Genomic DNA, 112,535 nt, shown 5'->3' with positions numbered 1-112,535 from the left:
CAACGGCCCTGACTGGTCGGGGAGACCAGCCAGGGCCGTACGAAGAGTGGCGCGGAGGGCGGTCGCCTGGGCGGCCGTCGTGGGGGGAACCGGCAGCACGGACGGGGTGGCTGCGGTATCAGTCGTCGAAGTCGGTGGAGCGGATGAGCTTGTCCCAGGAGCTCAGTTCGGTACGGGCGTGATCGAGGTGCTCGGTGATCGCGTCCGCGGCGTCGTTGCCGAGCGGCAGCCGCAGCGGCGGCTCGTCCGCGTCCAGAGCGGTGAGGATGGCGGCGGCGGCCTTGGCCGGGTCCCCGGGTTCGGCGCCACTGCCTCCCGGCAGCCCGGAAAGAACGGGGCCGACGGTGTCCTGGTAGGTGTCCGGGCCCGCGGAGGGGCGCAGGGCGGCGGCGTCGGCGAAGCCGGTGCGGAACGCCCCGGGCTCCACGATCAGCACCCGGATACCGTACGGTGCGACCTCGGCGGCCAGGGCCTCGGAGAGCCCTTCGAGGGCGAACTTGGTGGCGCAGTAGGCGCCGACTCCGGCGAAGGCGAACCGGCCCCCCATGCTGGTGAGTTGCACGATGGCGCCCGACTCCCGGCGGCGCATGTGCGGCAGCGCGGCCCGGGTGAGCGCGGCCGGGCCGAAGAAGTGCACGTCCATCAGGGACCGCAGCTCGTCGTCGGTACTGTTCTCGACCGCCCCGACCATGCCTCGTCCGGCGTTGTTGACCAGGACGTCGATCCGGCCGTGCCGGGCTGCCACGCCGTCGACCGCGGCCTGGGCGGCCGCGATGTCGGTGACGTCCAGCGACAACGTCTCGACCTGGTCCGGGTGCGCGGCGACCAGATCGTCGAGCGGCGCGGTGCGACGGGAGGCGGCGACCACTATGTCACCGGCGGCGACGGCCGCTTCGGTGATCGCCCGCCCGAACCCGCTGCTCGCTCCGGTGACCAGCCATACCTTGTTCATGTTCGTCTCCTCGTGCGCTGCCGGGTGATGCGCGGTCCTCGTCGGTCCGTCTGTGCGAACCAGCTTGCTTTATACGTCAGTTGCTCGTCCAAGACCCACTGTGATAGCCGATGGTTATGGACGTTCATGGACGGGATCTGCGGTACTTCGCCGCAGTGGCCGAGGAACTGCACTTCACGCGCGCGGCCGAGCGGCTCTACGTCTCGCAGCCCGCGTTGAGCAAGCAGATCCGGATGCTGGAGAAGCAGGTGGGGGCCGCGTTGTTCGAGCGCGACCGGCGCGATGTGCGCCTGAGCGCGGTCGGCACGGCACTGCTGCCGCATGCCCGGAGGATCCTCGCCGAGTGGGAGGCGGCCCAGGAGGCAGTCGCCAGGGCCGTCGCCGATCAGGCGGCCGGCCTCGTGGTGGGGATGAGCACCAGCCCGGGACGTGGGGGTGTGCTGCCGGCGATCCGCTCCCGCTTCACCGCCGCGCGCCCCGACGCCCGTCTCGCCATGCGCCACGTCTCCTGGCACGACGCGACCGCCGGGCTCGCCGACAACGCCTGCGACGCGGCATTCATCTGGCTTCCGCTGCCTGATGCGGACCGCTACCGGTGGGTGGTGGTCGCCGAGGAACCCCGCCTGGTCGCCCTGCCCGCCGGCCATCCCCTCGCCGACCGGGAAGTCGTTCACTTCAGCGACCTGCTGGACGAACCGTTCCTCGCCCTGCCCGACGCCGCCGGACCGCTGCGCGACTACTGGCTCGCCACCGACGCCCGCGGTGGGAAGTCCGCGCGCGTCGGTGCGGAGGTGGCAAGCACCGAGGAAACCTACGAAGCGCTGGTCGCGAACCTCGGCGTAGTTCTCCTGGCCGCCGGGAACGCCCCGCTGATCACACTCGGCGGGGTCGTCACCCGTCCGGTACAGGGCGTCTCGCCCAGCCGCTTCGCTCTGGCCTGGCGCGCGGACGACCACCGCCCGCTCGTGCAGGAGTACGTACGCGCATGCGAACTGGCGACCGGAGCAACGCGCCCGCGGCCGTGAACGCGCGGCCGGTGGCGGCCACTCCTCGTGCGGCCCGTACGCCTCCACTCCGGCGCCCCGACAAATCGGCGGACGCCCCGCCGCTCACTCCTGCTTCGGCACTGCGACTCATTGCACAGGCGCCCCCGGCGTCGTACGGTTACGCTGTTCTTGAACACGTTCAATTCGGCGGATCGACGAGATCGGTGCGATGCAGATGAGCCAACTGGCCAGTTCCGACATCCCCATTGCCCGACGCGGCGGACGCATGCCCGAGGACTGGCGCGATGCGGCGGCGCGTTGGGCCGTTGCCCTGGTGTGGTTCTACGAGGGCTTCTGGTGCAAGGTCTGGCGGGGGCGGACGGACCAGCGGGCCATCGTCGACGACGTGCCTTTCCTTCCTGGCTGGGCGTCGACGGCGGCGCTGGTGACGATCGGGCTGGCCGAGGTGGCGATCGGCCTGTGGGTGCTTGCCGGGCGACGGGTCCGCAGCGCCGCTGTCGTCCAGACAGTACTTGTCGTGGTGTTCAACGCCGGTGGCCTGCTGTTCAGCCCCGGCCAGATCGAGGAACCCGGGCGGCTGCTCACCCAGAACCTGGTCTTCATCGTCCTGATCTGGAAGATCTCCCCGAGGCCGGTGACCCGGTGAGCGCCACCCCATGGGCCCGCTCCCGCCTCATCAGCGGATTCGGAGGCCCACGCCTCCTGTTCGGACGGATGTACGAGGACAGCGGCATCGAACTGAAGGTCCTGCCGACGACCGGCGCACGGCTGCTCTGCATCGCCTCCGCGGGCGACACCGCCGCCGCCCTGCACCGGGCCGGCCACGACGTGACAGCCGTGGATCTCAACCCCGTGCAACTCGCCTACGCCCGACAGCGGCTCGCCGGTGGCGTGAGCGCGGAGGGCACCGCCGAGACGCTCGTGCGGCTGGGGCGTGGCGCGGCCGGTGCGTGCCTGCCCGCCTGGCGCGCGCCCGCACTGCGCAGCTTCCTCGCCCTGGACGACCCGGCCGAACAGGCCCGGCGATGGCGCTCGGACCTGGACGGTCCGGGGCTGCGCCGGCTGATGCGCCTCGCGCTGCGTCCCGGTGGCGCACTCGCGACAGCGCTGCGCCCCTCGTTCGCCGCGGTCGTCCCCGCCCGCTTCGACGAGGTGCTCCGACAGCGCATCGAACGAACCGTCACCACTTCCCCGAACGCCCGCAATCCATGGATGTGGCGGCTGCTCGCGGGCGCCGAACCCCCGGACACGGCACCGCCGCACGCACCGGATCTCCCACTCGTCCAAGGGGATGTCGTGGATGTCCTCGAGCGAGCACCGCGCGCCGCCTACGACGCCGTGACCCTTTCGAACGTGCTTGATGGCCCGGGCCCCGCCTTCGCCCGCCGCCTGCGTGCCGCTGTACGGCACGCCGTACGCCCCGGCGGCATCGTGGTCCTGCGCAGCTTCCGTCAACCGGGACCGGCCGGCGCGGGCTGGGCCGCTGAGGACCGCTCCGCGCTCTGGGGTGTCGTGCGCGTCCTCCAACTGGGATCGGGCCCGGACAGGACCGACGACACCGACGACACCGACGTCAGAAGGATCGACCCGTGCGGCACCTGATACAACGTCACCCAATAGCGATACATACGCACTTCGCGCACTCGCTCGTCCTGACGTACGCCCTGCCCCCCGAGGTGCTGCGCCCACTCGTGCCACCGGCTCTGGAACTCGACACGTACCGTGCCGGCCCGCAGGAACCGCTGTACGGCTTCGTGGCCATCGCCCTCGTCGACGCCCGTGCGCTGCGGCCCGCTGCCGTGCCCGCCAGGTTCGGCCGCGACTTCCTGCTCACGGGTTACCGGGTCTTCACCCGTTTCCCCACCCCCGAGGGCCGGACCATGCGCGGCCTGCGCATCCTGCGCAGCGGCACCGACAACAACTTGATGCGGCTCGGCGGCAACCTGCTCACCCGCTACAACTACCGCCAGACACACATGCGTACACATATCTCGGCGGACACCCTGGAGTTCCGCGTCGACAGTGCCGACGGGAACGCCGACCTGACCGTGCGCGCCGATCTGCGCGGCGCCCCGGCGCCCTTGCCGCCGGGCAGCCCGTTCGCGGACGAACGCGCCGCCCGCCGCTTCGCCGGCCCGCTGCCCTACACCTTCGAATGCGAACCGCAGACCCGCTCCGTGATCGTCATCAAAGCGTCGCGCGCCCAGTGGGATCCGCGGCCTGTCCGGGTCGACGTGGACCGGTCCACCTTCTTCGACCACGGCCCGTTCGCCGGCACCCACCCCGTCCTCGCCAACGCCTTCCACGTCGCCGGCGTCGACTACGGCTGGGGTCGCGGTGTGCGCCGCAGCGAGAGCGGCGGCGTGAGATGACCGCGCGGCACTCCGGCGTCCGCGACGTCATCGCCTACAACTGGCCGCAGTACGCGACAGGGCTGGCCACCGCGCTGGCCGCGGCCACCGTCGCAGGGCGACTTCCACCCACCCTGCGCCGTCTCGCCCGCGTGGGATCCGCCGCGGCCGTCACCCTCCTCGGCACCGCCACGGCGGCGAGCTGGTACGTCTACGACTACTCGGATCTGTACACCTACGACTGGCTGGCGGAACTGCTGCCCGCGACCCCCTCCTCGTACGTGGTGGTGAGCACCGGACTCGACGAGGTGAGCGCCCCGCTCGCCGAGCGCTGGCCCACCGCACGGCACACCGCCGTCGATCTGTACGACCCGGCGCTGACGGACGAGGGCTCCGTCCGCCGTGCCCGGCGCCGGGTGAAACCACCCGTCCACGCAGTGCCCGGCCGCCCCGAGGAGTTGCCGCTCCCCTCGGGCGGGGCGGACGCCGTACTGCTGGTCTTCGCGGCGCACGAACTACGCCGGGAACGAGATCGAGAGCAACTGTTCACGGAGTGCGTACGTCTGCTGCGGCCGGGCGGCACGCTGCTTCTGGCCGAACATCTGCGGGACATTCCGAACAAGGCCGTGTTCGGACCCGGCGCCTGGCATTTCCTGCCCCGCGCCGAGTGGCTGCGCCTCGCCGCCTACGCCGGACTGCGCCCCACGGCGGAGCGCCGTATCGCCCACCTGGTCACGGCGTTCGCCTTCACCAAGGGACAGGTGTGATCCACTTCCTCACCCTTACCGGCCAGTTGCGCCTGGTCGGCCTCGCCCTCATCTTCATGGGCCTGGTGCACACAGCCCTCCCACGCATCCTGGGCTGGCCCGCCGACCTGCGCGCCAGCAGCCTCCTGACCCGCCAGGTCTCCTACGCCCACCTCGTCTTCATCGCACTCACCTGCGCGCTGCTCGGCACGCTCCCTCTGGCGTTCGCCCCCGACCTTCTCACCGGCGGGCCCTTGCCGACGTTCTTGCTGTGCGCCCAGACCCTTTTCTGGGGTCTGCGCTGGATCATGGAGTTCGCGTACTTCTCGCCGCGTCTGTGGCGTGGCAACCGTCTGCGCACCGCGGGACATGCCGGTCTCGCTGTGCTGTGGACATGGGTGACCGCAGTGTTCGCGACAGCGAGCCTGCACGTCCTCCACTGACGGAGGACGACGAGGTCGGGGTCAGGGGCGCAGTGCCGCGCGCAGGTCCTCGCACGCCTCGGCCGCCTGCCCGGCCGCGTCCGCGCACAGGCGGCAGTGCTCTCGGCGGGCGGCGTGGCGTCCGCACTGCTCGCGGGCGTCACGGCAGGCGATGAGGCAGGCGGCGAGCTGCGCGGTGATCAGTGGGCGCTGCGCGTCGTCCCCGCGCAGGCACTGCTGATCAGTGCCTGTGTCTGATGCATGGCTCCCCCAACGTGTGGGAAGGGCAGGATCGTCACCCGCCAGGCTAGCCGAACTCCCGTGCTTCCGGCCGGTACGACGGCGGGCGGCACGGAGATGGCCGGTTCGCGGGTCTCCGCCGCTCCCCGGCCAGGGGAAAATACCGGCGCGGCAGCGGCGCCGGTACATCGTGGTCGGCGCTTGCGGCGGTCGTGGCAGGAGTGCGGTTCGTCCGCGGGATCGGCGCGGCGCCCGCCCTCGTCCCGTGGCGCGGTGACGAACCGCTCCCCGGCTCGGGCACGGACGACGACGAGGCGGTCCGCTGCGCAGCCACCTGTAACGGCCGTGCTCACAAAAAGGGGGAAGCCGACATGAGTGTGCTGAGCACCAGGCTCACCGACCGGTTCGAGGTGCGGTATCCGTTCGTCTGCGCCGGGATGGCCTTCGCGGGCGGTACGTCCGAACTGGCGGTGGCAGTCTCCGGCGCGGGCGGCATCGGCGGCGTGGGGGCCGCGCTGATGCCCCCGGCGGCGCTGCGGCAGGTGATCCACGAGATCCGCAAGGGTGCGGGCGGCGCCCCCTTCCACATCAACCTGATCACGTACTTCGACAACACCGAGCACGTCCGTGTGTGCGCCGAGGAGCGGGTGCCGATCGTCTCCTTCCACTGGGGCCACCCGCCCGCCGGCCAGCTCGCCCTGCTGCGCGAGGCCGGGGTGTCGGTGTGGGAGCAGGTTGCCTCCGCCGACGCGGCCGAGACGGCGGTCCAGGACGGGGTGGAGGTCGTCGTCGCCCAGGGCTGGGAGGCGGGCGGGCACAACTACGGCGGACTGCCCACCATGGTCAACGTACCCGCGGTGGTGGACGCCGTGGGCGAGCGTGCGCTGGTGCTCGCGGCGGGCGGGATCACCGACGGACGGCAGGCCGCGGCGGCTCTGTGCCTGGGCGCCGACGGTGTGTGGGTCGGAACCCGGCTGGTCGCCTCGTACGAGGCGCACGTCCACGCGGAGCATCACCGCCGGCTGATCGCGGCACAGGGGCAGGACACGGTACGCAGCGGGGTCTTCGGCCCCGAGTGGCCGCGGTTCAATCCGATGCGGGTGCAGCGCGACCGCGTGGTGCGGGAGTGGAACGACCGGCTGGACGAGGTGCCGGTCGACCGGGACGGGCTCGAGCAGGTCGGCACCACGCTCTTCCAGGGCGAGCAGACTGTGCTGCGCAAGTTCAACGTGCTGCCGCCGACCCCGGCCACCGAGGCCGACTGGGAGGAGATGCCCTGGCTGATGGGGCAGGGCGTCGGCCTCGTCCACGACATCCGGCCCGCCGCGGACATCGTCCGGGAGGTGATGAGTGAGGCCGAGCGCGTGTTCACCGTGCGACACCGGCGGTGAGGGGCCGCCCGGCCGTGAAAGTGCCGACGCCTGGCCCGTACCAATGTCTTGACGCCCCCTTACTTCAACTCTTAAATCAACAGGCGAAACGCTTTCACCTCCACCTCGGCCGGCCCTTGCGTGCCCGACCGCCCAGGAAGGAACGAGACGTGACCTCCCACCGCCTGCTTCGCAGATGTCTCCTCGCTGCCTTGTCCGCAACGCTGGTCGCATCCGCCGCGACCGGCGTTGCTCACGCGGAACCATCGGAGGCCGCCGCCGCCGCGGTGACGTTCTCCGACACCTTCGACGGCGCCGCGGGCAGCGCGGTCAACTCGTCGAGGTGGACGCTGGAGACCGGTGACAACGTCAACAACCACGAGCGCCAGTACTACACATCCGGCACCAACAACGCCGCCCTGGACGGACAGGGCCATCTGGTGATCACGGCCAAGAAGGAGAATCCGGCCAACTACCAGTGCTGGTACGGCACATGCCAGTACACCTCGGCCCGGCTGAACACCTCGGGGAAGTTCAGCGCCCAGTACGGGCACGTCGAGGCACGTATGAAGATTCCGCGCGGGCAGGGCATGTGGCCCGCCTTCTGGATGCTCGGCACGGACATCGGTTCGGTCGGCTGGCCCAACTCGGGTGAGATCGACGTGATGGAGAACGTCGGCTTCGAGCCCTCCACGGTCCACGGCACCCTGCACGGCCCCGGCTACTCCGGATCGGCCGGTGTGGGCGCCGGTTACTCGCTGCCCGGCGGGCAGGCGTTCGCGGACGCGTTCCACACCTTCGCCGTCGACTGGGCGCCCAACTCCATCAAGTGGTCGGTCGACGGCGTCGTCTACCAGACGCGTACGCCCGCCGACGTGAGCGGCAAGACCTGGGCCTTCAACAAGCCGTTCTTCCTGATCCTCAACCTGGCCGTCGGCGGCTACTGGCCGGGCGACCCCGACAGCTCCACGGCCTTCCCCGCCCAACTGGTCGTGGACTCGGTGACGGTGACCACGAGCGACGCGCCCGCCGGCGGCGCGATCCGGGGCCTCGCGGGCAAGTGCGTGGACGTCGCCGCGGCGAACTCCGCCAACGGCACCCCCGTACAGCTCTACGACTGCAACGGCACCACGGCCCAGCAGTGGACCGTGGGCTCCGACGGCACGATCCGCGCACTCGGCAAATGCCTGGACGTGACCAGCGGCGGCACCGCCGACGGCACCAAGGTCCAGCTCTACGACTGCAACGGTTCGGCCGCGCAGAAGTGGGCGGTCAGCTCAGCCAACGACATCGTCAACCCACAGGCGAACAAGTGCCTGGACGTGACCGGCAACAGCTCGGCCAACGGCACCCGGCTCCAGATATGGACCTGCTCGGGCGGCGCCAACCAGAAGTGGACCGTGGGCTGAACCGCGCGACACAGCACACCCGGGCGCGACGCCGAGAGCAGGCGATGCGCCCGGGCCCGAGCTGCAGGAGGCCGTACGGGCCGTCCGCCGCGCGGAGGACCCGCTACTCCTCGGGCTCCCAGGCGATCAGCTGCTCGAACACCTGCCGGTCACCCTCGATCTTCAGGTCGTTCAGAGTGAGGCGGCCCCAGACGAAGAGGAGCAATTGCTCGGCCGTGCCCGTGACCGAAGCGGAGGCGGGCGCGGCGTCGTCCGTGAGGGGCGCGGGCCAGGCGCCGGTGCCGTCAGCGCGAGGAGCCAGGAGCGGCCCTCGGTGGCGCGGTAGTGGAGGGTCGCGGGCTCCTGCGCAAGAACCCGGTCTCGCGCGAGCGCTCCGTCACCACCCGGTGAGCAGTACGTGGTTCACGGCCAGTGCCAGTACAGCCTGTGCCAGGAGCCAGGCCCGCGGCCGGGGCAGGAACGCGGCGCCCGCCAGCAGCCACATGGTGAAAGGCAGCCAGATGCGTTCCGTCTCGGCCTTGCTCATTCCGGACAGGTCGGCGAGGAGCAGGGCCGCCAGGGCGCTGCAGGTGAGGAGGGCGAGGCGGGCATGTGGCGGCAAGGACCGGTGAAGGGAACGCGGGCGGAGCCGGCCGATGGTGCGGCGCAGGCCCGCCACCGTGGCCGGGCCCGCGATCACCGCCGTGCACGCGAGGTTGGCCCACACCCAGTAGCCGTAGGGGCGGACACCGCCGGCGCCTTGGTAGTAGCGGGTGACAAGCAGGCGGTAGCCCTCCCACCAGTCGAAGCCGGTGAGCGTGAACGCCGTCGGGATCACGGCGAGTCCGGCGGCCAGCAGGGCCAGGAGCGCCGGGCGTTCTCGCACGCGGCGCCGTCCGAGGAAGAGCACCGCGGCGCCGATGACGGCGAAGAGGGTGAGACCGTACGAGAGGTAGCAGGCCAGGCCGAACAAGAGCCCGGAGCCCGCCGCCCAGCCCACGTGGCGGCCGCTCACCGCGAGCGCGAGCAAGGCCACCGCCCATGCGGCGACGGCCGTGAAGTAGGCGTCGGCGGACGCGCCCATCCACACCGCTGCCGGTGCCAGGACCAGGAAAGGGGCGGCTCGCCGCGCCAAGTCCTCGGAGGCGAGCGCCCGGAGAGTGCTCAGGACCGCCATGCAGGCGGTGGCTCCGACGACGACGCACCACATACCGGCCCATCCGCCGCCGCCCAGACCGATCCGGTCGAGCAGCACGAAGGTGAGCGGTGCGGCCGGAGGGTGGCCTGCGGTGTGCGGGGGCCAGTGGTCGGGGGAGTCGATGAGGATGTGCCGCGTGTAGTCGCGCAGTGTGGCCGGGATGTCGTGGAAGCGGTCGATGACCTGGAGATATTCGTACTTGGTGGTGAGCCGGCGGGCGACGCCGCGGTGCCAGCCGTCGATCAGGGCCAGGCTGAGGATCCAGGCGGTCGCCGTCGCCCAGGACGCGGCCAGGAGGGCGGGCCAGCGCAGCCGCGCCGCGAGCGACGGGCCGTACGCCACCACCGCGGCGGCCGTCGCGAGCGCCGCGGGCGTCCCGGGGCCGACGTGGGGCAGCCAGTCGGCGTACAGAGGCGGCCAGCCGACGTGCAGGGTGTGGCGGGTGCGCTCGATGTGCCGGCCGATGACCACGGCTGCCAGTACGAGCAGCGCGGTCGCCGCGACGGCGTACAGGTCTCTTCGGCTGCCGTGGGGTTCGGTCCCGGTGATGGGGGTGTCGGTGCGGGTCACACGGGAACGCTAGGCCGACTCGGCGCCCGCACCGGGCCGCCGGTGCCGGACGTCAGCGTTTCGTCATGGGTCGCGCGGGCGGAACACGGTCCGATCCGGCCTACTGTCGCGGCATGCGCGTCTCCCTTCGTCTCCCGACCTCACCGGGGCTCTGGCGCAGCCCGCTGCGCGGCCCCACATTCACCTCGTTGCTCGGGCTCGTCCTGCTCGCCGGTATCACCGTGCTGTTCGTGACGGGGCTCCTCTCCTACGCCGCGTACAACCCAAACTTGGCGGCGGTGAACGACAAGACCCCCGGCAAGGGGCTGCTCGGCTTCTACCTCTTCCCCTGGCCGACCCGCCCGCACTGGCTGTATCGGCTCACGCAGGGCGTGCACGTCACGCTCGGTGTGACTCTCATTCCGGTGCTTCTCGCCAAACTGTGGTCCGTGCTGCCCCGGCTGTTCGCACTGCCGCCGGTCCGCTCGCTCGCCCACGGCCTGGAGCGGCTCTCACTGCTCCTGCTGGTCGGCGGCGGCCTGTTCGAGTTCACGACGGGCGTCCTCAACGTCCAGCTGGACTACCTCTTCCCCGGCTCGTTCTACCCGCTGCACTTCTACGGCGCCTGGGTCTTCTTCGCCGCTTTCCTGGCGCACGCGGCGCTCAAAGTGCCTGCCGCGCTGCGCAACGCAAGGGCCATGCGTGCGGGTGGGAGCGACGACGCGGAGGGAGTGCTGACGGCACCGGACCCCGGCCCGCCGACCGTTTCGCGGCGCGGCGCGCTGTGGTTCGTGGGCGGCGGATCGGCGCTGCTCTTCGCCACGACCGCCGGACGCGGCTTCGACGGGCTGCGTCGTACGGCGCTGCTCGCCCCGCACGGCGGCGCCGAACCCGGCAGTGGCCCGAACGGGTTCCAGATCAACAAGACCGCCGCCTACGCGGGTATCGACAGGGCCGAGACCGTCGCGGACGCCTGGAGTCTCGTCGTCACCGGACGCACGGGCACCGTTCGCCTCGGCCGGGCACAGCTCGAGGCGCTCGGTCTGCACAGTGCCGCGCTGCCGATCGCGTGCGTGGAGGGCTGGTCGACGTCCGACCAGCGGTGGCGCGGGGTGCGGCTGCGGGATCTCGCGGCGCTCGTCGGGCACGACGGCGATCCGCCGGACGTGTTCGTCGAGTCCCTGCAGCGCCACGGCGCGTTCCGGCACGCCGCGCTGCGCGCCAACCAGGTGGCAGATCCGCGCTCCCTGCTCGCCCTGTACGTCAATGGCGCCCCGCTCTCCCCCGACCACGGCTACCCGGCGCGGATCATCGTGCCCGCCGCGCCCGGGGTGCTGAACACCAAATGGGTGGCCCGCCTGACGTTCGGAAGGCTCTGAGACGATGACGCGTAGGTGGACCATGCCCCGGCTGCCGCTCGGCAGCCCTCTGCACGTCGCCCTGCTGGCATGCTCGTTCGCGCTCGCCGCCTATGCGGGTGTGCGGCTGTTCGCCGGCGACTGGCTCGCGGTGGCGCTGTGGATCGCGGGGGCGGCCCTGTTGCACGACCTTGTTCTGGTGCCCCTGTACTCGGCCGCGGACCGGGCGTTGCTGGCGGCTGCGGACGCCGTGGGACAGCGGGCACGGGCCGGCTATGTGCGGGTCCCGGCCGCGCTGTCCCTCCTGCTGCTGCTCGTCTGGTCCCCGCTGATCAGCGGAGCGATGGACGCGCGCTACCGGTCGGCGACGGGGCTGTCGGCGGCCCCGTTCCTGGCCCACTGGCTGCTGATCACCGCCGCGTTGTTCGGCGGGTCGGCGCTGTTGCTGGCCGGCTCGGTGCTGCGGGAGCGCAGGGCGACGAAGCGGCGCCCGCCGGCGGACCACTGAGCGGCGGGGAAGAGCTTCGCCCGTGCCGCGTGACGCAGCAGCGCCTCGGTGCCCAGGCGCGCCCAGGGGAACGGACGGCCCTCGTCGCGGGCGCCGGACGTGGCGTCGACGACCCGCACCTGGGCGCGGTCGTCGACGTCCACCGGCGCGGTCTCGGCGAGCAACAGGCCGCCGGGTACGAGGAGTTGATGTACCCGCCGCAGGAGGGCGCGCGGTTCGCCGCCGATGCCGACGTTGCCGTCCATCAGGAGCACGGTGTCCCAGCGGCCCTCGCCGGGCAGCGGTTCGAAGACGGAGCGGCGCAGCGCGGGGCCGCCGACGCGCCGGGTGCGGTCGACGGCGGCCTCGCTGACGTCGATGCCGAGGGCGGTGCGGCCGCGCGCGGCGAGCTCCGCGACGAGCCGTCCGGGCCCGCAGCCCACGTCGAGGACCGCACCCTCGCAGCGGTCGAGGACCTCCCTGTCCACCGGGTCGGCCCGCGCGCACCAGCGTTCCACCTCCAGGGGGAGCAGCCAGCCGTCGGCGCGGCGCAGGAAGAGCGGGCCGCGGCCGGTGCGCAGCGCGAGCGCGTACGGGTCGGCGCTCGCCCAGGGCGCGGGGGCGGGCGGCGCGCTCACCGGCGTACCGCCTGGGAACAGTGGGCGAGGCATGCGGCGAAGGCCCCGTGCGGGGCCAGCTCGGCGACGGCGTGTGCGTCGTCGGCGAGGTCGACGTCGCGCAGGGCGGGCAGATCGCGTACGCGCAGACCGGCGGCGACGAGCCGTGCCCGCTGCAGGGCGCCTGTCCGCGGTGTCGACATGGGGATGCCGCGCAGCAGGCCGGGATCGGGTTCGGCCAGGCCGAGCGCCCAGAACCCGCCGTCGAGGGCGGGCCCGAACCAGGCGTCGCAGGTGTCGTAGCGGACGTCGAGGAGGGCGGGCGTGACCTGCGGGGTGTCCATCCCGATCAGCAGTGCGGGGCCTCGGCATCCGGCGAAGGCGGCCGCGAGCCGTTCGTCGAGCCCGCCCGCGCACTGCGGCACGACCTCGAAGCCGGGCGGCAGCCACGGCCCCGGCTCTCCGTCGAGGACGAGGACGCGGCGTGCGGCCGGTGCGGCGGCGACCGTGCGCAGTGTGTCCGCGAGCGCCGCCTCGGCGAGCGCGGCGGCCTGCGCGGGCGTGAACGGAGGGGTGAGCCGGGTCTTGACCCGGCCGGGGCGCGGCTCCTTGGCGATGACGATGAGTGTGTTCACCGGGCACCTCCTTCCCGTGCCGGGGAGGTGGCCCGGGCGGCCCCTCGCGGGGGCGGCGGTTCGGCGAGGACCGCGCGCATGTCGCGTACCGCGTGCCAGGTGCCGCGCCATGTGCCGGTCACCTTCGACGCTCCGGTGCGCGGCAGGTAGGGCACGTCGTGCTCGGCGATGCGCCAGCCGGCGTCGGCCGCCCGCACCACCATCTGCAGCGGGTAGCCGCTGCGCGGATCGGTGAGGCCGAGGCCGAGGAGTGCCTGGCGGCGGGCGGCCCGCAGGGGGCCGAGGTCGTGCAGGGTCACGCCCGTCCTGCGGCGCAGCAGGCGGGCCAGTACGAGATTGCCGACGCGGGCGTGGACCGGCCAGGCGCCACGGGCGGTCGGGCGGCGCCGCCCGAGCACCAGGTCGGTCCGGCCCGCCCGCACCTCGTCGACGAACGGCACCAGGCGGGCCGGATCGAGGGAGGCGTCGCAGTCGCAGAAGCAGACGATGTCGGCGCGGGCGGCGGCGAGGCCGGCGCGACAGGCGGAGCCGAAGCCGCGCCGTGGTTCGTGCACGACGTGCGCTCCGAGGGAGCGGGCGAGCTGTGCGGAACCGTCCGTGGAACCGTTGTCGACGACGATCGCCCGCCAGCCGGGAGGGATGCGTTCGAGGACCCAGGGGAGGGCATCGACCTCGTTGAGGCAGGGCAGGACCACGTCGACCGGTGGTGGTGGGGTTGTCACGGCTTTCACCCTACGAGCGCCAAAGCGACATAACGGGCGTCGGCTCCTTACGAAACACGGACGTCCGCGCCCTCGCGCACTCCGGGCGGGCCGCCCGCGGCCCCGGGGTGCCACTCTGGAGCGATGCACGAGTCATACGAGCCGACGAGGGGCGCCACCTCGGAACCAGGACCCCGGGTCTTGGTCGTCGACGACGACCCGACCGTTGCCGAGGTCGTCGCCGGCTACCTGGACCGGGCCGGATACCTCGTCGACCGCGCGGGCGACGGCCCCGCTGCCCTCGCCCGCGCCGCCGCGCACCGCCCGGACCTCGTGGTGCTCGACTTGATGCTGCCCGGCATGGACGGACTGGAGGTCTGCCGCCGGATGCGCGCCCGCGGCCCCGTCCCTGTCATCATGCTGACCGCGCGCGGGGACGAGGAGGACCGCATTCTCGGCCTGGAGGTCGGCGCCGACGACTACGTCACCAAACCGTTCAGCCCCCGCGAACTGGTGCTGCGTGTGGAGTCCGTCCTGCGCCGCGCCCGCCCCGACACCGACCGTCAGCCTGTGCGCGCGGCGGGCCTCACCGTCGACCCGGCCGCGCGCCGCGCCACCCGGGACGGCGGCGAACTCGCCCTGACGCTGAGGGAGTTCGACCTGCTCTCGTTCTTCCTGCGGCACCCCGGACGCGCGTACAGCCGCGAGGACCTGATGCGTGAGGTGTGGGGCTGGGAGTTCGGCGATCTGTCGACCGTCACCGTCCACATCCGGCGGCTGCGCGGCAAGGTCGAGGACGACCCCGCGCGCCCCCGGCTGATCCAGACCGTGTGGGGCGTCGGCTACCGCTTCGAGGCCGACGACCGTCCCGCCGCGTCGGAGGTCTGACGGTGCACGCCAACCTCCTCATCGCCCTCTACGCCTTCGCGGGCGCCGCCTCCTCCGGCCTCGTCGGGGCCGTGGCACTGCGCATCCTCCGCCGCCGCTCGCTCACCGTGTCCCTCGCCGTCGTCTCCGCCGTGGGCGTGGTCGCGATGCTCGCGGGCACCCTCGCCGTGGCCTGGGCGATGTTCCTCTCCCCGCACGACCTGAAGGTGGTCACCACCGTCGTGGCGATGGCCGCCGTCGTCTCCCTCGCCACCGCCCTCGTCCTGGGACGCCGGGTCGTGTCCCACAGCCGCGAACTGGCTTCTGCCGCGCGGTCGTTCGGCGACGGCGGCGACTTCACCGCCCCGCATCTCCCGGCCACGGCCGAACTGGAGGCGGTCAGCCGCGAACTGGAGGCGACAAGTATCAGACTCGCCGCCTCCAGGGACCGCGAGCGGGCCCTGGAGACCTCCCGGCGCGAACTCGTCGCCTGGATCTCGCACGACCTGCGCACACCTCTCGCCGGCCTGCGCGCGATGGCGGAAGCCCTGGAGGACGGAGTGGCGACGGACCCCGCCCGCTACCTCACACAGATGCGCACCGAGGTCGAGCGGCTCAACGGCATGGTCGGCGACCTCTTCGAACTCTCCCGCATCCACGCGGGCGCCCTGCCCCTGACCCCCGCGCGCGTCTCCCTCTACGACCTGGTGAGCGACGCCCTCGCCGGAGCCGACCCGCTCGCCCGCGAACACGGGGTACGGCTCGTCGGGGACAGGGTCGATCCGGTGCCCGTCGAGGTCGACGGCAAGGAGATGAGCCGCGTCCTCGGCAACCTCCTCGTCAACGCGATCCGCCGCACCCCCGCCGACGGCACGGTCGCCGTCACCGCCGCGCGCGCCGCCGAAGGCGTCGTCGTGTCCGTCACCGACGGCTGCGGCGGCATCCCCGAGGAGGACCTGCCGCGCGTCTTCGACACCGGCTGGCGCGGCACCCACGCCCGGACCCCGCCCGCCGGAGCGGGCCTCGGTCTCGCGATCGTGCGCGGCATCGTCGAGGCCCACCGGGGCAGCGCCACCGTCCGCAACATCCCCGGTGGCTGCCGCTTCGAGGTGACGCTCCCGACGGCCCCGTGAGCCCTATTCCCGGGCGAACTCCCGCATGCCGTCCTCGAAGGACACCTCGGGCCGCCACCCCAGCTCGGCGCGCAGCCGCGACGAGTCGGCGGTGATGTGCCGGACGTCCCCGAGCCGGTACTCCCCGGTGACCACCGGACGCGGCCCGTCGCACGCCTCGGCCAGCGCCCGCGCCATCTCCCCGACCGTGTGAGGCGCTCCGCTGCCCGTGTTGTACGCGGTCAGCGCGCCCGGAGCGCAGGGCGCCGCCAGCGCGACCATGTTGGCGGCCGCCACGTCCCGTACGTGTACGAAGTCCCGCCGCTGCCGGCCGTCCTCGAAGACCTTCGGGGCCCGGCCGCGGGCGAGCGCCGAGCGGAAGAACGAGGCGACACCGGCGTACGGGGTGTCCCGTGGCATCCGGGGCCCGTACACGTTGTGGTAGCGCAGCGACACCGCCACCCCGCCCGTGCTGCGGGCCCACGCCGCGGCGAGGTGCTCCTGCGCGAGCTTGGTCGCCGCGTACACATTGCGGGGATCGGCGGGGGCGTCCTCCGTGACGCTCCCGGGCGCCAGCTCGGCCGCGCACACCGGGCACGTGGGCTCGAAACGACCCGCCTTCAGATCCTCCACGGCGCGCGGCCCGGGCCGCACGGCCCCGTGCCGGGCGCACGTGTAGCGTCCCTCTCCGTAGACCACCATCGACCCGGCGAGTACGAGCCGTGCGACGCCCGCCCGCGCCATGGCCGACAGCAGCACGGCGGTGCCGAGATCGTTCCGCGACACGTACTCCGCCGCGTCCGTGACGCCGTCGCCGAGCCCGACCATGGCCGCCTGATGACACACGGCGTCCACGCCGCGCAGCGCACCGGCGACCTTCTCGGGGTCGCGCACGTCGGCCCAGGGCTTGTCCCTCACGTCGAACACGACCGCCTCGTCCCCCTGGGCGGCGAGCGCCTCCACGATGTGGGACCCGATGAAACCGGCTCCGCCGGTGACCAGAACACGCATGCCGACCACGGTAGGTCCGGCAAGGTGCGCGGAGTCCGTCCGAAGCCCCCGCCGGGGCCTTGCGTCACACATCCGTAAGGATCCGGCGCGTCAGGGCCGGTGCCCGGCGACCGGCGGCGGCGCGGCGTGCCCGCGGACCGCCGCCGCCTGCCAGGCGCCGGGGCGCACACCGGTCGCGTCGCGGAAGAACACGGAGAAGTTGGAGGCGTCGGGGAAGCCGAGGGCGGTGGCGCACCCCGCGGCGGTGAGACGGTCGTGCGCGAGGAGCCGCTTGGCCTCCAGGACGAGACGGTCGACGAGGTACGCCTTCGCCGTGCGCCCGGTGACCCGTTGCACCGCTCTGGAGAGGGTCCGGGGCGCGTATCCCAGGGTCCGGGCGTAATGACCGGCGTCGTGATGCTCGCGAAAGTGCGCTTCGACGTGCGTGCGGAACCGCCGGAACAGCAGCGTCGCCGGGTCCGCCGATGGCGCTTCGCCGTACGGCGGAGGCGGCCGGAGCCGGGCGACGAGTGCGGAGAGCAGGATCGCGGGAATCTCCGTCGATGTGTCCGTGCGATCTTCTCCCCGCTCCACCGCCGGGTCCTCCCCGGCCGGGGAGGTGGTTTCGAGGAGGAGATGCCGGCGGGTATCGGCGACGGCGAATTCAACAACAACCAGACCTCGGGAACCAGGGCCCGCTTCTACAACTCCAACGGCACTGAGCGCTGGTCGAACGTGGCCAAGGACACCGGCACGGCCTCGTGGACTCCCGTCTACCACATCCGTCCCTGCTGAACCGGGGTTCGTAGCACGGCAGAGGTGACGAGTGCTGTTCCCGGCGCCGGGAACAGCACTTCCTCGAGCGCGGCATCGGACAAGCGGCCGTGAGCGATGCCGATGTGCCGGGCACTGGTGATCAGGCGTTCCCCCTCAGGTACTCGACGGCCCTGCGTGCCGTGGCGCCGATCACCGCGTCGGCGCGGGGAAGCCTGCGGTCGGCGCGCGCGGCCTGGGTGAAGACCACGGCCGTGTAGGTGGCGCCATCGGCGAACTCGACCACGCCCGCCTCATGCCGCATGGAGCCGAACGTCGCGGTCTTCCCGTACACCGCGACGTGGTCGTGGGGAAAGCCGGCCGCGAGCCGGTGCTGCCAGGGCTGGAGTCGCATGGTGCGGCGGATGAACGCGCAGCCGGCGGGGGAGGCCGCGGCGTCCGTCCAGATCCCGCGCAGCAGTCGCGCCATCTCGGCCGGGGTGGTCGAGGCCACCCGACTGGGGTCGTAGACACCGGGTGGCAGCGCCTGGTCGTTGTCCGCGATCCGCGCCATCGCCGCGTCCACCGAGTCGGCCCCCGTCACCTGCAGCAGCCGGTGAAAAGTTCCCGCGGCACCGTTGTCGAGGCGCGTGCGATCGAGGCCGAGCGCGCGGCAAGCGTCGTCGAAGGCCTCGGCGCCGACATGGCGGAGCACGGCGTCGGCCGCCGCGTTGTCGGAGAGGGCCATCATCATGACGACCAGGTCACGCAGGGACATGGACACCTCGTCGCGCAGTTGTGAGATGCCGGTGGGGCCGGGCAGCCTGTCCTCGGGCGTGAGGGTCACCCGCAGCAGCGGGTCGAGCACGCCCGCGTCCACCTGCCTGCAGTAGGCCACCATCAAGGGCAGCTTGTAGACCGAACCCATCAGCGCGGCCTCGTCCGCGTCGAGAGCGACCGCCGCGGCGGGCCGGTCCACCTCGGCCACGTGAAGCAGCCCGCGCACACCGGCGTCGTCGAACATGGCACGAAGGGTGCGCCGGATGACCCGGTCGGGGCCCGCCCCGGTCATCGCTGCTCCTCCTTGCCCACGGTGTGAGCCGATGCCAACGCGGCGGCCAGGACCTCGGCCGCTCCGGTGGCGTGCGAGGCGGCGAGCCGCCGGGCGTCCCACACCACGCGCAGTCGCAGCGGCAGCGCCGGATCGGTGGCCGGAAGCCTGGCGACACCGTCCGCCATGAGCGCCGGGTCCGCGGTGACGAGCATCGCCTGACCGGCGGCGACCAGGGCCAGTCCAGCGCGCTCGTCCGATATCACCACCGTCTCGACCCGGCGGCCCTGCCCCGCGAGGGTGTCAAGGAACAGATCGTGCGCCGCCGGGGCCTCGACGCGTGGGCGGACCGCGTACGGCCAAGGGCGCCCCGCCCGCGGTCCCGTCCCGCATCCGATCCCGCTGTCCGGCACCAGCAGCCACGTCGGCAGCAATGTCACGGGCCCCGCGGACAGGCCGTGCAGCACGACCGGGTGCCGGACGACGGCCAGGTCCAGCCGTCCCGCGGAGACGTCCGTCAGAAGCGTCGCCGTCGGAGCTGTGACCACCGACAGCCTGGTCCGCAAGCCGGCCCGGACGGGCGAGGCGGCGACGACGGCTCCGAGCCGGGGCGGCAGTTCTGGTGGCAGGCCGAGCCGCAGGCGATGCCCGTCCGCGCTCTGCCTGGCGCCGCCCTCCCGTAGCTCGGCCAGCGCGGCGAGGGCCCGTCGAGCGTGCGGAAGCAGCGCCGCGCCCTCATCGGTGAGGGAGACCCCGCGTTCCCGGTCGAACAGCCGCACACCCAGTTGTGCCTCCAGCCGTCGCAGCGCCTGTGAGAGGGGCGGCTGTGAGATGCCCACGCGCTGTGCGGCGTCGCCGAAGTGCCCCTCCTCCGCGATGGCGACGAAGATCTCCAGATGCCGCTCGGTCAGCATGGGGCCCCTGTGGTCTGCGGCGATATGCCGAATGAATCGACTGATCGCCGAGAGTGTATTCGACACAGGACTGCCGGTGAGGCTTCACTCCTGGACTCAAGGCCCGTTCGGCAACGGGCCGTTGTGACCCTTATCAGGCGCCGTCCGGCGCCGTCAGGTGCAGTCAAGTGCCGCCAAGTGCCATCAGGTATAGGAGTCAGTCATGTCCTCTCAGCGATCAGAAGCTGTTTCGCGACGTGTGAGCCGGCGCAATGTCCTGAGGAGCGGCGTCGTCGCGGGCGCGGCGGGAGCCGCGAGCACCCTCGGGACCGCGTCGGCCACCGTGCCGCGCGGCGGCCCCGCCCGCACCGGCCGTCCCGGAAGCAGCGGTGTGAAGCTGCGCTGGCTCGGCGTCGCGGGCTGGGAGCTGAGCTTCGACGGTCACCGGATCCTGGTCGACCCGTATCTCACCCGGCAGCCCTACACGGACTCGGACGGTGCGGCCGACATGAAGCGGAAGCTGCAGGTGAACCACAGAATGATCGACTGGGTGCTGCGCGAACACCTCACCTCGGCACCCGAGTTCATCCTCCTGACGCACGGCCACTGGGACCACCTCGCCGACGTGCCCCACCTTCTGGACCACCCCGCCTGGCGGGACCGCGAGATCAACGTCCTGGGCACCGAGACGCATCTGCATCTCCTGACCGCCATGGGCGTCCCCGGCACGGGGCGCGAACACCGCCTGGTGACGGTGGAGGGGGAGGAGGTGCTGCGTCATCCGCTCATGCCCTCCGACAAGCCGTCCCGCCCCGACTTCACCATCGAGGTGGTGCGCAGTCTGCACAGTCAGCTCGGCGGCTACGGGTTCGACCCCTACGGCACCCTGACCGCGCCCCCGGCCCGGCCCCGGACACTGGGAGACCTGGTGGAAGGCGGCACACTGGGTTATCAGGTCACGGTGGGGGACCGGCTGAGCGTCATGTTCCTCAGCGGATCGGCCAACTTCGCGGCCCGCGCGGTCGCCGGCGCCACCCCTGACGTCCTGGTGCTGGGGGCCAGCGGGCACGCGGCCGTGCATGACTACTTCGAGCGCGCCGTCGCCGCTCTGGGCCGGCCGCCGGTGATCGTCCCGAGCCACCACGACGACCTGGTCACCGCCCTGGACGACCCCACGGTGCACGACACGGTGAACCGGCGCGTGGTCGACCGGCTCCAGCAGGTGCTCGGGGCGGACGGCCGGGTCCTCGACCCCCGCCACCTCGAACCGCTGGAACTCTGAGCCCCGCACCTTGCGGCCGTGACACAGCGCGCGAGCAGACGGCTTGCCCCTTGGCCAGGTTGGCCGCACCTCGTCCGGTTCTCGCGAAGGCAGGGGCAGCCATGGCGCACCAGCACAAGACCTTCCAGGCGATCGAGGTCGGCGACGGCGGCGACGGCGACGGGTGGTGGGCCGCTGTGCGCGCGCCCACGGGCATGCGCGCGATGCCGGCGGTCGTCGGACATCCTGCCGGGCCGCTCGCTCAGCGCACGGGCCCGCGCGCCCACACCGTCCGTCCGGACGCCTGGGCGCCCGCACCCGCGAGGGGCAGCTCCTTCCATCCCCACGCACGGAACAGCTCTCCGACTCCGGCCGCCGTCGCCTCCTCGGTGAGGCCGGCCACCACCATGTCCAGGGACAGGCGGGAAAGCAGGAGCGCGCCGAGCCGGGTCGCGACGCCGCGGCGGCGTTGGTCGGGCAGCACCATGATCTCGCTCAGCGCGAACACCCGCCCGGACGCCGTGAGTTCCTCGGTCTGCGGCGTCACCTCGACGGGAAACCCGGCCCACCAGGACCCGTCGGGTTCCAGGGGATGGCCGTAGGCGCAGCCGACGAGGCCGGGCGAGTCGGCGACAGCCATGTCGAAACCGTCGTGCCGCACGTCCTGCTCGAACCGGCGCAGGAACCCGGTCCGGTCGCGGTACTCGCTCCCGGCGGCGCCGCGGTACGTCGCGACGTACAGGTTGGCGACGGCCTCCCGCTGCTGCTCGGCCTGCCACCGGGTGAGCCTGCGCAGGTACACCTCGGCCATCCGGATTCCCATCCCGGCTCCCTTCTACGCGGCCCGGCTCACCGGGCGGCCTGCTTGTGCGTGCTGCGGTCACGGCGGCGACGTGCGGGGAACCGTCCGCGGCCGCCGTCGCGGTGATCGTGCCGGACGGTCGAGGCGGCCGGCGGGACGGTGGGGGACGGCGTGGTGGCGCCGTCCGGTTCGCTCGTGGAGCGGCTGCCGTGCGGGGAGGGGCGGTAGGTACGCAAGGCGGTCCTCTCGGTGTGCGGTGTGTGCGGTGTGTGCGGAGGGCGGACGGCATACGCGTCGGTGTGCTCGGGGCCGGCGGGGCGCGCGCCGAACGGCACGCTCATGGCGGTCACCGCCCCGGGGCCGTGGGGAAGGGGCGCGCCGCCCGAACGCCGTCCTCGCCCGTCCGCGGCTTCCGCGCGCTCCTGAGCCGGTCGGGCGCGGCGTCGTCATGGTGGTGGTGACGTGCTCTCTCCGCCGCGAGGAGACCGGTGGCGGTCAGCGCGGGCCCGTCCGTGGCGCAGGCGGCGGTCATGAGCCGGGCGGCGCTCGCGGATCCCGTCTCGGGCGGGATCACCAGGAGGTCCATACGACTGGTCCCGTAGGACAGCAGCAGCACTTTGTGCGGGTCGAGTTCGGGGGTGAACCAGCCGATCTTCACCACACGGTCGTGGACGGTGACCTTGCGCGGGACGACGGGCCACAGCATCGGATTGACGGCGGCGCGGACGAGGCGGCCCCACAACGGATCGAGCGCGTCCGCAAGAGCGGGAAGTTCGGTCGGCAGATCGCGCGAACGGGGCCACCAGGCACCGTCGAGGAAACCGCTCGGCCGGGATTTCACCGCCACCCGGACGGCGGGAGGGGAAGGCGGCGGGACGGTACGGGGTGACGCGCCGAACGCGGTCATGATGTGAACCCGTCTTCGGGGCAAGCCGGCGGCCGTCCCCCGATGCCGTTACTCACCGAGGACGAGACCCGCGTGGATGCCGGAGTGCGAAGTGCCCTTGGTACTTCGACGGTACTCCTGCGGAGGCGGTCGGTGACAGGTCCGTCACCGGCCGCCCTGCCCGGTTCGTCCTCCGGACACGTCCTCGGTCGCCATCAGCGCCGTACCGGTGAGGCACAGGGCGGGGTCGGCCGCCGCGCTCATCAGCCGGGCGGCCGCGCCGGGTTCGCTGTGCGGTGGGACGACGAGCAGGTCCCAGCGGCCGGTGCCGTAGGAGAAGAGCCGGATCGTGTACGGGTCGAGCCCGGAGGAGTACCAGGCGGCCGTGACCGTGTGGTCCGTCGCGGGCACGGTGCTCGGCTCCTGCGGCCAGCTTCCGTGGTGGGACGCGATACGGGTCACGCGTCCGTGCGACGCGCCGAACGCGTCGGTGAGCGGCGCCAGTTCGGCGCAGAGGTCGTCGGTGCGGGGCCACCACGCGCCGCACACCGGCCCCGGCGGGAAGGTCGGCGGGCGCAGGGCCAGCCGGGCGGGCGGAGTGGCGACGAGTCCCCCGGAGCCGGCCGGACGGCGGCGTGCGATCGGTGCGTTCATGATGGACGCCCCTCTTCGGGCCGCTGCCACAGCGGGCCCGGTGTCGTGGTGCGCCGGAAGCGACGCCGAGCGGGGTCGGCGTACGAGAAGCCCCCGGCGCTCCCAGCGTACGTCTCGCGCAGACGGCCCCGTGCCCCACTCGTCCTCGGCCGGAACGGGCCGCCTGAGTCAGGCGAACTGCACGATGAATCAACGCACTTGGTGCTTAGCCGGGAGACAACCGGGTAAGTCACAGGCGCGTGCCCCCGGACCCGGGTGCGGTGCTGAAACCGCCGGACCCGCGATGCCGACAGCGCGGTTTCGGTGGCTTGTCCGCCTGGACAGTCATCACCGGGGCTCTCCCGCGCTCTGGCGTCACAGGGGACGAGCGAGGCAAGGGGACGCTGATGGGGAGCGTGTTTCCTTGCCGGGGCGGTCCCTGATGACGTTCTGAGGATTTCCGTCAGGGACCGTCCCGCAACCGCCGGAGTACGGTGGACGGGCCGGGGGTTCCTCGCGCATCGGCTCAGGAGCCCTTGTCGTTCTCGGCGATCGATGACACCGGGCGCGCTCCGGCCGCGCCCTGGACAAGGTCCGCCACATGGCATCGCGCGAGTTCAGGACGGCCGACGCACGGCCGTGTCCCCGCCCGCTGTTCCAGAGCCCCTCCCCCTGGGAGGCGGAGCGAGTCCGGTTCATGTCCCGCACTCAGGTGGCCGACCGTCTTCCCGAACTGGGATCCTTGTACGCGGCCAACTGCGGTACGGAGCCGTACGAGGAGGACGGGCGTACCCGGGTCTTCCTGCGACGTCTCCGGAGCGACATCCGGCGCCCGGGATTCGCCCTGCTCGTCGCGGAGAACGAGACGCTCACGGCGTTCTCCTACGGATTCCCCCTGCATGCCGGCTTCTTCGAGATCAGGGCGATCGTCGTGCCGCACCGGGTGCGGGCGCAGTCTCCGGGCCGGGACTGGAACCTGGCCCGCCGGCTGCAGCGGCGGCTGCTCCTCGACCACGGTCACGCCACCGGTCTCACGCTGGTCGACGGTGCCGATACGAGAACCCTGGTGGCGCTGCGGTCCTGGGGATGGCGGGACACCCCGCCGAGCCCCTACCGGGCGCCGCCGCGGGACGCGTGCCGTGTCCTGCTCCTCGGCCCCTGAGGGACGGGCCCGGCCGGGCCGGGGGAGGGAAACGGGTCCGAAGCGGCGCCGCACGCCCTAGTCGAGGCGTCGGCTCTCGATCACGTCCTGGGCCGTGCGCGACAGGGTCTGGTCGTGGCTGAAGGCGTGGGCCCGCAGGCGGGCCAGGGCGTCGTCAGGGCTGAGGTCGTACCTCGCGGCGACGACGCCGGCAGCCATGTGCACCACCGGAGGGTAGCCCTGCGGTCCGACGGAGGTGGGCCGGGAGTGCGAGGTGAGCAACCGGGGGTGTTCGTCGAGGGCGAGGAGGGCGAGGAGGCGGGCGTAGGCCGTGGCCAGCGCCTTCTGCGCGGCGGTGAACGGGCGGGGCTCGCACCGGTAGAGGTCGAGGGCACCGACATGGGCGTCCCCGATGATCAGAGGTGCGGCCAGGACGCAGCGGGCCCCCTGCTGGAGGGCGATGGGCGCGAAGACGGGCCATCGGGTGACCGCGTCGTTCAGGTCGGGAACTTCGACGGCCACACGCTTGGTGTAAGCCTCCGTGCACGGTCCTTCCCCTGCCACGAGTTGCGCGTCCTCCGCCAGGCGGGCGCGCTCGTCGGTGGCACAGGCGATCAGCCGCAGTTCACCGGCGACGACCAAAGTGGCGCCCGCGAAGTCGGCGTCTAGGTCGTCGGCGCAGGCCCGGCAGGCGGTGGCGAGTGTCGGGCCGCCGGCCGCGGCCGCGGCGCTGACGCGCCGCCACACCGCGGCGTAATGGTCATCATCCACTGGACGTCCCGGGCAGGTGGCGAGGAAGGGGTCGGTACTCGGCTGACTGACCTGGATCAGGGCCGCTGTATGGCGGAGGTGTCGAGAGTGTTGTCGATGAGCCCGCGGCACAGCATGGTCAGGGAGGTCCGGTTGGCCCGAGCATGGCGGCGCAGGGCTTCGAAGGCCTGGTCGGGGGTGGTCCGCCAGCGTTCGGCGAGGATCCCCTTGGCCTGCTCGATGACGATGCGGCTGGACAGAGCGGCCCGCAGCTGGGCTCGTTCGATGTTGCTGTGCACGAGGGAGCGCTGCTGAAGGATGGCGATGGTCGCCACGTCGGCGAGCGCCTGCGCCACCCGTGCGTCGGACTCGCTGAGGGTCTTGGCGCGGGCGTCGAAGAGGTTCAGCGCGCCCACGTTCTGCTGGCGCAGGCGCATGGGCAGGGCGTGCGTGGTGACGAAGCCCGCCGCCCGGGCCTGCTCGGCGAAGCGCGGGAAGTCGACGGTCTGCTCGGGCGATTCCAGCGCGATGTTCAGACGGGCGGTGCCGCTGCGCTGGGTTTCCACGCAGGGACCCTCGTCGGCCTGCACGGCGAAGAGTTCGAGCAGTCGGGTGTGTTCGTTGGAGGCGGCGATGAGCTGGAGGCCGCCGTTGGGGTCGGCGAGCATGATGCCGACGGCGGACACGTCGAGGAGCTCGTTGCACCGGCCACAGAGCTGGTGCAGGAAATCGATCAGGTCGAAGTCGTCGATCAGCGTGTCCACGGCTTCCAGCATGGCCGCCAAAACCTGTTCCTCGCGCATCATGGCCCGTCAGTCCCTTCGCCGGCGGCCGTTCCCGGCCCGGCCTCATCATCTTCGAAGCGCAGTCGTCTGGCCACCACGTCCTCGGCGACCTCCACCACGGTCCTTCCGTGGCCGAAGGCATAGGCCCGCAACAGCACGAGTGCCTGCGCGAGTGGCACCCCGGCCTGCACGCTGATCATGCCGGTCGCCTGGTGGACGGCGGCCCGGTAGAAGTCCGAACCGTCCTCCGCGGCGGCGAAGGCTTCCTGTGCCGGGCCGCCCGCCAGGAGCGCGGCGGTCAGGGCACCTGCCACGAGCCAGGCGCCGGTCGCCCTGTCGTCCGCCAGCGGCCCGGGAGCCCCTCTCTGCAGGGTCATGGTGCCCAGGCAGGCAGCCCCGACGTGCAGGGGGAGACAGAAGACCGCACCGATCCCGAGCGCCGCCATCTCGGCGGACAGGCCCGGCCAGCGGTCGTCCGGCAGACGGCGCACATCCGGTTCGAGGACCGGCGCGCAGGAGAGCGTGGTCTCCGGTCCCGGCCCCTGGCCGAGCGTGAACTGAAGATCCTCCAGCCGGGCGCTCACCTCACCGGAGCACCAGACCAGTTCACTCGGGCCCTCGCGCGTCACGACGGACACGGCGACCCCGTCCACCCCGAGGACCTCGGCACACAGACGCGGGTCCGCGCCCAGCAGACCAGCGATGTCCCGGCCTGGACGGAGACTGGCCAGCACCGCGGCAAGGCCGTCGTTGACCGACACCTTCCCACCTCCAGCCCTGCCGCTCGGAAGATCGCACTGCGGCGCAGGCACCCTTTCTCGGTAGTGGCCAGTCTAGACAGGTCTCGCGGAACGGCGTCGTACGCGTGGCGACCGCCCGGGCGCCTTCCGGGGCCCGCGGCGGGCCCCAGAAGCGGCGTAGGGTGAAGGAGCACGCTGCCCGAGACGACGCAGGATCGCCGTCCCTCCCTGACATTGGCTTCCGACCGGGGCAGCATCGGCGGTGAATGCCGGAGATCGGAAAGCCCGCCATGACCACCTCCGCACAGACGGTCGGCCTGCCCGGTCCAGCATCGGCACTCCGGTGACGGCCCCCCGCCCGGACGTCGCGGACATCGTCTCGCGCTACGCCGGCCGGCCTCATCCGACCCGGCTGGTCGGCGCGGCGTGCCGGGCGGCGCTGCGTGACGCGTACTCGGTGGGGCTGACGCTGGCGGCCGACGCCGCGCTGGCACAGCGGGTGTCGCTGTCCGCGGCGGGCCCGCTGGCCCGCCAGGGCGAATCCCTGCAGATCAGCCTGGGCGAGGGGCCGTGCGTTCAGGCGCTGCGTCAGCAGCGGCCGCTGCTCGTCGACGACCTCGACGTCATCGACACGACGTGCCAGTGGCCGGTGTTCGCGCTGCGGGCCAAGGAGAACGGCATCCGCGCGGTCTACGCCCTGCCCGTTCAGGGCGGTTCCGGGTCCGCCCCGCAGGCCGGTCTCGTGCTCACGCTCTACCGGGACCGCCCCGGCCCGCTGTCCGGCGCGGACCTGGAGGTCGCCCGCAACCACGCCATCGCCGCCGACCTGCTGCTCCTGTCCGCCCCCGTGCCGAGTGCGGAGAACCACCGCCACGCGTGGCTTCCCCCGACCGAGGCCGTGATCCACCAGGCCGTCGGTGTGATCGGCTACCGGCACGCCGTGTCCATGGAGGAGGCCATGGCACGCCTGCGCGCCCACGCCCTCATGCTCGACACGGATCTCGATTCCCTCGCCCACGCCGTCGTGCATGAGGGCCTGGAGCTCCCCGACCCGCCCGCCCCGGCCTCCGAAGGGCCTTCGCACGGCTGACGGCGGGGCTCGGCCGGTTCCTTACCCCGTCGGCGGGAGTATGGTCGGGGGCGAGGACCCTCCGTGTGTCGGTGCACCGAACCACTTGCGTCCTTGTCGTCTCCCTTTCAGGGCAGCCCAGGACCCCGGCACCGCCATTCTGCAGCGAGGTTCGAGGTCCCCGTCATGACGCTCATGCCCAACAGGCCCGCGACAGCTGTGTCGCCGGCCCCCGCTCCGAATCCACCGGGCGAGTACGACGGCGCGTCACCCTTCCCTCCGGACGGGCCCGCGCGCCGGCGAGGCGGCGGGGAGAGGGTGTACGTCACGGTGACCGCGGTCATCGTCGTTCTGCCGTTCCTGGCGCTGGGCGTATCGGGCTGGCTGTTGTGGGGCCGTCTGATCAGCACGGTGGACATCGTGCTGTTCGCGGTCTTCTACGTGCTCAGCGGTCTCGGCGTCACCGTAGGGTTCCACCGCGGTCTGACGCACGGCTCCTACCAGGCCGTGCGACCCCTGCGTACGGTGCTCGCGGTCGCCGGATCGATGAGTTTCCAGGGCGACGTCATCGGCTGGGTCGCCACCCACCGGCGGCACCACGCCTTCACCGACCGTCCCGGCGACCCGCACTCGCCGTACCGCTACGGGACGCACCTGATCGGGCAGGTGCGCGGACTCCTGCACGCACACGTCGGCTGGCTGTTCCGCAGCGACGCCACGTCGGCCGAGCGTTACGCCCCCGACCTGCTGGCCGACGTCGACATCCGCCGCGTCGCACGGGCCTTCCCGGTGCTGTGCCTCCTCACTCTGGCGCTGCCGTTCGGTCTTGGCTGGCTCATCGGCGGATCCTGGCTGTACGGGGTCACCGGCCTGCTGTGGGCGGGTCTCGTCCGCATCGCTCTGCTGCACCACGTCACCTGGAGCGTGAACTCGCTGTGCCACCTCATCGGGGAGCGCCCGTTCCGCACCCGGCGCCACGACCGGGCCACCAACCTGTGGCCGCTGGCACTCCTCTCCTTCGGGGAGAGCTGGCACAACCTGCACCACGCCGACCCCACGAGCGCGCGCCACGGTGTCGACCGCGGCCAGATCGACCCCTCGGCCGCCGTCATCCGTCTCTTCGAGCGTCTCGGCTGGGCCCACGACGTGCGCTGGCCGACGCGGGCCCGGATCGACGCCCGCCGGTCCTGACGCTCTTTGCCGTCCCTGAGTCACCCACGTCGACAGGAGCCTGATGGCTACCGCCCAGGAACATCCGCTTCCCTCTCATCCCCTTCTCCGGCTGTCCCTGGCGCCCGGCGGCGCCCTGCCCCGGGCCATCGACGGCGCTTGGTGGCCGCGTTCGTACGACGTCCTCACCGAACTGCCCCGGCTGTTGTCCGGCCTGCCCGCCACCTGGGGCGGCATCAGCAGCGTCACGGTCAACGGGGCGATGTGGTCGGCGATGCCCGGCCGGATGCTGGTGGCCAACCAGGTCATCCGGCTGCACCACAGTCCGGCGGCGCCGGGTCCGCCCACCATCGTCCTGCTCAGTCCCGGCCGGGGCCGCTGGGACCTGCTGGTCGTGCCCCCGGACGCGACGACGGAAGAAGCGGCGCTGCTCATGTCGGGCGCCGGGCGCGAACACGTCTGACCCCCTCGCGGGCGGTGGCCCCGCCGTCTTTCGGTCATCTCCGGCAGGGGCTGTACCCGCACGTCCTCGCAGTCCAACGCCTTGTGCGGACGCGCCCCGGCCGGGACGCCGCAGAGCGCCGGTGGCGGGATGCCCCTCCTGACCGCACGCCGATGCGCGTAGGCGTGGTTTCGTTGTTCCGGCCGGGACCGGAACGACTCGACGTACGCAGTACTCCTCGTACTGTGCGACGGGAGGACTCTGCGCATGCCTGCCGTACCGGCCCTCGTGCGCGGCTTGCTGGACGCCGCCGCCTGGCTGACCAGCCCGCTCACCCCGGACGACTATCTCGGACTGGTGAGCCCCCTGCTCAGCGCCCGGTCACCGGCGGGGCGGGTGACGGCGGTGAGGCCGGAGACCGCGGACGCCACCACGCTCGCCCTGCGGCCGGGCCGCGGCTGGGCGGGGCACCGCGCCGGGCAGTATCTCCCGGTCGGTGTAGAGGTGGACGGCGCATGGCAGTGGCGCACGTACTCCCTCACCTCGGTGCCGGGCCGGAGCGACGGACTCCTGACGATCACCGTCAAGGCGGTGCCCGACGGCACGGTGTCCGGGCGGCTGGCCCACCGGACCCCGCCCGGCACCGTCCTGCGACTCGGCCCGGCGCAGGGGGACTTCGTTCTCCCCGACCGTCTCCCGCCCCGCGTTCTGATGATCACCGCGGGCAGCGGTATCACCCCGGTCATGGGCATGCTGCGTACCCTCATGCGTCACCGGCCCCCGCACCCCGATGTCGTGCTGGTGCACAGCGCTCCCCGCGCCCGGGACAGCATCTTCCGCTCCGAGCTCGGCGAGGCACGGCGACAACTGCCCTGGCTGCGCTGTCACGAGCACCACACCCGGCAGCGCGGCAGGCTCACCCTGGACGATGTGGGTCGGCTCTGCCCCGACTGGCGGCAGCGCGAGACCTGGGCCTGCGGCCCGGCCACGCTGCTCGCCGCGCTGGAGGAGCACTGGTACCGGGCGGGTCTGGCTGATCGCCTGCATGTGGAGCGCTTCCAGATCGCGCCGGTCCCGTCCGCGAAGCTCGACGCCACGCCCGGCGGCCGGGTGGTGTTCACCCGTACCGGTGTTGAGGCCGTGCCCGACGCGACGACCCCCCTTCTCGTCGTGGGGGAGTCGGCCGGTGTGAGCATGCCGTACGGCTGTCGTCGCGGTATCTGCTTCGGCTGTCTCACCCCGGTGCGGTACGGACGGGTGCGTGACCTGCGCACCGGTGAGGTCCACGAACGGACCGGCCGGACGATCCAGACCTGTGTCTCGGCGGCGGCCGGACCGCTGGCCCTTGACGCCTGACCACCAAGGAACTCCGGCACGCCCAGCCATCAAGGAACCTCGCACGCTCAGAAATCAAGGAACCCCGTACGCCCAGCCATCAAGGAACCTCGTACGCCTAGCCATCAAGGAACCCCGTGATGATGTCTTCTCCGGCGCCCGTGGAGGCGCCACCCGACAAGGACGCAGGCAAGGAAGCAGGCAAGGAACTCGCTGAGGAGCTGGGCGCGGAACTCGACCAGATCCGCTCCGACGTCATCGCCGCGCGCGGTGCCGACGACGCCCGCTACATCCACACCGTGATCGCCGTCCAGCGCGGTCTGGAGGCGGGAGGCCGGCTGGCCCTGGCCGGTTCACTGTTCCCGCCCGCCTGGGCGGCGGGCACGGCGATGCTCTCCGTCGCCAAGATCCTGGAGAACATGGAACTCGGCCACAACGTCCTGCACGGCCAGTGGGACTGGATGGGCGACCCGGCCGTCCACTCGACGACCTGGGAGTGGGACTTCCTCACCCCCGCCGAGGCGTGGAAGCGCACGCACAACCAGCAGCACCACACCTGGACCAACGTCGTCGACCGTGACCGGGACCTCGGATACGTCCTCTTCCGGATGAGCGCCGACCAGCGCTGGCGTCCGCGCCACCTCGCTCAGCCGCTCTACAACCTCGTGCTCGCCCCGTTCTTCGAGTGGGGCATCGCGCTGTACGACCTGGAGCCCGACGCCGTGGCCGCGGGGCGCAAGACATGGCGGTCCTTCGCGGCCGACCTGGCCGGGCTCGCCACCAAGGCCACCCGGCAACTCGCCAAGGACTACGTGCTCTTCCCCTTACTGGCGGGACCCTCCGCCGTGCCGTGTCTGCTGGGCAACCTCACCGCCAACACCGTGCGCAACGTATGGACCAACACCATCATCTTCTGCGGCCATTTCCCCGGCGACGTCCAGACCTTCACCGAAGAACACATCGAGGGCGAGACGCAAGGGCAGTGGTACCTGCGCCAGATCCAGGGCTCGGCCAATATCGAGGGGGGCCGGCTCTTCCACGTACTCAGTGGGAACCTGGGCCACCAGATAGAGCACCACGCCTTCCCCGACCTGCCCAGCAACCGTTACGCCGAGATCGCCCCGCGCGTACGCGAGATCTGCGAGAAGCACGGCATCCCGTACGTCACCGGGCCGTTGTGGCGGCAGTACGGATCGACCTGGGGCCGCATCCTGCGCTTCGCCCTGCCGGGGCGTTGAGGCGCGGATCCCCGCACGCCGCCGGCGCGAACGGTGCGCCGGCGGCGAAGGCAACTGTCAGGGTGGGAAGGGGCTCTCAGGTGTGGGTCCACCGTTGGTTGCTGCCGTTGGAGCAGGAGTAGAGCTGGATCAGGGTGCCGTTGGCGGTGCCGCTTCCGACGGCGTCGAGGCAGAGGCCGGACTGGACGCCGACGATGGACCCGTCGGAGCCCAGGCGCCACTTCTGGTTGTCGCCGCCCCAGCAGCTGTAGATCTGGACCTTGGCGCCGTTGCCGGTGCCGGCGGCGTCCAGGCACTTGTTGCCGTAGACCTGGAGTTCACCGGAGGCCGTGTACGTCCACTGCTGGTTGGTCCCGCTGTGGCAGTCCCAGAGCTGGAGCTGGGTGCCGTCGGCGGTGCTGGTGCCGGGCACGTCCAGGCAGCGGCCCGAAGCGACGCCCTTGACCGGTGCGGAGTCCGCGGGAGGCGTGGTGGTACCGCCGTTGAGCGCGTTGAGGACAGCGGTGTAAGCGGGCTTCTTGCTGCCGTCGTTGTTGAACAGCAGCGGCGTGTCCTGCGATCGCCAGGAGTCGCTGTCGCGCACACCCCAGACGGTGATGCCGAGGCAGCGCGAGACAGCCAGGCAGTCGTTGGTCACGCTGGCGTAGGTCGAGGACGAGGCGCCCTGGATGTCGAGCTCGGTGATGGCCACGTCGACGCCGAGGGCGGCGAAGTTCTGCAGGGTGGTACGGAAGTTGCTGTTGTACGGGCTGCCGCTGTTGAAGTGCGACTGGAACCCGACGCAGTCGATCGGCACGCCGCGCTGCTTGAAGTCCTTGACCATGTTGTACATGGCCTGGGTCTTGGCCCAGGTCCAGTTCTCGACGTTGTAGTCGTTGTAGCAGAGCTTGGCGGCCGGGTCGGCGGCGCGCGCGGTGCGGAAGGCGACCTCGATCCAGTCGTTGCCGGTGCGCTGCAGGTTGGAGTCGCGGCGGGCCCCTGAACTGCCGTCCTCGAAAGCCTCGTTGACCACGTCCCACTGGGCGATCTTGCCCTTGTAGTGCCCCATCACGCCGTTGATGTGGCTGATCATCGCCTGGCGCAGCGTGCTGCCGCTGAGGCTCTGCATCCAGCCGGGCTGCTGGGAGTGCCAGGCCAGGGTGTGGCCGCGCACCTGCTTGCCGTTCTGCACCGCCCAGTTGTAGACGCGGTCGGCGGCTTGGAAGTTGAACTGGCCCCGCTGCGGTTCGGTGGCGTCGATCTTCATCTCGTTCTCGGCCGTCACCATGTTGAACTCGCGGTTCGCGATCGAGGTGTACGCCGAGTCACCGAGCTTGCCCGAGGCGATGGCGGTGCCGAAGTACCGGCCGCTCTGCGCCGCCGCGGCGCCGAGCGTGCTCTCGGCGGCGTGCGCGGCCGGTGGGGTGACCAACGCGGTGACCACGCCGAGGACGCCGACGACCAGCGCAAGGAGCAGACTTCGGATCTTCGGCCGGACAGCGGGTCTGCGGAGGGCGTACGAGCCCATGACAGTGCCTCCAAAGTAGACGTCACGGAAAGACTGAAGCGCGGGAAACGGCGTCAGCGGGTTTCACCCGGTGGACGGACGGGGGCCCGGAACGCGGGCCGCGCGGAAAGACGACGGTTCGAGATATCGGACTGTGGTCGGCTGTTCAGACGGGAATGATTGGGGATTGACGGTGGATCGTCAATACAGTGCGGAGAAGTTTCTGTTACTCGCCCGAAACTTCCGGTCTCCCTGTTCGCTCCCTCATGAGGGCCCCAACTGGCAGAGCGGAAGCGAATTGTGGGCAGAACTGCAGCGGCTCTTGACCGCAGGGCTCCGCATTCCTACCTTGTGGCAGTCGAAGATTCGGAGAACTCTTCGAAACTCTTTCGAGGTGAGATTCGGCCGCTGGTACGGCCGCCCCGCGGTTCGGCGGGGTCACCTCGCCCGCCCCCACAGGAAGGTTCCTCGATGTGGTTACGCCACGCGTCCCCCGTTCGACCAAGACGGTTGCTCGCCGTCCTTTCGCCCCTGCTGCTGTTGGCCGCCTACCTCGGCGCCCAGCCGGCCGAGGCGGCCACCGTCGACCCCAACGCCTCCTATGTGCTGGTCAACCGCAACAGCGGTAAGGCCCTCGACGTCTACAACATGGCGACCGGCGACGGCGCCCGCATCACCCAGTGGGCGAGGAACGACCAGAACCAGCAGCAGTGGCAGTTCGTCGACGCCGGTGACGGCTACTACCGGATCAGATCCCGCCACTCCGGCAAGGTCCTCGACGTCCACAACTGGTCCACCGCGAACGGCGGATCGATCGTCCAGTGGTCCGACCTGAACGCCACCAACCAGCAGTGGCGACTGGCCGACAGCCCGGACGGCTACGTGCGGCTCATCTCACGCCACAGCAACAAGGCTCTCGAGGTCCAGGGCGCCTCCACCGCCGACAACGCCAACGTCGTCCAGTACGACGACTGGGGCGGCACCAACCAGCAGTGGCAGCTCGTCAAGGTCGGCGGCGAGAACCCCGGAACATGTGAACTCCCGTCGGCCTACCGCTGGACATCGACGGGCGCGCTGGCGCAGCCCAGGTCGGGTTGGGTATCGCTCAAGGACTTCACCGTCGCCCCCTACAACGGCAGGCAACTCGTCTACGCGACGACGCACGACACGGGGACGAGCTGGGGCTCGATGAACTTCACCCCGTTCACCGACTGGTCGCAGATGGCCTCGGTCGGCCAGAACGCGATGTCGTCGTCGACCGTCGCACCCTCGCTCTTCTACTTCGCGCCGAAGAACATCTGGGTGCTCACCTACCAATGGGGCGGGAGCGCGTTCTCGTACCGGACGTCGAGCGACCCCACCAACCCCAATGGCTGGTCTTCCCCGCAGGTGCTCTTCTCCGGAAGCATCTCCGGCTCCGGGACGGGGCCCATCGACCAGACGATCATCGGTGACGGTACGAACATGTACCTGTTCTTCGCCGGGGACAACGGCAAGATCTACCGGGCGAGCATGCCGATCGGGAACTTCCCGGGCAGCTTCGGCGCGACGTCGACCGTCGTCATGAGCGATACGACGAACAACCTGTTCGAAGCGCCGCAGGTCTACAAGCTGCAGGGGCAGAACCGCTACCTCATGATCGTCGAGGCGATCGGCTCGCAGGGCCGCTACTTCCGCTCGTTCACGGCGACCAGTCTGAACGGTTCCTGGACGCCGCAGGCCGCGACCGAGAGCAACCCCTTCGCCGGCAAGGCCAACAGCGGTGCCTCCTGGACCAACGACATCAGCCACGGCGAACTGCTCCGTACCGGCCCCGACCAGACCATGACCGTCGACCCCTGCCATCTGCAACTGCTCTACCAGGGGCGCAGCCCCAACTCCGGCGGTGACTACGGCCTCCTGCCCTACCGTCCGGGTCTGCTGACTCTGCAGCGCTGACGGCGTGACACCGTTACGGCTCCGGTACGGAGCCGGCGGGGCGGGCTCGGCGGCGGCCGAGCCCGCCCCGCACACGCGCGAACGACAGCGACGGTGGCTGTGCCTCCTTGCCCGTGGGGCCGGTGAGCGGAGGGCGTCACAGTGGTGCGCGCTGTCTGTAGCCGGGTCGTCACTGCAGGTGGGCGGGGATCTGTTCGCGCGGTTTCCTCGCCCGGACCGGTTCGACGGATGGCGGTTGAGGTGTTCCACTGGTGGTGGCGTCAGGACCGTGGGCCGGCCGGAGTGGCTGTGCACCTAGTCGTATTTCGGAAGTGAGAGCGGCGGTCTGTCTCCCTGGACCCCGGAGAGCGCCACCCTCCTGCCGCGCGCCTTCGCGCCGAACCCAGCGGCCATTCCGGCGGTTCCTCGCTCGAACGATGAGTGCGCGCGGAATTGAGGGGCAGGCGGCCCGATACGGCGAACACAGGCCCAGCTCATCCATAGGAAGCGGGACGCATGATCACCGTGACGGACAGCCGGCAACTGCGCATGCGGGCCGAGAACGACTTGGCCGAGCGCGCGTACGCGAACCCTTCGTCGATCACCCCGCGCGATGCCCGCACGATCTCCCGGCGCTTCTTCGACCGGCTCACCCGGCTCGAAGAAGGCACCCCCGAATTCAGCTATGTGCGCAATGTGCTGATCGAGATGAACCTGTCCCTGGTGCAGTACGCGGCCTCCCGCTTCAAGCACCGGGGCCCGCAGGAGATGGAGGACATCGTCCAGGTCGGCACGATCGGCCTGATCAAGGCGATCGACCGGTTCGAGCTGACCCGCGAGGTCGAGTTCACCTCCTTCGCCATTCCGTACATCACCGGCGAGATCAAGCGGTTCTTCCGCGACACCTCCTGGGCCGTGCACGTGCCGCGCCGCCTCCAGGAAGCCCGCATCGAGCTCTCCCGCGCCACCGAGGAGCTCCGCACCCGCCTGGGCCGCTCGCCCTCCACGGCCGAGCTGGCCGAGCTGATGCAGCTGGACCCGGCCGAGGTCGCCGAGGCGCAGAAGGCGTCCAACGGCTACAACAGCGTCTCCCTGGACGCCGCCGTCTCCGGACAGGACGACGAGTCCGACACCCTGCTCGCGGACTTCATCGGCATCGACGAGGACCGCTTCGAGCTCGTGGAGAACTTCCACTCCCTGGCCCCGCTCATCGCCGGCCTCGACGAGCGCGACCGCCGCCTGATCCACCTCCGCTTCGTCGACGAGCGCACCCAGCAGGAGATCGGCGAGGAGCTCGGCTGCTCGCAGATGCACGTCTCCCGGCTGATCTCCCGCCTTGTCGGCGAGTTGCGCAGCAGCCTGATGGCCTCCGACTGACCCCACGGCCCCACACGTGCCGCCGGTCCGCCGGCCACGCGCCGTGCTGACCGACCCCGGGAATGACGAAGCCGGCCGCACCTTCACGCCCGGCGAACTCTTAAATGCCTGTAGCACCTAAAGAGGCCCGGGGGGCCGTGCCGCAAAGGGAGTAGCTTGTATCAGGTCAGCCCTCGGCGGGTGGTATGACACCCAGCCCCCGTAGTGTGCTTCCGGCCTCGGTCGCTGACGAGTCCTTCTTCGACCGGAGGCCGCCATGCCCCCTTCCGTTCCCCCTGCGAGCCCTTCTTCGCACAACGGGCCGCCGCGGCTGCCGCGCGAGGCGCGGATCACCGCCGCGCTGATCGACCTGGCCGACACCCTGGTGGAGGACTTCGACCCGGCCGAGTTCTTCTACCGGGTCGCCGAACACTGCATGGACCTGCTCGACATCGGCGACGCCGGCGTCATGCTCGCCCTCCCGGACGGGCCGCTGCAACTGGTCGCGGCCTCCTCCGAACGCGTCCGCCTGGTCGAGCTCTTCGAACTCGACGCCAACGAAGGCCCCTGCCGGACCGCCTTCTACGACTCCGTCCCGGTCGATCACCCCATCGACGGTGAACCCGCCAACCACTGGCCGCGGTTCAGCATCCGCGCACACGACGCCGGCTACACCTCCGTGCACGCCACCCCGATCCGGCTGCGGGGGCAGACCATCGGCGTGCTGAACCTCTTCCGCCGGGTGCCGGGGCCGCTGCTCGCCGCCGACCGGCACCTGGCCCGAGCCCTGGCCGACGCCACCGCGATCTCCCTGCTCCAGCAGACCACCCTGGACCAGCACCGCACGGTGCGAACCCAGCTCGAGACCGCCCTGAAGACCCGTACCGCGATCGAGCAGGCCAAGGGGTTCCTGACCGCCCGCCACGGCACCGACCCCGCCGCCTCCTTCGACCACCTGCGCGCCTACGCCCGCAAGAACCATCTGCGCCTGGTCGATCTGGCCCGCGACCTCGTCGCCGGAACCGTCACCATCCCGCCGCCACCGGGTACCGACCGGACCACGGCCCGGCCCTGAACCCGGGCACGCCGACCCGGTGACCGCCCCGGCGCTGTGGTCGTGGGTGGTGAACGCGGCAGGGCAGGTAAAGTCTACGGTCGGATCAGTGCCTGGGACGGCGGGGTGCTGTGCGCAAACCACGGTCCGCGGGCTTCGTCGTGAGCACACTGTTGCGGAGATGCAGGCGTGAACCAATCAGATGCCCAGGCACGGGCCGTCGTCCCGACTGATCGCACCCGTCCTGCCCTGACAGGTCTTCCGGCGGAGCCGGCCGACGGCACACACGCCGAGACCCAGGCGCTGCGGGAACGAGTGGCGAGTCTGAACAAGCAACTGCGCGCCCGGCCCGCCGTATCCTATGCGCAAGGTCTGCTGGTGGGCCGCTACGGCGTCCCCGGCCCTCAGGAGGCGTTCGCGCTGCTGCGTGAGGTGTCCCAGCGCCACAACATCAAACTGCATCAGGTCGCCGCCGCTCTCATCACGTCCACCGCTCCGGCGCCGGGGGCACCGCAGTGGTTTCCCGGCCGCGTCCGCACTCCTGTCCCGCCCCTGCGCGTCCTGGCCCCGCACACCCTCGACGCCCGCAACCAGGCTGCCGTGCTGAAAGCCGCCCTGCACCGCGTACTGGAGGTGGCACAGGCCCAGGCGGGCAATGTCCAGCTCGTGGAGGCCGGCCTGCTTCGCCTGGCCCGGCATCACGGCCACAGCGCGCTGTTCACCGACTACTTCGCTTTCGTCGAGGACGGCACCCTGTGCGCGCAGGCCGCCGCCGACGGACAGCAGCGAACGGTGGGCGACATCGCCGCCGCCCACGACGTCTTCCCCGACGAGACCCGCCAGTTCCTCTGGGACACCGGCAGCCGTGCCGTCCACAGCGTGCCGCTCATCGGGACGGACAACATCGCGCGCGGTGTCATCTCCGCCCACTACCACCACCGCTTGAAGGACGGTCTCGACCGCACCCGGCTGGACACCTTGCGACAACTGCAGCAGCAGATGGGTGCCTATCTTCAGTGGCACCACCACAACGTCGTCCTCGACGCTCTGGAAGACCTCCACCACGGTGCGGGCGGCCGGCTGCCCGAGCGCGATCGAGGCCGGGAGCCATGGCGCGGTGACTGAGCGGTTGCCCTTCCCTCACCGTGGCTCGTCGCAGGTCAGCAGAGTGGGCGCGTCGTCCGGAGTGGCGACCAGGTGGAAGCGGTCGATGAGACGGGCGGCGCGGAACACCTTCAGAATCTTCGGGGCGGAGCAGACCACCACCAGGTACCCACCGCGCTCGTCGGTGCGTCGCTGGGCGCGGCAGAGCAGGCGCAGGCCGGAGGCGTCGAGGAACCGTGTCGCGCGGAGGTCGATGACGATCCGTGGTGCCTGCCCGCAGGTCGCGTCGTCCAGGTGTGGGGTGATGTGGAGGGCGGCGGCGATGTCGATCTCACCATGCAGCGCGAGAATCGTGTGGTCGGGGAGCCGACGGACACGAACGTATCCAGTGGGCAGGGAAGTATCGGAAGACATGGCGGCACCACCAGGGCGACGGGCTTACCGCCTCGACTGCGGGGCGGACGGACGGTAAAGGTCCGCTACCGCCGGGGACTTGGGCGATGACGTGCGTCGACCCTATGAGGGGCAGATCATGAGTGAGACGGACAAACGATTCTGTCCCCGCATCCTTCCCTCGTTAGGCTGGTAATCGCAGCGGTCGCTTGACAGGGGGGCGGCGAGGGCAGGAGAGGCCCCCTCAAGAGGTGAGGACCAACAGCGCCTTCACCCGCTCGCACCGCTGCCGCGCGTGTCCTCGGCGGGGGAGGTGAGGCCGTGCAGAGGCGAGTGCCCGTGCGGGCCGTCGGGCCGGCCGGCGTCCGCCTTCTGCATCTCCTCGTCGAGCGCCATGGCCGCGGTGACCAGGGAGAGATGGGTGAACGCCTGCGGGAAATTGCCGAGTTGCTCCCCGGAAGGGCCGATCTCCTCGGCGAAGAGGCCGACATGATTGGCGTAGGTGAGCATCTTGTCGAACGCGTGGCGGGCCTGGTTGATCCTGCCACTGCGGGCGAGCGCTTCGACGTAGAAGAAGCTGCACAGGTTGAAGGTGCCCTCCGAGCCGCGCAGGCCGTCGGGGGACGCCGCCGGGTCGTAGCGGTAGACCAGGCTGTCGCTGACCAGTTCCTCCTCCATGGCGTCCAGGGTGCTGATCCAGTCCGGGTCGTGGGGCGACACGAAGCCGACCTTGGGCATGAGCAGCAGCGAGGCGTCAAGGACGTCGGTGTCGTAGTGCTGAACGAACGCCTGGCGCTTGGGGTGCCAGCCCCGTTCGACGATCTGGCGGAAGACCGTGTCCCGCACCTCGGTCCAGCGGGCGACGTCGGCGGGGCGGGAGAACTCGTGGGCGGCCCGGATGCCGCGATCGAACGCCACCCAGGTCATCAGGCGGCTGTAGGTGAAGTTCTGGCGGCCGCCCCGGGTCTCCCAAATGCCTTCGTCGGGCTGGTCCCAGTTGTCGGCCAGCCAGTTCAGGACGTCGCTCAGCGCCTTCCAGCCGCGGATCGCGCCGATGTCGCCGCCCACGATCAGGGCGTCCGACGCCTCTCCGTAGATGTCGAGCTGCAACTGGCCGGACGCCGCGTTGCCCGCCCGCACCGGGCGCGATCCCTGGTAACCCTCCAGGTGGTCGAGGCGCTCCTCGACCAGCCGGGGATCGCCGTCGACGCGGTACATGATCTGCAGGGGGCCCACCGGGGAGGAGTCCTCGAAGGTGATGCGGTCGCGCAGCCAGCGGCGGAAGGCGTGCGCCTCGTCCTTGAAGCCCAGGTCGATCAAGGCCCTGACGGACAGCGACGCGTCGCGGACCCAGGTGTAGCGGTAGTCCCAGTTGCGCTCCCCGCCGGTCTGCTCGGGCAGCCCCATGGTGGCGGCCGCGATGGGCGCCCCGGTCGGCCGGTAGGTGAGGAGCTTGAGGGTGATCGCCGAGCGGTTCACGATGTCCTGCCAGCGGCCCCGGTAGGTACAGGAACGCAGCCACGACTGCCAGAACGCGCGGCATGTCTCGAGCGCGTCGGCGATCCCGTCGAGGGTGGGGCGCGGCGGCGCGGGGTCACCGGTGGCCGTGCTGGTCAGCACCACGGCCGCCGCCTGCCCGGCGGACAGGGTGAAGCGGGCGGTGATGTCGTCGCCGTCCGGGTGGAGCGTGATGCCGGTGGTGGACTGCAGATGCAGGTCGCTCCCCGGGCCGTGGAAGAGCGCGGAGTGGTCGTCGGCCGGTGTGAGCGTGTGCGGGGCACGGCCGTAGTCGAAGCGGGGCCGGCAGGCGAGAGCGAAGGGCATCTGTCCCCGTACGACCCGTGCGACCCTGACCAGTACGTGTCCGTCCGCCGGGGCGGAGGAGTCGATGGGGACCATGAAGTCGGCTACCTCGCCGACCCCTCCGGGCGCCATGAACCGGGTCACCAGGATGGCGGTGTCGGACAGGTACAGCTGCCGGACCGTCATGCCCTCCCCGCCCGGGACGTCCGCGGCGAGACGGCAATGGCCTCCGCGTTCGCTGTCCAGGAGCGAGGCGAAGACGCTGGGTGAGTCGAAGCGGGGCGTGCACCACCAGTCGACGGTTCCACCGGACGATATGAGCGCGGCGGTCTGCAGGTCGCCGACCATGCCGTGTTCCGCGATGGGCGGGTACCGGTTCACGAGGCCTCCCTGTCCGGACCGGCGCACTGCGGCGACACGGGTCGGCGCACGCCGGCGGTCTGTCCGTGCCACCCTTCCGGGACGCCCCACCCGTCGCCTCACCCGACGCGGGTGAGACCGCGGTCCGCCGCACGACGAACAGGCCTCGCCCGGTGGAGAGCCGGGGCGCGCGATGAGGCCGGGCCGCCCCATGTGACGCTCAGACACCCCAGCTCGGCGACACCGGTATCGGAGCCCGGCCGGGGCGGAACCGGTGGTGGATGCCGGAGATCGGTGTCGCGGTTCGCGGCACGAGCCCGTCGTGACCGCCTCCTTGTCGGAGGCGGGACGACGGCCGGACGGTCGGTGCTCGACCATGACGGGGCCGCCTCCGTCGCCACCGCTTGCCGCACCGCGCCGCCCGCGCCGTACTCGGTCGGGCCGCCCTGGCCTCGGGCCGGTCACTGGCGGGCCGTGTCACGCTGTCCGCACGGGTTCGTCCCCGTCGGGTACCGGGGTACGGTGGCCGTGCCGGGCGTGTCTCGTATGCCGTCATCCCTTTCGGTGTCGCTCTCGGAGAACGGCGAGTCCGGGGGCCCGTCGGTCCCCGAGGGACGTGGGGCCGATGTATTCGCAATCCTCCATCTTCAGCCGACGCGGCAGCCGCCGGGCCCCGACCGAAGAGGTGCTTTCCGGGCTGGCCTGCGTGGTCTGCGGGACCGACTACCGGGCGACGGAGGGCGCGGACGCCGTGGTGGTCTCCCACACCGATGACCGGTCCATGCTGGCCTGCCGGGGCGTGTGCGCCCGGATCGCCTGCGGGTCCACCGAAGGTCTGGACGAGCCCCCGCTGCCGCTGGCCGAGCGCGTACGCCGGTACGAGACCGGGCGCGCCGCCACGGAATCCGGTCCGGCGCCGGGCGACCAGGCGGAGAACGACGTGTGACCCTGCCGGTGGGCCGGCCCGGCCCGGCTCGGCGTCGACGACCCGGTCCTCATGCTCATGGCCCACCGGGGCCTTCAGGACACGCCGCAGGCCGTCCAAGTCGCGGCCTCGCGCCGCTTCGCCGCCTACGTGATCGAGGCGTTCCGCGCCGCTCCGGAGGCGGGAGCGCCCACGCCGCTGCCACCGGCGCCGCGCCTGCGGTTCACGGACGCGACCGGCATGCCGCAGATCCACCGGCATCGAGCCCGCGGGTCACGGACGCGCCGGACGCGGCCGGTGCGCCATGGCTCCGTCGCCCGTGGGTTCGCGGCGTGCCGAGGAGCGGCGTACGACGAGTTCCGGACGCAGGACGAGCTGCTGGTGGGTGTGGTCGGCGGGGGAGGCCGACGAGGTCTTGTCGATGAGGAGGGTGGCCGCCCGGGTCCCCATGAAGCGGGCGGGGCGGCGTACGGAGGTGAGCGGTACCGCGGCGGCGGCCGCGTGCTCGATGTCGTCGTAGCCGACGAGCGCGATGTCGTCGGGGACATGGACGCCCGCCTCGAAGAGCGCTTGCAGGACGCCGGTGGCGAGCAGGTCGTTCGCGCAGAAGACGCCGGTCGGGCGGGTCGGCAGGCCCAGGATGCGGGCCCCGGCGTCGCGGCCCGCGGCGGTCGTCATCTCCTCGCAGTCGAGTTCGGTCACCGTGGAGGCGGGGAGTCTGGCCCGGGCCAGTGCCCGGAGCGTTCCCCGGCTGCGGGCCTGCACCTGGGGGAGGTGGGGCGGGCCGCCGACGAAGGCGATGGAGCGGTGGCCGGCCGCCAGCAGGTGGGCGGTGGCGAGTTCGCCGCCGAGGACGTCGTCGACGGCGACCGAGCACACGTCGCCACCGGGCGCGAGGTCGTCGAAGACGACCAGGGGGATCTGGCCGCGCTTCATCGCCCTGACGGTGCGGCCGGACGACTCGGTCGGAGCGAGCAGGGCCCCGCGGATCCGGTGCTCGATGAGCAAGGACGCGTAACGCGTCTCCTCGGCCGGGTCGCCCGCGCTGTTGCAGACCATGATGCCGAGCCCTGCCCGGCGGGCGGCCTGTTCGGCGCCCTGGACGAGGGCGACACAGAACGGGTTGGCCAGGTCGTGCACGATGACGGCCATGATGCGCGAGGGCCGTCCGCGCAGCACGCGCGCGGTCTCGCTGCGCACATAACCGAGCCGGTCGATGGCGGCCTGGACCCGGCGCCGGGTGTCGGGCGAGACCTTCTCGGGCTGGTTGTAGACGTTGGACACGGTGCCGAGCGAGACACCGGCCTCCCGCGCGACGTCGACCATGCCCACACGCTGCCTCACGGTGAACCCCCGGCTCTCATGGCCGCGTTCACTCGGGTGCCGCCGCCGGGGACGCGGTGCTGGCGCGCACCACGAGCCGGGGGGTCATGGTGGTCTGCACGGCGCGGTCGCGCCGGCCCTCCACGCGCTCGATGAGGAGGCGGGCGGCGGTGGCGCCCATGTCATGTCCGGCCTGGTCGACGCTGGAGAGCTGGACGGTGGCCAGGTCGGCGACGGCGGTGTTGTTGTACCCGACGAGCGAGACGTCCTGGGGGACGCGCAGGCCGAGTTCGTGGGCCGCGCGCCACAGGCCGAGGGCGGCGACGTCGGCTCCCGCCATGATGGCGGTGGGGCGCCGGGGGCCGGAGAGCAGGCTGAGGCCCGCCTTGTGGCCGCCTTCGTCGGAGTAGGCGGACTTGCAGACCTGTGCGTGGGCGTCGAGTCCGTGGCGCGCCATGGCCTGGGTGTAGCCGCGGGTCAGCTCGATCTCGGGGGTCTGCTTCCAGTGGCTGGCGCGGGTGCCGGGGGAGGAGACCAGGGCGATGTCCCGGTGTCCGAGTCCGACCAGGTGGTCGACGACGAGGGCGGCCCCCGCCGCGTCGGCGTCGGCTACGGAGTCGTGGCTGTCGGAGGGGTCGTGGTGGCCGATGACCACGGTCGGGGTGGCGCGGGCGACGGCGAGAACCTCTTCGCGCGGGGTGCCGGGCGCGATCAGGATGAGCCCGTCCATCTGCCGGTCGACCATGGACCGGATGACCTTCTCCTGGTCCTGGGCGCCGAATCCGGCCGCGCCGATCATGACGGTGTAGTCGGACTCGCGCAGTTGGTCGCGCACCCCGTCGAGGATGTCGGCGAAGAAGGTGTTGCGGATGTTGTCGAGCAGCACGCCGATCGTGTAGGTGCGGCCACGCATGCCGCGTGCGGCGGCGTGCGGCCGGTATTCGAGGGCGGCCATGGACGCGCGGACCTTCTCCTGCATCGCCGCGCTGACGCCGTAGGCATTGCGCAGCACTTTGGAGACCGCCGTGGTGGACACGCCCGCGTGCCGGGCCACGTCGGTGATGGTCACGCGCTTCTTCGATTGCGGCTCCGGCATGCTGCGTCGTCCCTCAACTCTCACTCGATGATGTAACGGTATACGCGAATTCTGCCCCCGAGCGCCAGGTGTGCGCAGGCTTTCGCCCATGTTACGGCCTCATGTCTTGACGTCCGCGCTGACTGAGTGCACTGTGGTCGCACTTCGAATGGGTAACGTTACCCACGGACGACATCCCCTCGCGACACCCACTCGGCCTGCAGCCCGCCGAGGACGAGCCGCCTTCCCGCAGGCCTCGCCGCACCCTCCGATCCGCCACGATGACTGGGAGCATGCCGTGAACACCGATTCCTCCGCCGCCAGAAGGGCCCGCCTCGCCGGCCTGACCGCGGGCACCGCCGCCCTGGCCCTCTTCACCGCCGCGTGCGGGGGCACCGGAGGCGGATCCGCCTCCGCTCCCGAGAGCTTCGGCTACCTGACCGTCAACGAGAACGCCACGGTCAAGAACGCCCTGGGCACCCTGTCGAAGGGGGCATGCGCGGACGAGAACAAGGCGCTGCCGCTGAAGGTCGAATCCGTCCCCCAGACCGGCCTCGACCAGAAGTTGCAGCTGCTGGCCGGGCAGAACGCCCTGCCCGTGCAGTTCGCCGCGGGCAACGCCCCCGCCCTGACCGACAAGCTCTACAAGTCCGGCAAGATCGCCGACCTGGAGAAGGAGCTCGGCAAGCTCGGTGTCCTGGACCGGATCCAGCCCGGCGCGATGTCCACGATCAAGGCCCTGTACGGCGGCAAGCTGGAGGTCCTGCCGTACGAGTACAACATCGAGGGCATCTTCTACAACAAGGAGACGTTCGCGAAGAACGGCATCACCGAGCCCGGCACCTGGGACGAGCTGACGGCCGCCGCCGCGAAGCTCGACGCCAAGGGCGTGCAGCCGTTCTCCGCCTCCGGCCAGCAGGGCTGGCCCCTGACCCGCCTCATCAGCGGCTACCTCTACCGCAGCCTCGGCCCGGACGCCCTCAAGGACGTCAAGGACGGCAAGGCGAAGCTCACCGACCCGCCGTACGTGAAGGCCGCCGAGGAGATCGCGGAGCTCGGCAAGAAGGGCTGGTTCGGCAAGGGCGTCGGTTCCATCGACTACGACACCGCGATGAACCAGTTCCTGACCGGCAAGGCCGCCATGTTCTACATGGGCAGCTGGGCCCTGACCAACGTCGCCGACAAGAAGGCGAACACGGTCGGCGCCGACAATGTCGGCTTCATGCCGTTCCCCGCCGTGAGCGGCGGCAAGGGCTCGATCGACCAGTACCCCTCCAACGTCGGCCTGGGCATCACCCTGGGCAAGAACATGGACGCCAAGACCGGCGACTGGGTCACCTGCATCGCCAAGAACTACGGCAGCACCGCCCTGAAGGACCAGGGCTCCATCTCCGGCTTCAAGACCAGCACCGACGTCAAGGCCGCCGACGAGGTCTCCAGCAAGGTCCGCGAGACCATCAGCGCGTCCAAGCAGAACGTGCTCTGGTTCGAGGCCCTCTTCAGCACCAAGGCCACCACGGTCAGCCAGACCAACGCGGCGGGCCTCGTCAACGGATCCATGAGCCCCAAGCAGTTCATGCAGACCGTGCAGGACGCACTGTCGAGCGAGTGAGGCGCGCACACCGACGGTTCGGGCCCGCCGGGCCCGAGCCGTCCCCTCCCGCCCCACCGCCTCCCTCACGAAGTGGACCTTCTCCATGCACCGCGTACTCGGTGACCGCCGGGCCGTCCTGATCCTCCTCGGCCCCGCCCTGCTCGTCTACTCCCTGATCATGCTCGTCCCGACCCTGTGGTCACTGGGATACAGCTTCACCAAGGGCAACACGATCGACGGGTTCACCGGCAACGGCCTGGACAACTTCCAGCGCCTGTTCACCGACCCCGACGTCCGCAGCGCCCTGTGGTTCACCGCCAAGTACGCGGTCACCGTCACCGCGGGCCAGGTCGTCGCCGGCTACCTCCTGGCCCTGCTCTACGTCTTCTTCCTCAAGAAGGCGTCCGCGCTCATCCGCACCCTCGTCTTCTTCCCCGTCGTGCTGCCCACCGTCGCCGTCGGCCTGCTCTTCAAGAACTTCTTCCAGGTCGGCCCGCAGACCGGACCGGTCAACTCCCTGCTGAACGCCGTCGGAATCGAATCCATCGACTTCTTCGGCGACCCGGGCCACGCCTTCTGGGTCCTGATCGCCATGGACATCTGGCGGTCCATGGGCTTCTACGCCGTCCTGCTCTTCGCCGGACTCGTCGACATCCCCGACGAAGTCCTCGAGTCCGCCCGCCTCGACGGCGCCTCCGGCCCGCGCCTGATCCGCCACATCGTGCTGCCGATGTCGTTCCCGGTGCTCATGTCCTCCCTGATCTTCAGCATCAACGGCACCCTCAAGGCCTTCGACTCGATCATCGCCCTGACCAACGGCGGCCCGGGGAACAGCACTTCACCGCTGACGCTCTACATGTTCCAGACGTCGTTCACCTACAGCGACTACGGCTACGGCAGCACCATCGCCCTGCTGCTGACCATCGTCTGCCTGATGGTGACCCTGGTCGTCTTCCGCGCCTCCCGGCGCGACCTCACGAAGGACTGAGCCCATGGCCCTCGACACCACCCACCCCGCCGCGGCCACGGGCACCAGCAAGCTCCCCGCCGCCACCGCGCCCCGCCGCGCCGCCCGCCCACGCTCCACCCGCCTGTGGGTCAGGATCGTCATCACGCTGCTGCTGATCGTCGAGATCTACCCGCTGATCTGGATGTTCCTCACGTCGCTCAAGTCCAACAGCGACTACCTCAACCACTCCACCTGGAGCCTGCCCAGCACCTGGGAGTGGGGCAACTACGCCGACGCCTGGACCACCGGCAACATCGGCCTCTACGTCAAGAACAGCGTCCTGGCCGTCGTCCCCGCCCTCGCCCTCATGCTGCTGCTCGGCACCGCCGCCGGATTCGCCCTCCAGGTCATGGTCTGGAAGGGCCGCAGCCTCACCCTCCTTGTTTTCCTCGCGGGCATGATGGTGCCTCCGCAGATGATCCTGCTGCCGCTGTTCACCGTCTACTTCCAGACCGGCCTCTCCGGCACGCTGTGGCCGCTGATCCTCACCTACACCGGTACCGGGCTGCCGCTGACCGTCTTCATGATGGCCACCTACTACCGGTCCGTGCCCCGCGAACTCTTCGAGGCCGCCACCATCGACGGCGCGGGCATCCTGCGCGCGTTCTGGACCATCAGCATCCCCCTGGTCCGCAACGCCCTCCTCACCGTCGGCCTCGTCCAGTTCTTCTTCATCTGGAACGACCTCCTCATCGCGCTCACCTTCACCAACAACCAGGACCTGCGCACCATCCAGGTCGGCCTGCTCAACTTCAGCGGCGACTTCGGCGCCACCCAGTACGGCCCGCTGTTCGCCGCGATCTGCATCAACGTCTTCGGCACGCTCGTGATCTACCTCTTCCTCAACCAGAAGGTGATGAAGGGCCTCACGTCCGGCGCCGTCAAGGGCTGACCACCACCGCCCCTGGTGATCGACGCCCACCTCCTGAAAGGCCCCCCTTCCGTGACCTCCCAGCCCACCCCCGTCACGTTCGAGCACCTGCGTGACGGACTCGGGACCGGCGCCGCCGCCCCCCGCCTCTCCTGGCACCTGCCCGCCTCCGCCCCCGGCCAGGACGCCTACGAAGTCGAGACCGACCGCGCCGGCACCGTCCACCGCACCGGCCGCGTCGACACCGGCGACCACGTCCTCGTCCCCTGGCCCACCCCACCGCTCACCTCCCGCGAATCCGCCACCGTCCGCGTCCGCGCCTGGACCACCGGCCACGACACCCCCTCCCCGTGGAGCGCCCCCTCCACCGTCGAAGCCGGTCTCCTCACCCCCGCCGACTGGTCCGCCCGGCCCGTCGGCGCGAACTGGGCGGAAGACCCCGGCACCGACCGCCGCCCCGCCCGCGTCCGCAAGGACTTCACCCTCACCAAGCCCGTCGTCCGCGCCCGCCTGTACATCACCGCCCACGGCCTCTACGAGGCCGAGATCAACGGGCGGCGCGTCGGCGACGACACCCTCTCGCCCGGCTGGACCGTCTACGGCCGACGCCTGCGCTACTACACCTACGACGTCACCGACCATCTCGCCGACGGCGCCAACACCATCGGCGCCTGGCTCGGCGACGGCTGGTACCGGGGCCGCATCGGTTTCGACGGCGGCACCCGCGACATCTACGGCACCGACCAGTCCCTCATCGCCCAACTGGAGATCACCCACCCCGACTCCAGCACCACCACCATCGCCACCGACGCCACCTGGCAGGCCGCACCCAGCCCCATCATCACCACCGGCCTGTACGAGGGCGAGACCTTCGACGCCCGCCTGCACGACCCCGCCTGGTCCACCCCGCACCACACCGACACCGCCTGGCAGCCCGTCGCCGTCCACCACCGCGACCCGGCGACCCTGACCGCCCCGCACGCCTCACCCGTACGCTGTACGCAGGAAGTGGCGCCGGTCAGCATCACCCGTACCGCCGACGGACGCCATCTCCTCGACTTCGGCCAGAACCTCGTAGGCCGCCTGCGGATCACCTGCGACGGCCCCCGCGGGACCCGCATCACCCTGCGCCACGCCGAAGTCCTCCAGGACGGCGAACTCGCCACCCGCCCCCTGCGCGAAGCCGTCTCCGTCGACACCCTCGTCCTCGCCGGTACAGGACCTCTCACCTGGGAACCGCGGTTCACCCTGCACGGCTTCCGCTACGCCGAAGTCACCGGCTGGCCGGACGAGTTGAGGGCCCAGGACGTCACCGCGCGGGTCCACCACACGGACATGCGGCGCACCGGCTGGTTCGCGTGCGGCGACGACCTGATCAACCGCCTCCACGAGAACGTCGTCTGGAGCATGCGCGGCAACTTCGTCGACCTGCCCACCGACTGCCCCCAGCGCGACGAACGCCTCGGCTGGACCGGTGACATCCAGGTCTTCGCCCCCACGGCGAGCTTCCTGTACGACTGCGCCGGGATGCTCGACTCCTGGCTCACCGACGTCGCCCTCGAACAGCTCCCCGACGGCACCGTCCCCTGGTACGTCCCCGTCATCCCCGGCGGACCGCAGTGGACGCCCATCCAGCCCGGCGCCGCCTGGGGTGACGTCGCCACCCTCACCCCCTGGGTGCTCTACCAGCGCTTCGGCGACCGCGAACTCCTGCGCCGCCACTTCCCGATGGCCCGCGCCTGGGTCGACCTCCAGACCCGCCTCGCGGGACCGAGCAGGCTGTGGGACCACGGTCAGCAACTGGGGGACTGGCTCGACCCGGCCGCGCCCCCGGACGACCCTGCCGCTTCCCGCACCGACCGCTACCTCGTCGCCACCGCCTACTTCGCGCACTCCGCACGCCACCTCGCACGGGCCGCGACCGAGCTGGGGGAGACCGACACCGCCCGCACCTACGACCGGCTCGCCGACGAGGTGGCCCAGGCTTTCCGCGCCCGCTACCTCCTGCCCTCCGGCCGCATGACCAGCGACAGCGCCACCGCCTACGCCATCGCCCTCGTCTTCGACCTGCTCGAGACCGACGCACAGCGCCGACAAGCGGGCGACCGCCTGGCCGAACTCGTCGACGAGAACGACGCCAAGATCACGACCGGGTTCGTGGGCACCCCGCTGATCTGCGACGCGCTCACCGACACCGGCCACCTCGACACCGCGTACCGGCTGCTCACCCAGACCGAATGCCCCTCCTGGCTGTACACCGTGACCATGGGGGCCACCACCATCTGGGAGCGCTGGGACAGCATGCGCCCGGACGGCACCCTCAACCCCGGCGGCATGACCTCCTTCAACCACTACGCGCTCGGAGCCGTCGCCGACTGGCTGCACCGCGTGGTCGCCGGGCTCGCCCCGGCGGAACCCGGCTACCGCGCCATCGAGTTCCGCCCGCGCCCCGGCGCCGGACTGACCTGGGCCCAGGCCCGGCACACCACCCCCTACGGCGATGCCGCGATCGCCTGGGAGCTGTCCGCGGGCGTGCTCAGCGCCGAGGTGACCGTACCCGCGGGCTGCACCGGCACCGTCCACCTGCCGAACCGCCCGGCCGTCACCGTCGGACCGGGCGTGCACCACCTCACCGACCTGGCCGCGGACGAACAGGCGGCCTGAACTTCCCCGCCGCCCCAGCACCACAGCCGCCCCGCGGGGCGGCGGGGAACCGACGGCGGTGCCGGCGCGCCCTGACCCGCACCGGCACCGCCGTCCCTGCGTTCACGCCGACTTCAGCAGCGCGCCGTCTCCGCCCGTACGAGCACGGGAGCGCCGGTCAGCGCGTGGATGTCGTCGACGGTCACGCCCGGTGCCGTCTCGACCAGGGCCAGGCCGTCCTCGGTGACGTCGAGGACCCCGAGGTTCGTGATGACGCGGTCCACGCACCGTTCACCGGTCAGCGGCAGCGCGCACTCCTTGAGGATCTTCGCGCTGCCGTCCTTGGCGGTGTGTTCCATCAGGACGATGACCCGGCGCGCTCCGTGCACGAGGTCCATGGCCCCGCCCATGCCCTTGACCATCTTCCCGGGGATCATCCAGTTCGCGAGGTCCCCGGCGGCGGAGACCTGCATCGCGCCGAGGACCGCGAGGTCGATGTGGCCCCCGCGGATCATGCCGAAGGACGTGGCGGAGTCGAAGAAGCTCGCCCCGGGCAGCACGGTGACGGTCTCCTTGCCCGCGTTGATCAGGTCAGGGTCGACGGCGGCCTCGTCGGGGTAGGGGCCGGTGCCCAGGATGCCGTTCTCGGAGTGCAGCACGACGTGCACGCCCGGCGGAACGTGGTTGGGGACGAGCGTGGGCAGACCGATGCCCAGGTTCACGTAGGAGCCGTCCTCCAGCTCCTCCGCGGCGCGGGCGGCCATCTGCTCACGGGTCCATCCGGTGGGCGTGCTCATGCGCGTACGGTCCTCTTCTCGATGGTCTTGGCCGCTGCCTGGGCGGGGGTGAGGGCGACGACGCGCTGCACGAAGATGCCGGGTACGTGCACGGTCTCCGGGTCGATCTCGCCGGGCTCGCAGACCTCCTCGACCTCGGCGACGGTGACACGTCCCGCCATGGCGGCGAGCGGGTTGAAGTTCGCGGCGGCCCTGCGGAAGACGAGGTTGCCGTGCCGGTCGCCGCGCCAGGCCCGTACCAGTGCGAAGTCGGTGGTGATGCCGTGTTCCAGCACGTAGGCGGACCCGTTGAAGGCGCGGGTCTCCTTGGCCAGGGAGGCGGTGTGCACGGTGCCGTCGGGGTGGTGGCGCCAGGGCAGGCCGCCGCTCGCGACCTGGGTGCCCACCCCGGCCGGGGTGTAGAAGGCCGGGATGCCTGCGCCGCCCGCGCGCAGCCGCTCGGCGAGCGTGCCCTGCGGCACGAGCTCCACCTCCAGCTCACCGGCCAGGTACTGGCGGGCGAACTCCTTGTTCTCGCCGACGTAGCTGCCCGTCACGCGCGCGATGCGCCCGGACGCAAGGAGGACGCCCAGACCGTGTCCGTCGGTGCCGCAGTTGTTCGACACCACCCGCAGGCCGCGGGCGCCTTGTGCGTGCAGAGCGCCGATCAGGGTGTCGGGAACGCCGCTGAGGCCGAAGCCGCCGACCGCCAGGGAGGCGCCGTCGGGGATGTCGGCCACCGCGTCGGCGGCCGAGGCACTGACTTTGTCCATGAGTTGTCCTTTCAGCCGGGCCGTACGGCCGACCAGCCGCCGTCCACGACGAGATGGGCACCGGTGACGAACGAGGCCTCACCGGAAGCGAGGAAGACGGCCGCGTTGAGGACGTCGTCCGCGCGCCCCGCGCGTCCGATCGGCGGGGCTTCGGCCGGGGGACCGGCCCGGTCGGCGCCGTCCAGGTCGATACCGCCGGGGCTGACGCAGTTCACGCGGACCCCCAACGCGGCCCCCTCGGCCGCCAGTTGCCGCGACAGAGCGACGATCCCGCCCGCTGCCGCGGCCTGTGCTCCGAGACCGCGGCCGGGGCAGCCGGCGACAGCGGCGGTGGACGCCACCATGACGATGCAGCCCTCTCCGAGGGTCAGGTGCGGCCACACGGCCTTCGCGCACAGCCAGACGGCGTCCAGCCGCCCCCGCAGCGTGGCCGCGTAGTCGTCGAAGGGCTGCGCCTCGATGTGACGGTCACGGGGCGCGGGGCCCGGGGCGTGGGCCAGCAGCACGTCGATGGCGCCGAAGGCATCGACGGCCTCCCGCGCCCACGCCTGGACGCTGTCCGGGTCGGTGACGTCCAGCTTCTCCGGGTGGAGGGCGATCCCGCCGGCGCGGCCGATGAGGCGCTGGGTCTCCGACGCCCGGATGTGGTCCGTGTCGCCGCCCACGACCAGGGCACCCTCGGCGGCGAAACGCAGCGCGGCGGCCCGGCCGAGCCCGCTGCCCGAGCCGGGGACCAGCGCCACCTTCCCCTCCAGCCGTCTCACGGCGCCGCACCGGCCGCCCGGAGCGCGTCCGAGACGGACTTCACGCCGCCGTGAGCGGTGAGCCCGCCGTCCACGGGGATGTCGGCACCGGTGATGAACGCGGCGGCGTCCGAGAGCAGGAACGCGACGAGCGCGGCGACGTCGTCGACGCCGCCCGTGCGCCCCAGCGGGGTCTCGCGCAGGTTCGCCTCCCGGAACGCGGGGTCCGCGGAGGCGGTCATCTCGGTCTCGATGAAGCCGGGGTGGATGGTGTTCACCCTGATCCCGCGCGGGCCAAGTTCCAGCGCCGCCGTACGGGACAGGCCGCGCAGCGCCCACTTGCTGGAGGTGTACGCGGCCGGGTAGTGGGCGGTGAGCGCGGCCGATGAACCCACGTTGACGATGGAGGCGCCCGGAGGCATGAGCGGCGCGAGGTACTGCATGCCGAGCAGCGGTCCGGTGACGTTGACGCGGTGGACCCGCTCGAAGTCCTCCGGCCGAACCTCCGTAAGACGGGCGCGCCAGGTGATGCCGGCGTTGTTGACGAGCCCGTCGACGTGACCGTAGGCCCGCGCGAGTTCATCGCTCAGCTCCCGCCACGCCTGCTCGTCCGTGACGTCGAGCGGGCGGCACCCCTCGGCCTCCGCCACGTCGACGGCGATGACCCGCGCGCCGTGCGCCGTCACCGTCCGGGCCTGCGCCGCTCCCTGGCCGCGGGCGGCGCCGGTGACCACGACGACCCTGCCGAGCAGGGGCTTGGGGTGCGGGTCGCTCACGGACGCTCCCGGTCGCGGCGGCGGCCCGCGGGGAGGGGGACCGGCGCCACGCCCGGCACCACCGGGACGGAGAGGGTGCCGATGCCTTCCACGGTGAGGGTGACGGTGTCACCGGGCTTGAGCGGCGGCGGGGTCTGCTCGCCGCGCAGGCCCCACAGTTCGGCGAGGCAGCCGCCGTTGCCGCAGGTGCCCGAGCCCAGCAGGTCGCCGGGGACGACGCGGGTGCCGCGCGAGGCGTAGGCGACCATCTCCTCGAACGTCCAGCTCATGTTGGACAGCAGGTCCCGGCCGACGACCTCGCCGTTGATCTCGGCGGTCAGGGCCAGGCGCAGGAAACCCTCGCTGTCACGGTGGGGTTCCAGCTCGTCGGCGGTGACCAGGCACGGACCGATGCTGTTGGCGGTGTCCTTGCCCTTGCACGGGCCGAGCCCGACCTTCATCTCGGCGGACTGCAGGTCGCGGGCGGACCAGTCGTTGAGGATCGTGTAGCCGATGATGTGGTCGCGGGCCTGCTCGGGGGTGAGGTCGCTGCCCTCACGGCCGATGACGGCCGCCACCTCCAGTTCGAAGTCCAGGACGGACGAGCCCGGTGGCACGGGAACGGCGTCGTGCGGGCCGAACACCGCGTGGGGGTTGCTGAAGTAGAACGTCGGCGCTTCGTACCACTGCGCGGGTACCCCGCTGACGCCGTCGACCGACCGGCGTACGCCTTCGACGTGTTCCTCGAAGGTCACGAAGTCGCGCAGGGACGTCGGCCGCAGCGGCGGCAGCAGCCGGACGTCGGCCACGTTCGGGCCCGGGGGCACGTCCAGTGCCTGCGCGCCCAGGTCGAGCAGCGCGGGCAGACCTCCACCCGCCGCGACGACCTCGGTCAGGGACCGCACCCCGGGAAGCGGGAACAGAGTGCCGTCCGCTTCGAGTACGGCGACCCGTACGGACTCGTGGTGTTGATACGTGACAAAGCGCATGAGGGCAGCTCCCTTTGCATGGGTCCGGGGACGCGCCCGCCCTGATCAGGGCATGGACGGGCCGGCGCGCCCCCGGGGATCGGAGAGGTCAGACCGGCGGGGCGACGAACACGCCGCGGTCGACGTCGTTGAACGACTCCTTGGCGACGAGTTCGTTCATCGCGTTGGCCGTCCCCCACTGGTCGGTGACCTCGGGCTGGGAGAAGTCGTAGACGTGCGGGTGCCAGGTGTCCTCGTCGAGGAGCTCCAGCTCGGTGGTGTACTCCACGGTGTTGCCGTGCGGGTCGAGGAAGTACGTGAAGGTGTTGTCCCCCGCCATGTGGCGGCCGGGCCCCCAGACCTTGCGGAAGCCCGCGCGCATGACGCGCCCCGAGCCGCGCATGTACTCGTCCAGGCCGCGCATCTCGAAGGAGACGTGGTGCAGGGCGGTGTGCGGGCCCTGGGCGATGGCCATGGAGTGGTGCTGGTTGGAGATCCGCATGAAGTGCATGACCTCGCCCATGTGCGGCGAGGACAGGGTGTCCGACAGCGCGAATCCGAGGTGGCGCTCGTACCACTCCCGGGTCCGGTTCAGATCAGGGGAGTTGAGGACGACGTGGGAGAGCTTGACCGGGATGGCCTCCTTCTCCTCGATCTTGCGGTGCTGCCTGACACCGACCTCGGCGGAGACCTCGATGGTGCGGCCGTCGACGTCGAAGAACCGGAAGCCGTAGCCGCCGCCCGGAGTGTCGATCTTTCCGGGGCGACTGATCAACTGCACATCACCGGCGAGCAGTCGCTCCGCCAGTGTGTCCACATCGGCGGCCGAAGCCGCTCCGTAGGAGACGAGGTCGAGGCGCTTCTCCTCGGCCTTGCGCAACCGCACGACATACTGCTCGGGCGATCCCTCGGCGGCCAGGAAGGAGATACCGGAGTCCTCGGCGACCTTGGTCAGGCCCCACACTCCGGCGTAGAAGTCGAGCTGCTTGTCGTAGTCCGGCACGGCCAGATCGACATGGCGCAGATGGGTGAGCAGGCGAGCGCTCATGATGGTCCTCCTTCAGGAAAGAGCGAGCAGCGCGGAAGCGGTGGCACCACGGACGGCGTCGTACGCCGCGTCGTCCAGACGTGCGGCGCGCAGAGCCTCGACGGGGTCGGGGGAACCCATGTCGAAGGGGAAGTCGGAGCCGAGCAGCACCCGGTCCGCGCCCGCGACGCGCACGAGTTCGCGCAGGACGTGCGGGTCGTGGACGAGCGAGTCGAAGTACAGGCGCCTGAGGTAGCTGCTGGGCGGATGCGCGCAGCCGGCGCCCGCGTCGGGCCGGGTCCGCCAGGCGTGGTCGGCGCGGCCGATGTGGGTGGGCAGGTAGCCGCCGCCGTGCGCCGCGATGATCCGCAGGCCGGGGTGGCGGTCGAGGACACCGGAGAAGACGAGGTGGGACAGGGCGACCGCGTTCTCGGCGGGCTGACCCACCGAGTTGGACAGGTACCACTGGTCGAGGCGCTCGTCCAGCGTGCAGCCGAACGGATGCAGGAACAGCAGCGCCCCGGTCTGCTCAGCGCGCGTCCACAGGGGTTCAAGGGCGGGGTCGGACAGTTCGCGTCCGGGGGCGTGGCTGGAGATCTCCACGCCGAGCAGTCCGCTCTCCAGGGCGTGGTCGAGCGCCGCGACGGCGAGGCCCGGGTGTTGCAACGGCGCGAGGCCCAGGCCGCGCAGCCGCTGCGGGGCGGCGGCGCAGTGCGCGGCGACCGCCTCGTGCGCGAGGCGGAACACCTTCTCGGCGAGGTCCTCGTCGGCCCAGTAGTGGTAGTGCGAGGGGGAGGGGCTGACCAACTGGACGTCGACGCGCTGTTCGTCCATGGCCCGAAGGCGCGCCCGCACGTCGGTGAGGCGCGCGAAGCGTTCGCGGATCATCTCGCCGCTGACCTCAAGGGCGGCCGGTCCGTTGCGCCGCGCGTCCAGGGCCCGCGCCTCGTCGAGACCCGGCTGCCCGGCGACCAGCTGCTCCACCTCGGGCAGCAGCACATGGGCGTGCACATCGACGGTCCGGGTCACGGGCGCTCCTGGAGCTGGGTCATCGTGCGGATCATCAGGCCGGGGACGTCGGCGTCGCGGACCTGGTCGAGCTGCCACCGCCCCAGCTGCACGGACGCCTCGACGACCGCCCGCACCCGGGGGATGCGGCGCTCGTAATAACCGGTCAGCAGCGCGTCGTCCCAGGTGTGGGCGCCGGTAAGCAGTTCGGCGAGGACCGCGGCGTCCTCCAGGGACATCGCCGCGCCCTGGGCGAGGGTGGGCGGGCAGCAGTGCGCGGCGTCGCCGATGAGCACGACGCGGCCGCGGTGCCAGGAGCCCTCGACCAGCATCTGGTCGAACCAGGTGTAGTTGACCTGCGCCGGGTCGGTGATCGTCTTGGTGATCTCGGGCCAGTGGCCGCCGTAGGCCGAGGCCAGGCGGACCATCTCGTCGGCGTACGTCTCCGGCGGGATCGCCGCCCGGTCCCTGTTGGCCTCCACGACGTACGCGTACAGCGTGTCCTCGCTGGTAGGGCAGTAACCGGCGATGTAGGCGGGCCCGCCGTAGGCGAGGTCGGTGCGGGTCAGGCCCGCGGGGCGCGGCGCGGCCACCCGCCAGATCGCCATGCCCGTGGGTTCGGGCCGGTCGGTGATGCCGATCGCGGCGCGGGTGGCGGAGCCCATGCCGTCGGCGGCGACGACGAGGTCGTAGCGGGCCTCGTGGCCGTCGCTCAGGCGGACGGTGACGCCGTCGTCGTCCTGTCCGACGATGGTCGCGGTGATCCCCAGGCGGACGGTGGCGCCGCTCGCCCGGACCGCCTCGATGAGGATCTGCTGGAGCCGCGGGCGCTGCATTCCCACGGTCGCGGGCAGGTCGTCGCCGCCGGTGCGCAGGTCGTCCTGGACGTGCAGCACGGTGCCGTCTGGGGCGGTGATGCCCACCGAGCTGAACCCGTAGCCGGATTCCCGCACCTGTTCCCACACGCCCAGGTCGCGAAGCACCCGCAGGGCATTGCCCTGGAGGGTGATGCCCGATCCGGCGGTGGCGTTCCAGTCCTGCTTCGCCTCGACGAGGTCGACGGCGACGCCGGCCCGGCGCAACAGGACGGTCAGGGCGTTTCCGGCCGCGCCGCCTCCGATGACGAGGACGTGGCGAGAGGGGGCCATGAGGAACTCCTTTGTCCCGGTGGTCACTTGATGGCGAGCGGGTTGATCGGGGAACCGACCGCCCCGGTGATGGGCAGCGGGGACGCGGCGAGGAAGAACTCGTACGTACCGTCCTGCGCGCAGTCCTCGGCCAGGTCCTCCAGGTCCCACATCTCGCCGATGAGCAGGCCCATGTTGGGGATGACGACCTGGTGCAGGGGCTGGAAGGCGGCCTCGAACTCGTTGGGGCGGACCTCGAAGCCCCAGGTGTCCGTCGCGATTCCCGCGATCTCGCTGCCGTGCAGCCATGCGGCGGTGGTGAAGGACAGGCCGGGAGCGGGTCCGCCCGCGTACTCGCCCCAGCCGTCGCGCCGCACCCGGGCCAGCTGGCCGGTGCGCACCAGCACGATGTCGCCCCGCTCCACGCGGACGTCCTGGGCCCGTGCCGTCTCGTCGAGGTGCTCGGCGGTGATGGCGAACGCGTCGGGGAGTTCACCGCCGTCCCCCAGGGCGCGGCCCACGTCGAGGAGTACGCCGCGCCCGGCGATCTGTGCGGCCATGTGCTCGATGCCGGTGACGAGGTCGCCGTCGGAGGTGACCGTGGTCGCGGCGTCGCGCCCGTTCCACGCCTTGCCGTGGTCGAAGATGTGGCCGAGGCCGTCCCACTGGGTGGAGCACTGCAACGGCATGGCCACCACGTCGTCCGCGCCGCCGATCCCGTGCGGCAGGCCCTGGGTGCCGAACGCCGCGTCGGCGCCGGTGTCCAGCATGGTGTGCACCGGGTTGGTGCGCCTGCGCCAGCCCCGCTGCGGCCCGTTCATGTCGAAGGGCTGGGCCAGCGAGAAGCTGACGCCGCGGCGGACGAGCGCCGCGCCCTGGACCCGCTTGGCCTCGGTGAGGAAGTTCAGGGTGCCCAGACGGTCGTCGGCGCCCCAACGCCCCCAGTTCGAGAAGGCCTTGGCCGCTTCGGCGACGGCGCCCTCGACATCATTGCGGTCGAGTGTCACGCGGGCACCTCCGCCACACAGCGGGTGCGCTGGGCGCCGAGCCCGGTGATGGTCGCGTCCATCACGTCGCCGTCGCGCAGCAGGCGGCCCCAGTGCATGCCGTTGCCCGCCGGGCTGCCGGTCAGTACCAGATCGCCCGGGAGCAGCCGCACGGTCTGCGAGATGTACGAGATCAGGCGGGCGACCGGGAAGATCATGTCCTTGGTCGACTCGTCCTGCATCGTCTCGCCGTTCAGCTTCAGCGTGACCCGCAGGTCGTCCGGCGACGCGAAGGACCGCGCCGGTACGATCCACGGCCCGAGCGGGGTGAACCCGGGGCCGTTCTTGCTGCGCAGCCAGTCGGTGCCGATCTGCGGCATGTCGCGGCGGAAGACGGTGGCCCGGTCGGTGAGGTCGTTGGCGATCGTGTACCCGGCCACGTGATCGAGCGCCTGCTCGGCCGTGACCTGGAAGGCGGGCCGGCCGATGACGGCGGCCAGCTCCAGCTCCCAGTCCGGCTTCTTCGCCCAGGCGGGCAGCGTGACATCGTCGTACGGGCCAGTGATCGCGCTCGGCAGCCCGATGAAGACGTACGGCAGGTCCTCGGCGGCGCGCCGGTCCATGATCTCGGCGGCCTCGGCGCGGGCCTCCTCCTCGCTCAGCCCGTCCGAGCCGTCGCGGTGGGCGACATGCAGGTCGATGACGTGCTGACGGTAGTTGGCGCCGGACTGGAGCACCTGCCGGGGCGCGATCGGCGCGTGGACCCGGAACGCGTCCACGGACGGGCCGGCACCGGACGGGTCACTACCGGACGGGGCGTCGGCCAGCCCGGTGAAGGCGGCCGACAGGCGGGCCCAGTCCTCCATGACGTCGAGCATCGTGAGCCGGGGTGCGTCCAGGAAGCGGCGCAGGTCCACCACGGAGCCGTCGCGCCGGATCAGCGCCGGGAACGCGTCCTGGTCGGCGGTCGAGAGAGTGCCCAGCGCGTAGGGGCCGTTGAAGAGCGCGGAAGCGGCTTCAGGTTTCACGAGCATGTCCTCCTGATTGCGGTGTGACTAATCTGGCCCCCACACCCCTGATCAGGGAAATCGATTCTGTGGATACGCTTCATCCAGCAGACGGATAGTCCTCGGTCCGTGCCTCGAATTGGCCCGATGAGCCCGAATGAAGGTCCCGTGAACCTCTCCAGCCTCGACCTCAACCTCGTTGTCGCCCTGCGCGCCCTGCTCGAGGAGCGCAACGTCACCCGCGCCGGCCGACGCGTCGGCCTGTCCCAGCCCGCGATGAGCGCCGCCCTGTCGCGCCTGCGCCGCCACTTCGACGACGACCTGCTCGCCCGCACCGGGGGCCACTACGAACTGACCGCCCTGGGCCAGGTCCTCCTTGAACGCACCGCGACCGCCTGCGACCTCATGGAGCGCCTGTTCAGCAGTCAGGCCGACTTCGACCCGGCCACCGAGAGCCGCACCTTCACCCTGATGGCATCCGACTACGCCGTGGCGGTCTTCGGGGCAGGACTCGGCCGTCTCGTCCACGCGGAGGCACCCCACGTGCGGCTCCGCTTCACCCAGACACCCACGACCGTCGTGGAGGATCTCAGCGTCCTGCTCAGCACGACCGACGGCCTGCTCATGCCGCACGGCGTGATCGGCGACATGCCCCGCACCGACCTCTTCCACGACGAGTGGGTCTTCCTCGTGTCCGAGACCAACACCGGGGTCGGCGAGGAGCTCACCCGGGACCAGCTCGCCCGGCTGCCCTGGGTCACCTACCAGCGCACCTACGACGCACCCGCCGTACGGCAGCTCGGCATGCTCGGGATCGAACCCCGTGTCGAGGTCTCCGTCGACAGCTTCGCCATGCTGCCCTTCATGGTGGCGGGCACCGACCGGATCGCCCTGATCCAGCGGCGCCTGGCCCATCTCATGCACGACCTCTCCGCCGTGCGCCTCGTGCCGCCGCCCTATGAGGCGGTGCCTCTTCAGGAGGCGCTGTGGTGGCACCCCCTCCACACCCACGACTCCACCCACATCTGGCTGCGGCAGGCGGCTCAGCGGGTCGCCGCCGAGCTGGATTGACCGGGACCACACGGCCCTCGCGGTGCTTCCGCTCCGATCGGCGCCCGGAATTGAAATGCTTCAACGCCGCTGGACGCCGCCATCGCTGGTCAGAGGTGTGGAACGAAGTGCTCCGGGCCGGTGGGTTGACCCGGCGCGCAAGCTCCCATAATTTCCCCTGCGTTGACCGAGGCGTTTCCTCAGGAACTCCCGTCGGCACGGAAACAACGTCGTGGGGCGCGACATCCACCGTGCGCGAAGGCAGGCAGTGAAACGGCTCGGCAGCCTCTGAGCGCTGCTGGTCCAGCAGCCACCCACCCCGGCCATGCCCGGCGGTTTCACGACGCCCCGATCCGACGGCGCCGACGTGGCCGCCGCCCCTCATGGCCGCCACCCAGTTCGGAGAGCCGCCAGTGAACCGACGCACCTTCCTGTCCTGCGCCACCCTCACCGCGGTCGCGGTCGGCATGGCGCCCGTACTGACCGGCCGGGCGGGAGCGGCCACCACCGGCACCCCCGAGGATCCGGCCGAAGCCCCCCAGGACCGGGCCGGCGCGCTCCTGGCCAAGATGACCGCCACGCAGAAGGAAGCACTGATCCGCTGCGACTTCGCGTCCCTGGCGAGCCTGGGCATACCGGCCCTGACCATGGTGGACGCCTCCGCAGGTCTGCGCGGCGAAACGGGCGTCACCGCCTTCCCCGTCCCCCTCGCCCAGGCCGCGACCTTCGACACCACGCTCCTGCGGAACATCGGCGCGGCCATCGGAGCCGAGGGCCGCGCCAAGGGCTACAACAACCTCCTGGGCCCCACCGTCGACATCACGCGCACATGGCACTTCGGCCGCCAGGCCGAGGGCATGGGCGAGGACCCGCTCCTGGCCGGTCAGCTCGGCACCGCCGTCACCCTCGGCGTGCAGAGCCAGAACGTCGTCGCCACCGTGAAGCACTTCGCCGGCTACACCCAGGAGACCAACCGCTTCTTCACGGACACGAAGGTCACCGACCGCGCACTGCGCGAGATCTACACCGGCCCCTTCCGGCGCATCCTGAAGGCCGCCCCCATTACCTCGGTGATGATGGCCTACCCCAAGATCAACGGCACGTTCGCCGGCCAGAGCCCGGCCCTGTTCACCCTCCTCAAGACCGACCTGGGCCTCAAGGGCTACACCGTGCCCGACTTCTGGGCCGGAGACGACCAAGTCGCCGCCGCCAAGGCCGGGATGGACCTCGCCGGGCTCGGCCCGGCGGGCGTGAAGCTCACCGCCGGCCAGCTCACCGACGGGTCGGTGACCGGCGCCCGCCTCGACGACGCGGCCCGCCGCATCCTCACCGCGATGTACGCGAACGGCCTGTTCGACAACCCCCTGCCGATCCCGGCCGCCGACGTCAGCAGCAAGGCCCACAAAGACCTGGCACACGACGCGGCCGTCGGCGCCACCGTGCTGCTCACCAACGAGAACAAGGCCCTCCCGCTGCCCGCGTCCCTCAAGAAGATCGCGGTCATCGGCCCCAGCGGCACCGACACCTTCACCGGCATCGCAGGCTCCAGCTACGTGGACCCCGGTGCCTGGACGACCCCGCTCCAGGCCATCCGCGACCGGGCCGGTGCCACCACCACCGTCATCGCCTCGCAGGGGACGGTGGGCGACATCCCGCTCACGACGGTGCCCGCAACCGCCCTGCGCACCAGGGCCGGTGCCAACGGCCTCGACGTCACCTACTACGCGGGCAGCGACGCCACCGGCACGCCGATCGCCACCCGGACCGTCCAGACGGTCGACTTCACCGCCACTCCCCTCGACAGCCTGCCCGCCGTCTGGTCGGCGAAGTGGACCGGCACCCTCACCCCGACCACCACAGGACCGCACCGCTTCTCGCTGCTGCCCGCCGGGACGACCCGGCTCACGATCGACGCCAGGACCGTCGTCACCGGGACCCGGCACAGCAGGCGCTTCTTCCTCGGGCCCTTCGACTACCCCCTGCACGGCACTGCGGACCTGACCGCCGGCCGCCCCGTGACCGTAGAGATCACCTACACCAACGCCACCGCCGACACCGGCACCTGCGGTCTCACCCTCGGCTGGCAGCCCACCTCCCTCATCCCGGCGGCCGTGGACGCCGCACGCGGCGCGGACGCCGCCGTCGTCTTCGTCAACCGGGTCGCGGGCGAGGACATGGACCATGCCCAGCTCGACCTGCCCGGCGACCAGAACCAGCTGATCAGCCAGGTCGCCGCCGTCAATGCCCGCACCATCGTCGTCCTCAACACCGACGGGCCCGTCGCCATGCCGTGGGCCGGTGACGTCGCCGCCGTCGTGCAGGCCTGGTACGGCGGGCGCGGGACGGGCAGCGCGCTGGCCGCCGTCCTCTTCGGCGACAGCGACCCCGGCGGGCGACTGCCCGTCACCTTCCCCAAGGACGCCACCCAAGGACCCGGCACCACCCGGGCCACCTACCCCGGCACCGACGCCACCGTCACCTTCGCCGAGGGCACCGCCGTCGGCTACCGCTTCTACGACACCAAGGGCCAGACGCCCCGCTTCCCCTTCGGTCATGGCCTGTCCTACACCACCTTCGCCCACGGCTCCCTGGAAGCCGCGTGGGACAAGGCGGCCCGGAAGGCCACCGTGGCCCTGACCGTCACCAACACCGGGACCCGCACCGGCACCGACGTCGTCCAGCTGTACGCGACGCTGCCCGGCTCCGCCGGCGCGGAGCCGCGACGCCTGGTCGCCTTCAGAAAGGTGCCCCTGGCCGCCAGGGCCTCCACCCGCATCGAGTTCACCGTGCCCGCCGAGGAGCTGACGGTCTGGCAGTCCGGCAAGTGGAGCCTGGCCGCCGGGACATACACCCTCGCCACCGCCCGCTCCTCCCGCGCTGTCACCGCCCAGCGCGCGATCGCCGTCAGCTGACCGCACCGGCCTCCGGGGCGGCCCGCCCCGGCCGCCCCGGAGGCCGCCGTACCCGTCCACCACTTGACCCCCGCGGCCCCGGCCGTGCACTACCCGTGGGAGCGAAACCCTGTGTCGCGCACCAGACGCCTGACCCTGAGCGTGGCAGCGCTCACCCTTCTCCCGACCGTCACCGGATGCGCCTTCGGAAGCGGCGGCGGGACCCGGCTCACCGTGCTTGCGAACGTCACCGACAAGGTCGCCATGGCCTCCGTCCTCAAGGTGTTCCGCGCGGAACACCCCGACATCACCGTCACGGTCACCTACGCCGACACCAACCGGCTGCAGAAGAACCTGCCGCGCGACCTCGAAGCCGGAGAGGGCCCCGACGTCTTCACCGTCTGGCCCGGCAACGGCAACCCGGCCTCCGCCGTGGTCCTCTCCGGACAGCACTTCCTGACCGATCTCACCCTGCGCCGCTTCGCCTGGAACCTGCCGGAGGACGTCGCCTCCGTCGCCGGTGAGCGCGGCCGTGTCGACATCGTCCCGGCGAGCTACAGCGCCATCGGCGCCATCTACGCCGCCCAGACCCTCGACGAGATCGGCGGCGCCGTACCCACCACGTACACGCAGGTCCTGGCGCTCTGCGACAAGGCCCGAGAGCACGGGAAAGTCCTGTTCGCCCTGGGCAACGAAACGCCATGGGTGACCCAGCTCATCTCCTACTCCCTGGCCGCGGGGACCGTCTACGCCGGGCAGCCCACCTTCGCCGCGGACATGGAGCAACGCCGCACCAGCTTCGCCCGCTCGCCCTGGAAGGACGCGCTCGGCAAGTACCTGGAGATGAACGACCGCCGATGCTTCGGCACGGATCCCCTCGCCACCACCTACCAGGACAGCCTCGACCAGGTCGCCTCCCGGAAGGCCGTGGGGATCGTCCAGGTCGCCGCCACCATCGCCGAACTCAAGGCCGCCGCACCCGGACTCGACCTGACCCTGCACGCCCTGCCCGCCTCCGACGACCCTCAGCAGACACGTATGCCCGCCGCCGTCTCCGCTGCCTACGGAGTGAACGCGCACACCCCGCACCCACGCCAGGCAAAGACCTTCGCCGACTTCCTCGGCTCCGCCAAGGGCCAGAACCTCTACAACAGCAGGGGCACCACCCTGCCCGCCATCCCCAACTCCGCCTTCACCACCGACCCCGCGGTGGCCGAGGTGGCCCGGCGCCAGAAGAACGGGACCACCGTCCCCTTCATGGACCAGACATGGCCCAACTCCGAAGTCCAGCAGACGCACTTCCGCCAGATCAACGCCCTGTTCGCAGGCCGGACGACCGTCACCGACGCACTCAAGGCAATGGACCGCTCCTACCGGGACGGCCAGCTCGACTAGGACAGCCCTGCCCCGCGGGCGCGAGCGGTCCGGGGCGCCTCAGTCGCCACTCCCCAGGGACTCCTCCATGAAGGCGATGCGCCGCAGGCTGTCGACGGCCAGTTCGCGCTGGGCCGTGGGCAGCAGCCCCAGCAATTGCTCGTTGATCGCTTCGGCGGGCGGAATCAGGGCGGCGAGCAGTTCACCGCCCTGATCGGTGAGCTCCAGCAGGGTGCGCCTGCGGTCCTCGGCGTCGCGGACCTGGCTCACATGTCCCTGCGCGGTCAGGCGGCGCACCATCTGGTTGACCGTGGACCGGTCGAGGGAGGTCAGGCGGGCCAGCGTGCGCTGGTCGATCCCCGGCTCGTGCGACAGCGCGTTGAGCACGGCGAACTGCTGGGACGTGACCTCCCGCGACACGTGCTGCGACCACAGGGCCGTGTGCACCTGCTCGGCGCGTCGGATCAGGTGCCCGATGTAGTTCTGCAGGTCCAGTGCGCGTGCCACGGTCTCCGTCTTTCTCTGTGCCGACGTGTGCCGACGTGTGCCGACGTGGTGCCGCCCGGCGGCGGACATCCGCTGGGGAGTCCCGGGGTGTCCTGGAAAGTCTATGGGCGGCACCACGTCGCACGGGAGCAGGCTAGAGTCCGGGGCGCTCCGCGTAGGCCGTGGCCCCGGAGCCGTCGACGCCGACCTCCAGGCGGCCGACGCGCTCGATGTCGAGCACCACCCGGTCACCGTGGTGGAGCGGTCCCACGCCGGCGGGCGTTCCCGTGGCGATCACGTCGCCCGGGTGCAGCGTCATGACCGACGACGTGTACGCGATCAACTGGCGGACCCCGAAGATGAGATCGGCCGTGTCGGTGTGCTGGCGCGTCTCGCCCGCGACGTCGCAGCGCAGCTCCAAGGCGTCCGGATCGGGGATCTCGTCGGCGGTGACCACCCAGGGGCCGATGGGGGTGAACGTGTCGAACGACTTGCGGGTGGAACGGTCCTCCCCGGAGCGGACGGTGATGTCCAGCACGCAGGTGTACCCGAAGACGTGGTCCAGCGCGTTCTCGGCGCTCACCTTGGCCGCGGTGCGACCGATGACGACGCCCAGCTCGCCCTCCTGGTCGGTGCGCTTGTCGGTGTAGGGCAGCAGGATGTCCTGGCCGGGGCCGATCACCGACGAGTTGGCCTTGAGGAACACACCGAGGTCGGCGATCGAGGTCGTGTACTCCATCTCGGCCTTGTGGTCGAGGTAGTTGACCGGCGCGCCGATGATCTTGCCGGGGCGGGGGAGCGGTGCCTCGAGGGCCGCCTCGGCCAGCGGCACGCGCGCCCCGGAAGAGAGGTCGAACCGCGGCGCTTCGCCGCGCTCGGCGCGTTCGATGTACTGGTGCAGCGCACCGGACGGCGAGGAGGCGAACGGCGCGAGCTGGTCGGTCACGTCGACGAGAGCGTCGCCGTCGACGAGCCCGAGCCGCCCCTTGTCGAAAAGCGCGAGGCGCATCAGGGTCTCCTTGAGGAAGGGTGGGGAAGAGCGGTCGAGGAATGCGGGCAGGAAGGATCAGGCGCCCGGATCGGCGCTCCGGCTGCGGTAGAGACCGAGCGAGCGCATGACCGGCTCGTCGTTGTAGGAGAAGAGCACGGCGTCGTCGGAGCCGGACGTGTTCACATGCCGGTAGGAGGCCCAGCCGGGGATCGCGAAGGTGTCGTGCCGGGACCAGTCCAGGCGTACGCCGTCGACGATGGTGGCCCCCTCGCCGCGGACGACGCTGAAGATCTGGGAGGCGGTGTGCTGGTGCCCCGCCCCGTCGAACCCGGGGCGCAGCCTTTGCACGCGGCAGCCGATCGTCGGCATGACAGGGCCGCCGGTCCAGGGGTTGGTGTATTCCAGGACGATGCCGTCCACCGCGCTACCCTCGGCGCTGTCCGCGATCGCGTCCAGGGCGCGCTCGGTCTCGGTCCATGTGTAGCGCGTGACGGGGGAGTTGGGGCCCTCCTGGGTCAGCCATGCCGGGGTGAGCCGCCCGTGCAGGAACTGGCGGCTGCCCGCGTCGTCGGGCCGCGTGACCGGTTGCAGCCGCTGCGGGTACTTCTCGTAGAAACCCGCTTCGAGCGCGTTCACGAGCGGGTAGTCGAGAGCGTCGAGCCAGATCATCGGGTCGGTGCCCTCGTGGGTGTGGTCGTGCCAGTGCCAGCCCGGGGTCAGCAGCAGATCCCCGGGAGCCATGAAGACGCGCTCCCCGTCGACCGTGGTCCAGGCCCCGCTGCCCTCCAGGATGAAGCGGAAGGCGTTGGAGGTGTGGCGGTGGGCCTGCGCGGTCTCCCCGGGCAGGATGATCTGCAGCCCCGCGTACAGCGAGTTGACCGTGGCCGGCGGGTCGGTGAGACCGGGGTTGACGAGCATCAGGACGCGGCGCTCGGCTTCGTCCAGGGACAGCGTCCTGGAGAAGTGCAGCAACTGCGGGCGCAGGTCGCGCCAGCTCCACCGGTAGGGCACGGCCCGGCTCTTGGGCTCGGCGGGGAACAGGTTCCCGTAGAACCGCCACAGCGGGGCGGCGCCGAGGTTCTCCAGCGCCTTGTAGGCGGGGTCGTCGGTCATGAGTCCTCCTGTCGGGTGGTGTCGCGGGGTCGCGGAGTCGCGGAGTCGGGGTGTCGCGGGGTCGGGGGGCGTCACGGAGCGGGGACGGCGGCGTTGGCCGGAGTGGTCGCCGGAGTAGTCGCCGGAGCGGTGGCCGGAGTCCACACCCATGCGATGTCGTCGAAGTCCTCGGGCGAGCGGGCGGACAGCAGCAGATTGCGCAGAGTGGCCCCCATGCCCTCCAGATGGCAGATCTCGCCGAAGCGCCGGGCGTTGGTCTGGATGCGCGCGGCACGCTCTTCGCGGACGGCGGAGTACGCGGCGAACGCCTCGTCAAGGCCGGTGTCCCGGGCGAGCGCCCGGCCGAGCGCGACCGCGTCCTCCAGGGCCTGACAGGCGCCCTGGGCCAGGTACTGCAACATCGGGTGGGCGGCGTCCCCGAGCAGCACGATCCGCCCGTGGACCCAGTTGCTGACGGGCAGCCGGTCGAACAGCGGCCAGCGTCGTTCCCGGGAGATCAGGGGCAGGGCGTCGCGCACCGCCCGGCACGCGGTCGCGAAACGCTCCTCCAGCTCGGACTCGGTGCCCCAGTCGTCCGAGTCCGGTGTGTAGCGGTCGCTCTCGAACACGGCGACCTGGTTGTAGAGCTCGCCGCGGCGTACCGGGTACTGCACCAGATGCATACGGGGTCCGGCCCACACCATGACCGCTTCGGAGGCGGCGTGCTGGGACATCCGGCCGGTCATGCGTTCGGCCGGCAGGGCGCCTCGGAAGGCGACGTACCGGGAGCAGACGGGGTCGCCGTCGCCGACCAGGGCCTGGCGCAGGCGCGAGTGCAGGCCGTCGGCAGCGATCACGGCGTCTGCCGCCAGCACCTCATGGGACTCGGCGAAGTGCAGTTCGACTCCCGAGGAGTCCTGTTCGGCGCGGGTGACCGTGTGTCCGGTGCGCAGAGAGATGGCGGGGTGGTCCTCGCAGGCCGCCAGAAGAGCGGCGTGCAGGTCGGTCCGGTGCGTCACCAGATAGGGGTGCCGGAACCGCTCGGTGTAGGCGTCGCCGCGCAGATCGAGCGAGGTGACCTGATCCCCGGTCAGGGCGTCCATCATGACCAGGCGGGGTGGGGCGACGGCGTGGCGCCGGACGGCGTTCAGCACGCCGAGCTCCTCCAGCGCGAGCGAGGCGTTGGGGGCGAGCTGGAGGCCCGCGCCGATCTCGCCGAACCGGGCGGCCCGCTCCACGAGGGTCACCCGGTGTCCGGCGCGTGCCGCGGCCAGGGCGGCGGCGAGGCCGCCGATCCCGCCGCCGACGACGGCGAGGTGTGACGCGGAAGAAGTGGGCATTCGGCCTCCTTGAGCTGAGGGGAGGGAGGGAGGGCACGGAGGCGCGGGGAGAGAGCGTCCTCAGTCAACAGTCCGTACACCAACCATTGGTGTACTGACGATGTTAAGTCGGTGCGCCCACCAGGTCAACGGTCGTGCCATGAGGTGCCCCACCGTGCGGTTCGTCGCCTGATCCGGGGTGTCAGCGTTTGATGGTCACGCCTGCCGGCAGACTGATGCCGGCGTCCGAGGGTTCCGTTCCGGTGGCACGGGAGGCGGGACGCCACCGGTGGCAGCAGCGGATGCCGGGGGCGATCAGGTCAAGGCCGTCGAAGAAGCGGGCGACGTCGCTGGGGGAGCGAAACCGCGCCGGTGTCCCGGCCCGCGGGGAGAAGTCCAGGAGGCCGGCGTCCTCGACGGCGCTCAGCAACGTGTCGGGATCGGTGACGTCGGCTTCGACGCAGGCGGTACGGCCCTGCGTGACGCTGCGCGTGAGGCGTTCGGCGTATGCGGGGACGAGGGGGTCGTTGTCGGCGTACACGACGCGGGCGTCGAAGACGAGGGGCTGGGCGACCTTGTGCAGGTCGGGCTCGGTGGGGATGCGGGTGCCGATGCCGAGCCACTGGCGGATGCCGTGCTCCTGGGTCAGCAGACGAGTGGCCCGGTGCGTGAACGCCCGGTTCTCGCGGGCGGTGAGGGCCGTCCCGGGTGGGCCTCGGCGGCGGCCAGGGCCGCTGTCGCGTCGACGTCGAAATGATCCTTCCCGCCGAGGAAGGAGTCGTACGTGCGGACCGAGTGCACCCTGCTCGTGCCGAGGTCCCGGCCGCCGTGGCTGGTGCTCATGTCCGCCCTTTCACGCGTGTGCCCGCCGGCCCGCGCCCCGCAAGCGGGCCGGCGTCCCCGTCTCGTATGCGCCTCGCCGGCTCACCCGGTGATCAAGTGATCGGCCAGGCCCTCTTTGACCCCGCGCACGAACGCGGCGATCTCTTCCGGGGTGCAGATCAGCGCCGGTCCGGTCGGGTCGGTGGACTGCCGGACGGCCACGCGACCGTCGGCGAGTCTCTTCGTCTCGACGCACTGACCGCCGTTCGGCCCGCTCCAGGGCCGCATCCAGCCCTGCTCACCCAAGTCCTGAGCCGGCATCCCGTTGTAGACGCCGCTGTCGCCGACCGTCACGAGTACTCCTTGCGCATGCGTTGCAGAATCTTCCTGCTGTCCTCGGACGAGGTGAGCAGTGCCATCCGGGAATGGGCTTCGAGGTGCGCGACGACGTCCGGGCGCTGGTCCAGGTAGACGGCGGCCGACAGGAGTTCGCTGTACACGATGTCGGGCAGCTCGGGCTCCTCGAAGCGGAAATACGTGAACGGGGCGCACGCACCCACGTGCGCGCCCGCGGTGAAGGGCACGACGTCGACGCTGATGTGCGCGAGCGCGGAGACGTCCAGGAGCCGCTCGATCTGCTCCCGCATCACCTCCGGTCCACCGACCTCCCTATGCAGGACGGCTTCCTCCATGACCACCCACAAGGTCGGAGCGTCCTTCTGTTCCAGCAGGCTCTGGCGGCGCATCCGCAGCTCCACACGGCGTGCGACCTCCTCGTCGCTGCCGTTGGGAAGTCCGCCGCGCAACACGGCGCGGGCGTAGTCGGGCGTCTGCAGGAGGCCGCTCACATACTGGGGTTCGTACGTGCGCAGGGTTCTGGCCCCGGTCTCCAGGCTGACGTAAGCGGTGAACCAGCCGGGGACGGCGTCACGGTAGGAGTGCCACCAGCCGGGCTCGTTGGCCTGCTCGGCCAGATCGACGAACTCGTCGATCTCCGGGGGCTGCGCGCCATAGGTCTCCAGGAGCTTCTCCACGTACAGCGGCTTGAGGGCGACCTCGGCCTTCTCCAGCCGGCGGATCGTCAAGGTCTTCACGCGCAGCGCTCTCGCCGCGTCCTCCAGCGAGGCGCCGGCCGCGAGCCGCATGTCCCGCAGCCGACGTCCCAGGATCATGCGCAGGACGGTCGGTGCGCTGGTGCCGGTACGGGCCTCGCTCACGCCGCACCTCCTGAGGGCTCGTCAACCGAACCATTTTGACGCAGACTTGGTGAGGTATCCAGAGTGATAACCGCCCGTTGAAATTATCAGGGAGTCGGTTGCGGCATGTGGTGATCACGCGCATAGTCGGCATGTGAGCGCTCGTACGGCAGCCCTGACCCAGCATCCGCCACGCACCGGACGCGGACCGCGGATGCCGTCGGCAACGCCCCGCCCCACGGCGCCGGAGCGGGCACCTGCCCGCCACCGAACGAGCGACAGCACCGGCCGCCGCTTCGAGTCGGCCCGCGCAACGCCCTGGAAGGCGACACCTGTGACCCTGCCCCCGTCCTCAGGCCCGGCCGCCGCATCAGCCACGATCGTGCCGCACCGGGAACACTGGTTCTATCTGCCCGCCCGATGTGTCAGCGTCGGATCCGCCCGCGACACCGTGCGTGACCGGCTGCGCGCCTGGCGGATGCAGAGCGACACCTGCGGCGACGCCATGCTGCTGACCTCCGAGCTGACCACGAACGCGGTACTCCACACCCGCAGCGAACAGGTTCTGTGCGGGCTCACGCTGACCCGCGCCGAGCGGCGCCTGCGCATCGAACTCCACGACGAGAGCCGGGCCCCCGTCCGCCGCCCCCAACCTCACGCCGACCCCTTGGAGGAGAGCGGACGAGGCCTCTTCCTCGTCCAGCAACTCGCGGACCACTGGGGCTGTGTACGCTCACCTCGCACCGGCGGCAAGGTCGTTTGGGCAGAGCTGACAGCCTGCTCCTGATGGCGGGCATCGCCGTGACCTGTGAGTGCCGCGCAGGCGCACCCGGCTCACCAGCGGCGACGCGGGCGGAAGGCGGCCGCTTCCGATGTGGTGCGTACGGCGTTCGCCCTCTTCGGCACACCGTTCGCTCCCGAGGCCGGCGCCGTACGGTCCAGCCGCACCCCTTGTACGCGGCAGCGCTCCACTTTCCCCGAGACAACCATCCCAAGAAGGCTCCGATGAATCTCCGCCGCGACACCGTCTCACCCGTGGTGCTCTACATATGCGCCGACCGCGCTCTGGACGCACACCGGGAGGCCACACAGTGTGCGCGGGCGGAAGGCCAGGCGTTCGCACGGCAACGCCAGTTGACGATCGCCGAGGTCGTGACGGACCTCTACGGGGAGCCTGACCCCGTCCAGCGCCGAGGATGGCAGCACGTGCGGCACCTGGCGCAGGCGGGCCAGGTCACCGCGGTACTCGTTCGCTGGCCCAGCGCCATCGCCCCGGAATCCGCCTTCGAGCTGCGCCACCGTGAGACGGCTTGGCTCCAGGACCACGGCGTACGTGTTCGCTACACCTGGGAGCCCTTGTCGTCCAGGAGCGCCGACGCCCCGTGATCCTCCACCGGTCATCTCCCTCACGGTGCCGCTGTGACCACGACGCGCCCCGTCACAGCGAGATGGTCAGCCGCGCCGACCCGGTCCACGACCGCGGGTATCGCGGAATGCACGGCGATCAGCTGTGACACCGCGCGGCCCTCCCGGACAGGACCGGCGGTGTCGATCACCCCATGCCCGTGCACCGTGTCAGTGCTTGTGCGCGCACCCGAAGCGCAGGTCACGGCAGGGCCGGGCGCCAAGCCGTCGCTGGGGCCTTACCGGTCCGTTCAGCAGGTGACGACCTTGCCGTAGGAGCCTCGGCCCCAGTTCCACTCCCACTGCTCACCGGGCTGATAGGTGAGGCACGGGGAGTCGTTGCCCCAGTCGATGACAACCTTCAAGTGCATGGCCTCGCTGCAGTTGTTGGTGACCTTCACGTACTTCCTGTGCTTGACGACGTCCCGCTTGACGCAGGCCGGGGCCGTGCCCTGTGTGGCTGCCGCCGCGGGTTCCGCCGACGCCGCGGAGGCCGGCACGAGGCCGACGCCGAGGAGAGCCGATGCCGCGACGAGTCCGCCGGCGAGACGCTTCCGAAACTTCATATCTGGTGTCCTCCCGTGGGGCCAATGGGCCTTGAAGTGCGAGCCCTTGCTCCGCAGACCCTGCCGTTCCTTTCACCTCCAGGGCCACCTATATGACTGAAGTGCATCCTTTAGTGGCATATCCCCGCTCGCCGGGCCCGAGATCGCGGCACCGAAGCAGAGGCCCTCGTCCAGGACCGGCCGCGGCGTCGTCGCCCGGCCGCCCGGGTGCCTGCGCTGACGGAAGCCGGGGAGTAGGCTGAAACCTGGCCGCCCCGCGTATGACGCTGCTCATTCCAGCTTGATGACACTGACATTGGCTCCCGGTCGTGGCGGCACTGGTGGTGGATGCCGGAGATCGGAACACCACGCCGATGAACCACCTGCGTACCTGGACGCCCACGCGCGTCGCGAGTTCGTCGTGACGTTCCCATCGGAGGAAGCAGTCGAACTGGCCGCTCATCTGACGCGTCGCCACAAGGGCACAGACTCGATCGCGGCCGTCTGCCGGGCCGCGCTGCGTACCCCGTACTCGGTGGGTCTGGCCCTGGCTTCCGACGCCGCCCTGGCCGGCCGGGTCTCGCTCTGCTGGGACGGCCCCCTCGCCGACGACGGGGAGACACTGCAGGTCAACCTCGGTGAGGGACCCTGCGTCCAGGCGCTGCAGCGGCACGGGCCCGTCCACGCCGACGATCTCTCCCTCTCGCCGCCGACTCAGGCCTGGCCGCTGTTCGCGCACGAGGCCCGCTCCCGGGGCATTCGGGCCGCCTTCGCCCTGCCCGCACCCTTCCCCGCAACCACCGGACCGGGCCCAGGCGGCGTGGGGGGTCTGGTGCTGTCCCTCTACCGCGACCGGCCCGGCCCGCTGTCCCTGGCCGACCAGCACACCGCCACCACCCACCTGAGCGCCGCCTTGCTGCTTCTGCGCATGACCGTCGCCGCCACACCCGAGGACGAACACCCCTCGCTCATCCCGCTGTCGCAGTTGCATGCCGTCATCCACCAGGCCTCCGGCATGATCAGCTACCGCCACGGCATCCCGGTCGACCAGGCCCTGGACCGGCTGCGCGCGCATGCGCTCAGCCACGCCGTCGACCTCACGGACCTGGCCCACGCCGTGGTCCACGAGGGCCGGTCGATCCCCGAGTGACGCGCCGACACCATTCTGATGAGTGACGCATGTGCGAACGGGGCCGAAAGTCCGGGGCCGGAGCTGCTCATGACCGGCAGGTGAACTTCAACATCGTCGGGCACGCGCGAACAGGCGGGTATGCACCCCCGGAGCAAGCGCTTCTCGGCGCACTCGCTGGGTGGACCGGAAGACCGCTCCGAGGAAGTGACGCACCGTCTCCGGATCAGACGCGTCGAAACCCTCAGCCACGCTTGTCACTTCGCTGATGACCGGCCCGAAGAAGGCCCATCCGAGTTCAAGTGCCTTCTCCTCCACGTGGAACGTGGAACGGCACACGGCGCACGGCACACGGCACCGGTCGGGCGTGTCCCTGGTGCTGGCCGGTGGCTCGGCCACCGGCCTGGTCCGGTCCGCCAACGTCCCTGGCCCCGAGGGCGCTACCGGGTGTACGCCGTCGATCCGCTGGGAGGCGCCGACCGCACGCAACGCCCGAACGGCTGCTGGTTCGCCTGCACGGACGGCTCCGCCGTGCCCCGCCCGTGCCACAGCGGCCACCCCGTCTGCGGCCCTGGCAGGGCGGGCGCGATGCCGCCGTTGAGCCGGTCGCCGTCGAAGGCCACCACGGCGACGTCCACCGGTCCGACACGGTCAGGATCAAGACCACTGGGCGTGGGCAGGCCCCTCTTACCTCGCGCTCGCCGCACCTCTGGCCGCGTCCGTCGGCGCATCGCGCACCCGCGACGATGCCGTGGCCAGAGCTTGTCGTGGCTCACCGATTCGTGGTCGATTAGGGAGTGGGATGCGTTCTGTCAGAGGCAGCGGGTAGCGTTTACGCTGCGTGACCGCTGGGTGCGGTGGACGGACGGTGTGGGGGAGGGCGGCATGGCCCGTGGTGTGATCGGTGAGGTGGGGAGGATGGCCAGGGCGGGGACGCGCAGGCCGTGGCTCCCGCCGCTGGTCGAGCCGGATGCGGTGGCTTGGGTGGCAGGGCTGCTGGGGGACGGGTGGGCGGCGGTGTTCGTGCCGCAGGAGCCCAGTCGGCACGGCCGGTTGTTTCTCTGGCGGCCCACATCGGCGCGGCCCGGCGTCCTGGCGCAGGTGATGACTCCGCCGTCGGGCATCGAGGCGGGCGCGGTCGAACTGGTCCTGCCGCACGGCCGAGGGGCGCGGCGTCGGACGGTGGACGGATGGTCGGTCCCGCTGCCCGTCGCGTTGACCGCATTGGTCACGTCGTCCGACGTGGGCGAGGGAGGCCAGGACGTGCACCCCTCCGTGGCGGCGTGGCGCACGACCGCGCGCTACGCGCTCGGGATGATCGCCGAAGGGCGTCTGTACCCGGGGCTCAGCCCGCAGGGGTACGACGTGTGGCGCGTCGGCCCCTACGATGCCGGGCACCGCGGCTATCTGCGTGAACTCGCCGCCGCGTTCCCGCCCCACGCGCACTGTCTGTCCGAAGTGGGTCCGCCACCCGTGCGCATCGCCGAACCCGGCGCTTTCATAAAGGAGTTCAGCGACGCCGTCGCCGACACGATCGCCCGCACCCCGGCCGCCCCGCTGGCCGCGGGAGAGCTGCCCTACGCCTGGCGGGAGAGCCGGCCCGTGCCCGCGCTGCGCGAGTGGGCCGAGGAGACGGACGCCGCGTTCGACGCCGACATCACCGTCTCGCTGCGCGTGGACGCGCCCGAGGGCCGACGCAGGTCGTTCCGGGCGGTCCTGCAACTGCACACCGTCCGTGACCCGGCCCTCGTCGTCCCGGCCGCCCAGGTGTGGTCCGACCCCGGCGGCGCCGAGCGGCTCCTGGGGCCGCGCGCCGAGACCGAGACGCTGCTCGCCCTGCGCCGAGGTGCCCGCGTCTGGGAACCACTCGGGCGACTCCTCGCCGACGCCACGCCCGACCAACTGCGCTTGAGCGACGAGGAGGCCTTCGACCTGCTGGGCGACGCCACGACCGCGCTCGACGCCGCCGGCATCGCGGTGCACTGGCCGCGCGAACTCGTCAAGGCGCTGACCGCCCAGGCCGTCGTAGAACAGCGCACCGCGCCCGGTTCCAGCGCCCCCGGCCTCCTGGACGCCGACAGCCTCCTCGACTTCGAGTGGCGGATCTCGCTGGGCGGCGAGCCGCTCACCGAGGCCGAGATGGACACCCTCGCCGAGACGCGCCGCCCGCTGGTGCGGCTGCGCGACCAATGGGTCGTCGCCGACCCCAAGCTGGTCGCCCGCGCCAAGCGCCGCCGGATGGAACCGCTCACGCCGATGGAGGCGCTGACAGTCGCGCTGACCGGCGAGGCACAGGTCGACGAAGGCGAGAGGGTGCCGTGTGAGGCCACCGGCGCGCTCGCCGATCTCGCCCAGCGCATCCGCGACCCTGAAACCCGTCCACCGGCCCCGCAGCCCGAAGCTCTCGGCGCGACCCTGCGCGACTACCAGAAGCGCGGCTTGGCCTGGCTCGCCGAGATGTGCGACCTCGGCCTGGGAGGTTGCCTCGCCGACGACATGGGCCTGGGCAAGACGGTCACCCTGCTCGCCCTCCACCTGCACCGCCAGACCGACGCGGCGACGGCCGGGCCCACCCTCGTGGTCTGCCCGGCGTCCCTGCTCGGCAACTGGCAGCGGGAGGCGGACCGGTTCGCCCCCACCGTCCCCGTGCGCCGCTACCACGGCGGCGGGCGGCACCTCGACGACCTCGCCGGTGACGAACTCGTCCTGGTCACCTATGGCGTGCTGCGCCGCGACCGCGCCCGGCTCTCCGGCGTGAAATGGTCGTTGGTCGCCGCGGACGAGGCTCAGCACGTCAAGAACCCCTACGCGGCCACCGCCCGCGAACTGCGCGCCGTACCCGCCCGCGCGCGAGTGGCTCTCACCGGGACGCCCGTGGAGAACAACCTTTCCGAACTGTGGGCCCTGCTCGACTGGACCACCCCGGGCCTGCTCGGCAGCCTCACCGCCTTCCGAGACCAGTACGCACGCGCCATCGAATCCGGTGCGGACCCGCACGCGGCCGAGCGTCTCTCCCGCCTCGTACGCCCCTTCCTGCTGCGCCGCAAGAAGTCCGACCCCGGCATCGCCCCCGAACTGCCGGCCAAGACCGAGACCGAGCGCGTCGTCGCCCTCACCACCGAACAGGCGTCCCTGTACGAGGCCGTGGTGCGCGAGACGATGGAACGCATCCGAGAGAGTGACGGCATCGCGCGGCGTGGCCTCGTCCTCAAACTCCTCACCGCGCTCAAGCAGATCTGCAACCATCCGGCCCAGTACCTGCGCCAACAGGGTCCACTGCTCTCCAGGTCCGGCAAGCTGGACCTGCTCGACGAGCTGCTCGACACCATCACCGCCGAAGACGAGTCGGTTCTCGTCTTCACGCAGTACACCCAGATGGCGAAGCTGCTCGAACGCCATCTCGCCGAGCGGGGAACGCCCGCCCTGTACCTGCACGGCGCTACACCGGTCGCTCGGCGGGAGGAGATGGTGGCCGCGTTCCAGGACGGCCAGGCACCCGTGTTCCTGCTGTCGTTGAAGGCGGCCGGTACCGGCCTCAACCTCACCCGGGCCACCCACGTCATCCACTACGACCGCTGGTGGAACCCGGCCGTCGAGGACCAGGCCACCGACCGCGCCTACCGCATCGGCCAGGACCGCCCCGTCCAGGTCCACAAGTTCGTCGCCGAGGGCACCGTCGAGGACAAGGTGGCCGGCCTCCTGAAATCGAAGCGAGCCCTGGCGGACGCGGTCGTCGGCTCCGGTGAAGTGGCCCTGACCGAACTCGGCGACGACGACCTCGCCGAACTCGTCGCACTGGGCAGGCAGTCATGACCACACGGCACACCCCCCGCGCACGCCGTGGAAGGACCACGTCATGAGCCCAGCGGCCCGCCGTGCCCCGACCCGAGGCTCCCGCGCCTTCGCCGCCACGTGGTGGGGCCAGGCATGGGTGCGCGCCTTGGAGGACTCCACCCTCGACGCCGGTCGTCTCTCCCGCGGGCGTACCTACGCCCGCAAGGGCATGGTCGGTGACATCACCGTCGCTCCCGGAAAGATCAAGGCCCCCGTGCAGGGCAGCCTGCCCCGGCCCTACCGCGCGGCCGTCCACGTCCCCGTACTCACCTCCACACAGTGGGAGTCGCTGCTCGACACCGTCGCCGCCCGCGCGCGACACGTCGCGGCGCTGCTCGACGGGGAGATGCCCGAGGAACTCGTCGAGGACGCCCGCGGCGCCGATGTCCCGCTGCTGCCGCGCGCACACGAACTCGACCCGGAATGCTCCTGCCCGGACTGGGGCTACCCGTGCAAGCACGCCGCCGCACTCTGCTATGCCATCGCCGCCCGTGTCGACGAAGACCCCTTCACCCTGTTCGCCATGCGCGGCCGGACCCGCGAGCAGATCTTCACCGCCCTGCGCGAGCGGCGCACCGCCCACGCCGCCGAGAGCCCCGCCGTTCTCACACCGGCCGGCGTCGCGGCGGCAGCCGCCTACACCCGGTGGAAGGAGGCACAGCCACCCCTGCCCGCCCCACCGGCCCTGGGCGCTCTGCGCGGCACGGCGCCGCCCGTCGCACCGCCCCCGAACACCGGACTCGACCTGGACGACCTGTCAGCCCTCGCCGCCGACACCGCCCGCCGGGCCCGCCAGCTCCTGGCCGGCGACACCACGTCCGTCCACCTCGCCCAGCGGCACGACGCGGTCCGCCTCGCCGCGTCGCACGACACCGCGGGCTGGTCCGACGCCCTTCAACTCGGCACCGGCCTCGGCGCCTTGGAACTCGCCCGCCTCATTCGCGCCTGGCGCCACGGCGGCCCGGTCGGCGTCACCGTCGCCGAGCAGGACACGCTCGCCGCCCCTGCCGTCGTAGCGGCCGCCCGCACCGCCCTGAGCGCCGCGCTCGCCGACATGACCGACGAACCCGTCCCGATCAAGACGTGGCGCAGTCGCCTGACACTCGGCGCCACAGGCCTTCAGCTCAGGGCAGGGCCGGACGGCCGCTGGTACCCGTACGCCGAGGAGGACGGGCAGTGGTGGCCGTGCGCCGATCCGGATACGGACCCCGTCACCGCGCTGACCGGAGCGTGGACCGTGCGACGGGGGTGACATGCCTTCGCCTGCGTGACGGGGACCGGCCGGCTGTGGCCACCGGGGTGAGCCGACGGAGCAGAGCGAGGATCCGCACACTCTCTCCGGCGGCGGTCGCTCATCGGTGGTAGCCGCAGGGCGCGGCCGCCCTCGGGGTGACCCGGCCCGGCGCCTCCTCAGTTCCGCAGCAACTTCGCTCTGCGCAGGAGGCGTCGGTCATCGCCGGTATGCGGATGCTCCTCGACCACGCCGGCCTCGTCGCTGAACCGTCGGCCGCGCTGGGCATCGCGGCGATCCTCGAAGACCCTGACCGCCCTCTGCTACTGCGTCTTGCTGAGTACCGGTAGTCGGCATTACTGTATACCGGTATTCAGTACCACGCAGTACCGCCGCACGGGGGCGACCGAGGAGGGCTCGCATTGGACGATCTGACGGAGATGCTGAAGGGCACGCTCGAAGGGTGCGTGCTCGAACTCATCGGCAGTGAGGAGACCTACGGGTATGCCATCACTCGGCAGTTGAACGAGCTCGGCTTCACCGAGGTCGTGGAGGGGACGGTGTACACCATCCTGCTGCGACTGGAGCGGAACAAGCTCGTCCAGGTGACGAAGCGGCCGTCCGGGGTGGGTCCGCCGCGCAAGTTCTACGCGCTCAACGACGCCGGACGCGAGGAGCTCGCGAAGTTCTGGACGAAATGGCAGTACGTGTCATCACGCATCGACAGGCTCAAGGAGGGCGGGAAATGAACTTCTGGGAGACCATCACCGGCAGCGATCTCACCAGGGACTGGAAGGCGTTCGGAGTCCGGGTCGAGGCCCTGCCGGACGATTACCGCGCGGCGTGGGACCAGATCGTCGCCCACCTCTTTCCCTACGGGGACTTCACCGGCCGCAACCTGATGCCGATCCTCGACGCCGCCCTGGGGCTGCTCGAAGTGTCGGCAGCGGACGGGCAGAGCGTCCACGAGGTGCTCGGCGACGACATCCGGGGATTCTGCACGGCGCTGGCCGGCGGAGCAGGGGCCCGGACCTTTCGCGACCGGTGGCGTGAGCAGTTGAACAGGAACGTCGCGCGCAAACTGAGCCGGCTGGGAGGCTGACGTGGGCATCCAGGACATCATCGAAGGCAAGAAGCAGTGGCGGGAGCACGTCGCTCGGGTGAAGGCGCTCCCGCCGGACTACTGGATCGTCTACAAGGAGATGCAGAAGTACCTGTTCAAGGTCGGACCGGTCGGCCTGTCGGACGGACCTCTGCTGCCTGAGATCGTCGACTTCTTCGAAGAGGGCGCCGCCTCGGGCAAGGGCGTCCTGGAACTCATCGGCACGGACGTCGCCGCGTTCTGCGACGACCTGGTCAAGGACTCACGCACTTACGCGGATGTCTACCAGGAGTCGATCGGCGGGGCCCCCGGCACGGCCGAGAAGTAAGTAGTAACCCCGTCACGTCATGCCAGTGGGCGTGGGCGTAGTGGCCCGCGCGCGCCGTTCCTTCGCCCCGGGCGCCGCGCGAACAGACGCGCGAACAGACGCGGGGCCAGGCCGCCAGGCGCGGGGCCCGGCGGCCTCGTAACCGCCACAGAAGACCCTTTCAGCCTCCTGCCTTTGAAGGAAGCCAACATGCCCTCATCTGTCATGCCCACATCCATACGGAGGGGCGGCCGTCCGGCGTCCGCCGCTGTATCCGCCATAGGCCTGCGCAAGTCGTACGGCGACAAGACCGTCCTCGACGGCATCGATCTGCGCATTCCGGCCGGGTCGGTGTTCGCTCTGCTCGGTCCCAACGGCGCCGGCAAGACCACCGCCGTCAAGATCCTCTCCACGCTCATCAAGGCAGACGCCGGGGACCTGCACGTCGGCGGCCACGACCTGGCCGCCGATCCGCAGGCGGTGCGGGCCACGATCGGAGTGACCGGGCAGTTCTCCGCCGTGGACGGTCTGATCACCGGCGAGGAGAACATGCTTCTCATGGCCGACCTGCACCACCTGTCCAAAAAGGAGGGGCGCCGGGTCGCCGCCGAACTGCTCGAGCGTTTCGACCTCACCGAGGCGGCGGGAAAGCCCGCCTCCACCTACTCCGGGGGCATGAAGCGCCGTCTGGACATCGCCATGACCTTGATCGGCTCCCCGCGGATCATCTTCCTCGACGAGCCCACCACGGGTCTCGATCCCCGTTCCCGCCACACCATGTGGCAGATCATCCGCGGGCTGGTCTCCGGCGGTGTCACCGTCTTCCTCACCACTCAGTACCTGGAGGAGGCCGACGAACTCGCCGACCGCATCGCGGTGTTGCACGACGGCGGGATCGCTGCCGAAGGCTCCGCGGAAGAGCTCAAGCGGCTCGTCCCCGGAGGCCACGTACGCCTCCGCTTCGCCGATCCGGCCGCCTACCAGTCCGCCGCCCTCGCCCTGAGCGGGTCCGCCCGCGACGACGAGGCGCTGGCCCTGCAACTCCCCAGCGACGGCACCCAGCGTGCGCTGCGCTCCATCCTGGACCGCCTGGACGCCGTCGGTATCGAGGCCGACGAACTGACCGTCCACACCCCCGGACTCGATGATGTCTTCTTCGCCCTCACCGACAAGACCGACGTGCCCAACCAGTCCGATGAACATGCTGGGTTCGGTCCGTCCCACCAGTCCGGCCCGTCCCGCCAGGCCAAGGAGAACGCCCGATGAGCAGCCTCGCCCTCGCCGTCCGCGACTCGAACACGATGTTGAGGCGCAACCTGCTGCACGCGCGACGCTACCCGTCCGGCACCCTGAACCTGCTGCTCGCGCCGATCATGCTCCTGTTGCTCTTCGTCTATGTCTTCGGCGACGTGATGAGCGCCGGAATCGCCGGCCACGGGGCGGACCGCTCCGACTACATCGCCTACATCGTTCCCGGCATTCTGCTGATGACCGTCGGCTCCACTGTGATCGGGGCCGCGGTATACGTCTCCATGGATATGAACGAGGGCCTCGTCGCCCGCTTCAGGACGATGAACATCCACCGCAGCTCCATGATCATCGGGCACGTGGTCGGCAGTGTGCTGCAGTGTCTCGCCGGCGTGGTCCTCGTCGGGGCCGTCGCCGTGGCCATCGGTTTCCGCTCCACCGACGCCACGGCCCTGGAGTGGCTCGCGGCATTCGGGCTGATCGCACTGTTCGCCCTGGCGCTCACCTGGATCGCCGTCGGGATGGGTATGGCCAGCCCGAACGCCGAGGCAGCCGCCAACAGTGCCCAGCCGCTGATCCTGCTGCCGCTCATCTCCAGCGCCTTCATCCCGGCCGCGACGATGCCGGGCTGGTTCCAGCCGATCGCCGAGTACCAGCCCTTCACCCCTGCCATCGAGACCCTGCGCGGCCTGCTCCTCGGCACCGAGATCGGCAACAACGGCTGGATCGCCCTCGTCTGGTGTGTCGGCCTGACCGTGCTCGGGCACCGCTGGGCGACGGCGCGGTTCAACCGCGACCCGAAGTAGGCGCGCAGGCGGCGGAGGATGCGGTCGACGTCGTGACAGCGGTCGTCGACGACGTCACCGTGACTGCCTCGGCGCCCCCGGCCGCGTCCGCCGCCGACTCGCCGGCGGCACGACCGTAAGCAGTGGGACCGAGAACGACCGCCACGTTCGCCACCGCGCCGACCGGGGCGCGTCACCATCCTGTGGCTGTGTGCCGGCCCACCTCAGCGGGAGCGAGGCGGGCCGGTACTCGTGCGGGGTGGTCGTAGACGATCGCTGTGGGACGGCCAGGGGTGATGAGCAGGCTGCGCGTGGCCCGTGCTCCGTCCTCACCGGAGTAGTCGGTGTGCACCACGACGGGTTCGGACAGCTCGCGGCAGCTCGCCTCGAACGCGTCATCCCGCACAGTGGTGTGCGCAGGCCCCGTGAGTCCCGCCACCCGCGCGATGCTGCGATGTCCCGGAGTCGCCAGATAGGCGACGTTTTCCCGGATGCTTGCTCCGTCGTCGGACCAGACGGCGGGCACACTCCCGGGCGCGTGCGGCGGGCCGACGTCGTCGTGGCTGGTGACGGTCTGGAGCATGAGCGCGATGGAGCGCGGGGCGAGCTCGGATTCGATGCCGCCGATGCGTTCCATGAAGAACGGCTCGACGCTGAGGGTCCGTACGGGTCGGCCCACGGCCAGGCCCACGGCGCGAGCCCGTCGCGTCGGCCGCGCGCGCTGTTCACGAGCGGCTCTCGCCGGCAGGGAGGGGGACGCTGGTGTGAGTGGTGCCCGATGCGCCGATGGGTGCCCCGATGGTTTTCAAGGGTGCGGCGCTGAGGGCCAGGAGAGCCACGTCGTCCGCCGGGCCGTCGGGGAAGGTGGCGAGGAGCGCGGTGAGGTCGTCGATGATCGCGGCCGCGCCGGGCGCCGCGCTGGTGGCCGCGTGGTGGGTGAGGTGCGCGGCCAGGTTCTCCTCGTCGAACCGGGCGCCGTGGGAGGTACGTGACGCGATGAAGCCGTCGCTGTACAGGAGCAGTGCCTCGCCCGGTGCCAGGCGCAGCGTCCGGGAGACGAACGGCGCATCGGCGAGCACGCCGAGGAGCATGCCGCCGGTCAGCTCCACCGGAATCGCGCGGGGGCGCAACCCGTCGCGGGCCGGCCGCAGGTGGAACGCGGGAGGGTGGCCGCCCCCGGTCAGGGTGAGGGTGAAGCCGCCCGCGGGGTCGGGAACCAGGGTGCCGAGGACAAGGGTGCACAGGCGTTCGTCGGCGGTCCGGTCCGGCAGCAGGGCGGTGTTGAGTGTTTCGAGGACGGTGCGCGGGTCGGCCTCCAGCGGTGCCGTGGCGCGCAGGGTGTGGCGGATCAGGGAGGTGAGCGCGGCAGCCGTCGTGCCTCTGCCGCTCACGTCCCCCAGGCAGAACGCCCACCGGTCGGCGCCGAGAGGAAAGACGTCGTAGAAGTCGCCGCCGACATCGTGGACGGACGCGGTGGTGTAGTGGCAGGCCGCCTGCAGGCCCGGGACCTGGGGCAGCGTCGGAGGCAGCAGGGTGCTCCGCAGGGCCGCGGCGAACTCGGCCGCCCTGGCCCGGTCCTGCTCGGCCCGCTCCGTTGCCGCGTGGGCGGCCTCCAGCAGTTCGCGTTCCCTGCGCAGCATGCGCAGGGCGGAGAGCCGTAGCTCCAGCTGGTCCATGACCAGCGCCGCCAGGTCGGTCAGGGCGGCGGCCCGCGCGGGTGTGATCCGGCGGGGCCGGACGTCCAGGACGTCGACCGCACCGAGCCGGTGGCCGTCCGGTGTGGTGATGGGGGCGGCGGCGTAGAAGCGGACGCCGGCCGGTCCTGTCACCATCGGGTGCGCGCCGACGAGGGGGTCGTGGCGGGTGTCGCGGACGACCAGGGGGGTGTCACCCTCGATGACCGAGGCGCTCAGGCACGCGCCCCGGTCGGCCTGGGTGACGCCGTCGAGCCCGTACGCGGCCTTGAACCAGACCCGGTCGGTGTCGACGATCGTCACCGTCGCCATCGGTGCGCCGAAGAGGCGCGCGGCCAGCGCGGCGATCCGGTCGAACGCTCCGTCCGGCGGGGTGCCCAGGATGTCGTAGCGGCGCACCGCCTCGATCCGCCGCGCCTCCCGTTCCTGATCTCGCTCAGGCGATTCCATGCCTTCCGTCCTGTTCGTCGTCCGGCCTGCTCCCGCGCCTTGTCCGTCTTGTGCCGCTCACTCGGGCCGCTGTGTACGGGCGTTGTGCGCGAGGCCGTCCGCACGGTCCGCCGCGCGTCCTTGCACCAGGGCGCGGAGCACCAGGCGCGCAGCACCAGGGCGTGCAGTACCGCGGGACCGAGGAGGTTCGCGGATCTGTCCGGTCCGTCCGACGCCGCGGGAAGTTCTCCTACGGCGGTACGTCCCGCCGGTCACGGCGTCCGACGAAGAATCGGCGTACAGGTCCGCCGGACCCTGAGGGAGCGGTATCGGCCTGCCGGCGGTTGGGGCGGCGCAGGCGCACCGCGTCCAGGGCGGAGCGCTCGTGGCCCGGTCGGCGCGGGCGCAGGCGTCATCGTTCACCTGCCGACGTCAGGGGCGCGGGCCGCCACGCGGCGGGTGCGATCCCGGTGCGGCTCGCCGGTGTGCTGTTCAGCAGGAAGGCGCAGTCGGCGAGGGTGAGGATCTGCCGCAGCGAGGGCGGTGGGTGGTGCAGCCGCAGGGCGCCGCCCGCTCTGGTGGCCTGCTTGTGAGCGCGCAGGAAGGCGTTGAGACCGCTCATGTCGCAGAAGGTGACACCCGTCAGGTCGATGTCGATCGTGCATGTACCTCCGTACAGACACTCCCGCAGTGACCCGCTGACCAACGGCACTGTCTCGATGTCGATCTCACCGGCCAGGGTGATCAGTGCCCGGCTCCGCTCGTCGAGCCGGTGGACGTTCAGGTGGGGCACGGACATGGCGCCTCCCGTTCCGGGCGACGGCCGGGACGGTGGTCTGCGATGCAGGCTCAGAGCCCGGCAGGTGTGTGTGCTCAGCAGCAACGCGCCGTCGGGGTCTGGAACGTCGGCGTCCTGACATGAGGGTAGTCCCGGATGCGCCGCGGCGGGAGGCGGGAAGAGCCCGCGAGCCATGTGGACACCGCCGGTGTTCAGGTGTGGCGAGCGGTGACGCGGTCATGGCCCCCGGCCTCGGTTCGGAGAAGCGGCCGGGGTCAGGGGCCAGGGCATCGCTGATGAAGCGAACCGGGGGTCAGTCCGTCTCGCCGACGTGGGTGCGCCGTGCCTGTGAGCGGCTGTCGACGAGCCAGGACCTGGGTGCCGGGTCGGAGAGCCGGGTGTGCAGGGTGTCGACTGTCAGGTGGAGGCGGGTGCCGTCTCCTGCGCTGCCCGCGGGGTAGCTGCGGGGCTCGTCGCAGACGAAGAACCGGCTGAGGAGCAGCGCGACCTGCCGTGCCGATTCGGGGTCGGCGGCGACGATGCGGACCTCCGCGTGGCCGTCGGCCGGCTGGTTCTCGCAGTCCGGCCCGGTCCGGCCGGACTGCGTCGCTGGGTTTGCGGCCTGCGCGGTCATGTCCTTCGTCCCCTCGTGGCGGTGTTGATCCTGCGCCGGGAACGGAGGCGTCCGCGCCCACCGTCCCGGTGGTCGCGGACGGCGGGTGGTGAGGCGCTGCCCGGTTGCGGCCGCCTCGGGCTGTGAGTGCCACGGCGACCGGGAAGGAGACGACTGGACCGGTGCGGGGCCGGCCGATCGGCGTGGCGGTCCGGCTCGTCGGCGATGAGAGCGCTTCCTGTCCGGTCGGCTCCGAGGGCGCAGGCGGCGGCCATGAGCCGTGCGGCGGCTGCCGCGTCCGTCTCCGGGGGGATGATCAGCAGGTCCCAGCGGCCTATGTGGTAGGAGAGCAGCGAGAGTTGGTGCGGGTCCTGCTCGGCCCGGAGCCAACCCACCTTGACCACATGGCCGTTGACCGGAACCTTGCGTGGTGCGACCGGCCAGTACGTCGGGTTGACCGTGACGCGCGTGACGCGGCCCCACAGCGGTTCCAACACGTCGGTCAGGGCGGGAAGTTCACGAGTGAGGTCTCGGGAGCGCGGCCACCAGGCGCCGTCGAGCAGCCCGGAGGGCGCGTCCGGAGGCTTGAGGGACAGCCGCAACGGCGGGTGGTCGGAAGGTTCGGTGATCGGTATGGCCGGCGGGGGTCGTGCGGTGAGCACCGTCATGGTGTCGGCCCGTCTCCGGGCCTGTCGTGGCCGGCCCGGTGCTGTCGAACCGAGAGAGATACCGACATGGAAGCCGGTCAGGAGATGCTCTCGGTACTGCCGACCTTACTCCGGTGGCAGCACCGACCACGACTGACCTTCTGAGCGCGTTGTGGCAGGTCGGATCTCGACCGGCGTCAGAGTCCGAGTCCGAGTCCGAGACCGCGCAGGCGCTCGGTATCGGACGGCCCGCCCGCCGATGTGTGTCCGGTGGGCGGGCCCGACCGCTACTGCGCGTACGTCTCGAACTCGGCGACCTGCGGTGTCGCGCTCGCGCTGGTGATCTCGAAGGTCACCTTCTTCAGCGACGTCTTCGGGAAGGAGATCGCGCCTGCCCCGCTGCCGGAGGTCAGCACCGCGCCGGTGTCACCGTTGAGGACCCGCCAGGACTTGATGCGCCCCGTCGCGGAAGACGCCTCCCGTATGTTGATCTTCGAAACGGCGGTGGCGGAGCCCCACTTGATCGAGACGGAGCCCGTCGTGCCGCTCGGTGACCAGGAAGTGTTCAGGTCACCGTCCCGTACGTAGCCGTAGCTGCTCCCGCTCGCCTTGCTGGAGCCGTCGGAGCCGGCGCCGATGCTGAGGTTGGTGCCGGAGGGGTCGGTCGGCGTCGGAGTGGGGTCCGTGGGGGTGGGGTCGGTGGGGGTGGGGGTCGGGTCCGTGGGGGTCGGCGTCGGCGTCTGCGGCGAGCAGTTGCCGTCCGACACCTTCATGCCCTTGTTGGCGCCCGCCGTCTGCCCGACGACGGCCGGCACGCAGCTCGCGGCGTCGAGGCTGAAGGCGTAGGGGATGCTGACCGTGGTGTTGGAGACCGGATTGGGGCCCGCCGGCTTGTTCTCCGAACTGGGCGCCGACCACGTCACGTTGTCGAAGATGTTGCCGCTGACCTGCCAGTAGCCGGCCGCGTCGGTGTAGAAGGTGCCAAGAACGTCCTTCGAGTTCTTGAAGTAGTTGTTGTCCACCTTCGCGCGCGCCCCGGCACGGGAGTTGATGCCCGACTCGTTGAGGCTCACGTAGTAGTTGTTGTACATGTGCGCGGTGCCGCCGCGCAGCAGGGGAGTGCGGGAGTCGATGTTCTCGTACAGGTTGTGATGGAACGTGATGTTGCCGTTCGAAAGCTCGGTCTCGCTCGATCCGATGAGGCCGCCGCGGCCGGAGTTGCGCAGTGTGCTGTACGACAGGGTGACGTACTGGGTGTTGTCCTTCATGTCGAAGAGACCGTCGTAGCCGTCGGACTCGCCGCCCGACGCCTTGAGGTCGGCGTGGTCGACCCAGACGTTGCGGACATTGCTCTCCATGCCGATGGCGTCGCCGCCGTTGGACGTCGGAGAGCCGGACTTCTTGACGTTCTGGATGGTGACGTTCTGGATGATGATGTTGCTGGACTCCCTTATGTGGATGCCCAGTTGGTCGAAGACGGCGCCGCTGCCGACGCCGACGATCGACACGTTGCTGATCTGCTTGAGCTCGATCACACCGGCGGCGGTGTTGCAGCTGGAGCCCGACACCTTGCTGGTGTTGGCGTGGTTGATCGTGCCCTCGACCTCGATGATGACCGGAGTGCTGGCGCTGGCCCGGTTGCACAGGGCGGCGTGGATCTGGGTTCCGGTGGTGGCCTTCACCGTCGCCCCGCCCTTGCCGCCGGTGGTGCCGCCGTTCTGGGAGGCATAGCCGGTCGCGGTGCCGGTCACGGCGGCCGACGCGGTGGTCATCGACAGCGCCACTCCGGCCGTTCCCGCGAGGGCGAGCGCGCCGATTCCGGCGGTGAGCCGCAGGGCGACAGGTCGTCGAAGTCTCATGGTTGTCTCCTTTTCATGTGCTCTATCTGCTCTATCTGCTCTATGTGATCTGTGTGCCGCGCGTGCTTCACGTGCTTTGCATGCTTCGCGTGCTTCGTGCGTGCGTAGCAATGTGCATGTACATGTCAGATACGTTCGTGGAGTCGCCGACGGGGACACGGATGAGGGAGCGAGGAGTGCCTTCGGGGTCGTGCAGGGCCGGACGTCCGCGCCGCCGGACGTGGCGGCAGCGGCGGCCCTCCGTTACCGGAAGCCGTTGCTGATGAGGTTGTTGTGCACGGCGGTCATGGCGTACGTCCTTCGCGCAGGGCGCGCGGGAGCCCCGGAGGGCACCGCGCACCTATCAGGGAACGGCTCACGCGTAACTCGCGGCAGCGCACCGCGAAAACCGCCTCCACCGATACGTCCCAGCATCGGGAAAGCGCTTTCTGGCCGTGACAATAGGGCGACGACGGTTCGGCTGGCAAGGTTCCGCGCACGATGAGACGGAGGCGCTCCGCGCTCCGCCCGCCGACCGCTGTCAGCGGTTGATCACCTTCGCCATCTCGATCCAGGAGTCCGGTCCGAGGACCCCGTCGGGTGTCAGTCCCCGGCCGCGCTGCCATCGCGCCACGGCGTGGGCGAAGGTGGCGTCGGCCGGGGCCGATCCGGGTGACGCGATGAGCCGGGCGATGGCGTCGGCGTGCCCGTCCCAGCGCAGAGCCGAGGCATAGGAGGTGTTCAGGCGGATCGCCCGGACCACGGCGTCGGGGTCGAGCACGGCGGCCGAGTCGGTCGGTCCCGACTCTTGTTGGGAGGCCGGGGGCGCTCCGTCGCGGACCTTGAGGATGGCGAAGTACCGGCAGGTCTGCCCTGACTGCTGCGGCACCACGAAGCCCTGTGCGTCGAGCGCGATCGTCTTGGCCTTCACCGAATCGCTGACGTTGCCGCCGACGGCGGTGAGTTTGCGGCCGGGCCGGTCCACGGCCGTGACGACATCGCAGTGCGTCGACCACGCCGTGCCGTTGTCGATCGTCGCATAGGTGACGCCGCCGCATCCGCCGCCGCCGTCCCGGTCGGCGCAGACCAGGTCGCCGACCTCAGGAACGATCTTCTCGACCGGGTAGGCCCAGAAGGGATTGGCGGTGTTGCCCGTCTCGGCGTTGCGCTTGGCGGCGCTGACGTACTCGCGATGTGCCGTGCTGTAGGCGAAGGCGCTGCCCGCACCTGCTCGGCGCATCACCCAGCTGATGAGGACCGCGCTCCACGGATGGCCGCTCTGCCACGAACCACTCTGCAGGTCCGACGCGGTCACCGTGATCCCGACGCCGGTGCGGTAGTAGTCCTGGAGCGTCGCCGTCATCGTCGACTCGGTCTCCACGCGGGCCCCGTTTCCCCATCGGGTCCGCTCCTCCTCGGCGACCTGGGCGATCCTGGCCCGCAGCGGACCGACGCTCGGGGCACCGCCGGCGGGTACGCCGCCCGGGACGGGGACGTAGGGCGAACCGGACGCCGGGGGCGGGGCGCTCCCCAGCGCGCCGCGGTGCGCGTCGATCGCGGCGATGTCCCGTTTCGCCGCGTCGCCCGAGGCGTAGGACCAGCGGGCCCAGCTGCCGCGGACGTCGATGTGGGCGTAGGCGGCGCCGATCCCGACCGCGAGATCCCGGCCGCAGGCGTCGAGCGCGGCCTTGGCGAGGTCGAGTCCGGTCATGCCCGCGACGCTGATGTCGGCGGCCTGTCCGCTGCAGTGCCGGCTGAGGGTCGGGGTGGCGCCCCGGGCGCGGTACAGGGCCACATTGCGCGCCCAGGACCGGTACCCCGAGCTGATGGTGACGGGTCTACCCAGCCGGTCGCGGAGCGTTTGCAGGCAGCGCACCAGCGCGGGGGAGATCCTGGCGATGTCGGCGGCCGTTCCACCGCTGCTCACGAGTTCACCGACGGTGAAGTTCGGGGAGAGCCTCTGTGGCCGGACGGCGGGACCGGTGGCGTAGAGCGGGAGCCCGGTCGCGTACGGGTCCCAGTGTTCCGCCTCCTTGGCGATGGCGCCCGTGGTCGGCGTCAGGGCAAGGCCGGACGGGAACGCCTCGTCCTGGACCGGGTTTCTGGCGAGCTCCCACTCGGCCAGCTCCACCTCTCCGGACTCGGCCTCGCCGGCAATCTCCGGGGCGAAGGACCCGTCGCGCGCTTCGGCGGCGAACTCGGCCAGGGACATCTCGGGGCCCGACTCCTGCTTGTCGCTGCCCTGCTCGGCCGGCCGGAACACTTCCTGCGCGACCCAGTTCGGGGGCTGCTGCGCGACGGACGGCGGATCGGCGGAGAGGGACTCGGTCCAGTCCCAGGTCTGCGGGCGGGTCATCGTCGCCTCCCGGTCTCAAGCGGTGTCGGCCGGTTCAGAGCCGCACGGGTGCGGAGCCGTTCGAGCCGGCCTTGGCGGGGTCGGGTGCCGCGGGCAGATGGGCGCTCGGCAGCCGCACGGGCTGCGAGGACGACGGCGGCGGGCCATTGACCACCCGGACCCCCGGCTCCTTGATCGACGACCCCGTCGCGGACTGCCAGAGGTCGATGACGCGGTTCATCGTGTCGCGCACCACCGGTTGCGGAGAGCCGCTGCGGAACAGCAGCTCGGCATCGCCGGGCGTGTTGAACTTGCCTGCCTCGATGAACATCATCACCGGTGAGACGAGGTCGGCGAGTTCGAACAGTTCACGAGCGCGGCGCGGAGGTGTGATGCCCACCCGCTGCGCGATCCGGGAGAGGCGGTCCGCGGCGTTCCCGCCGGCACCCGCGCTCGCCTGGAGGTCCTGCACGACGTTGTTCTCGGTCTCGAGCAGCAGGTGGAACCAGCTCATGGTGACGACATGGCCGAACTCCTCGCGGGCGAGCATCCCGGCGCGGCGACGCATCCCCATCATCTCCGAGAGCGTCTGGCACAGGTAGGCGATGTACGAGGCGTCGGTGGGGTTGGCGCCGACCGCGTTGCTGTCGTTCACGAACGCGAGCCACACCTGTCGCAGCAACTCGATCCACACCTCGCCGAACCGGAGGTTCGCGGACGCTCCGACGTCCGACTTCCACGGCTGGCCAGGGGTTCCGGGCGGCGAGTGCGGCAGGTCCATCCCGAACATCCGCCAGTAGGCGTTGCGCCGGTTGACCAGGGGGTCCGGACGTAAGGCGCTGGTAGTACCGGTGACGGAGAACAGCGGGGGGTCGCGGAAGAACAGTTCCTCGGTGGCCCGGACCCAGCTGTAGGTCGTGTCATTGGCGGCTTCGAGCGTCTCGCCGACCACATAGCGGCGGACGACCTCCCGCAGGATCTCCGCGACACCGGTGCTCTCGACCAGAAAGGCGTAGATCAGGTGGTCCCACGGCAGTGCGGCGCCTGTGCCGATGCCCGGGGCGAAGGGCGGGGAGAACTGACCGGGGATCTGGATTCCGGAGCGCAGAGCGTCGAGCAGCCCTCCGTTCACCTCACCGGGCAGCTGGAGGCGGGCCACGACGTCCGGGGTGATGCCCGTCGGGGAGGTTTCGAAGCCGGGCCAGTCGGCTTGGCCGCCCTGGGCCCATGCCTCCTCCAGCCAGCGGCTGAGTTGCAACGGATGGATCCGGAAGAACTCGTCGGTGTCGAATCCCGAGTCGGCCAGCAGGCGGGCGAGGGTACGGAACATGGTGGTCTCCTCAGGGGGTGGGCCGGGACGGGGCCTTGGCCTTGGCGATCCTCGGGACACCCGTCAGGATCCGCCGCCCGGACTCGTCGAACACCCGCAGCCGTACGACGCTGTCGACCACGATGTGGTCGTGGCGGAGGTGCGTCGGGTCACCGGGAGACTTGCTGGCCTCGGCCACCTTCACGAGCCAGACCTTGTTGGACCTCCGGCCGAAGCGGTTGAAGCCGCCGATGCTGAACGCCTCGGCGGGAAGCGGCGCACCGAGCTCCACCAGCCCGTGCGACAGCACCGGGCGCACCATCCGTTCTGGCGGGTCCGAACTGCCGCGCCCGAGCCCGGTCAGCAGGTCCCGGAAGTCGCGCTCGATGTTCAGCTGCGCGGGGCTGAAGGCCTCCGGGTCACGTGCCTGGGAACCGTTGCGCAGGAACGTCGTCAGTGCCGTGATCGCGTCGGCGATGTCGGGCGGCGGGGATCCGCACGGCGATCCGGGCGGCGGGGATCCGGGCGACGAGGATTCAGTCAGCGAGCCGGACGGCGGGGATCCGGGCAGCGAGCCGGGCGGCGGGGATTCGGGCAGTGAGGATCCGGGCAGCGAGCCGGGCGGCGGGGATTCGGGCAGTGAGGATCCGGACGGCGATCCGGACGGCGAGGATCCGGGCGGCGAGGATCCGGGCAGCGACGGTCCGGGGGCCGGGGCCTTGCCGGGCGGGGGCGCCGGGTCCGGTCCCGGTTTCCGGCCCGGTCCCGTTCCAGGTGGCGGCGTCGGGGGGTGCGTCATGGCTGGTCTCCCTGGTCAGACTGGGACGGTCACACGGTCCGCGCCGAGACGGCGCAGCCACGTCTGGAGTTCACGGTCGGCGTTGTCATCGGGGCGTTGCGACCGGAGCACGGTCCAGGCCAGGATCCGCATGGATTCGAGCCGTTGCAGATAGCTCGAGGTGTACAGCGCCGCCCCGGCCCCGTCGGCGAACCTGCGCAGTTCGGCGGGCGCGACCCGGCGCGGGTCGGCCAGGGCCGAGAGGGGCCGCCCGCCGAAGGCCCGCATCGGCCGCTCCGTACACACCCGGACGATCTCCGGGAGAAGAGGCAGCGTCGCCCGCGCGACGAGCGCGGACTCCGGTGGCGCCGCATGCACGGGGTGGCGGTACAACCAGGTGCGCACGAGGTCGTCCCATGCCCCGGCGCCGTACCAGTACCGGCAGAGCGCGGCGTTGAACGCGATCCGCAGCATGCCCATCGGATGCGGATCGCCCGGTGGCATCCGGTACACGGCGGCGGTGGTGCCGTCCACGACGTCGGCCAGCGCCGGTACGGGCGCGTAGCCGGTCAGGACGAAGGCGACGACGTCGGCGGCGACTTCACCGGCCCAGCCGCTCCAGGCCTCCGCGGCGATCGGCGACGCGGGCGCGAGCGCGTCGTGCAGAGCGGTGGCGAGTTCGTCGGTCCACCTCGTCAGGTGTGCGATCTGGTGGCCGCCTTCGTGGATCAGGGACGTCGGCCGCGGCAGGTTGTGCCGGGTGATCTTGATCGCGGCGGCCGGTGAGAGCGATGCGTCCCACAGCCGTATCCCCGCGCGCAGAATCGATGCTCCGAGGCCCTTGTCGAGGTAGACCAGTACGGGTGGGACCGGGATGCCGAGCGGCCCGAGGATGCGGTCCATGGCGTCGACGGCCAGCAGATCCAGACCGCGCAGCAGCTCCGCCTGGCGTGGGCTGGTACGCGTACCGACGGCGTCTCCGAAGAAGTCGATCACGGTCTCGGCGCGGACGTAGGCCTGGCGCAGGGACAGCACCCTGTCCCGGAGCCGGGCGAGGTCCTCCCGCCCTGTGGCGCCCGGCAGTTGGGCCGTGAGCTGGTCGGCGCGGTCGACCACCGCCTGGGCCGACCTGGTCAGCCCGGCGCGGACGCCGGTGCCGAGGTAGGACTCGAGGCCGGCCCAGGCCTGTGGCGCGGCGATCATGTCGAGGTCGGTCAGTTCGAGGGCGGCGGCGCGCCAGTGCCGTAGCTCCGCCGCGAGCTGGGCGGTGAGGACGTCGACCCCCGGCTCAGCCACCGGTGCGCCAACCGGGAGTCACGGTCACGGCCGGCTCGGGCGGCGTGCCCCGAAGGCTCTCCCGCGTGACGCCTTCGAACACCAAGTTGATCGTGAGGCCCTGGGCCGGGTCGCGGACCGCTTCGGTGAGCTGCGCCGCCTGGCCCTGCAGCATCGCGGAGAGCCCGGTGTCGACGGCCGTCGCCAGTTGCTCCGCGGCCGCCTTCGCGGCCGCGGTGTCCGGCAGCAGGGACCGCTGCACGAGCCGGTCGGTCAGCCGGGGTATGAGGAAGCGCTGGTGCACCTGCTGTACCTTGCGCAGAGCGCCGGGCAGATCCGGGCCCTCGGCCCTGGTCAGCAGGGACAGCACTTCCTGGCCCTGCCGTTCACTCAGCCGCAGGGCGATCTTCAGCCGGGGCGGAGTGGCGGCGGAGTCCAGGTGCACACCGAGCCGTGCGCGTGGCCCGGCCGCACGCCCCGCCGCACGGCCTGCCGCGTGTCCTGTGGGCCGCAGCCGGACGAACCGGCGTCCGGGAGCGGCGCCAGGCCGGGCCGTCGGCCCGCCGCGCCCGGGTGCTGACGCGGGTGCGGGCCGGCCAAGTCCCGGCTCACCGAGCAGCAGTCCGGCGATCTCGGGGGTGAGCGGCGCGACTTCCTCCGCCGTGCCGTCCGCTTCCCCGGTGCTTCCGCGCAGGCTGTCGTCGTGGCGCAGGTGCCCGAGGTGGCCTCCGGGGAGCATCTCGTAGAGGTGGGCCTCGGCGGTGGTGGGCCATCGCTGGACGCCGCGGTCGAGGAGGTGCGACTCCAGCGTCCCGCCGTCGGGCCACGGCACCGCGCGCGCCACCTGCCTGCTGACCTGGATCTCGAACGGCCGCGTGTACTTGAGGAATCGGTACCGGGGGGCGGCCGACCGCGGCATCAGCACCCACACCCCGCTATCGTGGTCCGACTCCCGCTCGGGCAGGTCGGCGCGGAGCAGTCGGCCAGGCAGGTGGACAGCGGCGGCCTCGGCGAAGAACTGCTGCACGGCGGCGTCGAGCAGCAGCCGGTCGTCCTGCACCGCGGCGGGCAGCGCGAGCGCCCGCCGCGCCGTCGTCTCGACGGTTGCCGCGAGCGCCTCACCGGCAACGTCGGTCTCGGCCTCCGCCGGGACTTCGAGGCCGATGAGCTTCATGCCGACGTCGACGATCGGGCGGGCGATCTGCTTGGCGGGGCCGGGTCCGACCATGGTGCGCAGCAGGTCGGCGATGCGCTCGGCGATGAAGTCGACCACCCGCTGCCGACCGATGATCTTGAGGCCGAGTTTGATCAGCGGCAGCGCCGCCATCACGACGGGGAGGAACTGCTGGATCTCCGGCTTCGGATAGGAGCCTGCGGACAGTTCGGTGAGCCGTCGGCCCAGTTCGTGGCGGGCCGCGTCGAGCTCGCCGACCGGGTCGGGCGCTTCGGCCCCGGCGTCGGTCGCCGCCTCCGCGAGCACGCCGTCCGCCGCGATCTCGTCAGGGGCCAACAGCAGACCGATCATGTTGCGGTCGAACTCGCCGGCGAGCTGGGACGCGGCCGACGGTTCCGCGTCACCTGCGCCGCCCCCGGCGCCGACTCCACCTGTACCACGCGCGGCGTCAGAGACGCCCGCGCCGCTGGAACCACCAGCACTGCCGGCACCACCGGCAACACCGGCGCCACCCAGCTTCTTCGCGATCTGTTCCGCGATGGGGCGGACGGCCGCGGGCAGACGGTTCATCGCCGACTTGATCACCCGTGAGAGCAGCGGCCGGACGAGACCACCGAGCTTTTTGAGGAGCAACCCGACCGGCAGGATCTTCGAGACTGCCGCGATCCCCTTCTGCGCGATCTTGACGACACCCTTCACCAGGCCGCCCGCCTTCTTCAGCAGACCTCCCAGGAACTGCTCGAACACGACCTCGCGCGAGCCGACCGGCTCCGGAGCCATCGACTCCAGCACGGCGTCGAGATCCCGCGCCGACATCGCGGTGAGGTCCTCGTGCTCCAGCCGGGCGGCGACGCCGTCGAGCAACCGGTCGGACTGCTCGGCCAACGACTCGGCCCAGCTCAGCGAACCGGCCTGGGAGCCCTCCCCGGCCGACCACGCGGTCTCACTCCGCAGGTGTGCCGCGGCGGCGTCGTCCACGAGCTGGGCCACGGCGTCCTCGAACTCGTCGTCGGCGAGTTCGCCGAGCAGTTCGGCGAGCACGTCCTCGCCCGCGTCGGCCTCCTCTGTGTGCAGACCCGAGCCGAACGGCGAGTCGAGCACCACCCCGGTCACCGGCCGCGGACGTTCGTACGCCTCGGCAGAGTCCGCTGACAGACCGGCGAAACCCGCGAACGGGGACTGCAGCTCGGGCACGGTCTCGGGTGCGGACCTGGGTGCGGTCCTGGGTGCGGTCGGGCTCGTGGCCAACACGTCCATCGCCCTGCCTCCTTGCCCTCCGGTGCGGAGGTGGGCAACAGAATGCGGGGCGTCCGTAGCTCACCGCGTCAACCGGTCGTGTCCGGATCCGTAGGTTCCCGCGTCAATTCCCGGAGAACGTCGCCGAGGACGGCGGAGGCCTCCTCCACCGAGCCTGCCGCGATACGCCGCACGGGCACAGGCGAACCCGCCCCGGACCCCACCAGCAACACGGCGACCACCTGGTTGTCGTGCAGCCAGGCCCGTACGACCACGACGCGCCATGGCGGCGATTCCATGCCGTGAGTATGCGGTGGGGCCCGTCTCGCTTCCATCAACGCACAGGACGTTGACGATGGATTGACGCCCCCGCACACGGTGCGAGGATAGAGTCCGCGAACTACGCGGAGGAGGTGCACATGCCGCATCCTCTCAGCCCCGCTCCCGCTTCCGCACCATCCTCCGCTCCTGTGCTGGTACACCTCCTCAACGGGTTCCGTCTCGACATCGGACGGCACGAAGTCGTGCTGCCGGCCCACGCCCAGCGGGTGGTGGCGTTCCTGGCACTCACGCGCCCGTCCGGCGTGACGCAGCCCCGCACGGCGTTGGCCGAGCAACTCTGGTGCGACGGCCCCCGCCCCCGTGCCCAGGCGAGCCTGCGCACGGCGATCTGGCGGATCCGCCAGGCCGACGACCGGCTCGTACACGCCGACCGCGCCCACGTACACCTCGGCGCACTCGTCGAAGTCGACCTGGAGCGCAGCCTGGGCCAGGCCGGAAGGCTGCTCGACAAGGACGGCGATCTCGCGCCGGACGACGCGGCGACCACCGGCCTGGTCGCAGATCTCCTGCCGGGCTGGGAGGAGGAATGGCTGATCGTGGAACGAGAGCGCATCCGCCAGATCCGGATCCACGCCCTCGTGGCCCTGTCCCACCGGCTGCGCCGACTCGGCCGGTTCGTACCGGCCCTCGACGCCGCCTACACCGCGATCATCGCGGAACCACTGCAGGAATCAGCCCGCGCCGCGTTGGTCGAAGTGCACTTGGCCGAAGGCAATGTCGTGGAGGCGCGCAGACAGGTCGACCAGTACACGCGGCTCCTCTGGGACGAGATGCGGCTGACCCCCTCCAGCGCGCTGATGGGCCGGGCGCAGTGGCCGGGGGATGGAGCCGTGGCCGCGAAGTAACCGCTTGGCCGGCGCCGGACCGGGCACACAAGTGGCCGGTGATCTGTTCCGGTCCGCTCCTCTCCCAGCAGCCTTGCGCAGCCGTTCGAGCTTCCCGTGAACGTCACCCGCACGGAGCCGGCCGGATGCCGCGGGTCGGCCCGGTGAGGCGGCTGCGCCGCCGGATCCTGCCCCGCCTCGCGTACACCGAGCCCGACAGCCTCCTCGATCCTGCCAGGGCGTGGGAGCTGTTCGGCCCCGACCTGTGGCCAAGGGCGCTTTCGCCGGTCGTCCGGCAGGCGACGGCGCCCCCACCCGGGGACAGGCTCAGTCCTGCTGCTCGACGATGTTCTTCAGCACGCTCGTCGCTCCCATGCCGTTGGGCCAGCCGGAGTAGAACGCCAAGTGCAGCAGGGCCTCCTGCAGCTCCTCGTCGGTGACCCCGTTCTGGCGGGCGAAGGCGAGGTGGAACCGCAGCTGGTCCATCTTCCCGAGGGCGGTCAGCGCCGAGATGGTGACGAGGCTGCGGTCGCGCTTGGACAGGCCCTCGCGCTCCCAGACCTCGTCGAAGAGGACTCTGTCGGTGTAATGGACCATCCCCGGGGCGAAGTCGCCGAAGGCGTTCTTCCCGCCGGTCCAGCCCGTGCTCGTGTTCTCCGGCATGATCTCTCCCTACCTGCGACGACGTCCGTCACTCGATCTTCTCTGTGCGATGGCAATGACATCGCCGGACATGCCGAGCGCGGGAGTCCCCGGTGAAGGACGTACTGGCAGGGCATCCCTCACAGCAGCTTTGCGCTTTAGCGTGGAAGACATGGACGCCAGGAACGAAGCACGGGAGTTCCTCATGTCCCGTCGAGCGAAGGTCACCCCCGAGCAGGCTGGGCTGACGGTCTCCGGGCACCGGAGGGTGGCGGGCCTGCGCCGCGGCGAGGTGGCGATGCTCGCGGACGTGAGCCCGGAGTACTACGCCAAGATCGAGCGCGGCCACCTGACCGGCGTCTCCGACGCCGTCCTCGAGTCGGTCGCCAGGGCGTTGCAGCTGGACGACGCCGAGCGCGAGCACCTCTTCGACCTCGCCCGGGCCGCCAATGGCGCGGCCCGGCCCGTGCGCGGGCGCAGGCCGAAGAAGTGGGTGCCCAGGGACAGCCTGCTCCGTGCGCTGGAGGCCATCGACCGGGGGCCCGCGTTCGTGCGCAACGGCCGGATGGACGTCCTCGCCACGAACGCACTCGGGCGCGCCTTCTACGACGAGGTCTTCGACGGCCCCGGGCAAGGGAACCTGGCGCGCTACTGCTTCCTCGACGAACGGGCCAGGGCGTTCTACCCCGACTGGGAGGGGGCCGCGGACGTCACCGTGTCGATCCTGCGCACCGAAGCCGGCCGGGATCCCCGGGACAAGCAGTTGCACGACCTGATCGGCGAGATGTCCACCCGCAGCGACGCGTTCCGCACCCGGTGGGGCGCACACAACGTGCGCCGCCACGGATCGGGCACCAAGCAGTTCCACCACCACGAGGTCGGCGACCTCACCTTGACCTACGAGGGGATGGAGCTGACCGCCGAACCCGGGCTGTCCTTCCTCATCTACACCGCCGAACCCGGCTCGCCCAGCGAGGAGCGTCTGCGGCTGCTCGCGAGCCTCACCGCGACGTCCACGGCGGGGCCACCCCGCCTCGGGCACCCGACCACGATCCAAGAGAGATGACCATGCACTCCAGAACACTCGGACGCGGCCTGGAGGTCTCCGCGATCGGGCTCGGCGCGATGGGCATGTCCCAGAGCTACGGCCCCAACCCCGGCAGCCGCGAAGACATGGTCACGGTGCTGCGCTCCGCGGTCGACAAGGGCGTGACCTTCTTCGACACCGCAGAGGTCTACGGGCCCTACGTGAACGAGGAGCTGGTCGGCGAGGCGCTGGAGCCGGTCCGCGACCAGGTCGTGATCGCCACCAAGTTCGGATGGGACATCCAGGACGGCCGGAGCGTCGGCCTCGACAGCCGCCCCGAACAGATCCGCCGCGTCGCGGGGGAGTCCCTGAGGCGGCTCCGCACCGACACGATCGACGTGTTCTACCAGCACCGCGTCGACCCCGACGTGCCGATCGAGGACGTCGCGGGAACTGTCGGCGAGCTGATCGCCGAGGGGAAGGTCAGGCACTTCGGGCTCTCCGAGCCCTCGGCCGCCACCATCCGCGCCGCGCACGCCGTCCACCCCGTGACCGCGGTCCAGAGCGAGTACTCGCTGTGGACACGGGACCCCGAGGCCGAAGTGCTGCCCACGCTCGCCGAACTCGGCATCGGGTTCGTGCCGTTCAGCCCTCTCGGCAAGGGCTTCCTCACCGGCACCGTCGACACGTCCACGACCTTCACCGACGAGGACATCCGCCACCGGGTCCCGCGCTTCACGGCGAAGAACCTGGCCGCGAACCAGGCGCTCGTCGACCACGTACGGCGGCTCGCCGAAGTGAAGGGCGCGACGCCTGGCCAGATCGCCCTGGCCTGGCTGCTCGCGCAGCAGCCGTGGATCGTGCCGATCCCGGGCACCCGCCGCACCGCACGCATCCAGGAGAACAACGCCGCGACGGCACTCGCGCTGTCCGCGGACGAGGTCGCCGACCTCGACGGCCTCGCCCGGCGGGCCGGCGTCAGCGGCGATCGCTACAACGCCGAGCACATGACCTACGTCAACGGCTAAGAACGGCCCACCCGCGCCCGGCTCGAAACAGAGAGAAAGAACGAAATGCCTGCCAACGAGTTCGACCAGATCTTTCCGCTCGGGGAGAAGAACGACGCCTTCGCGCAGTACTTCACCGGCCAGAGCTACCTGGCTCCGCTCGCCTCGGGGAGCGTTCCGGTCAGCAATGTCTCCTTCGAGCCGGGCTGCCGCAACAACTGGCACATCCACCACGGCACGGGAGGCGGCGGTGACCAGATCCTGCTGTGCACGGCGGGCAGCGGCTGGTACCAGGCCGATGGCGAGGCCCCCGTCGGCATGGAGCCGGGAACGGTGATCCGCGTCCCGGCGGGCACGAAGCACTGGCACGGCGCGAAGGCCGACTCGTGGTTCTCCCACGTCGCCCTCATCACCCCTGGCGAAGACGTCAGCAACGAATGGCTCGAGCCCGTCACCGACGAGGCGTACGGCGAGCTGCCGAGGAACGGAGCGAACGCATGACCATCCTGGACGAGACCTACACGCTGTCCAACGGCGTCGAGATCCCCAAACTGGGGCTCGGCACCTGGTTCATCGACGACGACAAGGCGGCCGAGGCGGTCCGCGCCGCCGTGAAGACCGGCTACCGCAACATCGACACCGCCCAGGCGTACGGCAATGAGCGCGGCGTCGGGGAGGGCGTGCGCAGCGCCGGTGTGCCCCGCGACGAGTTGTTCGTCTCGACCAAACTCGCCGCGGAGATCAAGGACCACGGCCGGGCGGTCGACGCGATCGACGGGTCACTGGAAACACTCGGCGTCGAGTACATCGACCTGATGCTCATCCACAGCCCGCAGCCGTGGAACGACTTCCGCGGCGGCGACTACGCCGAGGGCAACCGCGAAGCATGGCGCGCGCTCGAAGAGGCGCATCGGGCCGGCAAGGTCCGCTCCATCGGAGTCTCGAACTTCACGGAGCGGGACTTGGAGAACGTCTTGCAGGGCGCGACCGTCGTGCCGCACGTGAACCAGCTGCTCGTCCATGCCGGCAACACCCCCTCGGAGCTTCTGAGTTACTGCGAGGGCAAGCAGATCCTCGTCGAGGCGTACTCGCCGATCGCGCACGGAGCGATCCTGCGCAACGCCGAGGTCCAGGCGATGGCCGAGAGGTACGGCGTGTCCGTCCCGCAGCTGTGCATCCGCTACACCCTGCAGTTGGGCACGGTGTCGCTGCCCAAGACAGCGAACCCCGAGCACATGCGCTCCAACGCCGAGGTCGACTTCGAGATCTCGGGCGATGACATGGAGGCCCTGCGCGGTCTGCGCGATGTGGACTACGGCGAGCACGGCGCGTTCCCTGTCTACAGCGGCAAGTGACGTCGAAATAGCGCTGGTTGGAGGCGGTGGCGCCCGCCATGACAGCCCTCGGGACCCGCCCCCGGCGCCGGAACCGCTTCAGAGCCCCGCAGCTTGCTGCGGGGCTCCTTTCGCAGTGGTGCCCGCAAGCGATCAGCGGACTGGGGGCGGCAGTGCGCTGCTGGGCAAGGCACGGTGCGCTGAGCTGAAATCGCACGGGCACGGACCGTCCTAGCGTGAGCCGCGAAGCAGTCGCCGCACGAACCCTCGTGCGGTTCGCCGAAGCCCGCTCGGTCCGAGCGCGCGGCCTCGACGTTCATCCGATGCTGTACGCCCTTGCAGGAGGTTGTCGAAAGGTGTCCACGATGCCGGTCGGCGGGTTGACTCCCCGCGCCAGCGACGACGCGGCGGACCTGGTCGTCCGCAACGCAAAGATCCATACCGGCGATCCTCGCCTCCCGCAGGCCGAGGCGCTCGCCATCCGCGACGGTGTCATCACCGCCGTCGGCGGCGACAAGGACGTGGCCGATCAGGTCGGTCCCGCCACACGGGTCGTCGACGCGCTCGGGCGCAGAATGATCCCCGGTCTCAACGACGCGCACCTGCACGTGATCCGCGGCGGCCTCAACTACGTACTGGAGCTGCGCTGGGACGGTGTGCGGACCCTGCGGCAGGGCCTGGCCATGCTGAGGGAGCAGGCGGCCCGCACACCCAAGGGGCAGTGGGTGCGGGTGGTCGGCGGCTGGTCGGCCGAGCAGTTCGCCGAGCGGCGCCTGCCCACCGTCGCCGAGCTGAACGCCGCCGCACCGGACACCCCGGTGTTCGTCCTGCACCTCTACCAGGCCGCGATCCTCAACCGTGCGGCGCTCAAGGCGGTCGGCTACGACAAGGACACCCCCGACCCCCGCGGCGGGCAGATCATGCGTGGCCGCACCGGTGAACCCACGGGCATGCTGCTGGCGGCACCCAGCGCCCTGATTCTCTACTCCACGCTGGCCAAGGCGCCGGTGCTCGACGAGGAGCACCGCGAGACCTCCACCCGTCACTTCCTGCGGGAGCTCAACCGGTTCGGCCTCACGTCGGCGATCGACGCGGCAGGCGGCTTCCAGAACTTCCCCGACAACTACGAGACGGTCACCGAACTGGCCAGGCGGGGCGAACTGTCCCTGCGCATCGCCTACCACCTCTTCCCCCAGACCGCGGGCCAGGAGATCGAGGACCTCACCCGCTGGATCGGCATGGTCCGTCCCGAGGACGGGGACGAGTGGCTGCGCCTCAACGGCGCCGGCGAGAACCTCACCTGGGCGGCGGCGGACTTCGAGAACTTCGCCGAACCGCGCCCCGAACACGCCCCCGACTACGAGGTGGAGTTCGAGAGCGCCGTGCGCCTCCTCATGGAGAACGGCTGGGGCTTCCGTCTGCACGCCACCTACGACGAGACCATCCGCCGCGACCTGGCGGTGTTCGAGAAGCTCGCCGCGGAAGGGCTCTTCCCCGGCGGCAACGGCTGGCTGTTCGACCACGCGGAGACCGTCTCCGCCGACAGCCTCGACCGCATCGCCGCCCTCGGCGGCGCCATGTCGGTGCAGAACCGGCTGTCCTTCCAGGGCGAGGCGTTCGTACGCCGCTACGGGATCGGAGCCGCCGCCGACGCACCGCCCGTCCGCGCGATGCTGGGCCGGGGCCTGACCGTGGGGGCCGGCACCGACGCCACCCGGGTCTCCTCCTACAACCCGTGGGTCGCGCTGCACTGGCTGGTCACCGGCCGTACCGTCGGCGACCTCACCCTGCACCCGCCGCACAACCGCGTCGACCGGGAAACGGCCCTGGAGATGTTCACCACGGCCGGTGCCGCGCTCACCGGCGAGCAGGACCGCAAGGGCGTCCTGCGCCCGGGTTTCTACGGGGATCTCACCGTGCTGTCCCAGGACTACTTCACCGTCCCGGACCCGGAGATCGCGGACATCGAGGCCCTGGTGACCGTCGTCGGCGGCCGCATCGTCTACGCCGCCGGGGAGTACGAGGGCATCGACGAGGAGATGCCCGCGGTGACCCCCGCGTGGAGCCCGGTGGCCCACTTCGGCGGCTACCAGGCGACCCCGGCACACGCCAGGCCGGGAGTGCGCCAGGCCGAACTGCTCGGTGAAGCCGTCGCCGAATCGGAGCTGCACCGCCAGTGGCGCGCCCGCCGTGGCCTGGCCTCAGAGACCGACAGCCCCGTCCTCGATCCCTGCTTCTCCCTCTGAGCCGGACTGCCCCGCGCCTCTCGGCTCCCTTCCCTCCGGTTCCTTCCTTCCTCCCGGTCGCGCGACCGCTCGTCCGCGACCGTCGCAACCCATCACAGAAAAGGCATCCTCATGGTCAACATCGCCGAAGTCACCGCCGCCCCCAGCCCGGACCTGCTGACCCCCGACAACTGCGCGGTGCTGTTCGTGGACCACCAGCCGCAGATGTTCTTCGGCACCGGCAGCGGCGACCGCACCGCGATCATCAACGCGACGGTCGGCCTGGCGAAGGCCGCCAAGGTCTTCGACGTACCGACCGTCCTGAGCACCGTCGCCGCGGAGTCGTTCTCGGGACCGCTCATGCCGCAGCTCGCGGACGTCTTCCCCGGGCAGAAGATCGTCGACCGCAGCACGATGAACGCCTGGGAGGACGAGGCCTTCGTCGAGGCCGTCAAGGCCACCGGCCGCGAGAAGCTCGTCATCGCCGGGCTGTGGACCGAGGTCTGTGTCGTCCTGCCCGCGCTCTCCGCGCTCGCCCAGGGCTACGAGGTGTACGTCGTCACCGACGCCTCCGGCGGAGTCAGCCCGCAGGCCCACGAGCACGCCGTCCAGCGGATGGTCCAGGCCGGCGTGGTGCCCGTCACCTGGGTGCAGGTCCTCCTCGAACTCCAGCGTGACTGGGCCCGCACCGACACCTACCTGCCCGTCATGGACGTCGTGAAGCAGAACGGTGGCACCTACGGTCTCGGGGTCGTCTACGCGCAGGCCGTCATCGGCGAGCACGCCGCCGGCTGACCGGCTCCCCACGACCGACAAAAGCACGTCAGGAACAGCAGGACAGCAGGAACAGGCGGACAGACGCGATGGACAGCGGATTGCTGGTGCTCCGGCTGGTGGTGGGACTCCTCATCGCCGGACACGGAGTGCAGAAGGTCAGTTTCCGGCTGGGCGGCGGCGGACTGGCCGGAGGGACCGAGGAGTTCCGCCGGGACGGGTTCCGCGGCGGCCGGCTCACCGCCCTCGCCGCGGGCGGCAGCCAGATCGGTGCCGGCCTGTTCCTGGCGGCCGGTCTCCTCACCCCTCTGGCCTCGATGGCCGCCATGGGCGTGATGACGGTGGCCGGCACCGTCAAGTGGCGCAAGGGCCTGTGGGTCCAGAACGACGGCTACGAGTACCCGTTGGTCCTCGTCACCGTCGCCGCGGCCCTCGCCCTCACGGGCCCAGGGCGCTGGTCACTCGACCACGCCCTGGGACCGGTCTCCTGGCCGCTGTGGGTCGCCCTCGCCGCCCTGGCCGCCGGCCCGGGCACCGGACTGATCACTCGCATCGCGCTGCGGCACCAGCCCGGCGACAGCACGCAGGAAAGGACGCGGCATGCGCAGATCGCTGACTGACGCCGCCCACACACTCGTTCCGCCCAAGGGGGACCGGCATGGCCCGCTGCCCCCCTTGCTTCTGGTACTGACGGTGGTGACCGGTCTGATCGACGCCGTGAGCTATCTGGCGCTCGGCCGGGTGTTCGTCGCCAACATGACAGGCAACGTGGTCTTCCTGGCATTCGCGCTGGCCGGCGCGCCAGGACTGTCCGTCCTCGCCTCCCTGGCCTCGATGGCCTCGTTCCTCGCCGGAGCGCTGGCGGGAGGACGTCTCACCACGCGACTGGCGTCCCACCGCGGCCGACTGCTCGCCGCGACCACGGCCGTTCAGGTCCTCCTCGTCGCCGGAACGGTCATCGCCGTCGCCGTCGCACATGGCGAGGTCACCACCCCGGTCCGCTACACCCTCATCGTGCTGCTCGGCATCGCCATGGGAATGCAGAACGCGGTGGCGCGGCGGCTCGGGGTCCCGGACCTGACCACGACCGTCCTGACGCTCACCCTGACCGGACTGGCCGCGGACTCCTCCCCGGCGGGCGGGGCGGCCCCCCGTCCCGGCCGACGCGTCCTCTCCGTCGTCGCCATGTTCCTCGGAGCCCTCGTGGGCGCCCTGCTCCTGCTCGACGCCGCGCTCCTTCTCGTCCTGGCTCTGGCGCTGTTGCTGCTCACCGCGGTATCGCTGTCCGCCTACCGCCTGTCCGCCCACCACCTGTCGGCCTCCGCGCCCGAGTGGACCAGGCCGACGTCGTGAAACTCGCCGACAGCCCGGCGTGGGCACCGCTCGCGGCGCGTGTCTTCCGGGCCCTGTGGATCGCCCAGCTGGTCTCCAACACCGGGAGCTGGATGCAGACGGTCGGCGCGCAGTGGCTGCTCGTCGGGCACAGCGCGGCCACCGTGACCCTCGTGCAGACCGCATCCAGCCTGCCCGTGGTGCTGCTCGCCCTGCCCTCCGGCGTCCTGGCCGACCGCTTCGACCGGCGCAAGATGCTCCTGGCCTCCCAGGCCGCCATGTTCGCCGTCGCCACCGTGCTGACCCTGTCGGCGTTCAGGGGCGCCCTCACCCCCGGCCTCCTGCTCGCCCTCACCTTCCTGCTGGGCTGCGGAACCGCCCTGATGGGCCCGGCCTGGCAGGCCGTCCAACCGGAACTGGTGGAGCGCGCCCAGCTCGGCCAGGCGGCCGCGCTGGGCGCGGTGAACATGAACCTGGCGCGGGCCGTGGGCCCGGCCCTGGGCGGTGCGGTGGTGGCCGCGGCGGGGCCCGGCTGGGTCTTCGCCTTCAACGCCCTGTCGTATCTGGCCGTCATGGCGGTCCTGCTGCGGTGGCGGCGGGCCGAGCCCGTGCGGAATCCCGCGTACGGCGAAGGGCTTCTGGCGGCCGCGCAGGCGGGGCGCCGCTACGTCTGGCACGCTCCCGGAGTCCGCCGCGTTCTGCTGCGCACCGCCCTGTTCATCCCTGGCGGCGCCGCCATGTGGTCCCTGCTCCCGCTCGTGGCGAGCCGCTCCTTGGGGCTCGGGTCGGGCGGATACGGGCTTCTGCTCGGCGTGGTCGGTGCCGGTGCGGTGGGCGGCGCCTTCGCCCTGCCCGCCGTCCGGCGAAGGCTCACTGTCAACGGCATCCTCGCCGTGGGCACGGCGGTCTTCGCCGGTGTGCTGGCGGTGCTGGCCACGACCCGGCAGCCCTGGCTCGCGGCGGTCGCGCTGCCGGCGGCGGGGCTGGGGTGGATCAGCGTGCTGTCCACGCTCAACGCCGCTGTCCAGCAACGGCTGCCCGGCTGGGTCCGGGCCCGCGGACTCGCCGCCTACCTCGTCGTCTTCCAGGGAGGACAGGCGCTGACAGCGCCGCTCTGGGGCCTGCTGGCCCAGTGGATCGGGCTCGACGGCGCCCTTCTGACCGGCGGCGTCGTGCTGCTGGCCGGAGCGGCGAGCTTGCGCCGGTGGCCGCTGAGGGGGACGGACGGTATCGACCCGACCGTGTCCGACCACTGGCCGGTGCCACCCCTGCGGTTCGAACCAGGCCCGGCCGACGGCCCCGTACTCGTCTCCGTCACCTACCGCGTCGCACCCGCGAACGCCGCCGCCTTCACCGACCGCATGACCCTTGTGGCCCGCTCACGTCGCCGGACCGGAGCCCTGTCCTGGGGGCTCTACCAGGACGGCAAGGACCCGGAGCGTTTCATCGAGAACTATCTGGTCGCCTCCTGGGCCGAGCACCTCGCCCAGCACCACACGCGGCTCACGGCCATGGACCGCCGCCAGGAGGAGCACGCCCGCGCCCTGCTGATTTCGCGCACCGCGCCCGAGGTGACGCACGCCTTCGACACCGGCGCCGGACCGGTGGCGTCAAGACAGCGACGGACCAGTGCCGGAGATGACGAGACGCCTCTCAGCTCAGCGCTCCTCTGACAGGAACTTGTCCACCACGGCGTTGAACGCCGGCGGGTTCTCCAGGAAGGGGTAGTGCGACGAGGCGACGTCGGTGGGGAATATGTGCAGCTGGGCGTGGGGAATCCGGCGGGCGACATAGCGCTGGGAGTCGGGGCTCACATGGCTGCCGTCGCAGCCGATCACCAGCGTCGGCACGTCCACCCGGGGCAGCACGTCGCGCCAGTCCTGCGCACAGTGGTCGAACAGCAGCGGCACCCCGGCGTACGCGGGCGTCGACCTGATCTCCCGGGCGACGAAAGCCAGGATCCCGGGGTCGGTGGCACCGGAGAACATGGAGCGCACGAAGTCCTGGCGGGCCCGCTCGCCGTCCGGTCCGGACAGTGCGGCGCCGAGCTCCAGCAGCGCCGGAACGTCGAAGATGGCCCCGGACTCCCGCTGTTCCTCCGGCGTCATCCACGGGACGGCCGCGACGGCCGCGGGCTGGTCGACGGCGACGAACCGGCGGATCCGGCCGGTGCCCCACTGGTCCATGAAGCTCCACCACACGGACACCCCCATCGACCAGCCGAGAGCGTCGACACGGTCCAGACCGAGATGGTCGAGGAGTTCGAGCACGTCACGGGCGAGCCGGGCGATGCGGTAACCGTGCCGGGGCTTGCCCGACGCGCCGTGACCGCGCAGATCGACGGTGATGACGCGGCGCGTGGGAGCCAGACCGCTCACCTGGTGCCGGAACATCTCCTGGGTCTGCCCCCACCCGTGGAGCATGACCAGCGGAACCCCGTCGCCCTCACTGTCGCGATATGCGAGCCGCGTACCGTCGCTCGTCGTCAACTCGCCCACGATGCCCCTGTTCTGCCCTGTGCCGGGTCAGCCGACCGGCGCGCGAAGATCTTTGTACAGAACGCGACGAAGGCCGGGCAAATTTCCTGTTCTGTCAGTGCCCCCTTCTTTTCTCTCAGTGCACAAGGCCGACGGTCGGACGAGAGCGGGAGCGGCTCCGTGGGCGGCGACGTGCCAGGCCCGGAGCAGTCCCCTGCCGTGGCACCACGTCGCGAACTGGACAGAAGGGGACGACCCGCATGTCCGACCTCACACTGTTGAAAATTTGATCTGCTCGTTTCACGCCTTGTAGAAAGAAGGCCGCAGAGGGGGCGGTCATGGACGAACAGACGCGCCGGGCACACGTGGGCAGCGATGCGCTGCAAGGACTCGTGGAGGAGCTCGCTACGAGACTTCGCCGTTCCGTCGTCGTGGACGACCCCCTCGTCCGGTTCATCTGCTCCAGCAGACACTTCGAGGACGCCGACCCGGTCCGCATCCGCAGCCTGCTCCAGGGCCGGGCCGACAGCGAGATCATCCGCTACGTCCTCGACCAGGGCGTCGGCCAGTGGACCCGGCCGGGCTACATCCAGGGCCGCGACGACCTCGGTTTGCTGACGCGCTACTGCGTGCCGCTGCGTGAACGCGGACACCTCCTCGGCCTGCTCATGGTCGTCGCGCCCGACGGACATCTGACGCCGGAGGAGACCGACACCATCACCCGCGCGGCCGCGGACGTCGCGGCCCAGATGTACGCGGACCGGGCGGCCGCCGATTCCGACGGCGCGCTGGAGCGAGAACTGCTGGCGTCCCTGCTGGGCACGAGCTCCACCGCCCGTGACGCCGCCCGGCAGCGCATCGTCGACGGCGGACTGCTCCCCGACGCCCCGCACGTGGTGGTGACCGTCGTCCAGGTGACCCCCTCCCACGAGCCGACGGGCCAGATCGAGGTGGCTCTGCGCGGTGCGCTGGAAAGCCTCACACGCACGCGCAACGCGCACGGCCTCCTGGCCGTCGACGCCGACCACGCCGTTCTGCTCCAGGTCAGCGAACGCGTGATACCCGAGCGTGAGCTGACGGAGCAGTCCACCCGGGCCGTCGAAGCCCTCAGTACCTACCTGGACGCATCGGCGGAGCCCGTACTCGGCGTCGGCGGCAGCCAGACTTCCCTCGCCGACGCATGGACCTCCTACAAGCAGGCGCTGGTGGCCGCTCGCGCCGCCCGTCGCATGCCACGCCTCAAGCGCGTCGGAACCTGGGAGGAGCTCGGCGAGTACGCCGTACTCCTGCAACTGCCCGACCACGCCCTGAACGAGTCCCTCCTGCCGAAGCCACTGCGCATGCTGCTCGACGCACCTGGCGGTCAGCGGCTCGAGGAGACCCTGCGCTCCTTCCTGGAACACGCCGGATCGATCCCCAGGACCGCGGAGGCACTGCAGATCCACCGCACCTCCCTGTACTACCGGCTGCGGCAGGTCCAAGAGGCCACCGGCCTGGACCTGGACGACGGCGGCGACCGCCTGATCCTGCATCTGGGCCTGCGGATCAGGGACCTGCTGGTCACCTCCGAGGGCGCCGGCGTGATCTGAGCCGCCGTCCGCCACTACAGAGTGATGAAGATTCTCCCGGCCGATCCCTACGGAGCGCGGTAGTGGCGAAAGGCCGTGTCGAACCAGAATGAGTCAGGCAGGAGCCGCCCCCTTGCGGAGGGGCGTGCGGCAGCCGCACCTCAGAACTGACGAACACGGCACGACTGGAGCCCACTGTGACCACGCCGGTCATATCGCATGCACAGAGACGGACAGAAGAAGCATCCGGAGAACGAACTGCCGGAACGGACCGGGGAGATGATTCCGGTCATTGCAGAACCCTTCCCTGGCTCGCCCGGGAAGAAGACGGGGACAGCCTTTACCTGGGGCTCCGTGAGCCCAGCTCTGCGAACCCGTCGGAATCCCGCGGCCTGATTCTCCAAGATGCTCTTACGCCTGGGAGTCTCCGAGGTGACGATCGCTTCGTGTTCTTTCGAGTCCCCTGCTTCTACCTGGGGATCACCGGGGAGGAAGCCCGCCGTCTGGCGGGCACCGAAGTCGGCGGAGACGGCGGTGTCGGAGCACTGGTCTCACGCTTCCTCAGCGCTCTGATCGGCGAGGACGAGCTGTGCAACTCGGCGAGCGGCAGGAGGCTCTCCCTCAACGCGGTGGACCTCGTCTCCCTCCTCGTGGCCGAGCTTCTGGGGTCCTACCCCGCCGAACCACCGTCAGGCGGGCACGAGATGCTCGCACGTATACGGAACCACATCGAAGAGAATCTGATGGACCCCGACATGTCGCCGCAGTCCATCGCGCGCGCCCATCACATCTCCGTCCGCTATCTGCACAAACTCTTCCACAACGACGGCACAACGGTCGGTTCGTGGGTACGGCAGCGCAGGCTCGAATCCTGCCGCATGGATCTGGGACGGCCGTCGAACCGCCGGCGCACCGTGGCCGCGGTGGCACAGAACTGGGGATTCGCCAGTCCTTCGCATTTCAGCCGGCTGTTCCGCCGCGCGTACGGCGTATCGCCCACCGAATGGCAGATGTCGACCTTCACCCGGACTTAGACGCATTTCCTTCTTCAGGCCGCTCCGCTCATGAGGACCCATTCATGCCTGCTCCTGTGCCCACCATCGTGCTCGTGCACGGCGCGTTCTCCGACACCTCCGGCTGGCTCGGAGTCATCGACGAACTCCAGCGTCAGGGCCTCACGGTCATCGCGGTGGCGACCCCGCTGCGCGGCCTGGCGTCGGACGCCGCGTACGTCGCCTCGGTGACCGGACGTATCGACGGACCCGTCATCATGGTCGGCCACTCCTACGGTGGCGCGCTGATCACTGTCGCAGGCGTCACGGACAACGTCGTCGCTCTCGTCTACGTCGCCGCCCACATCCTGGAGAGGGGCGAGAGCCCGGCCGAGCTGGAAGGCCGCTTTCCCCCTCCCGCCCTGGCCGGGCACCTCAGGCGGGGAACCTGCACAGCCTCAGCCGGTGGGCTCGTCGACGAGGTCAGTATCGACCCGGAGGCCTTCCCCACGGTGTATGCCGCCGACGTCTCCGCCTCGGTCGCCCGGGTGCTCGCCGCCGCTCAACGGCCCCTGGTCGTGGCCGCGTTCGAGGAGAAGGCCACTGCCGCCGCCTGGCACACCAAGCCCGTATGGGCCCTGGTCGCCGGCGCCGACCGGGCCATCAACCCCGATGTCGAACGCTTCGGCGCCGAACGCGCCGGAGCCGTCGTCGTCGAACTCGACGGCGCTTCCCACGCCGTCGCCGTGTCCCGCCCCAAGGATGTGGCGGACCTCATCCTCGACGCTGTCCGCGCCACCGGCTGACCGATCCCGCCCGCCCACGGGTGGACGGCGTGGAAAGCGCCGTCCACCGACAGGCCGTAGAGGATGCGCTACTCGGCCCGCAGGGCGGCGAGGCGCTCCTCGAAGGGGGTCACCGCGAAGCCGTCGGCCGGGTCCACCGAGGTGATCGCGCCCGTGAGGGAGCGGGGTGCGATGGCGGCGGCGGTGTCCACGTCCGGGGCCGCGTCGGCGGCGGCCGGGGCCATGAACCGGGCCAGTTCGGCGCCCGCGCG

108 protein-coding genes and 5 pseudogenes are annotated in these 112,535 nt (G+C 71.1%); 57 read left to right on the top strand and 56 right to left on the bottom strand.

Annotated features, from left to right (window positions below; translation table 11 throughout):
• Positions 1-118 precede the first annotated feature (118 nt).
• Positions 119-952 carry an oxidoreductase gene (locus tag ACH4RC_RS28385; RefSeq protein WP_398205945.1) on the bottom strand — a complete coding sequence of 278 codons (834 nt, stop codon included), beginning with the start codon at positions 950-952 and terminating at the stop codon, positions 119-121.
• 110 nt (positions 953-1,062) lie between these two features.
• On the opposite strand from ACH4RC_RS28385, the gene ACH4RC_RS28380 reads away from it, so the two are divergent.
• From ACH4RC_RS28380 to ACH4RC_RS28340, 9 genes are all read left to right on the top strand, one after another.
• Complete coding sequence (locus tag ACH4RC_RS28380; RefSeq protein ID WP_398205944.1) at positions 1,063-1,977, top strand: LysR family transcriptional regulator; 915 nt, start codon at positions 1,063-1,065, stop codon at positions 1,975-1,977.
• A gap of 196 nt (positions 1,978-2,173) precedes the next feature.
• A complete protein-coding gene (locus ACH4RC_RS28375; protein ID WP_398205942.1) occupies positions 2,174-2,605 on the top strand; it encodes a DoxX-like family protein in 432 nt (143 codons plus the stop codon).
• Positions 2,602-3,561 carry a DUF3419 family protein gene (locus ACH4RC_RS28370; protein ID WP_398205940.1) on the top strand — a complete coding sequence of 320 codons (960 nt, stop codon included), beginning with the start codon at positions 2,602-2,604 and terminating at the stop codon, positions 3,559-3,561. The genes ACH4RC_RS28375 and ACH4RC_RS28370 overlap by 4 nt, the downstream gene beginning before the upstream one ends.
• The gene (locus tag ACH4RC_RS28365; protein WP_398205939.1) at positions 3,549-4,331 is read left to right on the top strand and encodes a DUF2071 domain-containing protein; all 783 of its coding nucleotides are present in this window, start codon (positions 3,549-3,551) and stop codon (positions 4,329-4,331) included. The genes ACH4RC_RS28370 and ACH4RC_RS28365 overlap by 13 nt, the downstream gene beginning before the upstream one ends.
• Positions 4,328-5,077, top strand: coding sequence for a class I SAM-dependent methyltransferase (locus ACH4RC_RS28360; RefSeq protein ID WP_398205938.1), 750 nt, complete (start codon positions 4,328-4,330; stop codon positions 5,075-5,077). The genes ACH4RC_RS28365 and ACH4RC_RS28360 overlap by 4 nt, the downstream gene beginning before the upstream one ends.
• The gene (locus ACH4RC_RS28355; protein WP_398205936.1) at positions 5,074-5,499 is read left to right on the top strand and encodes a hypothetical protein; all 426 of its coding nucleotides are present in this window, start codon (positions 5,074-5,076) and stop codon (positions 5,497-5,499) included. Before ACH4RC_RS28360 ends, ACH4RC_RS28355 begins: the two co-directional genes overlap by 4 nt.
• A 114-nt stretch (positions 5,500-5,613) precedes the next feature.
• Positions 5,614-5,736, top strand: a complete 123-nt coding sequence (locus ACH4RC_RS28350; protein ID WP_398205935.1) for a hypothetical protein — start codon at positions 5,614-5,616, stop codon at positions 5,734-5,736.
• Positions 5,737-6,089: 353 nt separating this feature from the next.
• Entirely contained in the window at positions 6,090-7,109 is a 1,020-nt protein-coding gene (locus ACH4RC_RS28345) for an NAD(P)H-dependent flavin oxidoreductase (RefSeq protein ID WP_398205933.1), read from the top strand.
• Between the two features lie 149 nt (positions 7,110-7,258).
• Positions 7,259-8,497 carry a ricin-type beta-trefoil lectin domain protein gene (locus tag ACH4RC_RS28340; protein WP_398205932.1) on the top strand — a complete coding sequence of 413 codons (1,239 nt, stop codon included), beginning with the start codon at positions 7,259-7,261 and terminating at the stop codon, positions 8,495-8,497.
• A gap of 103 nt (positions 8,498-8,600) precedes the next feature.
• Here ACH4RC_RS28340 and ACH4RC_RS28335 read toward each other — a convergent pair whose 3' ends face one another.
• Positions 8,601-8,798 (bottom strand): hypothetical protein, encoded by a 198-nt coding sequence (locus ACH4RC_RS28335; RefSeq protein ID WP_398206026.1) that lies wholly within the window; start codon positions 8,796-8,798, stop codon positions 8,601-8,603.
• Positions 8,799-8,873: 75 nt separating this feature from the next.
• Positions 8,874-10,244 (bottom strand): hypothetical protein, encoded by a 1,371-nt coding sequence (locus ACH4RC_RS28330; RefSeq protein ID WP_398205931.1) that lies wholly within the window; start codon positions 10,242-10,244, stop codon positions 8,874-8,876.
• Between the two features lie 113 nt (positions 10,245-10,357).
• Here ACH4RC_RS28330 and ACH4RC_RS28325 point away from each other — a divergent pair, with 113 nt between their 5' ends.
• Positions 10,358-11,602, top strand: coding sequence for a molybdopterin-dependent oxidoreductase (locus ACH4RC_RS28325; RefSeq protein ID WP_398205929.1), 1,245 nt, complete (start codon positions 10,358-10,360; stop codon positions 11,600-11,602).
• Between the two features lie 333 nt (positions 11,603-11,935).
• Here the strand turns inward: ACH4RC_RS28325 and ACH4RC_RS28320 are convergent, their stop codons facing one another.
• Genes ACH4RC_RS28320 through ACH4RC_RS28310 form a run of 3 tightly spaced genes read right to left on the bottom strand, consistent with a single transcriptional unit; the run spans position 11,936 to position 14,051 of the window.
• Entirely contained in the window at positions 11,936-12,739 is an 804-nt protein-coding gene (locus ACH4RC_RS28320) for a class I SAM-dependent methyltransferase (RefSeq protein WP_398205928.1), read from the bottom strand.
• Positions 12,703-13,320: a DUF2064 domain-containing protein gene (locus ACH4RC_RS28315; RefSeq protein ID WP_398205927.1), complete on the bottom strand. Its 618-nt coding sequence runs from the start codon at positions 13,318-13,320 to the stop codon at positions 12,703-12,705. The genes ACH4RC_RS28320 and ACH4RC_RS28315 overlap by 37 nt, the downstream gene beginning before the upstream one ends.
• Positions 13,317-14,051, bottom strand: coding sequence for a glycosyltransferase family 2 protein (locus tag ACH4RC_RS28310; protein ID WP_398205926.1), 735 nt, complete (start codon positions 14,049-14,051; stop codon positions 13,317-13,319). Before ACH4RC_RS28310 ends, ACH4RC_RS28315 begins: the two co-directional genes overlap by 4 nt.
• Before the next feature lie 114 nt (positions 14,052-14,165).
• Between ACH4RC_RS28310 and ACH4RC_RS28305 the strand changes: the two genes are divergently transcribed.
• Positions 14,166-14,909, top strand: coding sequence for a response regulator transcription factor (locus ACH4RC_RS28305; RefSeq protein WP_398205925.1), 744 nt, complete (start codon positions 14,166-14,168; stop codon positions 14,907-14,909).
• Between the two features lie 2 nt (positions 14,910-14,911).
• Positions 14,912-16,021: a sensor histidine kinase gene (locus ACH4RC_RS28300; RefSeq protein ID WP_398205923.1), complete on the top strand. Its 1,110-nt coding sequence runs from the start codon at positions 14,912-14,914 to the stop codon at positions 16,019-16,021.
• A gap of 3 nt (positions 16,022-16,024) precedes the next feature.
• Here the strand turns inward: ACH4RC_RS28300 and ACH4RC_RS28295 are convergent, their stop codons facing one another.
• Positions 16,025-17,011 (bottom strand): NAD-dependent epimerase/dehydratase family protein, encoded by a 987-nt coding sequence (locus ACH4RC_RS28295; protein WP_398205922.1) that lies wholly within the window; start codon positions 17,009-17,011, stop codon positions 16,025-16,027.
• Positions 17,012-17,101: 90 nt separating this feature from the next.
• A pseudogene (locus ACH4RC_RS28290) lies at positions 17,102-17,647 on the bottom strand (helix-turn-helix domain-containing protein); the annotation flags it as partial.
• Between ACH4RC_RS28290 and ACH4RC_RS28285 the strand changes: the two are divergent.
• On the top strand, positions 17,627-17,785 hold the full coding sequence (locus ACH4RC_RS28285; RefSeq protein WP_398206028.1) for a hypothetical protein: 159 nt from the start codon (positions 17,627-17,629) through the stop codon (positions 17,783-17,785). The pseudogene ACH4RC_RS28290 and the gene ACH4RC_RS28285 sit on opposite strands and share 21 nt — an antisense overlap.
• Before the next feature lie 121 nt (positions 17,786-17,906).
• Here the strand turns inward: ACH4RC_RS28285 and ACH4RC_RS28280 are convergent, their stop codons facing one another.
• Complete coding sequence (locus ACH4RC_RS28280) at positions 17,907-18,815, bottom strand: serine hydrolase (protein WP_398205920.1); 909 nt, start codon at positions 18,813-18,815, stop codon at positions 17,907-17,909.
• Positions 18,812-19,708, bottom strand: a complete 897-nt coding sequence (locus tag ACH4RC_RS28275) for a LysR family transcriptional regulator (RefSeq protein WP_398205919.1) — start codon at positions 19,706-19,708, stop codon at positions 18,812-18,814. Before ACH4RC_RS28275 ends, ACH4RC_RS28280 begins: the two co-directional genes overlap by 4 nt.
• A 238-nt stretch (positions 19,709-19,946) precedes the next feature.
• Here ACH4RC_RS28275 and ACH4RC_RS28270 point away from each other — a divergent pair, with 238 nt between their 5' ends.
• A complete protein-coding gene (locus ACH4RC_RS28270; RefSeq protein WP_398205918.1) occupies positions 19,947-20,969 on the top strand; it encodes an MBL fold metallo-hydrolase in 1,023 nt (340 codons plus the stop codon).
• Positions 20,970-21,210: 241 nt separating this feature from the next.
• Here ACH4RC_RS28270 and ACH4RC_RS28265 read toward each other — a convergent pair whose 3' ends face one another.
• From ACH4RC_RS28265 to ACH4RC_RS28250, 4 genes are all read right to left on the bottom strand, one after another.
• Positions 21,211-21,771 carry a hypothetical protein gene (locus tag ACH4RC_RS28265; RefSeq protein ID WP_398205917.1) on the bottom strand — a complete coding sequence of 187 codons (561 nt, stop codon included), beginning with the start codon at positions 21,769-21,771 and terminating at the stop codon, positions 21,211-21,213.
• Between the two features lie 26 nt (positions 21,772-21,797).
• Entirely contained in the window at positions 21,798-22,091 is a 294-nt protein-coding gene (locus ACH4RC_RS28260) for a hypothetical protein (protein WP_398205916.1), read from the bottom strand.
• Between the two features lie 5 nt (positions 22,092-22,096).
• A complete protein-coding gene (locus tag ACH4RC_RS28255) occupies positions 22,097-22,657 on the bottom strand; it encodes a DUF5994 family protein (RefSeq protein WP_398205914.1) in 561 nt (186 codons plus the stop codon).
• A 144-nt stretch (positions 22,658-22,801) separates the two neighbouring features.
• On the bottom strand, positions 22,802-23,290 hold the full coding sequence (locus ACH4RC_RS28250; protein ID WP_398205912.1) for a DUF5994 family protein: 489 nt from the start codon (positions 23,288-23,290) through the stop codon (positions 22,802-22,804).
• A 676-nt stretch (positions 23,291-23,966) separates the two neighbouring features.
• On the opposite strand from ACH4RC_RS28250, the gene ACH4RC_RS28245 reads away from it, so the two are divergent.
• Complete coding sequence (locus tag ACH4RC_RS28245) at positions 23,967-24,431, top strand: hypothetical protein (RefSeq protein ID WP_398205910.1); 465 nt, start codon at positions 23,967-23,969, stop codon at positions 24,429-24,431.
• Between the two features lie 57 nt (positions 24,432-24,488).
• Here the strand turns inward: ACH4RC_RS28245 and ACH4RC_RS28240 are convergent, their stop codons facing one another.
• From ACH4RC_RS28240 to ACH4RC_RS28230, 3 genes are read right to left on the bottom strand one after another with little or no spacing between them, the layout of a single operon-like run.
• Positions 24,489-25,181, bottom strand: a complete 693-nt coding sequence (locus tag ACH4RC_RS28240) for a GAF and ANTAR domain-containing protein (RefSeq protein WP_398205908.1) — start codon at positions 25,179-25,181, stop codon at positions 24,489-24,491.
• Positions 25,182-25,237: 56 nt separating this feature from the next.
• Positions 25,238-25,936 carry a GAF and ANTAR domain-containing protein gene (locus tag ACH4RC_RS28235; RefSeq protein WP_398205907.1) on the bottom strand — a complete coding sequence of 233 codons (699 nt, stop codon included), beginning with the start codon at positions 25,934-25,936 and terminating at the stop codon, positions 25,238-25,240.
• Between the two features lie 26 nt (positions 25,937-25,962).
• Positions 25,963-26,706 (bottom strand): GAF domain-containing protein, encoded by a 744-nt coding sequence (locus ACH4RC_RS28230; protein WP_398205905.1) that lies wholly within the window; start codon positions 26,704-26,706, stop codon positions 25,963-25,965.
• A 322-nt stretch (positions 26,707-27,028) separates the two neighbouring features.
• Between ACH4RC_RS28230 and ACH4RC_RS28225 the strand changes: the two genes are divergently transcribed.
• The 5 genes from ACH4RC_RS28225 (at position 27,029) to ACH4RC_RS28205 (ending at position 31,939) form a co-directional block, all read left to right on the top strand.
• Positions 27,029-27,775, top strand: a complete 747-nt coding sequence (locus tag ACH4RC_RS28225) for a GAF and ANTAR domain-containing protein (protein WP_398205903.1) — start codon at positions 27,029-27,031, stop codon at positions 27,773-27,775.
• Between the two features lie 174 nt (positions 27,776-27,949).
• Complete coding sequence (locus tag ACH4RC_RS28220) at positions 27,950-28,945, top strand: acyl-CoA desaturase (protein ID WP_398206024.1); 996 nt, start codon at positions 27,950-27,952, stop codon at positions 28,943-28,945.
• Between the two features lie 43 nt (positions 28,946-28,988).
• On the top strand, positions 28,989-29,387 hold the full coding sequence (locus ACH4RC_RS28215; RefSeq protein ID WP_398205901.1) for a DUF5994 family protein: 399 nt from the start codon (positions 28,989-28,991) through the stop codon (positions 29,385-29,387).
• Between the two features lie 246 nt (positions 29,388-29,633).
• Positions 29,634-30,722: a ferredoxin reductase gene (locus tag ACH4RC_RS28210; RefSeq protein WP_398205899.1), complete on the top strand. Its 1,089-nt coding sequence runs from the start codon at positions 29,634-29,636 to the stop codon at positions 30,720-30,722.
• 119 nt (positions 30,723-30,841) lie between these two features.
• Positions 30,842-31,939, top strand: coding sequence for a fatty acid desaturase family protein (locus ACH4RC_RS28205; RefSeq protein WP_398205897.1), 1,098 nt, complete (start codon positions 30,842-30,844; stop codon positions 31,937-31,939).
• 76 nt (positions 31,940-32,015) lie between these two features.
• Here ACH4RC_RS28205 and ACH4RC_RS28200 read toward each other — a convergent pair whose 3' ends face one another.
• Positions 32,016-33,446, bottom strand: coding sequence for an endo-1,4-beta-xylanase (locus tag ACH4RC_RS28200; protein ID WP_398205895.1), 1,431 nt, complete (start codon positions 33,444-33,446; stop codon positions 32,016-32,018).
• A gap of 450 nt (positions 33,447-33,896) precedes the next feature.
• On the opposite strand from ACH4RC_RS28200, the gene ACH4RC_RS28195 reads away from it, so the two are divergent.
• The 4 genes from ACH4RC_RS28195 (at position 33,897) to ACH4RC_RS28180 (ending at position 38,877) form a co-directional block, all read left to right on the top strand.
• Complete coding sequence (locus ACH4RC_RS28195; protein ID WP_398205894.1) at positions 33,897-35,363, top strand: non-reducing end alpha-L-arabinofuranosidase family hydrolase; 1,467 nt, start codon at positions 33,897-33,899, stop codon at positions 35,361-35,363.
• Between the two features lie 528 nt (positions 35,364-35,891).
• Entirely contained in the window at positions 35,892-36,719 is an 828-nt protein-coding gene (locus tag ACH4RC_RS28190) for a SigB/SigF/SigG family RNA polymerase sigma factor (protein ID WP_398206023.1), read from the top strand.
• Positions 36,720-36,975: 256 nt separating this feature from the next.
• Entirely contained in the window at positions 36,976-37,773 is a 798-nt protein-coding gene (locus tag ACH4RC_RS28185) for a GAF and ANTAR domain-containing protein (protein WP_398205893.1), read from the top strand.
• 168 nt (positions 37,774-37,941) lie between these two features.
• Complete coding sequence (locus ACH4RC_RS28180) at positions 37,942-38,877, top strand: ANTAR domain-containing protein (protein WP_398205892.1); 936 nt, start codon at positions 37,942-37,944, stop codon at positions 38,875-38,877.
• Positions 38,878-38,892: 15 nt separating this feature from the next.
• On the opposite strand, the gene ACH4RC_RS28175 is transcribed toward ACH4RC_RS28180, so the two are convergent.
• Together ACH4RC_RS28175 and ACH4RC_RS28170 are read right to left on the bottom strand one after the other, a co-directional pair.
• Complete coding sequence (locus ACH4RC_RS28175) at positions 38,893-39,270, bottom strand: STAS domain-containing protein (protein ID WP_398205890.1); 378 nt, start codon at positions 39,268-39,270, stop codon at positions 38,893-38,895.
• Positions 39,271-39,519: 249 nt separating this feature from the next.
• Positions 39,520-41,433: a glycoside hydrolase family 15 protein gene (locus ACH4RC_RS28170; protein WP_398205888.1), complete on the bottom strand. Its 1,914-nt coding sequence runs from the start codon at positions 41,431-41,433 to the stop codon at positions 39,520-39,522.
• 604 nt (positions 41,434-42,037) lie between these two features.
• On the opposite strand from ACH4RC_RS28170, the gene ACH4RC_RS28165 reads away from it, so the two are divergent.
• Together ACH4RC_RS28165 and ACH4RC_RS28160 are read left to right on the top strand one after the other, a co-directional pair.
• A complete protein-coding gene (locus ACH4RC_RS28165) occupies positions 42,038-42,358 on the top strand; it encodes a hypothetical protein (protein ID WP_398205887.1) in 321 nt (106 codons plus the stop codon).
• 33 nt (positions 42,359-42,391) lie between these two features.
• Positions 42,392-42,559: pseudogene (locus ACH4RC_RS28160) on the top strand (TetR/AcrR family transcriptional regulator); the annotation flags it as partial.
• Between the two features lie 51 nt (positions 42,560-42,610).
• Here the strand turns inward: ACH4RC_RS28160 and ACH4RC_RS28155 are convergent.
• Together ACH4RC_RS28155 and ACH4RC_RS28150 are read right to left on the bottom strand one after the other, a co-directional pair.
• Positions 42,611-43,681: a LacI family DNA-binding transcriptional regulator gene (locus tag ACH4RC_RS28155; RefSeq protein WP_398205886.1), complete on the bottom strand. Its 1,071-nt coding sequence runs from the start codon at positions 43,679-43,681 to the stop codon at positions 42,611-42,613.
• Positions 43,682-43,709: 28 nt separating this feature from the next.
• Positions 43,710-44,756 carry a LacI family DNA-binding transcriptional regulator gene (locus tag ACH4RC_RS28150; RefSeq protein WP_398205885.1) on the bottom strand — a complete coding sequence of 349 codons (1,047 nt, stop codon included), beginning with the start codon at positions 44,754-44,756 and terminating at the stop codon, positions 43,710-43,712.
• Positions 44,757-45,033: 277 nt separating this feature from the next.
• Between ACH4RC_RS28150 and ACH4RC_RS28145 the strand changes: the two genes are divergently transcribed.
• From ACH4RC_RS28145 to ACH4RC_RS28130, 4 genes are all read left to right on the top strand, one after another.
• The gene (locus tag ACH4RC_RS28145) at positions 45,034-46,347 is read left to right on the top strand and encodes an ABC transporter substrate-binding protein (RefSeq protein WP_398205883.1); all 1,314 of its coding nucleotides are present in this window, start codon (positions 45,034-45,036) and stop codon (positions 46,345-46,347) included.
• An 85-nt stretch (positions 46,348-46,432) separates the two neighbouring features.
• A complete protein-coding gene (locus ACH4RC_RS28140) occupies positions 46,433-47,317 on the top strand; it encodes a carbohydrate ABC transporter permease (protein WP_398205881.1) in 885 nt (294 codons plus the stop codon).
• Positions 47,318-47,321: 4 nt separating this feature from the next.
• Positions 47,322-48,230 (top strand): carbohydrate ABC transporter permease, encoded by a 909-nt coding sequence (locus ACH4RC_RS28135; protein WP_398205879.1) that lies wholly within the window; start codon positions 47,322-47,324, stop codon positions 48,228-48,230.
• Between the two features lie 51 nt (positions 48,231-48,281).
• On the top strand, positions 48,282-50,873 hold the full coding sequence (locus ACH4RC_RS28130) for a family 78 glycoside hydrolase catalytic domain (protein ID WP_398205877.1): 2,592 nt from the start codon (positions 48,282-48,284) through the stop codon (positions 50,871-50,873).
• A 113-nt stretch (positions 50,874-50,986) separates the two neighbouring features.
• Here ACH4RC_RS28130 and ACH4RC_RS28125 read toward each other — a convergent pair whose 3' ends face one another.
• From ACH4RC_RS28125 to ACH4RC_RS28080, 10 genes are all read right to left on the bottom strand, one after another.
• On the bottom strand, positions 50,987-51,649 hold the full coding sequence (locus ACH4RC_RS28125; protein WP_398205876.1) for a CoA transferase subunit B: 663 nt from the start codon (positions 51,647-51,649) through the stop codon (positions 50,987-50,989).
• On the bottom strand, positions 51,646-52,401 hold the full coding sequence (locus tag ACH4RC_RS28120) for a CoA transferase subunit A (protein ID WP_398205874.1): 756 nt from the start codon (positions 52,399-52,401) through the stop codon (positions 51,646-51,648). The genes ACH4RC_RS28125 and ACH4RC_RS28120 overlap by 4 nt, the downstream gene beginning before the upstream one ends.
• 11 nt (positions 52,402-52,412) lie before the next feature.
• On the bottom strand, positions 52,413-53,165 hold the full coding sequence (locus tag ACH4RC_RS28115; protein WP_398205872.1) for an SDR family NAD(P)-dependent oxidoreductase: 753 nt from the start codon (positions 53,163-53,165) through the stop codon (positions 52,413-52,415).
• On the bottom strand, positions 53,162-53,920 hold the full coding sequence (locus tag ACH4RC_RS28110) for an SDR family oxidoreductase (protein ID WP_398205871.1): 759 nt from the start codon (positions 53,918-53,920) through the stop codon (positions 53,162-53,164). Before ACH4RC_RS28110 ends, ACH4RC_RS28115 begins: the two co-directional genes overlap by 4 nt.
• Positions 53,917-54,888 (bottom strand): fumarylacetoacetate hydrolase family protein, encoded by a 972-nt coding sequence (locus ACH4RC_RS28105; protein WP_398205869.1) that lies wholly within the window; start codon positions 54,886-54,888, stop codon positions 53,917-53,919. The genes ACH4RC_RS28110 and ACH4RC_RS28105 overlap by 4 nt, the downstream gene beginning before the upstream one ends.
• An 88-nt stretch (positions 54,889-54,976) precedes the next feature.
• Complete coding sequence (locus ACH4RC_RS28100; protein WP_398205867.1) at positions 54,977-55,915, bottom strand: VOC family protein; 939 nt, start codon at positions 55,913-55,915, stop codon at positions 54,977-54,979.
• 12 nt (positions 55,916-55,927) lie between these two features.
• Positions 55,928-56,923 carry an amidohydrolase family protein gene (locus tag ACH4RC_RS28095; protein ID WP_398205866.1) on the bottom strand — a complete coding sequence of 332 codons (996 nt, stop codon included), beginning with the start codon at positions 56,921-56,923 and terminating at the stop codon, positions 55,928-55,930.
• A complete protein-coding gene (locus tag ACH4RC_RS28090) occupies positions 56,920-58,050 on the bottom strand; it encodes an FAD-dependent oxidoreductase (RefSeq protein ID WP_398205864.1) in 1,131 nt (376 codons plus the stop codon). The genes ACH4RC_RS28095 and ACH4RC_RS28090 overlap by 4 nt, the downstream gene beginning before the upstream one ends.
• Before the next feature lie 23 nt (positions 58,051-58,073).
• A complete protein-coding gene (locus tag ACH4RC_RS28085; RefSeq protein WP_398205862.1) occupies positions 58,074-59,036 on the bottom strand; it encodes a cyclase family protein in 963 nt (320 codons plus the stop codon).
• Positions 59,033-60,049: a fumarylacetoacetate hydrolase family protein gene (locus tag ACH4RC_RS28080; protein ID WP_398205860.1), complete on the bottom strand. Its 1,017-nt coding sequence runs from the start codon at positions 60,047-60,049 to the stop codon at positions 59,033-59,035. The genes ACH4RC_RS28085 and ACH4RC_RS28080 overlap by 4 nt, the downstream gene beginning before the upstream one ends.
• 141 nt (positions 60,050-60,190) lie before the next feature.
• Between ACH4RC_RS28080 and ACH4RC_RS28075 the strand changes: the two genes are divergently transcribed.
• The 3 genes from ACH4RC_RS28075 to ACH4RC_RS28065 all read left to right on the top strand — a co-directional run bounded on the left by ACH4RC_RS28075 (position 60,191) and on the right by ACH4RC_RS28065 (position 65,358).
• Entirely contained in the window at positions 60,191-61,093 is a 903-nt protein-coding gene (locus ACH4RC_RS28075) for a LysR family transcriptional regulator (protein WP_398205859.1), read from the top strand.
• Positions 61,094-61,485: 392 nt separating this feature from the next.
• Positions 61,486-63,984: a beta-glucosidase gene (locus ACH4RC_RS28070; RefSeq protein WP_398205858.1), complete on the top strand. Its 2,499-nt coding sequence runs from the start codon at positions 61,486-61,488 to the stop codon at positions 63,982-63,984.
• 111 nt (positions 63,985-64,095) lie between these two features.
• On the top strand, positions 64,096-65,358 hold the full coding sequence (locus ACH4RC_RS28065; RefSeq protein ID WP_398205856.1) for an extracellular solute-binding protein: 1,263 nt from the start codon (positions 64,096-64,098) through the stop codon (positions 65,356-65,358).
• Between the two features lie 39 nt (positions 65,359-65,397).
• Here ACH4RC_RS28065 and ACH4RC_RS28060 read toward each other — a convergent pair whose 3' ends face one another.
• The 7 genes and pseudogenes from ACH4RC_RS28060 to ACH4RC_RS28030 form a co-directional block, all read right to left on the bottom strand.
• The gene (locus tag ACH4RC_RS28060) at positions 65,398-65,844 is read right to left on the bottom strand and encodes a MarR family winged helix-turn-helix transcriptional regulator (protein WP_398205855.1); all 447 of its coding nucleotides are present in this window, start codon (positions 65,842-65,844) and stop codon (positions 65,398-65,400) included.
• A gap of 133 nt (positions 65,845-65,977) precedes the next feature.
• A complete protein-coding gene (locus ACH4RC_RS28055) occupies positions 65,978-66,832 on the bottom strand; it encodes a fumarylacetoacetate hydrolase family protein (RefSeq protein WP_398205853.1) in 855 nt (284 codons plus the stop codon).
• Between the two features lie 57 nt (positions 66,833-66,889).
• Positions 66,890-67,927, bottom strand: coding sequence for a cupin domain-containing protein (locus tag ACH4RC_RS28050; protein WP_398205852.1), 1,038 nt, complete (start codon positions 67,925-67,927; stop codon positions 66,890-66,892).
• Between the two features lie 71 nt (positions 67,928-67,998).
• Positions 67,999-69,246: an FAD-dependent monooxygenase gene (locus tag ACH4RC_RS28045; protein WP_398205850.1), complete on the bottom strand. Its 1,248-nt coding sequence runs from the start codon at positions 69,244-69,246 to the stop codon at positions 67,999-68,001.
• A 181-nt stretch (positions 69,247-69,427) separates the two neighbouring features.
• Positions 69,428-70,068, bottom strand: a pseudogene (locus ACH4RC_RS28040) (SAM-dependent methyltransferase).
• A gap of 81 nt (positions 70,069-70,149) precedes the next feature.
• On the bottom strand, positions 70,150-70,368 hold the full coding sequence (locus tag ACH4RC_RS28035; protein ID WP_398206021.1) for a DUF397 domain-containing protein: 219 nt from the start codon (positions 70,366-70,368) through the stop codon (positions 70,150-70,152).
• Positions 70,369-70,397: 29 nt separating this feature from the next.
• Positions 70,398-71,264 carry a helix-turn-helix domain-containing protein gene (locus tag ACH4RC_RS28030; RefSeq protein ID WP_398205849.1) on the bottom strand — a complete coding sequence of 289 codons (867 nt, stop codon included), beginning with the start codon at positions 71,262-71,264 and terminating at the stop codon, positions 70,398-70,400.
• A gap of 313 nt (positions 71,265-71,577) precedes the next feature.
• On the opposite strand from ACH4RC_RS28030, the gene ACH4RC_RS28025 reads away from it, so the two are divergent.
• Together ACH4RC_RS28025 and ACH4RC_RS28020 are read left to right on the top strand one after the other, a co-directional pair.
• A complete protein-coding gene (locus ACH4RC_RS28025) occupies positions 71,578-72,030 on the top strand; it encodes an ATP-binding protein (protein ID WP_398205847.1) in 453 nt (150 codons plus the stop codon).
• Between the two features lie 218 nt (positions 72,031-72,248).
• On the top strand, positions 72,249-72,629 hold the full coding sequence (locus tag ACH4RC_RS28020; protein WP_398205846.1) for a hypothetical protein: 381 nt from the start codon (positions 72,249-72,251) through the stop codon (positions 72,627-72,629).
• Between the two features lie 269 nt (positions 72,630-72,898).
• On the opposite strand, the gene ACH4RC_RS28015 is transcribed toward ACH4RC_RS28020, so the two are convergent.
• On the bottom strand, positions 72,899-73,213 hold the full coding sequence (locus ACH4RC_RS28015) for a hypothetical protein (RefSeq protein ID WP_398205844.1): 315 nt from the start codon (positions 73,211-73,213) through the stop codon (positions 72,899-72,901).
• Between the two features lie 400 nt (positions 73,214-73,613).
• Here ACH4RC_RS28015 and ACH4RC_RS28010 point away from each other — a divergent pair, with 400 nt between their 5' ends.
• A complete protein-coding gene (locus ACH4RC_RS28010; protein ID WP_398205843.1) occupies positions 73,614-74,342 on the top strand; it encodes an ANTAR domain-containing protein in 729 nt (242 codons plus the stop codon).
• A gap of 419 nt (positions 74,343-74,761) precedes the next feature.
• On the opposite strand, the gene ACH4RC_RS28005 is transcribed toward ACH4RC_RS28010, so the two are convergent.
• Complete coding sequence (locus tag ACH4RC_RS28005) at positions 74,762-74,959, bottom strand: hypothetical protein (protein WP_398205841.1); 198 nt, start codon at positions 74,957-74,959, stop codon at positions 74,762-74,764.
• A 247-nt stretch (positions 74,960-75,206) separates the two neighbouring features.
• Between ACH4RC_RS28005 and ACH4RC_RS28000 the strand changes: the two genes are divergently transcribed.
• The 8 genes and pseudogenes from ACH4RC_RS28000 (at position 75,207) to ACH4RC_RS27965 (ending at position 82,849) form a co-directional block, all read left to right on the top strand.
• A complete protein-coding gene (locus ACH4RC_RS28000) occupies positions 75,207-78,134 on the top strand; it encodes a DEAD/DEAH box helicase (RefSeq protein WP_398205840.1) in 2,928 nt (975 codons plus the stop codon).
• Between the two features lie 43 nt (positions 78,135-78,177).
• On the top strand, positions 78,178-79,407 hold the full coding sequence (locus tag ACH4RC_RS27995) for an SWIM zinc finger family protein (RefSeq protein WP_398205839.1): 1,230 nt from the start codon (positions 78,178-78,180) through the stop codon (positions 79,405-79,407).
• Positions 79,408-79,592: 185 nt separating this feature from the next.
• A pseudogene (locus tag ACH4RC_RS27990) lies at positions 79,593-79,703 on the top strand (threonine dehydratase); the annotation flags it as partial.
• Between the two features lie 105 nt (positions 79,704-79,808).
• Positions 79,809-80,135: a PadR family transcriptional regulator gene (locus tag ACH4RC_RS27985; RefSeq protein ID WP_398205837.1), complete on the top strand. Its 327-nt coding sequence runs from the start codon at positions 79,809-79,811 to the stop codon at positions 80,133-80,135.
• Positions 80,132-80,488, top strand: a complete 357-nt coding sequence (locus ACH4RC_RS27980; RefSeq protein ID WP_398205836.1) for a DUF1048 domain-containing protein — start codon at positions 80,132-80,134, stop codon at positions 80,486-80,488. Before ACH4RC_RS27985 ends, ACH4RC_RS27980 begins: the two co-directional genes overlap by 4 nt.
• A 1-nt stretch (position 80,489) precedes the next feature.
• Positions 80,490-80,816 carry a DUF1048 domain-containing protein gene (locus ACH4RC_RS27975; protein WP_398205834.1) on the top strand — a complete coding sequence of 109 codons (327 nt, stop codon included), beginning with the start codon at positions 80,490-80,492 and terminating at the stop codon, positions 80,814-80,816.
• Positions 80,817-81,020: 204 nt separating this feature from the next.
• Positions 81,021-82,061, top strand: coding sequence for an ATP-binding cassette domain-containing protein (locus tag ACH4RC_RS27970; RefSeq protein ID WP_398205833.1), 1,041 nt, complete (start codon positions 81,021-81,023; stop codon positions 82,059-82,061).
• Positions 82,058-82,849 carry an ABC transporter permease gene (locus ACH4RC_RS27965; RefSeq protein ID WP_398205832.1) on the top strand — a complete coding sequence of 264 codons (792 nt, stop codon included), beginning with the start codon at positions 82,058-82,060 and terminating at the stop codon, positions 82,847-82,849. Before ACH4RC_RS27970 ends, ACH4RC_RS27965 begins: the two co-directional genes overlap by 4 nt.
• A gap of 172 nt (positions 82,850-83,021) precedes the next feature.
• On the opposite strand, the gene ACH4RC_RS27960 is transcribed toward ACH4RC_RS27965, so the two are convergent.
• The 12 genes from ACH4RC_RS27960 to ACH4RC_RS27905 all read right to left on the bottom strand — a co-directional run bounded on the left by ACH4RC_RS27960 (position 83,022) and on the right by ACH4RC_RS27905 (position 97,233).
• Positions 83,022-83,519 carry a hypothetical protein gene (locus ACH4RC_RS27960; RefSeq protein WP_398205830.1) on the bottom strand — a complete coding sequence of 166 codons (498 nt, stop codon included), beginning with the start codon at positions 83,517-83,519 and terminating at the stop codon, positions 83,022-83,024.
• 34 nt (positions 83,520-83,553) lie between these two features.
• The gene (locus ACH4RC_RS27955) at positions 83,554-84,972 is read right to left on the bottom strand and encodes a PP2C family protein-serine/threonine phosphatase (RefSeq protein ID WP_398205828.1); all 1,419 of its coding nucleotides are present in this window, start codon (positions 84,970-84,972) and stop codon (positions 83,554-83,556) included.
• A gap of 391 nt (positions 84,973-85,363) precedes the next feature.
• The gene (locus ACH4RC_RS27950) at positions 85,364-85,750 is read right to left on the bottom strand and encodes an STAS domain-containing protein (RefSeq protein WP_398205826.1); all 387 of its coding nucleotides are present in this window, start codon (positions 85,748-85,750) and stop codon (positions 85,364-85,366) included.
• Positions 85,751-86,042: 292 nt separating this feature from the next.
• The gene (locus ACH4RC_RS27945) at positions 86,043-86,363 is read right to left on the bottom strand and encodes a hypothetical protein (RefSeq protein WP_398205825.1); all 321 of its coding nucleotides are present in this window, start codon (positions 86,361-86,363) and stop codon (positions 86,043-86,045) included.
• Positions 86,360-87,010 (bottom strand): DUF5994 family protein, encoded by a 651-nt coding sequence (locus ACH4RC_RS27940; protein WP_398205823.1) that lies wholly within the window; start codon positions 87,008-87,010, stop codon positions 86,360-86,362. The genes ACH4RC_RS27945 and ACH4RC_RS27940 overlap by 4 nt, the downstream gene beginning before the upstream one ends.
• 266 nt (positions 87,011-87,276) lie before the next feature.
• Positions 87,277-88,848 (bottom strand): polysaccharide lyase family 1 protein, encoded by a 1,572-nt coding sequence (locus ACH4RC_RS27935; protein WP_398205822.1) that lies wholly within the window; start codon positions 88,846-88,848, stop codon positions 87,277-87,279.
• Positions 88,849-89,368: 520 nt separating this feature from the next.
• Complete coding sequence (locus ACH4RC_RS27930; RefSeq protein WP_398205820.1) at positions 89,369-91,183, bottom strand: DUF2272 domain-containing protein; 1,815 nt, start codon at positions 91,181-91,183, stop codon at positions 89,369-89,371.
• A gap of 34 nt (positions 91,184-91,217) precedes the next feature.
• Positions 91,218-92,492, bottom strand: coding sequence for a hypothetical protein (locus tag ACH4RC_RS27925; protein ID WP_398205819.1), 1,275 nt, complete (start codon positions 92,490-92,492; stop codon positions 91,218-91,220).
• A 10-nt stretch (positions 92,493-92,502) separates the two neighbouring features.
• The gene (locus ACH4RC_RS27920; protein ID WP_398205817.1) at positions 92,503-93,270 is read right to left on the bottom strand and encodes a hypothetical protein; all 768 of its coding nucleotides are present in this window, start codon (positions 93,268-93,270) and stop codon (positions 92,503-92,505) included.
• A gap of 15 nt (positions 93,271-93,285) precedes the next feature.
• Positions 93,286-94,545, bottom strand: a complete 1,260-nt coding sequence (locus tag ACH4RC_RS27915; protein ID WP_398205816.1) for a hypothetical protein — start codon at positions 94,543-94,545, stop codon at positions 93,286-93,288.
• Positions 94,538-96,955, bottom strand: a complete 2,418-nt coding sequence (locus ACH4RC_RS27910; RefSeq protein WP_398205815.1) for a hypothetical protein — start codon at positions 96,953-96,955, stop codon at positions 94,538-94,540. The genes ACH4RC_RS27915 and ACH4RC_RS27910 overlap by 8 nt, the downstream gene beginning before the upstream one ends.
• A 68-nt stretch (positions 96,956-97,023) precedes the next feature.
• A complete protein-coding gene (locus ACH4RC_RS27905; protein WP_398205813.1) occupies positions 97,024-97,233 on the bottom strand; it encodes a hypothetical protein in 210 nt (69 codons plus the stop codon).
• A 171-nt stretch (positions 97,234-97,404) separates the two neighbouring features.
• Between ACH4RC_RS27905 and ACH4RC_RS27900 the strand changes: the two genes are divergently transcribed.
• Entirely contained in the window at positions 97,405-98,121 is a 717-nt protein-coding gene (locus ACH4RC_RS27900; protein ID WP_398205812.1) for a BTAD domain-containing putative transcriptional regulator, read from the top strand.
• Positions 98,122-98,427: 306 nt separating this feature from the next.
• Here the strand turns inward: ACH4RC_RS27900 and ACH4RC_RS27895 are convergent, their stop codons facing one another.
• The gene (locus ACH4RC_RS27895) at positions 98,428-98,763 is read right to left on the bottom strand and encodes a carboxymuconolactone decarboxylase family protein (RefSeq protein ID WP_398205811.1); all 336 of its coding nucleotides are present in this window, start codon (positions 98,761-98,763) and stop codon (positions 98,428-98,430) included.
• Between the two features lie 151 nt (positions 98,764-98,914).
• Here ACH4RC_RS27895 and ACH4RC_RS27890 point away from each other — a divergent pair, with 151 nt between their 5' ends.
• The 9 genes from ACH4RC_RS27890 (at position 98,915) to ACH4RC_RS27850 (ending at position 108,114) form a co-directional block, all read left to right on the top strand.
• Positions 98,915-99,808, top strand: a complete 894-nt coding sequence (locus ACH4RC_RS27890; RefSeq protein WP_398205810.1) for a helix-turn-helix transcriptional regulator — start codon at positions 98,915-98,917, stop codon at positions 99,806-99,808.
• A 2-nt stretch (positions 99,809-99,810) separates the two neighbouring features.
• Complete coding sequence (locus tag ACH4RC_RS27885; RefSeq protein WP_398205809.1) at positions 99,811-100,797, top strand: aldo/keto reductase; 987 nt, start codon at positions 99,811-99,813, stop codon at positions 100,795-100,797.
• Between the two features lie 45 nt (positions 100,798-100,842).
• Positions 100,843-101,277: a cupin domain-containing protein gene (locus ACH4RC_RS27880; protein ID WP_398205807.1), complete on the top strand. Its 435-nt coding sequence runs from the start codon at positions 100,843-100,845 to the stop codon at positions 101,275-101,277.
• Positions 101,274-102,131: an aldo/keto reductase gene (locus tag ACH4RC_RS27875; protein ID WP_398205806.1), complete on the top strand. Its 858-nt coding sequence runs from the start codon at positions 101,274-101,276 to the stop codon at positions 102,129-102,131. The genes ACH4RC_RS27880 and ACH4RC_RS27875 overlap by 4 nt, the downstream gene beginning before the upstream one ends.
• 335 nt (positions 102,132-102,466) lie before the next feature.
• On the top strand, positions 102,467-104,356 hold the full coding sequence (locus ACH4RC_RS27870; protein ID WP_398205805.1) for an amidohydrolase: 1,890 nt from the start codon (positions 102,467-102,469) through the stop codon (positions 104,354-104,356).
• A gap of 111 nt (positions 104,357-104,467) precedes the next feature.
• The gene (locus ACH4RC_RS27865; RefSeq protein WP_398205804.1) at positions 104,468-105,130 is read left to right on the top strand and encodes a hydrolase; all 663 of its coding nucleotides are present in this window, start codon (positions 104,468-104,470) and stop codon (positions 105,128-105,130) included.
• Positions 105,131-105,198: 68 nt separating this feature from the next.
• Positions 105,199-105,729 carry a DoxX family protein gene (locus ACH4RC_RS27860; protein WP_398205802.1) on the top strand — a complete coding sequence of 177 codons (531 nt, stop codon included), beginning with the start codon at positions 105,199-105,201 and terminating at the stop codon, positions 105,727-105,729.
• A complete protein-coding gene (locus ACH4RC_RS27855; protein WP_398205801.1) occupies positions 105,710-106,462 on the top strand; it encodes a YoaK family protein in 753 nt (250 codons plus the stop codon). The genes ACH4RC_RS27860 and ACH4RC_RS27855 overlap by 20 nt, the downstream gene beginning before the upstream one ends.
• On the top strand, positions 106,441-108,114 hold the full coding sequence (locus tag ACH4RC_RS27850; RefSeq protein ID WP_398205800.1) for an MFS transporter: 1,674 nt from the start codon (positions 106,441-106,443) through the stop codon (positions 108,112-108,114). The genes ACH4RC_RS27855 and ACH4RC_RS27850 overlap by 22 nt, the downstream gene beginning before the upstream one ends.
• On the opposite strand, the gene ACH4RC_RS27845 is transcribed toward ACH4RC_RS27850, so the two are convergent.
• Positions 108,100-108,939 (bottom strand): alpha/beta fold hydrolase, encoded by an 840-nt coding sequence (locus ACH4RC_RS27845; RefSeq protein ID WP_398205798.1) that lies wholly within the window; start codon positions 108,937-108,939, stop codon positions 108,100-108,102. The genes ACH4RC_RS27850 and ACH4RC_RS27845 overlap by 15 nt on opposite strands.
• 317 nt (positions 108,940-109,256) lie before the next feature.
• On the opposite strand from ACH4RC_RS27845, the gene ACH4RC_RS27840 reads away from it, so the two are divergent.
• From ACH4RC_RS27840 to ACH4RC_RS27830, 3 genes are all read left to right on the top strand, one after another.
• Positions 109,257-110,507 (top strand): PucR family transcriptional regulator, encoded by a 1,251-nt coding sequence (locus ACH4RC_RS27840; RefSeq protein ID WP_398205797.1) that lies wholly within the window; start codon positions 109,257-109,259, stop codon positions 110,505-110,507.
• Positions 110,508-110,932: 425 nt separating this feature from the next.
• Complete coding sequence (locus ACH4RC_RS27835; protein WP_398205795.1) at positions 110,933-111,520, top strand: helix-turn-helix domain-containing protein; 588 nt, start codon at positions 110,933-110,935, stop codon at positions 111,518-111,520.
• A gap of 44 nt (positions 111,521-111,564) precedes the next feature.
• The gene (locus tag ACH4RC_RS27830; RefSeq protein WP_398205793.1) at positions 111,565-112,284 is read left to right on the top strand and encodes an alpha/beta fold hydrolase; all 720 of its coding nucleotides are present in this window, start codon (positions 111,565-111,567) and stop codon (positions 112,282-112,284) included.
• A 68-nt stretch (positions 112,285-112,352) separates the two neighbouring features.
• Here the strand turns inward: ACH4RC_RS27830 and ACH4RC_RS27825 are convergent.
• Positions 112,353-112,535: pseudogene (locus ACH4RC_RS27825) on the bottom strand (hydroxymethylpyrimidine ABC transporter substrate-binding protein); the annotation flags it as partial.

It is taken from the genome of Streptomyces sp. NPDC016845 (assembly GCF_044332585.1).
In the GTDB taxonomy this organism is placed as follows: Bacteria; Actinomycetota; Actinomycetes; order Streptomycetales; family Streptomycetaceae; genus Streptomyces.
Note: the sequence above shows the minus strand (reverse complement) of the source record. Positions and strands in the feature narration are given on the sequence as shown.

Coding starts and splice junctions, on each gene's coding strand:
- ACH4RC_RS28385 (WP_398205945.1), bottom strand. CDS start 952: ATGAACAAGGTATGGCTGGTCACCGGAGCGAGCAGCGGGTTCGGGCGG.
- ACH4RC_RS28380 (WP_398205944.1), top strand. CDS start 1,063: ATGGTTATGGACGTTCATGGACGGGATCTGCGGTACTTCGCCGCAGTG.
- ACH4RC_RS28375 (WP_398205942.1), top strand. CDS start 2,174: ATGAGCCAACTGGCCAGTTCCGACATCCCCATTGCCCGACGCGGCGGA.
- ACH4RC_RS28360 (WP_398205938.1), top strand. CDS start 4,328: ATGACCGCGCGGCACTCCGGCGTCCGCGACGTCATCGCCTACAACTGG.
- ACH4RC_RS28345 (WP_398205933.1), top strand. CDS start 6,090: ATGAGTGTGCTGAGCACCAGGCTCACCGACCGGTTCGAGGTGCGGTAT.
- ACH4RC_RS28325 (WP_398205929.1), top strand. CDS start 10,358: ATGCGCGTCTCCCTTCGTCTCCCGACCTCACCGGGGCTCTGGCGCAGC.
- ACH4RC_RS28320 (WP_398205928.1), bottom strand. CDS start 12,739: ATGCCTCGCCCACTGTTCCCAGGCGGTACGCCGGTGAGCGCGCCGCCC.
- ACH4RC_RS28305 (WP_398205925.1), top strand. CDS start 14,166: ATGCACGAGTCATACGAGCCGACGAGGGGCGCCACCTCGGAACCAGGA.
- ACH4RC_RS28295 (WP_398205922.1), bottom strand. CDS start 17,011: ATGCGTGTTCTGGTCACCGGCGGAGCCGGTTTCATCGGGTCCCACATC.
- ACH4RC_RS28285 (WP_398206028.1), top strand. CDS start 17,627: ATGCCGGCGGGTATCGGCGACGGCGAATTCAACAACAACCAGACCTCG.
- ACH4RC_RS28280 (WP_398205920.1), bottom strand. CDS start 18,815: ATGACCGGGGCGGGCCCCGACCGGGTCATCCGGCGCACCCTTCGTGCC.
- ACH4RC_RS28275 (WP_398205919.1), bottom strand. CDS start 19,708: ATGCTGACCGAGCGGCATCTGGAGATCTTCGTCGCCATCGCGGAGGAG.
- ACH4RC_RS28265 (WP_398205917.1), bottom strand. CDS start 21,771: ATGGGAATCCGGATGGCCGAGGTGTACCTGCGCAGGCTCACCCGGTGG.
- ACH4RC_RS28260 (WP_398205916.1), bottom strand. CDS start 22,091: ATGAGCGTGCCGTTCGGCGCGCGCCCCGCCGGCCCCGAGCACACCGAC.
- ACH4RC_RS28255 (WP_398205914.1), bottom strand. CDS start 22,657: ATGACCGCGTTCGGCGCGTCACCCCGTACCGTCCCGCCGCCTTCCCCT.
- ACH4RC_RS28250 (WP_398205912.1), bottom strand. CDS start 23,290: ATGAACGCACCGATCGCACGCCGCCGTCCGGCCGGCTCCGGGGGACTC.
- ACH4RC_RS28245 (WP_398205910.1), top strand. CDS start 23,967: ATGTCCCGCACTCAGGTGGCCGACCGTCTTCCCGAACTGGGATCCTTG.
- ACH4RC_RS28235 (WP_398205907.1), bottom strand. CDS start 25,936: ATGCTGGAAGCCGTGGACACGCTGATCGACGACTTCGACCTGATCGAT.
- ACH4RC_RS28220 (WP_398206024.1), top strand. CDS start 27,950: ATGCCCAACAGGCCCGCGACAGCTGTGTCGCCGGCCCCCGCTCCGAAT.
- ACH4RC_RS28215 (WP_398205901.1), top strand. CDS start 28,989: ATGGCTACCGCCCAGGAACATCCGCTTCCCTCTCATCCCCTTCTCCGG.
- ACH4RC_RS28210 (WP_398205899.1), top strand. CDS start 29,634: ATGCCTGCCGTACCGGCCCTCGTGCGCGGCTTGCTGGACGCCGCCGCC.
- ACH4RC_RS28205 (WP_398205897.1), top strand. CDS start 30,842: ATGATGTCTTCTCCGGCGCCCGTGGAGGCGCCACCCGACAAGGACGCA.
- ACH4RC_RS28200 (WP_398205895.1), bottom strand. CDS start 33,446: ATGGGCTCGTACGCCCTCCGCAGACCCGCTGTCCGGCCGAAGATCCGA.
- ACH4RC_RS28195 (WP_398205894.1), top strand. CDS start 33,897: ATGTGGTTACGCCACGCGTCCCCCGTTCGACCAAGACGGTTGCTCGCC.
- ACH4RC_RS28190 (WP_398206023.1), top strand. CDS start 35,892: ATGCGGGCCGAGAACGACTTGGCCGAGCGCGCGTACGCGAACCCTTCG.
- ACH4RC_RS28185 (WP_398205893.1), top strand. CDS start 36,976: ATGCCCCCTTCCGTTCCCCCTGCGAGCCCTTCTTCGCACAACGGGCCG.
- ACH4RC_RS28175 (WP_398205890.1), bottom strand. CDS start 39,270: ATGTCTTCCGATACTTCCCTGCCCACTGGATACGTTCGTGTCCGTCGG.
- ACH4RC_RS28165 (WP_398205887.1), top strand. CDS start 42,038: ATGTATTCGCAATCCTCCATCTTCAGCCGACGCGGCAGCCGCCGGGCC.
- ACH4RC_RS28150 (WP_398205885.1), bottom strand. CDS start 44,756: ATGCCGGAGCCGCAATCGAAGAAGCGCGTGACCATCACCGACGTGGCC.
- ACH4RC_RS28140 (WP_398205881.1), top strand. CDS start 46,433: ATGCACCGCGTACTCGGTGACCGCCGGGCCGTCCTGATCCTCCTCGGC.
- ACH4RC_RS28135 (WP_398205879.1), top strand. CDS start 47,322: ATGGCCCTCGACACCACCCACCCCGCCGCGGCCACGGGCACCAGCAAG.
- ACH4RC_RS28125 (WP_398205876.1), bottom strand. CDS start 51,649: ATGAGCACGCCCACCGGATGGACCCGTGAGCAGATGGCCGCCCGCGCC.
- ACH4RC_RS28120 (WP_398205874.1), bottom strand. CDS start 52,401: ATGGACAAAGTCAGTGCCTCGGCCGCCGACGCGGTGGCCGACATCCCC.
- ACH4RC_RS28105 (WP_398205869.1), bottom strand. CDS start 54,888: ATGCGCTTTGTCACGTATCAACACCACGAGTCCGTACGGGTCGCCGTA.
- ACH4RC_RS28100 (WP_398205867.1), bottom strand. CDS start 55,915: ATGAGCGCTCGCCTGCTCACCCATCTGCGCCATGTCGATCTGGCCGTG.
- ACH4RC_RS28090 (WP_398205864.1), bottom strand. CDS start 58,050: ATGGCCCCCTCTCGCCACGTCCTCGTCATCGGAGGCGGCGCGGCCGGA.
- ACH4RC_RS28080 (WP_398205860.1), bottom strand. CDS start 60,049: ATGCTCGTGAAACCTGAAGCCGCTTCCGCGCTCTTCAACGGCCCCTAC.
- ACH4RC_RS28055 (WP_398205853.1), bottom strand. CDS start 66,832: ATGCGCCTCGCGCTTTTCGACAAGGGGCGGCTCGGGCTCGTCGACGGC.
- ACH4RC_RS28050 (WP_398205852.1), bottom strand. CDS start 67,927: ATGACCGACGACCCCGCCTACAAGGCGCTGGAGAACCTCGGCGCCGCC.
- ACH4RC_RS28045 (WP_398205850.1), bottom strand. CDS start 69,246: ATGCCCACTTCTTCCGCGTCACACCTCGCCGTCGTCGGCGGCGGGATC.
- ACH4RC_RS28035 (WP_398206021.1), bottom strand. CDS start 70,368: ATGCCGGCTCAGGACTTGGGTGAGCAGGGCTGGATGCGGCCCTGGAGC.
- ACH4RC_RS28020 (WP_398205846.1), top strand. CDS start 72,249: ATGAATCTCCGCCGCGACACCGTCTCACCCGTGGTGCTCTACATATGC.
- ACH4RC_RS28015 (WP_398205844.1), bottom strand. CDS start 73,213: ATGAAGTTTCGGAAGCGTCTCGCCGGCGGACTCGTCGCGGCATCGGCT.
- ACH4RC_RS28000 (WP_398205840.1), top strand. CDS start 75,207: ATGGCCCGTGGTGTGATCGGTGAGGTGGGGAGGATGGCCAGGGCGGGG.
- ACH4RC_RS27995 (WP_398205839.1), top strand. CDS start 78,178: ATGAGCCCAGCGGCCCGCCGTGCCCCGACCCGAGGCTCCCGCGCCTTC.
- ACH4RC_RS27980 (WP_398205836.1), top strand. CDS start 80,132: ATGAACTTCTGGGAGACCATCACCGGCAGCGATCTCACCAGGGACTGG.
- ACH4RC_RS27970 (WP_398205833.1), top strand. CDS start 81,021: ATGCCCACATCCATACGGAGGGGCGGCCGTCCGGCGTCCGCCGCTGTA.
- ACH4RC_RS27965 (WP_398205832.1), top strand. CDS start 82,058: ATGAGCAGCCTCGCCCTCGCCGTCCGCGACTCGAACACGATGTTGAGG.
- ACH4RC_RS27955 (WP_398205828.1), bottom strand. CDS start 84,972: ATGGAATCGCCTGAGCGAGATCAGGAACGGGAGGCGCGGCGGATCGAG.
- ACH4RC_RS27950 (WP_398205826.1), bottom strand. CDS start 85,750: ATGTCCGTGCCCCACCTGAACGTCCACCGGCTCGACGAGCGGAGCCGG.
- ACH4RC_RS27945 (WP_398205825.1), bottom strand. CDS start 86,363: ATGACCGCGCAGGCCGCAAACCCAGCGACGCAGTCCGGCCGGACCGGG.
- ACH4RC_RS27940 (WP_398205823.1), bottom strand. CDS start 87,010: ATGACGGTGCTCACCGCACGACCCCCGCCGGCCATACCGATCACCGAA.
- ACH4RC_RS27935 (WP_398205822.1), bottom strand. CDS start 88,848: ATGAGACTTCGACGACCTGTCGCCCTGCGGCTCACCGCCGGAATCGGC.
- ACH4RC_RS27930 (WP_398205820.1), bottom strand. CDS start 91,183: ATGACCCGCCCGCAGACCTGGGACTGGACCGAGTCCCTCTCCGCCGAT.
- ACH4RC_RS27925 (WP_398205819.1), bottom strand. CDS start 92,492: ATGTTCCGTACCCTCGCCCGCCTGCTGGCCGACTCGGGATTCGACACC.
- ACH4RC_RS27920 (WP_398205817.1), bottom strand. CDS start 93,270: ATGACGCACCCCCCGACGCCGCCACCTGGAACGGGACCGGGCCGGAAA.
- ACH4RC_RS27910 (WP_398205815.1), bottom strand. CDS start 96,955: ATGGACGTGTTGGCCACGAGCCCGACCGCACCCAGGACCGCACCCAGG.
- ACH4RC_RS27905 (WP_398205813.1), bottom strand. CDS start 97,233: ATGGAATCGCCGCCATGGCGCGTCGTGGTCGTACGGGCCTGGCTGCAC.
- ACH4RC_RS27895 (WP_398205811.1), bottom strand. CDS start 98,763: ATGCCGGAGAACACGAGCACGGGCTGGACCGGCGGGAAGAACGCCTTC.
- ACH4RC_RS27890 (WP_398205810.1), top strand. CDS start 98,915: ATGGACGCCAGGAACGAAGCACGGGAGTTCCTCATGTCCCGTCGAGCG.
- ACH4RC_RS27885 (WP_398205809.1), top strand. CDS start 99,811: ATGCACTCCAGAACACTCGGACGCGGCCTGGAGGTCTCCGCGATCGGG.
- ACH4RC_RS27880 (WP_398205807.1), top strand. CDS start 100,843: ATGCCTGCCAACGAGTTCGACCAGATCTTTCCGCTCGGGGAGAAGAAC.
- ACH4RC_RS27875 (WP_398205806.1), top strand. CDS start 101,274: ATGACCATCCTGGACGAGACCTACACGCTGTCCAACGGCGTCGAGATC.
- ACH4RC_RS27865 (WP_398205804.1), top strand. CDS start 104,468: ATGGTCAACATCGCCGAAGTCACCGCCGCCCCCAGCCCGGACCTGCTG.
- ACH4RC_RS27860 (WP_398205802.1), top strand. CDS start 105,199: ATGGACAGCGGATTGCTGGTGCTCCGGCTGGTGGTGGGACTCCTCATC.
- ACH4RC_RS27855 (WP_398205801.1), top strand. CDS start 105,710: ATGCGCAGATCGCTGACTGACGCCGCCCACACACTCGTTCCGCCCAAG.
- ACH4RC_RS27840 (WP_398205797.1), top strand. CDS start 109,257: ATGGACGAACAGACGCGCCGGGCACACGTGGGCAGCGATGCGCTGCAA.
- ACH4RC_RS27830 (WP_398205793.1), top strand. CDS start 111,565: ATGCCTGCTCCTGTGCCCACCATCGTGCTCGTGCACGGCGCGTTCTCC.